This window comes from Ectopseudomonas toyotomiensis (assembly GCF_900115695.1).
Taxonomy (GTDB): domain Bacteria; phylum Pseudomonadota; class Gammaproteobacteria; order Pseudomonadales; family Pseudomonadaceae; genus Aquipseudomonas; species Aquipseudomonas toyotomiensis.
In genome coordinates, this window is the sequence record NZ_FOXK01000002.1 from 111,364 (window position 1) to 224,044 (window position 112,681).

General features: G+C 64.1%; 101 protein-coding genes and 1 riboswitch (2 of these 102 running past the window's edge). Of the genes, 51 read left to right on the forward strand and 50 right to left on the reverse strand.

Annotation, left to right across the window (positions count from 1 at the left end; all coding sequences use genetic code 11):
- A protein-coding gene (locus BM186_RS03755) for a bifunctional diguanylate cyclase/phosphodiesterase (protein ID WP_241519873.1) crosses the window boundary here: on the forward strand, window positions 1-1,292 show its final stretch. 2,533 nt of this gene lie to the left of the window's left edge; the window shows 1,292 of its 3,825 coding nt (coding positions 2,534-3,825); its start codon lies off the left edge, out of view; its stop codon occupies window positions 1,290-1,292.
- Window positions 1,293-1,298: 6 nt separating this feature from the next.
- Here the strand turns inward: BM186_RS03755 and BM186_RS03760 are convergent, their stop codons facing one another.
- Genes BM186_RS03760 through rimB form a run of 3 tightly spaced genes read right to left on the reverse strand, consistent with a single transcriptional unit; the run spans window position 1,299 to window position 3,564 of the window.
- Window positions 1,299-2,195 carry a S66 peptidase family protein gene (locus tag BM186_RS03760; protein ID WP_074913579.1) on the reverse strand — a complete coding sequence of 299 codons (897 nt, stop codon included), beginning with the start codon at window positions 2,193-2,195 and terminating at the stop codon, window positions 1,299-1,301.
- Window positions 2,192-3,097, reverse strand: coding sequence for a 30S ribosomal protein S6--L-glutamate ligase (gene rimK, locus BM186_RS03765; protein ID WP_072423486.1), 906 nt, complete (start codon window positions 3,095-3,097; stop codon window positions 2,192-2,194). The genes BM186_RS03760 and rimK overlap by 4 nt, the downstream gene beginning before the upstream one ends.
- Window positions 3,094-3,564: a retropepsin-like aspartic endopeptidase RimB gene (gene rimB / locus BM186_RS03770; protein ID WP_017678396.1), complete on the reverse strand. Its 471-nt coding sequence runs from the start codon at window positions 3,562-3,564 to the stop codon at window positions 3,094-3,096. The genes rimK and rimB overlap by 4 nt, the downstream gene beginning before the upstream one ends.
- Before the next feature lie 113 nt (window positions 3,565-3,677).
- Between rimB and BM186_RS03775 the strand changes: the two genes are divergently transcribed.
- On the forward strand, window positions 3,678-4,106 hold the full coding sequence (locus tag BM186_RS03775; RefSeq protein ID WP_017678397.1) for an RNA-binding S4 domain-containing protein: 429 nt from the start codon (window positions 3,678-3,680) through the stop codon (window positions 4,104-4,106).
- A 62-nt stretch (window positions 4,107-4,168) separates the two neighbouring features.
- On the opposite strand, the gene BM186_RS03780 is transcribed toward BM186_RS03775, so the two are convergent.
- A complete protein-coding gene (locus tag BM186_RS03780) occupies window positions 4,169-4,963 on the reverse strand; it encodes a phosphatase PAP2 family protein (protein WP_074913580.1) in 795 nt (264 codons plus the stop codon).
- Window positions 4,964-5,178: 215 nt separating this feature from the next.
- Here BM186_RS03780 and hslO point away from each other — a divergent pair, with 215 nt between their 5' ends.
- The 3 genes from hslO to BM186_RS03795 all read left to right on the forward strand — a co-directional run bounded on the left by hslO (window position 5,179) and on the right by BM186_RS03795 (window position 9,863).
- On the forward strand, window positions 5,179-6,066 hold the full coding sequence (gene hslO, locus BM186_RS03785) for an Hsp33 family molecular chaperone HslO (RefSeq protein WP_074913581.1): 888 nt from the start codon (window positions 5,179-5,181) through the stop codon (window positions 6,064-6,066).
- Window positions 6,067-6,223: 157 nt separating this feature from the next.
- Window positions 6,224-7,765, forward strand: a complete 1,542-nt coding sequence (locus BM186_RS03790; RefSeq protein ID WP_074913582.1) for a phosphoenolpyruvate carboxykinase — start codon at window positions 6,224-6,226, stop codon at window positions 7,763-7,765.
- Between the two features lie 169 nt (window positions 7,766-7,934).
- A complete protein-coding gene (locus BM186_RS03795) occupies window positions 7,935-9,863 on the forward strand; it encodes a RecQ family ATP-dependent DNA helicase (RefSeq protein WP_074913583.1) in 1,929 nt (642 codons plus the stop codon).
- 141 nt (window positions 9,864-10,004) lie between these two features.
- Here the strand turns inward: BM186_RS03795 and BM186_RS03800 are convergent, their stop codons facing one another.
- Genes BM186_RS03800 through BM186_RS03815 form a run of 4 tightly spaced genes read right to left on the reverse strand, consistent with a single transcriptional unit; the run spans window position 10,005 to window position 13,440 of the window.
- Window positions 10,005-10,604 carry an ABC-type transport auxiliary lipoprotein family protein gene (locus BM186_RS03800; RefSeq protein WP_074913584.1) on the reverse strand — a complete coding sequence of 200 codons (600 nt, stop codon included), beginning with the start codon at window positions 10,602-10,604 and terminating at the stop codon, window positions 10,005-10,007.
- Window positions 10,601-11,518, reverse strand: coding sequence for an MlaD family protein (locus tag BM186_RS03805; RefSeq protein WP_074913585.1), 918 nt, complete (start codon window positions 11,516-11,518; stop codon window positions 10,601-10,603). Before BM186_RS03805 ends, BM186_RS03800 begins: the two co-directional genes overlap by 4 nt.
- Window positions 11,519-12,304 (reverse strand): ABC transporter ATP-binding protein, encoded by a 786-nt coding sequence (locus BM186_RS03810; RefSeq protein WP_074913586.1) that lies wholly within the window; start codon window positions 12,302-12,304, stop codon window positions 11,519-11,521. It abuts the gene before it with no gap.
- On the reverse strand, window positions 12,301-13,440 hold the full coding sequence (locus tag BM186_RS03815; protein WP_074913587.1) for an MlaE family ABC transporter permease: 1,140 nt from the start codon (window positions 13,438-13,440) through the stop codon (window positions 12,301-12,303). The genes BM186_RS03810 and BM186_RS03815 overlap by 4 nt, the downstream gene beginning before the upstream one ends.
- A 157-nt stretch (window positions 13,441-13,597) precedes the next feature.
- Between BM186_RS03815 and BM186_RS03820 the strand changes: the two genes are divergently transcribed.
- The 4 genes from BM186_RS03820 to BM186_RS03830 all read left to right on the forward strand — a co-directional run bounded on the left by BM186_RS03820 (window position 13,598) and on the right by BM186_RS03830 (window position 17,842).
- Window positions 13,598-15,085 carry a flavin-containing monooxygenase gene (locus tag BM186_RS03820; RefSeq protein ID WP_074913588.1) on the forward strand — a complete coding sequence of 496 codons (1,488 nt, stop codon included), beginning with the start codon at window positions 13,598-13,600 and terminating at the stop codon, window positions 15,083-15,085.
- A gap of 145 nt (window positions 15,086-15,230) precedes the next feature.
- Window positions 15,231-15,398, forward strand: a complete 168-nt coding sequence (locus BM186_RS26560; RefSeq protein WP_021487710.1) for a hypothetical protein — start codon at window positions 15,231-15,233, stop codon at window positions 15,396-15,398.
- 238 nt (window positions 15,399-15,636) lie between these two features.
- The gene (locus tag BM186_RS03825; RefSeq protein ID WP_074913589.1) at window positions 15,637-16,557 is read left to right on the forward strand and encodes an aldo/keto reductase; all 921 of its coding nucleotides are present in this window, start codon (window positions 15,637-15,639) and stop codon (window positions 16,555-16,557) included.
- A 1-nt stretch (window position 16,558) separates the two neighbouring features.
- Entirely contained in the window at window positions 16,559-17,842 is a 1,284-nt protein-coding gene (locus BM186_RS03830) for an NTP/NDP exchange transporter (RefSeq protein WP_074913590.1), read from the forward strand.
- 83 nt (window positions 17,843-17,925) lie between these two features.
- On the opposite strand, the gene BM186_RS03835 is transcribed toward BM186_RS03830, so the two are convergent.
- Window positions 17,926-18,828, reverse strand: coding sequence for a LysR family transcriptional regulator (locus BM186_RS03835; protein WP_074913591.1), 903 nt, complete (start codon window positions 18,826-18,828; stop codon window positions 17,926-17,928).
- Between the two features lie 98 nt (window positions 18,829-18,926).
- Here BM186_RS03835 and BM186_RS03840 point away from each other — a divergent pair, with 98 nt between their 5' ends.
- The 6 genes from BM186_RS03840 to BM186_RS03865 all read left to right on the forward strand — a co-directional run bounded on the left by BM186_RS03840 (window position 18,927) and on the right by BM186_RS03865 (window position 25,715).
- The gene (locus tag BM186_RS03840) at window positions 18,927-20,168 is read left to right on the forward strand and encodes a 3-hydroxyacyl-CoA dehydrogenase (RefSeq protein WP_074913592.1); all 1,242 of its coding nucleotides are present in this window, start codon (window positions 18,927-18,929) and stop codon (window positions 20,166-20,168) included.
- Window positions 20,165-21,955, forward strand: a complete 1,791-nt coding sequence (locus BM186_RS03845) for an acyl-CoA dehydrogenase C-terminal domain-containing protein (RefSeq protein ID WP_074913593.1) — start codon at window positions 20,165-20,167, stop codon at window positions 21,953-21,955. The genes BM186_RS03840 and BM186_RS03845 overlap by 4 nt, the downstream gene beginning before the upstream one ends.
- A gap of 155 nt (window positions 21,956-22,110) precedes the next feature.
- Window positions 22,111-23,274 (forward strand): iron-containing alcohol dehydrogenase, encoded by a 1,164-nt coding sequence (locus BM186_RS03850; protein ID WP_074913594.1) that lies wholly within the window; start codon window positions 22,111-22,113, stop codon window positions 23,272-23,274.
- Between the two features lie 99 nt (window positions 23,275-23,373).
- Window positions 23,374-23,808 carry an acyl-CoA thioesterase gene (locus BM186_RS03855; protein ID WP_074913595.1) on the forward strand — a complete coding sequence of 145 codons (435 nt, stop codon included), beginning with the start codon at window positions 23,374-23,376 and terminating at the stop codon, window positions 23,806-23,808.
- A gap of 78 nt (window positions 23,809-23,886) precedes the next feature.
- Window positions 23,887-24,951, forward strand: a complete 1,065-nt coding sequence (locus tag BM186_RS03860; RefSeq protein WP_074913596.1) for a DUF2157 domain-containing protein — start codon at window positions 23,887-23,889, stop codon at window positions 24,949-24,951.
- A complete protein-coding gene (locus tag BM186_RS03865; RefSeq protein WP_074913597.1) occupies window positions 24,948-25,715 on the forward strand; it encodes a DUF4824 family protein in 768 nt (255 codons plus the stop codon). Before BM186_RS03860 ends, BM186_RS03865 begins: the two co-directional genes overlap by 4 nt.
- On the opposite strand, the gene BM186_RS03870 is transcribed toward BM186_RS03865, so the two are convergent.
- The 4 genes from BM186_RS03870 to BM186_RS03885 all read right to left on the reverse strand — a co-directional run bounded on the left by BM186_RS03870 (window position 25,709) and on the right by BM186_RS03885 (window position 30,366).
- Entirely contained in the window at window positions 25,709-26,143 is a 435-nt protein-coding gene (locus BM186_RS03870) for a glycine zipper domain-containing protein (RefSeq protein WP_074913918.1), read from the reverse strand. The genes BM186_RS03865 and BM186_RS03870 overlap by 7 nt on opposite strands.
- Window positions 26,144-26,229: 86 nt before the next feature.
- Window positions 26,230-28,569 carry an FdhF/YdeP family oxidoreductase gene (locus tag BM186_RS03875; protein WP_074913598.1) on the reverse strand — a complete coding sequence of 780 codons (2,340 nt, stop codon included), beginning with the start codon at window positions 28,567-28,569 and terminating at the stop codon, window positions 26,230-26,232.
- Window positions 28,566-29,381: a formate dehydrogenase accessory sulfurtransferase FdhD gene (fdhD, locus tag BM186_RS03880; protein WP_072423465.1), complete on the reverse strand. Its 816-nt coding sequence runs from the start codon at window positions 29,379-29,381 to the stop codon at window positions 28,566-28,568. The genes BM186_RS03875 and fdhD overlap by 4 nt, the downstream gene beginning before the upstream one ends.
- Window positions 29,382-29,478: 97 nt before the next feature.
- Window positions 29,479-30,366, reverse strand: a complete 888-nt coding sequence (locus BM186_RS03885; protein WP_074913599.1) for a LysR family transcriptional regulator — start codon at window positions 30,364-30,366, stop codon at window positions 29,479-29,481.
- 119 nt (window positions 30,367-30,485) lie between these two features.
- Between BM186_RS03885 and lysM the strand changes: the two genes are divergently transcribed.
- Complete coding sequence (gene lysM / locus BM186_RS03890) at window positions 30,486-30,923, forward strand: peptidoglycan-binding protein LysM (RefSeq protein WP_074913600.1); 438 nt, start codon at window positions 30,486-30,488, stop codon at window positions 30,921-30,923.
- A 77-nt stretch (window positions 30,924-31,000) separates the two neighbouring features.
- Here the strand turns inward: lysM and yrfG are convergent, their stop codons facing one another.
- Window positions 31,001-31,681 (reverse strand): GMP/IMP nucleotidase, encoded by a 681-nt coding sequence (gene yrfG, locus BM186_RS03895; RefSeq protein ID WP_074913601.1) that lies wholly within the window; start codon window positions 31,679-31,681, stop codon window positions 31,001-31,003.
- 123 nt (window positions 31,682-31,804) lie between these two features.
- Here yrfG and nudE point away from each other — a divergent pair, with 123 nt between their 5' ends.
- Window positions 31,805-32,371 carry an ADP compounds hydrolase NudE gene (gene nudE, locus BM186_RS03900; protein WP_017678423.1) on the forward strand — a complete coding sequence of 189 codons (567 nt, stop codon included), beginning with the start codon at window positions 31,805-31,807 and terminating at the stop codon, window positions 32,369-32,371.
- On the forward strand, window positions 32,368-33,186 hold the full coding sequence (gene cysQ, locus BM186_RS03905) for a 3'(2'),5'-bisphosphate nucleotidase CysQ (protein WP_074913602.1): 819 nt from the start codon (window positions 32,368-32,370) through the stop codon (window positions 33,184-33,186). Before nudE ends, cysQ begins: the two co-directional genes overlap by 4 nt.
- Before the next feature lie 76 nt (window positions 33,187-33,262).
- Here cysQ and BM186_RS03910 read toward each other — a convergent pair whose 3' ends face one another.
- The 8 genes from BM186_RS03910 to gshB form a co-directional block, all read right to left on the reverse strand.
- Entirely contained in the window at window positions 33,263-35,170 is a 1,908-nt protein-coding gene (locus tag BM186_RS03910; RefSeq protein WP_074913603.1) for a beta-ketoacyl synthase, read from the reverse strand.
- Between the two features lie 314 nt (window positions 35,171-35,484).
- The gene (locus tag BM186_RS03915; RefSeq protein ID WP_074913604.1) at window positions 35,485-36,756 is read right to left on the reverse strand and encodes a dihydroorotase; all 1,272 of its coding nucleotides are present in this window, start codon (window positions 36,754-36,756) and stop codon (window positions 35,485-35,487) included.
- Window positions 36,756-37,763 carry an aspartate carbamoyltransferase catalytic subunit gene (locus BM186_RS03920; RefSeq protein WP_017678427.1) on the reverse strand — a complete coding sequence of 336 codons (1,008 nt, stop codon included), beginning with the start codon at window positions 37,761-37,763 and terminating at the stop codon, window positions 36,756-36,758. The genes BM186_RS03915 and BM186_RS03920 overlap by 1 nt, the downstream gene beginning before the upstream one ends.
- Before the next feature lie 11 nt (window positions 37,764-37,774).
- Window positions 37,775-38,278, reverse strand: coding sequence for a bifunctional pyr operon transcriptional regulator/uracil phosphoribosyltransferase PyrR (pyrR, locus tag BM186_RS03925; protein ID WP_074913605.1), 504 nt, complete (start codon window positions 38,276-38,278; stop codon window positions 37,775-37,777).
- Window positions 38,279-38,308: 30 nt separating this feature from the next.
- Entirely contained in the window at window positions 38,309-38,746 is a 438-nt protein-coding gene (gene ruvX, locus BM186_RS03930; protein ID WP_024306524.1) for a Holliday junction resolvase RuvX, read from the reverse strand.
- On the reverse strand, window positions 38,743-39,312 hold the full coding sequence (locus BM186_RS03935) for a YqgE/AlgH family protein (RefSeq protein ID WP_017678430.1): 570 nt from the start codon (window positions 39,310-39,312) through the stop codon (window positions 38,743-38,745). The genes ruvX and BM186_RS03935 overlap by 4 nt, the downstream gene beginning before the upstream one ends.
- A 121-nt stretch (window positions 39,313-39,433) precedes the next feature.
- The gene (locus BM186_RS03940) at window positions 39,434-40,330 is read right to left on the reverse strand and encodes an energy transducer TonB (RefSeq protein ID WP_074913606.1); all 897 of its coding nucleotides are present in this window, start codon (window positions 40,328-40,330) and stop codon (window positions 39,434-39,436) included.
- An 88-nt stretch (window positions 40,331-40,418) separates the two neighbouring features.
- Window positions 40,419-41,375: a glutathione synthase gene (gene gshB / locus BM186_RS03945; RefSeq protein ID WP_072423456.1), complete on the reverse strand. Its 957-nt coding sequence runs from the start codon at window positions 41,373-41,375 to the stop codon at window positions 40,419-40,421.
- A gap of 241 nt (window positions 41,376-41,616) precedes the next feature.
- Here gshB and pilG point away from each other — a divergent pair, with 241 nt between their 5' ends.
- The 8 genes from pilG (at window position 41,617) to BM186_RS03985 (ending at window position 54,878) form a co-directional block, all read left to right on the forward strand.
- Window positions 41,617-42,024, forward strand: a complete 408-nt coding sequence (pilG, locus tag BM186_RS03950) for a twitching motility response regulator PilG (protein WP_017678433.1) — start codon at window positions 41,617-41,619, stop codon at window positions 42,022-42,024.
- Window positions 42,025-42,070: 46 nt separating this feature from the next.
- Entirely contained in the window at window positions 42,071-42,436 is a 366-nt protein-coding gene (gene pilH, locus BM186_RS03955; protein ID WP_003458790.1) for a twitching motility response regulator PilH, read from the forward strand.
- Window positions 42,437-42,481: 45 nt separating this feature from the next.
- Complete coding sequence (locus BM186_RS03960) at window positions 42,482-43,018, forward strand: chemotaxis protein CheW (RefSeq protein WP_074913607.1); 537 nt, start codon at window positions 42,482-42,484, stop codon at window positions 43,016-43,018.
- A gap of 81 nt (window positions 43,019-43,099) precedes the next feature.
- The gene (locus BM186_RS03965; protein ID WP_072423455.1) at window positions 43,100-45,136 is read left to right on the forward strand and encodes a methyl-accepting chemotaxis protein; all 2,037 of its coding nucleotides are present in this window, start codon (window positions 43,100-43,102) and stop codon (window positions 45,134-45,136) included.
- A gap of 60 nt (window positions 45,137-45,196) precedes the next feature.
- Entirely contained in the window at window positions 45,197-46,057 is an 861-nt protein-coding gene (locus BM186_RS03970; RefSeq protein WP_072423762.1) for a protein-glutamate O-methyltransferase, read from the forward strand.
- Window positions 46,058-46,082: 25 nt separating this feature from the next.
- A complete protein-coding gene (locus tag BM186_RS03975) occupies window positions 46,083-53,381 on the forward strand; it encodes an Hpt domain-containing protein (RefSeq protein ID WP_074913608.1) in 7,299 nt (2,432 codons plus the stop codon).
- Window positions 53,378-54,397, forward strand: a complete 1,020-nt coding sequence (locus BM186_RS03980; protein ID WP_074913609.1) for a chemotaxis protein CheB — start codon at window positions 53,378-53,380, stop codon at window positions 54,395-54,397. The genes BM186_RS03975 and BM186_RS03980 overlap by 4 nt, the downstream gene beginning before the upstream one ends.
- Window positions 54,398-54,407: 10 nt before the next feature.
- The gene (locus BM186_RS03985) at window positions 54,408-54,878 is read left to right on the forward strand and encodes a chemotaxis protein CheW (RefSeq protein ID WP_072423452.1); all 471 of its coding nucleotides are present in this window, start codon (window positions 54,408-54,410) and stop codon (window positions 54,876-54,878) included.
- Between the two features lie 78 nt (window positions 54,879-54,956).
- Here BM186_RS03985 and BM186_RS03990 read toward each other — a convergent pair whose 3' ends face one another.
- From BM186_RS03990 to BM186_RS04000, 3 genes are all read right to left on the reverse strand, one after another.
- Complete coding sequence (locus BM186_RS03990; protein ID WP_072423451.1) at window positions 54,957-56,438, reverse strand: alanine/glycine:cation symporter family protein; 1,482 nt, start codon at window positions 56,436-56,438, stop codon at window positions 54,957-54,959.
- 207 nt (window positions 56,439-56,645) lie between these two features.
- Entirely contained in the window at window positions 56,646-57,371 is a 726-nt protein-coding gene (locus tag BM186_RS03995) for a 16S rRNA (uracil(1498)-N(3))-methyltransferase (protein WP_074913610.1), read from the reverse strand.
- A 106-nt stretch (window positions 57,372-57,477) separates the two neighbouring features.
- Window positions 57,478-58,881 carry an adenosylmethionine--8-amino-7-oxononanoate transaminase gene (locus BM186_RS04000; RefSeq protein WP_074913611.1) on the reverse strand — a complete coding sequence of 468 codons (1,404 nt, stop codon included), beginning with the start codon at window positions 58,879-58,881 and terminating at the stop codon, window positions 57,478-57,480.
- Between the two features lie 257 nt (window positions 58,882-59,138).
- On the opposite strand from BM186_RS04000, the gene BM186_RS04005 reads away from it, so the two are divergent.
- Together BM186_RS04005 and BM186_RS04010 are read left to right on the forward strand one after the other, a co-directional pair.
- Window positions 59,139-59,684, forward strand: coding sequence for a cytochrome b (locus BM186_RS04005; protein ID WP_072423448.1), 546 nt, complete (start codon window positions 59,139-59,141; stop codon window positions 59,682-59,684).
- A gap of 60 nt (window positions 59,685-59,744) precedes the next feature.
- Window positions 59,745-60,320: a YceI family protein gene (locus BM186_RS04010; RefSeq protein ID WP_072423447.1), complete on the forward strand. Its 576-nt coding sequence runs from the start codon at window positions 59,745-59,747 to the stop codon at window positions 60,318-60,320.
- Between the two features lie 184 nt (window positions 60,321-60,504).
- On the opposite strand, the gene BM186_RS04015 is transcribed toward BM186_RS04010, so the two are convergent.
- From BM186_RS04015 to ahcY, 5 genes are all read right to left on the reverse strand, one after another.
- Complete coding sequence (locus tag BM186_RS04015) at window positions 60,505-62,388, reverse strand: RNA helicase RhlE2 (RefSeq protein WP_074913612.1); 1,884 nt, start codon at window positions 62,386-62,388, stop codon at window positions 60,505-60,507.
- A 187-nt stretch (window positions 62,389-62,575) separates the two neighbouring features.
- On the reverse strand, window positions 62,576-63,334 hold the full coding sequence (locus tag BM186_RS04020; protein WP_074913613.1) for a substrate-binding periplasmic protein: 759 nt from the start codon (window positions 63,332-63,334) through the stop codon (window positions 62,576-62,578).
- Window positions 63,335-63,386: 52 nt separating this feature from the next.
- Window positions 63,387-64,760, reverse strand: a complete 1,374-nt coding sequence (gene ppnN, locus BM186_RS04025; RefSeq protein WP_017678447.1) for a nucleotide 5'-monophosphate nucleosidase PpnN — start codon at window positions 64,758-64,760, stop codon at window positions 63,387-63,389.
- Window positions 64,761-64,842: 82 nt separating this feature from the next.
- Complete coding sequence (metF, locus tag BM186_RS04030) at window positions 64,843-65,688, reverse strand: methylenetetrahydrofolate reductase [NAD(P)H] (protein WP_072423444.1); 846 nt, start codon at window positions 65,686-65,688, stop codon at window positions 64,843-64,845.
- Window positions 65,689-65,787: 99 nt separating this feature from the next.
- Window positions 65,788-67,182: an adenosylhomocysteinase gene (ahcY, locus tag BM186_RS04035; protein ID WP_072423443.1), complete on the reverse strand. Its 1,395-nt coding sequence runs from the start codon at window positions 67,180-67,182 to the stop codon at window positions 65,788-65,790.
- 21 nt (window positions 67,183-67,203) lie between these two features.
- Window positions 67,204-67,285: riboswitch (S-adenosyl-L-homocysteine riboswitch) on the reverse strand.
- 222 nt (window positions 67,286-67,507) lie between these two features.
- On the opposite strand from ahcY, the gene BM186_RS04040 reads away from it, so the two are divergent.
- From BM186_RS04040 to BM186_RS04050, 3 genes are all read left to right on the forward strand, one after another.
- On the forward strand, window positions 67,508-67,894 hold the full coding sequence (locus BM186_RS04040) for an MAPEG family protein (RefSeq protein ID WP_074913614.1): 387 nt from the start codon (window positions 67,508-67,510) through the stop codon (window positions 67,892-67,894).
- 179 nt (window positions 67,895-68,073) lie between these two features.
- A complete protein-coding gene (locus BM186_RS04045) occupies window positions 68,074-69,663 on the forward strand; it encodes a methyl-accepting chemotaxis protein (protein ID WP_074913615.1) in 1,590 nt (529 codons plus the stop codon).
- Window positions 69,664-69,774: 111 nt separating this feature from the next.
- A complete protein-coding gene (locus BM186_RS04050) occupies window positions 69,775-70,224 on the forward strand; it encodes a c-type cytochrome (RefSeq protein ID WP_074913616.1) in 450 nt (149 codons plus the stop codon).
- Here BM186_RS04050 and BM186_RS04055 read toward each other — a convergent pair.
- The gene (locus tag BM186_RS04055) at window positions 70,218-70,613 is read right to left on the reverse strand and encodes a DUF1090 domain-containing protein (protein ID WP_072423439.1); all 396 of its coding nucleotides are present in this window, start codon (window positions 70,611-70,613) and stop codon (window positions 70,218-70,220) included. The genes BM186_RS04050 and BM186_RS04055 overlap by 7 nt on opposite strands.
- An 84-nt stretch (window positions 70,614-70,697) precedes the next feature.
- Window positions 70,698-72,389, reverse strand: a complete 1,692-nt coding sequence (gene ligB / locus BM186_RS04060) for an NAD-dependent DNA ligase LigB (protein ID WP_074913617.1) — start codon at window positions 72,387-72,389, stop codon at window positions 70,698-70,700.
- A gap of 215 nt (window positions 72,390-72,604) precedes the next feature.
- Between ligB and BM186_RS04065 the strand changes: the two genes are divergently transcribed.
- Window positions 72,605-72,916 carry a hypothetical protein gene (locus BM186_RS04065; protein ID WP_074913618.1) on the forward strand — a complete coding sequence of 104 codons (312 nt, stop codon included), beginning with the start codon at window positions 72,605-72,607 and terminating at the stop codon, window positions 72,914-72,916.
- Window positions 72,917-72,978: 62 nt separating this feature from the next.
- On the opposite strand, the gene metK is transcribed toward BM186_RS04065, so the two are convergent.
- From metK to BM186_RS04080, 3 genes are all read right to left on the reverse strand, one after another.
- Complete coding sequence (gene metK / locus BM186_RS04070; protein ID WP_074913619.1) at window positions 72,979-74,169, reverse strand: methionine adenosyltransferase; 1,191 nt, start codon at window positions 74,167-74,169, stop codon at window positions 72,979-72,981.
- On the reverse strand, window positions 74,170-75,171 hold the full coding sequence (locus BM186_RS04075) for an ArsR/SmtB family transcription factor (RefSeq protein WP_074913620.1): 1,002 nt from the start codon (window positions 75,169-75,171) through the stop codon (window positions 74,170-74,172). It abuts the gene before it with no gap.
- Between the two features lie 73 nt (window positions 75,172-75,244).
- Entirely contained in the window at window positions 75,245-76,126 is an 882-nt protein-coding gene (locus tag BM186_RS04080) for a LysR family transcriptional regulator (protein ID WP_074913621.1), read from the reverse strand.
- 110 nt (window positions 76,127-76,236) lie between these two features.
- On the opposite strand from BM186_RS04080, the gene BM186_RS04085 reads away from it, so the two are divergent.
- The 7 genes from BM186_RS04085 to fba all read left to right on the forward strand — a co-directional run bounded on the left by BM186_RS04085 (window position 76,237) and on the right by fba (window position 83,668).
- Window positions 76,237-77,391 (forward strand): TDT family transporter, encoded by a 1,155-nt coding sequence (locus BM186_RS04085; protein ID WP_074913622.1) that lies wholly within the window; start codon window positions 76,237-76,239, stop codon window positions 77,389-77,391.
- A gap of 109 nt (window positions 77,392-77,500) precedes the next feature.
- The gene (gene tkt / locus BM186_RS04090) at window positions 77,501-79,501 is read left to right on the forward strand and encodes a transketolase (RefSeq protein ID WP_074913623.1); all 2,001 of its coding nucleotides are present in this window, start codon (window positions 77,501-77,503) and stop codon (window positions 79,499-79,501) included.
- Window positions 79,502-79,620: 119 nt separating this feature from the next.
- Window positions 79,621-80,688: an erythrose-4-phosphate dehydrogenase gene (epd, locus tag BM186_RS04095; RefSeq protein WP_074913624.1), complete on the forward strand. Its 1,068-nt coding sequence runs from the start codon at window positions 79,621-79,623 to the stop codon at window positions 80,686-80,688.
- A gap of 3 nt (window positions 80,689-80,691) precedes the next feature.
- Entirely contained in the window at window positions 80,692-81,852 is a 1,161-nt protein-coding gene (locus tag BM186_RS04100; protein WP_074913625.1) for a phosphoglycerate kinase, read from the forward strand.
- Between the two features lie 102 nt (window positions 81,853-81,954).
- Window positions 81,955-82,140, forward strand: a complete 186-nt coding sequence (locus tag BM186_RS04105; protein WP_017678463.1) for a hypothetical protein — start codon at window positions 81,955-81,957, stop codon at window positions 82,138-82,140.
- Window positions 82,141-82,153: 13 nt separating this feature from the next.
- The gene (locus tag BM186_RS04110) at window positions 82,154-82,480 is read left to right on the forward strand and encodes an MliC family protein (protein ID WP_017678464.1); all 327 of its coding nucleotides are present in this window, start codon (window positions 82,154-82,156) and stop codon (window positions 82,478-82,480) included.
- Window positions 82,481-82,603: 123 nt separating this feature from the next.
- Window positions 82,604-83,668 carry a class II fructose-bisphosphate aldolase gene (fba, locus tag BM186_RS04115; protein ID WP_003458863.1) on the forward strand — a complete coding sequence of 355 codons (1,065 nt, stop codon included), beginning with the start codon at window positions 82,604-82,606 and terminating at the stop codon, window positions 83,666-83,668.
- A gap of 86 nt (window positions 83,669-83,754) precedes the next feature.
- Here the strand turns inward: fba and BM186_RS04120 are convergent, their stop codons facing one another.
- On the reverse strand, window positions 83,755-84,438 hold the full coding sequence (locus BM186_RS04120; RefSeq protein ID WP_003458865.1) for a polysaccharide lyase family 7 protein: 684 nt from the start codon (window positions 84,436-84,438) through the stop codon (window positions 83,755-83,757).
- Window positions 84,439-84,796: 358 nt separating this feature from the next.
- Here BM186_RS04120 and BM186_RS04125 point away from each other — a divergent pair, with 358 nt between their 5' ends.
- Genes BM186_RS04125 through BM186_RS04135 form a run of 3 tightly spaced genes read left to right on the forward strand, consistent with a single transcriptional unit; the run spans window position 84,797 to window position 86,928 of the window.
- Window positions 84,797-85,273: a hypothetical protein gene (locus tag BM186_RS04125; protein ID WP_074913626.1), complete on the forward strand. Its 477-nt coding sequence runs from the start codon at window positions 84,797-84,799 to the stop codon at window positions 85,271-85,273.
- Between the two features lie 14 nt (window positions 85,274-85,287).
- Complete coding sequence (locus BM186_RS04130) at window positions 85,288-86,388, forward strand: PQQ-dependent sugar dehydrogenase (RefSeq protein WP_074913627.1); 1,101 nt, start codon at window positions 85,288-85,290, stop codon at window positions 86,386-86,388.
- A 48-nt stretch (window positions 86,389-86,436) separates the two neighbouring features.
- Window positions 86,437-86,928, forward strand: coding sequence for a YgjP-like metallopeptidase domain-containing protein (locus tag BM186_RS04135; protein WP_003458870.1), 492 nt, complete (start codon window positions 86,437-86,439; stop codon window positions 86,926-86,928).
- A 25-nt stretch (window positions 86,929-86,953) separates the two neighbouring features.
- Here BM186_RS04135 and BM186_RS04140 read toward each other — a convergent pair whose 3' ends face one another.
- The 4 genes from BM186_RS04140 to yccS all read right to left on the reverse strand — a co-directional run bounded on the left by BM186_RS04140 (window position 86,954) and on the right by yccS (window position 91,816).
- On the reverse strand, window positions 86,954-87,187 hold the full coding sequence (locus BM186_RS04140) for a DUF2789 domain-containing protein (RefSeq protein WP_072423427.1): 234 nt from the start codon (window positions 87,185-87,187) through the stop codon (window positions 86,954-86,956).
- 65 nt (window positions 87,188-87,252) lie between these two features.
- Complete coding sequence (locus BM186_RS04145; protein ID WP_074913628.1) at window positions 87,253-87,735, reverse strand: GreA/GreB family elongation factor; 483 nt, start codon at window positions 87,733-87,735, stop codon at window positions 87,253-87,255.
- 46 nt (window positions 87,736-87,781) lie between these two features.
- On the reverse strand, window positions 87,782-89,587 hold the full coding sequence (locus tag BM186_RS04150; RefSeq protein WP_072423425.1) for a diguanylate cyclase: 1,806 nt from the start codon (window positions 89,585-89,587) through the stop codon (window positions 87,782-87,784).
- A 57-nt stretch (window positions 89,588-89,644) separates the two neighbouring features.
- Complete coding sequence (yccS, locus tag BM186_RS04155) at window positions 89,645-91,816, reverse strand: YccS family putative transporter (protein ID WP_074913629.1); 2,172 nt, start codon at window positions 91,814-91,816, stop codon at window positions 89,645-89,647.
- Window positions 91,817-92,031: 215 nt separating this feature from the next.
- Here yccS and BM186_RS04160 point away from each other — a divergent pair, with 215 nt between their 5' ends.
- The 7 genes from BM186_RS04160 to BM186_RS04190 all read left to right on the forward strand — a co-directional run bounded on the left by BM186_RS04160 (window position 92,032) and on the right by BM186_RS04190 (window position 98,190).
- Entirely contained in the window at window positions 92,032-93,477 is a 1,446-nt protein-coding gene (locus BM186_RS04160) for an NfeD family protein (RefSeq protein WP_394327880.1), read from the forward strand.
- On the forward strand, window positions 93,477-94,238 hold the full coding sequence (locus BM186_RS04165) for a slipin family protein (RefSeq protein ID WP_072423423.1): 762 nt from the start codon (window positions 93,477-93,479) through the stop codon (window positions 94,236-94,238). The genes BM186_RS04160 and BM186_RS04165 overlap by 1 nt, the downstream gene beginning before the upstream one ends.
- 88 nt (window positions 94,239-94,326) lie before the next feature.
- Window positions 94,327-94,866, forward strand: a complete 540-nt coding sequence (locus BM186_RS04170) for a TetR/AcrR family transcriptional regulator (protein WP_079784835.1) — start codon at window positions 94,327-94,329, stop codon at window positions 94,864-94,866.
- Window positions 94,867-94,928: 62 nt separating this feature from the next.
- The gene (locus tag BM186_RS04175) at window positions 94,929-95,630 is read left to right on the forward strand and encodes a glutathione S-transferase family protein (RefSeq protein WP_074913631.1); all 702 of its coding nucleotides are present in this window, start codon (window positions 94,929-94,931) and stop codon (window positions 95,628-95,630) included.
- A complete protein-coding gene (locus BM186_RS04180; RefSeq protein ID WP_074913632.1) occupies window positions 95,627-96,310 on the forward strand; it encodes a glutathione S-transferase N-terminal domain-containing protein in 684 nt (227 codons plus the stop codon). Before BM186_RS04175 ends, BM186_RS04180 begins: the two co-directional genes overlap by 4 nt.
- A gap of 92 nt (window positions 96,311-96,402) precedes the next feature.
- Window positions 96,403-97,527, forward strand: coding sequence for an alanine dehydrogenase (gene ald, locus BM186_RS04185; protein ID WP_017678476.1), 1,125 nt, complete (start codon window positions 96,403-96,405; stop codon window positions 97,525-97,527).
- Window positions 97,528-97,554: 27 nt separating this feature from the next.
- A complete protein-coding gene (locus BM186_RS04190) occupies window positions 97,555-98,190 on the forward strand; it encodes a dioxygenase family protein (RefSeq protein WP_074913633.1) in 636 nt (211 codons plus the stop codon).
- 8 nt (window positions 98,191-98,198) lie between these two features.
- On the opposite strand, the gene BM186_RS04195 is transcribed toward BM186_RS04190, so the two are convergent.
- Window positions 98,199-100,010, reverse strand: a complete 1,812-nt coding sequence (locus tag BM186_RS04195; RefSeq protein WP_074913634.1) for an SLC13 family permease — start codon at window positions 100,008-100,010, stop codon at window positions 98,199-98,201.
- A 110-nt stretch (window positions 100,011-100,120) separates the two neighbouring features.
- Window positions 100,121-101,305, reverse strand: a complete 1,185-nt coding sequence (locus BM186_RS04200; protein ID WP_074913635.1) for a BaiN/RdsA family NAD(P)/FAD-dependent oxidoreductase — start codon at window positions 101,303-101,305, stop codon at window positions 100,121-100,123.
- 206 nt (window positions 101,306-101,511) lie between these two features.
- Between BM186_RS04200 and BM186_RS04205 the strand changes: the two genes are divergently transcribed.
- Window positions 101,512-102,243: a substrate-binding periplasmic protein gene (locus BM186_RS04205; protein WP_074913636.1), complete on the forward strand. Its 732-nt coding sequence runs from the start codon at window positions 101,512-101,514 to the stop codon at window positions 102,241-102,243.
- On the opposite strand, the gene BM186_RS04210 is transcribed toward BM186_RS04205, so the two are convergent.
- The 3 genes from BM186_RS04210 to mdtD are packed head-to-tail and all read right to left on the reverse strand — an operon-like array spanning window position 102,244 to window position 106,368.
- Window positions 102,244-103,479 (reverse strand): GGDEF domain-containing response regulator, encoded by a 1,236-nt coding sequence (locus BM186_RS04210; RefSeq protein WP_074913637.1) that lies wholly within the window; start codon window positions 103,477-103,479, stop codon window positions 102,244-102,246.
- Window positions 103,480-103,520: 41 nt separating this feature from the next.
- Window positions 103,521-104,897 carry an ATP-dependent RNA helicase DbpA gene (gene dbpA / locus BM186_RS04215; protein WP_074913638.1) on the reverse strand — a complete coding sequence of 459 codons (1,377 nt, stop codon included), beginning with the start codon at window positions 104,895-104,897 and terminating at the stop codon, window positions 103,521-103,523.
- Window positions 104,898-104,946: 49 nt separating this feature from the next.
- Window positions 104,947-106,368, reverse strand: a complete 1,422-nt coding sequence (gene mdtD, locus BM186_RS04220) for a multidrug transporter subunit MdtD (RefSeq protein ID WP_074913639.1) — start codon at window positions 106,366-106,368, stop codon at window positions 104,947-104,949.
- Window positions 106,369-106,512: 144 nt separating this feature from the next.
- Between mdtD and torT the strand changes: the two genes are divergently transcribed.
- On the forward strand, window positions 106,513-107,532 hold the full coding sequence (gene torT, locus BM186_RS04225; RefSeq protein WP_074913640.1) for a TMAO reductase system periplasmic protein TorT: 1,020 nt from the start codon (window positions 106,513-106,515) through the stop codon (window positions 107,530-107,532).
- On the opposite strand, the gene betA is transcribed toward torT, so the two are convergent.
- From betA to BM186_RS04250, 5 genes are all read right to left on the reverse strand, one after another.
- The gene (gene betA / locus BM186_RS04230; protein ID WP_074913641.1) at window positions 107,521-109,227 is read right to left on the reverse strand and encodes a choline dehydrogenase; all 1,707 of its coding nucleotides are present in this window, start codon (window positions 109,225-109,227) and stop codon (window positions 107,521-107,523) included. The genes torT and betA overlap by 12 nt on opposite strands.
- 162 nt (window positions 109,228-109,389) lie before the next feature.
- On the reverse strand, window positions 109,390-110,862 hold the full coding sequence (gene betB, locus BM186_RS04235) for a betaine-aldehyde dehydrogenase (protein ID WP_074913642.1): 1,473 nt from the start codon (window positions 110,860-110,862) through the stop codon (window positions 109,390-109,392).
- Window positions 110,863-111,056: 194 nt separating this feature from the next.
- Entirely contained in the window at window positions 111,057-111,647 is a 591-nt protein-coding gene (gene betI, locus BM186_RS04240) for a transcriptional regulator BetI (RefSeq protein ID WP_072423408.1), read from the reverse strand.
- 144 nt (window positions 111,648-111,791) lie between these two features.
- Window positions 111,792-112,262, reverse strand: coding sequence for a hypothetical protein (locus BM186_RS04245; protein WP_074913643.1), 471 nt, complete (start codon window positions 112,260-112,262; stop codon window positions 111,792-111,794).
- A 148-nt stretch (window positions 112,263-112,410) separates the two neighbouring features.
- Window positions 112,411-112,681: the 3' end of a glycine betaine ABC transporter substrate-binding protein gene (locus tag BM186_RS04250; protein ID WP_074913644.1), read on the reverse strand. Its footprint extends 581 nt past the window's final position; 271 of the gene's 852 nt are visible here — the last part of the coding sequence; its start codon lies beyond the right edge, outside the window — the gene reads right to left on this strand; the stop codon is at window positions 112,411-112,413.

A 112,681-nucleotide genomic window follows, 5' to 3' on the forward strand; every position in this document is an offset into this window, starting at 1 on the left:
GCGACGAACTGACCGGCCTGCCCAATCGCCGCCTGTTGCTCGATCGTCTGCAGCACGCCATGGACCGGGAGAATCGCGAGGGCAGCCTGGGCGCGCTGCTGTTCATCGATCTGGATCATTTCAAGACGGTCAACGACAGCCTGGGCCATTTGGTTGGCGACGCCCTGCTGGTCGAGGTGACCACACGCCTGGCTCGTGAGCTGCGCACTGAAGACACCCTGGCGCGTCTCGGCGGTGACGAGTTCGTGGTGCTGCTCGAAGCTCTGGGCCATGAGCCGCAAGCGGTTGCCGAGCAGGCCGCAGCAGTGGGTGAGAAATTGCTGCGCGGCCTGCATGGCAGTTGCCTGATCGACGGTCATGAGCTGGCGATCAGTGCCAGTATCGGCATCGCCCTGCACCCGTTGGGCCTGCAACAGGCCTCGGACATTCTCAAGCAGGCCGATACCGCCATGTACCGGGCCAAGCATGCCGGGCGCAACGCCCTACATTTCTTCGCCCCGGAGATGCAGGTTGCCATCGACCAACGGCTGCAGTTGCAGAGCGAGCTGCGTCAGGCCATCGCGCGTCAGCAACTGCAGCTGGTGTTCCAGCCGCAACTGATGCTGGCTGACAACAGCGTGGCGGGCGCCGAGGTGTTGCTGCGCTGGATGCACCCCGAGCGTGGTGAGATCGGTCCGGACCAGTTCATCCCACTGGCCGAGGAAACCGGGCTGATCCAGGACATTGGCCAGTGGGTGCTGGAGCAGGCCTGTGCGGCGCTGGCGCGATGGCAGGGGCAATGGCCGCAACTGGTGCTGGCGGTCAATCTCAGCCCGCGTGAACTGCGTCAGGCTGGCTGCGTGGAGCGTGTCGAGCAGTGCCTGCGTGATCACGCCGTGCCGGCCCAGTCCCTGGAGCTGGAAATCACCGAGGGCGTGCTGCTCGAAGATGTCGAGCGCTGCATCGGCAACATGCAGCAACTCAAGGCGCGGGGCGTGCGCTTCGCCATCGACGACTTCGGTACCGGCTACTCGTCGCTCACTTACCTCAAACGTCTGCCGCTGGACCGGCTGAAGATCGACCGCAGCTTCGTCGCCGATCTCGACGGCGAAGCGAGTGGGCGCATGCTGGTGCAGACCATCCTGATGATCGCGCGCAACCTGGGCCTGGAGTGCGTGGCCGAAGGTATCGAACACGACAGCCAGCTGGCGCTGCTGCGTGAGCAGGGCTGTGCCTTGGGCCAGGGTTATCTGTTCGGGCGGCCGATGACCGAAGCGGAGTTTCTTGCCTGGATACAGGCTCGTCAGCGCTGAGCCGGGTTACCAGCTCAGGCTGCCGCTGCCCAGGCGCGCCCGCTGGCCATAAGGCCAGGGATAGTTGCTGTCGCCATGCCCGCTCGGCAGGTCGCCATACAGCGGGATGCCCAGCGGCGCCAGGTATTCGCCGATGATCTGCTCCAGGCTGTGGTGCACGCCGCGCCGTGGGCAGTCGGTGAAACTGCCCAGGCACACCGCACGCGGGCGCTTGCCGGCGAAGCTGTGCAGCAGTTGCCAGAGACTGCGCTCCAGGCGGTAGTAGGGCTCGCCGACGTCCTCCAGAATCAGGATCGAATCCTCTGTCAGGCGCAGCCCAGCATCGGTACCGCAGACGCTGGCCAGGGCCGTCAGGTTGCCGCCCTGCAGGGTGCCTTCGATGGCATGCAGCGGGCCGCTGATATGCCTTAGCGGCAACTGCCGGTGCTGGCCCTTGAGCAGGTTCCACAGCGCCTGCATCGAGGCCAGGCGTTCGCGCTGGCCGGCGGGCGCCGATAGCATCTGATGGCCGAGTGCGGTGGCCACCGGCCCATGAATGGCTGGCAGGCCCCGCTGCGCAAAGGCTTCGAGCAGAATCGACAGATCGGAGAAGCCGATCAGCGGGCGCGGGCTGGCCTGGCGCAGCAGCGCCCAGTCGATATCCGCCACCAGTTGTGCGCAACCATAGCCGCCACGCAGACACCAGACGGCGCTGATATCCGGCAGGGTTAAGGCCTGGTGCAGGTCTGCCAGGCGTTGCTCCGGCGTGCCGGCCAGGTAGCGATGGCGGGCGCGTACATGCCGGCCCAGGTGGTAGCGCACGCCCAGTACGTCGAGCTGCGCCAGCGTTGCCTCGAGCACGTCTTCGGCGATGGCAGAGGCCGGCGCGATCAGCGCCAGGCGACCGTCGAACACTGGGCTCATCCGCGGCCCTTGGTGCGGGTCTGGCCGGGTTCGGCGTTCTTTTCCAGGTACTGGATGATCATCCCGGCGACGTCCTTGCCGGTGGTGGTCTCGATGCCTTCCAGGCCGGGCGAGGAGTTCACCTCCATCACCAGTGGCCCGTGGTTGGAGCGCAGGATGTCCACCCCGGCGACGTTCAGGCCCATCACGCGGGCAGCGCGCACAGCGGTCATGCGCTCTTCCGGGGTGATCTTGATCAGGCTGGCGCTGCCGCCGCGATGCAGATTGGAGCGGAACTCGCCGGCCTTGGCCTGGCGCTTCATTGCCGCGATCACCTTGTCACCGACCACGAAGCAGCGAATGTCGGCGCCGCCGGCTTCCTGGATGTATTCCTGGACCATGATGTCCTGCTTGAGGCCGAGGAAGGCCTCGATCACCGATTCGGCCGCCTTGTGCGTTTCGGCCAGTACCACGCCCATGCCCTGGGTGCCTTCCAGCACCTTGATCACCAGTGGCGCACCGCCAACCATCTGGATCAGATCGGGAATGTCGTCCGGGGAGTGGGCGAAGCCGGTCACCGGCAGGCCGATGCCCTTGCGCGACAACAGTTGCAGAGCGCGCAGCTTGTCGCGCGAGCGGCTGATGGCCACCGACTCGTTGAGCGGGTAGACGCCCATCATCTCGAACTGGCGCAACACCGCGCAGCCATAGAAGGTCACCGAAGCGCCGATGCGCGGAATCACCGCATCGAAGCCCTCCAGCGCCTGGCCGCGATAATGGATCTGCGGTTTGTGGCTGGCGATGTTCATGTAGGCGCGCAAGGTGTCGATCACCTGCATCTCATGGCCCCGCTGCTGACCGGCCTCCACCAGGCGGCGAGTGGAATACAGACGCGGGTTGCGCGACAGCACGGCGATCTTCATTGGGCACCTGGAAGGGACGAGGAGAGTGAGGGTTTGTCCTGCACATAGCTGAGTGCCGGATTGACCACCAGTTGGCCGGTGATCAGCGCCTTGGAGCCGAGTAGTACGCGATAACGCATGGTCTTGCGACAGGCCAGGGTGAACTCCACCGGCCACAGGCGATCGCCGAGGGCCAGGTGCGTGCGGATCACGTAGCGGCTCTGCGCCTGGCCGTTGGAGCTCTTGATGCGTTTGACCGAGACCATCTGCGCCTCGCAGCGATGACGGCGTTGCACCTGGGTGCCGAGGTAGGCGGTGAAACGCACCCAGTCCTCGCCGTCCTTCTGGAACGGCTGGATATCGCTGGCGTGCAGGCTCGAGGTGCTGGCGCCGGTGTCGATCTTGGCACGCAGGCCGATGATGCCGAGCTCTGGCAGATTGATCCACTCACGCAGGCCGATCACGCTGAGCTGGTCGAAAGTCTTCAAGGTGAGAGTGTCCCCTGCGGCCGACAAGGCCTATGATTCCGCGCATTCTAGTTGTGTCGTGTGACAACTGCATCTGCCGTGCGTGCGAATACCTGAACCCTTCAGAGAGTGAGATGAGCGAAAAAGACGACGACAAGATCCGCCTGGACAAATGGCTGTGGGCGGCACGCTTCTTCAAGACGCGCGCCCTGTGCAAGGCCGCTATAGAAGGTGGCAAGGTCCATCATCGTGGCGAGCGCTGCAAGCCGGGCAAGGAACCGAAGATCGGCGACGAATACGTGCTGCGCACCGGTTTCGATGAGCGCACCGTGGTTGTGTTGGCGCTATCCAGCGTCCGCCGCGGCGCGCCCGAGGCGCAACTGCTGTACCGCGAGACGGAAGAAAGTATCGCTCGCCGCGAGCAGGCTGCGGCGATGCGCAAGGCTGGCGCCGTGGGTATGCAGACCGATGGTCGGCCGAGCAAGAAGCAGCGCCGGCAGATTCATCAGTTCAACGAACAGCAGGAAGGTGGCCTGCGCCACCCCTGGGCGGATGAGGATTAGGCGCAAGCCTGCAGGAGCGAGTCGGGTTGTTGGTAGCCCGGATGAAATCCGGGCTACCCGCTTCAGCGCCCGCTGACGATGCTCATGCGGCCCAGCAGCGGCAGCTTGGCCAGGCGCGAGGTGATTGGCAGGGTGATCTTCTCTAGCCATTCGCTGGCGCGATAACCCAGTGGGGTGTAGCAGCTCCAGGCCAGGGCCAGCAGGCTGAGGAATACGCCGCCGACGAAGGCATCCGCCCCCCAGTGAGCACCGGCCACCAGGCGCGGCAGGATGCCGATCGCGGCAATCGCCCAGACCAGCAGCAGGCGCCAGCTGCGGGCGAAGAACGTCATGAAGTAGGCCCAGATCAGTAGCACCGAGGCGTGGTCACCGGGGAAGCTGCGACTGGCGCTGTCCTTCAGGTCCCAGCGCTCTTCCCAGGCCGGGAACATCTCGGTCAGACGTGCGCTGCCTTCTACCACCAGCGACGGGCTGGCATGCTGCCAGCCCATGTATTCGACCAGATCGGCGAACAGCACGCGCATCAGCAGCATGACCGTCAGAGCAACGAGAAAGGCGAACAGGGCCCGACGCACCTGGGCACCGGTGAAAATCAGATCGGCTTTGAGCATCACCGCCAGCATCACCACACCGACACCCGCATCCACTGGGCGCATGCTGCCGATGGCCCAGACGTGTGCCCACAGACCACCCGCATGTACCGGATCGTTGAGCAGCTTGAACAGCCTCAGGTCGAAGGCGTCCCACAACTCGCGAGTGGGCTGCCACAGCCAACTGGCGAGCAGCACGATGGCCGCGACATGGCAGACCAGCATGGCGCGTGGCTGCCAATGGCGATTGATGAACGTGCTCGACATGAAAAGTCCCTTTGCAGATTTATGACAGGCCCTACCCGGGCGCGCGGATAATAGGCAGTGCTGGCGGCAGTACAAGGCCAGCAGTACGGTCGTTCAGCCACAGTTCAGGGGCTGGTTCTTGCCGTGTGAGCAGACGCACATGACGGTCGGGCCTTGGTTGTGATGGCGTTTGTGCATAAAATCGCCAGCCTTTTACAGACCCTGGGCCAGCCGCCATGTACGACTTCAGTCAACGCTTTCTCTTCGACGACACCGACGTGCGGGGCGAAATGGTCGCGTTGCGCGAAAGTTACGCTCATGTACTGGCCAAGCACGCCTACCCGCAGCCAGTGGCGCAACTGCTCGGCGAGATGATGGCCGCCGCCGCACTGCTGGTCGGTACCCTCAAGTTCGAGGGTCTGCTGGTGCTGCAGGCGCGTTCGGAAGGCCCGCTGTCGCTGCTGATGGTGGAATGCTCCAGCGCCCGTGAGCTGCGTGGTATCGCCCGCTACGAAGCCGAGCAGATCGGCGCCGATGCCGACCTGCAGAACCTGATGCCCAATGGCGTGCTGGCCATCACCATCGATCCGACCCGTGGCCAGCGCTACCAGGGCATCGTCGACCTTGAAGGCGTCGACCTGGCCGAGTGCCTGTCCAACTATTTCGCCAGCTCCGAGCAACTGCCGACCCGCTTCTGGCTCAAGGCCGACGGCCAGCGTGCTCGCGGTCTGCTGCTGCAACAGTTGCCGCCGCACCACCAGATCGAGCCCGAGGCGCGCCAGGAAAGCTGGAACCATGTGCTGACCCTGGCCGACACCCTGAGCGCCGAAGAGCTGCTCGGTCTGGACAATCCGACACTGCTGCATCGCCTCTACCATGAAGAGAACGTGCGTCTGTTCGACGAGCAGCCACTGCAGTTCCGCTGCAGCTGCTCGCGTGAGCGTTCTGCCAGCGCCCTGGCCAGTCTCGGCCAGGCCGATGCCGAACTGCTGCTGGCCGAGCAGGGTGGCAGCGTGGTGATCGATTGCCAGTTCTGTAACGAGCGTTATGCTTTCGATGCTGCCGATGTCGCCCAGCTGTTCGCCGGCGCTGGCAGCGAGGCGCCGTCGCATACACGACATTGATGAACTTTTCTGAACGATAGCCGTTCTCTATCAGATCGGAGGCTGCCAAGCAGTTCGCTTTTCTGGCATACTCCCGCGACTTTTTTACCGTGTAGTGCAGTTGCCCCTGTACTACACAACGTTCGGAAGACTCGGCCAGCGGCCGACGGGGACCCTCATGACGCAAGCCAACAACGCCGTGTACACCGACATCAGCGCCGCGCAACTGGTCGAAGAAGCCATTCGCCGTGGTGAAGGGGAACTGGCCGCCAACGGCGCGCTGGTCGTACGTACTGGTCATCGCACTGGCCGCTCGCCGGCAGACCGCTTTATCGTTCAGGAGCCGAGCACCGAGGCGCAGATCGCCTGGGGCGCCATCAACCGTCCGTTCCCGGCCGACAAGTTCGACGCCCTGTGGGATCGCGTCGCGGCGTTCAACAACGCCCAGGAGCACTTCGTCTCCCACGTTCACGTAGGTTCTGCCGAAGAGCACTACCTGCCGGTCAAGATGACCACCGCGACCGCCTGGCAGAACCTGTTCGGCCGTCAGCTGTTCATCAACCCGAGCGCCTACAACCCGGCCGGCAAGGTCGAGTGGCAGATCCTCAACGTTGCCAACTTCGAGTGCGTGCCGGAGCGTGACGGCACCAACTCCGATGGCTGCGTGATCATCAACTTCGCCGCCAAGAAAGTCTTGATCGCCGGCATGCGTTACGCCGGTGAAATGAAGAAAGCCATGTTCTCCGTGCAGAACTTCCTGCTGCCGGAAAAAGACGTGCTGCCGATGCACTGTGCCGCCAACATTGGCGAAGAAGGCGACGTCACCCTGTTCTTCGGTCTGTCCGGCACCGGCAAGACCACCCTGTCCGCCGACGAGTCGCGTTACCTGATCGGTGACGACGAGCACGGTTGGGGCGAGGGCGTGGTGTTCAACGTCGAAGGCGGTTGCTACGCCAAATGCATCGACCTGTCCGAGAAGAACGAGCCGGTGATCTGGAAGGCCATCCAGTTCGGCACCGTGCTGGAAAACGTCGTGCTCGACGACAGCCGCACCCCGGATTACGCCGACGACAGCCTGACCCAGAACAGCCGCGCGGCCTACCCGCTGGAGTACGTCGAGAAGCGTAGCGAGAAGAACCTGGGCGGCGAACCGAATGCCGTGATCTTCCTGACCTGCGACCTGACCGGCGTACTGCCGCCGGTGTCGATCCTCAACAACGAGCAGGCGGCCTACCACTTCCTGTCCGGTTACACCGCGCTGGTCGGTTCCACCGAAATGGGTTCGGGCGGCGGCATCAAGTCGACCTTCTCCACCTGCTTCGGTGCGCCGTTCTTCCCGCGTCCGGCCGGCGTTTACGCCGAGCTGCTGATCAAGCGCATCAACGCCTTCGGCTCCAAGGTCTACCTGGTCAACACCGGCTGGACCGGCGGTGGCTACGGCGTCGGCAAGCGTTTCAACATCCCCACCACCCGTGGTGTGATTGCCGCCATCCAGAGCGGTGCGCTGATCGGTGCCGAGACCGAGCACCTGCCGATCATCAACCTGGATGTGCCGAAGTCGGTTCCGGGCGTCGAAACCAATCTGCTCAACCCGCGCAACACCTGGGCAGACAAGAATGCCTACGACGAAGCCGCCAAGGGCCTGGCCAAGCTGTTCATCGACAACTTCCAGAAGTTCGATGTCAGCGAAGCGATCAAGAACGCCGGCCCGCAGCTCTAAGCTGACCTGCGTTTTCTGACAAAGCCGCCTTCGGGCGGCTTTGTCGTTTTCGGGAGCTCGGGCCGTAGGGTGCGCCATGCGCACCTTGTTTATTTGCGGTGCGCATGACGCACCCTACCTAACCGCGTTATGGTCAGGGACCATTCAGCGGTCAATGGAGTGACAGCGCATGTCTACCCTCAAACGTGTCTTCGGTTTCGATCAGCTGCGTCCCGGTCAGGAAGCGGTGATCAGCGCCGTACTCGCCGGTCGCTCGGCGGCGGCGATCTTTCCCACCGGCTCGGGCAAGTCCTTGTGTTACCAGCTACCGGCGCTGCACCTGCCGCATCTGACCCTGGTGATCTCGCCGCTACTGGCGCTGATGCAGGATCAGCTGGCCTTCCTGCATGCCCATGGCATCGCCGCGGCCAGCATCGATTCGGCGCAGAGCCGCGAGCAGGCCGCCGAGGTGATGAACCGCGCACGCAGCGGCGAGCTGAAGATTCTGATGATCTCGGTGGAGCGCCTGAAGAACGAGCGCTTCCGTAATTTCATCGCTCAGGTACCGATCTCACTATTGGTGGTCGACGAGGCGCACTGCATTTCCGAGTGGGGCCACAATTTCCGCCCTGATTACCTCAAGCTGCCCGACTATCAACGCCAGTTCGGCATCAAGCAGGTGCTGCTGCTCACCGCCACGGCGACGCCCAGAGTGATCGCCGACATGCGCGAGAAATTCGCCATCCTTGAAGCGGACGTGGTCACCACCGGCTTCTACCGGCCCAACCTCAATCTGCTGGTCGAGCCGGTGCCCGGTGGCTCCAAGGCGCAGCGCCTGCAGCAGTGGCTGGCGCCGCGGCGAGGCCAGGCGAGCATCGTTTACGTCACCCAGCAGAAGACCGCCGAGCAGGTCGCCGAGCGCCTGGCGCGCGATGGTCTGGCGGTAAGCGCCTACCACGCTGGCATGGCCCATGACGTGCGCGAGTCGATCCAGCGGCGCTTCATGGCCGGCGAGCTGGAATGCATCGTCGCCACCATCGCTTTCGGCATGGGCATCGACAAGCGCGACATCCGCAACGTGGTGCACTTTGACCTGCCCAAGTCGGTGGAGAACTACAGCCAGGAAATCGGTCGCGCCGGGCGTGATGGCCAGGCCTCGGACTGCCTGGTGCTGGCCAGCCGCGATGGCCTCAGCGTGCTGGAGAACTTCGTCTATGGCGATACCCCTGAGCTTGCCGGCATTCGTGCGGTGCTCGACGACCTGCGTGCGGTCGGCACGGGCGGGCAGTGGGAGCTGATGCTCAATCAGCTGTCGGAACTGAGCAATATCCGCGCGCTGCCATTGAAGACCCTGCTGGTGCAGCTCGAATTGCGCGGCATCATCGCGCCGCGTTATGCCTACTTCGCCGAATACCGCTTCAAGCTACTGCTGGACGACGAGGCCTTGCTGGCGCAATTCGAGGGCGAGCGGCGCCAGTTCGTCGAGGCGATCCTGGCCTGCTCGAAGCGCGCGCGCACCTGGTCGACGCTGGACTTCGACGCGCTGTATCAACAGTACGGCGCCGAGCGCGCACGGGTGGTCAAGGCGCTGGACTACTTTCAGGAAAAGGGCTGGCTGGAGCTGGAAAGCAAGCAGATGACCGAGGTCTATGGCGTGCTCGATGGCGGCTTCGAGGTCGAAGCATTGGCGGCCGATCTGCACGCGCATTTCCGTGCCCATGAGGCCAGCGAAATCGCCCGCATCCAGGCCATGCTCGCCCTGTTCGAGAGCCGCGAATGCCTGAGCCGCCGTCTGGCGCTGTACTTTGGCGATGCGCAGGCGCCCGAGCGTTGTGGGCATTGTTCGGTATGTCAGGGACGTGTCGCTACCCTGCCGCAACCGCCAGAGCAGCCGCCGTTGAGCGCTCGTGATGCGCAGGCGCTGTGCGCGGCCTTCGTCGAAAAGCACCTGCAGCACGCCGGCGACAGGCCGAGCCATGAGTGCCTGACGCGCTTTCTCTGTGGCGTGACCACGCCACTGTTAACCAAGCTCAAGGCGCGCCAGCTGGCCGGTTTCGCTGCACTGGAGGAGTACCCCTACGCCGAGGTGCGCGGTTGGTTGGCGGCCTCGTTTGCGTAGGGGGGCCTAGGCGTGCGCACCAGAGATTGCGCGCAAGGCATTGGTGCGCACGGTTCTCGTCAGTTGTGTAGGGTGCGCCGCGCGCACCGATGATCACCTGTGAAGTGTCTGGTGCGTACAGCCCAGGCGGCCCGCCACACCCTACGGGGTAGCGCGTTGCCCTTCGGCCAGCGTCCAGTTCACCAACTCCTGAGCCAGGCGATCCCCCGCCTGGCCGAAGGCGGCTACCACCGCGGGGACCGACGTATCACCTGCCGGCTGGCTGACGCTGAAGCGGCGGCTGGCGAGGATGCGTTGATCGCGGGCATCGACCAGGCGCACGTCGAGCTGGATCAGCGCCTCGGGGCGGCCGTCGCGATACTGGCTGTGGAAGCTGCGCAGGTCGCTGACCAGCTCCAGGTCGGCTTGCAGGCGCTGCTCTTCGTTGCTCAATGCCTGAACTCGACCGTCGTCGTGAAAGGCGTCCAGCAGGCGGCCACGCAGCAGTTGCGGCGTGCGTTCGCTCCAGCGTACGCCCTGGTAGGTATTGACCCGACCGGGCTCAGGCAGCACGACGATGCGCGTGCCGTCGAGCAGCTGGTTGCTGACCGGGCTGTTGACACGTAACGACCAGTCGACGCGCTGAGTTTGCGCCGGCATCGCGGCGCCTGGCAGCAGGTAGATATCCAATGGTTCGCTCTGCGGCAGGATCGAGCAGGCGCTGAGCAGGCCAGCGGCCAGCAGCAGGGACAGACGCTTCATGGTTGGAACTCCTTGATGCTGTCGTTGCGCAGCAGGTAGCCAGTGGGATCCTGCTCCAGGCGGCGGGAGAAGCTGCGCAGGGCGCCGAGGGTGTCGCGCAGTTCGCCAATCGCCGGGCCCAGCTCGCCGAGGCCCTGCATGCCGCTGTCCAGCGCACTGCGATTACTTTCCAGCAACTGCTCGATGCTGCGGCTGCTGCGTTCCAGTGAGGCCATCAGACGCTCGGCATTGTCCAGCGCCTGACTGCCCTGGCCGTCGAGCAGGCGGTTGGCGGTGCGCATCAGTTCGGCCGCCTCGCGGGTGGCGGCGCCGGCCTGTTGCAGGGCTTCGCTCAGCTCGCCGCGTTGGTCGGCCAGGCCGGCGGTGGCCTGCTCCAGATTCTCCAGGGTGCGCGAGACGCGCTCGGCGTTCTCGCGCGAGAGCAGGCGGTTGGCACGGGTCAGCAGGCGGGTGATATTGACCACCAGGTCCTCACCATTGGCCATCAGCCGGGACAGTGGCGAACGGTCGGCGATGATGATGCCTGGCTCGCCATCCTTGCCTTCCAGTGGCGGGCTTTCCGGGCTGCCGCTGTACAGCTGGATCACTGCCAGGCCGGTGATGCCGGTGATCGACAGGCGCGCGCGGGTGTCCTGCTTGATCGGTGTATGGCCGACGATGCGGATGCGCGCGCGCACCGTGCGCGGGTCGTCCGGGTCGAGGCCGAGGCTGATCACGTCACCGACCTTGATCCCGCTGTACTGCACGGCGCTGCCCTGCGACAGGCCACTGACCGCCTCGTTGAAGATCACCTCGTAATCGGTGAAGGCGCGATCGGCCCCGGCCTTGTTCAGCCACAGGGCGAACAGCAGCGCGGCGCCCACCGTGAGCACGGTGAACAGGCCGATCAGCACGTGATGGGCTCTGGGTTCCATTCATTGACTCCCTGCCGCGGTAGCGGCCTGTGCAGCCGCGCGTCCGCGCGGGCCGTGAAAATATTGCTGAATCCAGGCGTCGTCGGTGGCGGCCACCACGTCCAGGCGGTCGGCCACCAGCACCTTCTTCTGTGCCAGCACCGCGACCCGGTCGCAGATGCTGTAGAGCGTGTCCAGATCGTGAGTGACCAGAAATACGCTCAGACCCAGGCTGTCGCTGAGCGTGCGGATCAACTGGTCGAATGCCGCCGCGCCAATCGGGTCGAGGCCGGCGGTGGGTTCGTCGAGAAACAGGATGTCCGGGTCCAGTGCCAGGGCGCGGGCCAGGGCGGCGCGCTTGACCATGCCGCCGGACAGCGAGCTGGGGTATTTGTCGGCGGCATCCTGCGGCAGGCCGGCCAGGGCGATCTTGACCCTGGCCAGGCGTTCGGCTGCCGCGCGTGACAGACCGGCGTGTTCGATCAGCGGCAGGGCGATGTTCTCGCTGACGGTCAGCGAGGAGAACAGCGCGCCGCGCTGGTAGAGCACGCCGAAACGCCGCTCCAGTTGCGAGCGCCGCTCGGCTGACAGGCTCAGCAGTTCTTCGCCGAACACCCGTACGGTGCCGGCATTCGGTTGGCGCAGGCCGACGATGCTGCGCAGCAGCACCGACTTGCCGGTGCCCGAGCCGCCGACCACGCCGAGTATCTCGCCGCGATAGAGGTCGAAGTCCAGATGCTGATGCACCACCTGTGTGCCGAACTGGTTGCACAGGTCGCGTACCTCGATGATGGTCTCCTGGCTCACCAACCCATCTCCATCAGAAATAGCGCCGCCAGGGCGTCGAGCAGGATCACCACGAAGATCGACTGCACCACCGCTGAGGTGGTGTGCTCGCCCACCGATTGTGCGCTGCCGCTGACCTTGAAGCCTTCCAGGCAGCCGATCAGGGCGATCAGGAAAGCGAAGATCGGTGCCTTGAGCAGGCCAACGAGGAAGTGCTGCAGCAGGTCGCTGTCCTGCAGGATCGACAGGTACATGGTCGGCGAGATGTCCAGGCTCAGTGCACAGACCAGCGCGCCGCCGAACATGCCGCTGAGCATGGCGATGAAAGTCAGGATCGGCAGGGCGATGAGCATGGCGAACACCCGCGGCAGCACCAGCAGCTCGATGGGGCTCAGGCCCAAGGTGCGGATGGCGTCGATCTCCTCGTTGGCCTTCATCGAGCCGATCTGTGCGGTGAAGGCGCTGGCGGTGCGCCCGGCCATGAGAATCGCGGTGAGCAGCACACCGAACTCGCGCAGGAATGAGAACGCCACCAGGTTCACCGTGTAGATGGTGGCACCGAAGTCGGCGAGGATGGTGGCGCCGAGAAACGCCACCACGGCACCCACCAGAAAGGTCAGCAGGGCGACGATGGGCACGGCGTTGAGGCCGCACTGTTCCAGATGGGCCGCCAGCGAGGTCAGGCGCCAGCGCGCCGGGCGCAGCAGGACTGTCAGCATGCCGCTGAGGGTCAGGCCCATGAAACCGAGCAGTTCCCGGCCATGGCACCAGGTGGTTTCCACCGCCTCGCCGATATGTCCGAGTATTTCGCGCAGTGCCGAAGGTGTGGCGTGTTCTGGCACCTGCTGACTGCCTGCCATGGCGTCCGCCACCGCCAGCAGAAGGGCGCGGCGCTCGGTGCTCAGGCTGTCCTGTTGCGCCAGTTGGCGCAGGCGCTCGCAGCCCAGCAGTTCCACCAGCAGCGCAGCGCCGGCGGTATCCAGTGCGGCCAGTTCGTCGAGGTCGATGTTTTCCCGGCCGTGCAGGCGTTCACGCAGGGCCAGGACCTGAGGTTCGAGTCGGCTGTAATGGGCCAGCGTCCAGTCGCCACCGATGCGCAGGCCGCTGGCGGCGTCCGTGCTGCTGGTCTGGAGCGGGGTCAGGTATGGCGTGGTCATGGCGACAGCTTAGCGCTGCGAGGGTCTGCCAGGCCAGTCGCGCTGTTCAGGCTGTATCGGCGGCACGGCGCATGAGCCGCTCGGTCACACCAACGTTCGGATGACGAGCGCATGGGCTAAGGTGATGCTCATTGCCCGAGTTTTGTGAGCGTGCGCCATGTCCGTGGAACATCTGGATGTCCTGATCATCGGTGCCGGCCTGTCTGGTGTCGGCGCCGCCTGCCATCTCAAGCGCCTTTGCCTCGGCAAACGTTTCGCCATTCTAGAAGGGCGTGAGGCCATGGGTGGCACCTGGGACCTGTTTCGTTACCCGGGCATCCGCTCCGACTCGGACATGTACACCCTCGGCTACAACTTCAAACCCTGGAGCGATGCACAGGCCATTGCCGACGGTCCGTCGATCCGCCGCTACATCGAGGAAACAGCACGTGAGTATGGCGTCGATGGGCTGATTCGTTATCGGCACAAGGTGCTCAAGGCGGATTGGTGCAGTGCCAGCGCCACCTGGCAATTGCTGGTGCAGCGCGGTGACGAGGCCAAGCCGCTGCACCTGAGCTGCCAGTTTCTGATGATGTGCACCGGTTACTACCGCTACGAGTCCGGCTACACCCCCGAATTCGTTGGGCGTGAGGATTACCGCGGCACCTTCATTCATCCGCAGTTGTGGCCCGAGGGTTTCGACTACAGCGACAAGCGCATCCTGGTGATCGGTAGCGGCGCCACAGCGGTGACCCTGGTGCCGGCACTGGCCGAGCGCGCGGCGCAGGTCACCATGCTGCAGCGTTCGCCCAGCTATGTGATCAACCTGCCGCAGCGCGATGCGCTGTCCAACGCGCTGCGGCGAGTGTTGCCGGAGAAGTGGGTGTACCGCCTGGCGCGCGGGCGCAACGTGACCCTGCAACTGGTCTTCTACAAGCTGGCCAAGCGTTTTCCCAACCTGGTGCGGCGGGTTTTGCTGGGTCTGGTACAGCGCCAACTGGGTGAGCGGGTCGATCTGCGCCATTTCAGCCCCCGCTACAAACCCTGGGACCAGCGCGTCTGTGCGGTGCCCGACGGCGACCTGTTCCGCGTGCTGCGCCAGGGCAAGGCGCAGGTGGTGACGGCCGAGATCGAGCGTTTCACCGCGCACGGCATCCGCCTGAAAAGCGGCGAGGAGCTGGCTGCCGACGTGATCGTCAGCGCCACCGGTCTGCAGCTGCAGTTGTTCGGTGGTATCGACGTGAGCGTCGATGGCACGTCCTTCGAGGCACCGACGAGCATGGGTTACCGCGGCATCATGTTGCGTGACCTGCCCAACCTGGCGGTGGTGATGGGCTACACCAATGCCAGCTGGACGCTCAAGGCCGATCTCTCCAGCGAGTACTTCTGCCGCCTGATCCGCCACATGGACGCTATCGGCCGGCGTCAGGTGACCCCGCGCGACACTGATGGTCGAGTGCGGCCGGAGCCGTTTCTCGATCTGCAGTCAGGTTATATCGAGCGGGCTTCGCACCTGCTACCGGCGCAAGGTGACCGGGTGCCCTGGAAGCTGCATCAGAACTACCTGCTCGACCTGGCGCTGCTGCGTTACGGAAAACTCGAAGACGACTATCTGGTGTTTTCCGCCCCTCAGGGCGAGCAGCAAGGCGTATTGGCGCAGCCCTGATTCGGCGTGAGCCATAGCAAATGTCCTACAAGAAATTGCACAATCGCGCCGCTTTATTTCCTGGCATTGCGCCACTACCATTTTGCGATCTGTGTCACGGATGAGCCAGTGGGTGCAGCGTCACCTATCACATGAGGAGTCGGCCATGAAGGAACAGCGCCATCTACCCGCACTGCGGGCGCACATCGAACAGTTATTGAGCAAAGGCTGGGTGATCGCCAGTCGCAGCCCCATGACGCTACGTAACGGCAGCCGCTGCTATCTGGTGTCACACGGCATGCTGATCAGCGAGTCCGCCACGCGCGCGGCCTGATAACTCTTTTCCCGACCGCTGCGCCGTTATCCCGCCTGGCGCAGCGGCGTTTTTGGTTACCGGATATTGCGTCCGTAGCCTGCCGTATTTCCCCTCTTTCTCCCGTTATAGCCGGGCTGCAGGCATTTCACCGGCATGCTTTCTTTGCCCGATACCTGATCGGCAACGGATGTAACGTCTTGGTCTGAGCGTGGTCAGTGCCTATAACCAACCGGTCACTGATTAGAGGAGCCACGCCATGCCCAGTCGTCGTCGATTCCTGCACGGCAGCGCCAGCCTGGTGGCGTTAGCCGCCCTGATGCCCTGGTTGCCGTCATCCGTCTTCGCTTCCGGCACTTTGCTGAGTCGGGCGATTCCCAGCACTGGTGAACTGCTGCCGGTGATCGGCCTGGGGACCTCGCGTACTCACGATGTGGCGATGACCGACGAGGCGTTACAACCCTTGCGCGAGGTGCTGCAGGCGCTGGTCAATGGTGGCGCCAGTCTGGTGGATACCGCGCCCAGCTACGGACGAGCAGAGGCCGTGTGTGGTGCATTGGCCGCAGAAGACGACATGCGCAAGAAACTGTTCCTGGCCAGCAAGGTGTCCTCTTCCGGGCGCGCAGCAGGTGAGCGTCAGGTCGAGGCCAGTTTCGCCGCGCTCAAGACCGACACCATCGACCTGATGCAGGTGCACAACCTGCAGGACACCAGCACTCAACTTGCGCTGCTGCGCGAGCTGAAAGAGCAGGGCCGGGTACGCTACATCGGTGTGACTCACTACCTGGATTCCGCTCATGAGCGCCTGCTCGAGGTGCTGCGCCAGGAACCGGTGGATTTTGTCCAGTTCAACTACTCCATCGGTGAGCGCAACGCCGAGCGTGAGCTGTTGCCTTATTGCGCCGACAAGGGCATCGCGGTGCTGATCAACCGGCCCTTCCAGCGCGCGGCGCAGTTCGACCGAGTCAAGGGCAAAAGCCTTCCCGACTGGGCTGCGGTGGAGTTGGACGTCACCTCCTGGGCGCAACTGATGCTCAAGTTCATCCTCGCCAATCCGGCGGTAACGGCGGTGATTCCGGCCACCTCGAACCCGCGTTACATGGCCGACAACATCCTCGCCGGGCAGGGCCGCCTGCCTGACGCGGCGCAGCGCCAGCGCATCATCGAGTTGTTCGCCTGAGATGCAGGCGCTCACCCGGCGCCTGGCGCGGGCGATCAATGCCGAAGGAGAAGAGTTGGCGGCCGTTCTGGCTGGCTTCGCCCTGTTCTTCTGCCTGTTCGCCGGCTACTTCATGCTGCGGCCCATTCGCGAGGCGATGGGTATCACCGGCGGGGTGAACAACCTGCAGTGGCTGTTCACCGCCACCTTCGTCGTCATGCTGCTGGCAGTCCCGCTGTTCGCCTGGCTCAATTCGAAAGTCCCGCGTATTCACTTCATCGACTGGGTATACGGCTTTTTCTGCCTCAACCTGCTGGTCTTCGTCCTGCTGTTTCGTGTCGATCACGACAGCGTGTGGCTGGCGCGGGTGTTCTACGTATGGATCTCGGTCTACAACCTGTTCGTCGTCTCGGTGGCCTGGAGCCTGATGGCCGATGTGTTCGACGGCGCCCAGGCGCGCCGGCTGTTCGCCTTCATCGCCGCGGGCGCCAGTGTTGGCGGGCTGTGCGGGCCGCTGCTGAGCGCCTTGTTGATCGGCGCTATCGGCGAGTCCGGGCTGATGCTGATGGCCGCGGTGCTGCTCGGCGCGGCCATGGCGCTCAAGCGCTACCTGATGGATTGGCGCGAGCGGCAGGGCGCTGGACGATCTGGGGCGGTACCCAGCGAGAGCCCACGCAGGCCGGTGCCGGGCAATCCGTTCAGCGGGCTGACGCGTATGCTCGGTTCGCGTTACCTGCTGGGTATCGGCGCGTTCATCCTGCTGCTGACCTCGGTCAGCACTTTCCTCTACTTCGAGCAGGCGCGCCTGGTGGCCGAACTGTTCCCGGATCGCGCCGCGCAGGTGCGGGTGTTCGGCGTGATCGATTTCGTCGTGCAGGCCGGTGCCCTGGCAACTCAGGTATTCATCACCGGCAGGGTGGCGCAGAAGCTCGGCGTGCGCGTGCTGCTGTCGCTGGTGCCGGCGCTGGTCTGCCTGGGCTTTATTGGCCTGGCGCTGGCGCCGACTTTCGCCATGCTGGCGGGGCTGATGATCGTGCGGCGCATCGGTGAATACGCCTTCGTACGGCCGGGGCGGGAAATGCTCTTCGCGCCGCTGGATGCCGAGAGCAAGTACAAGGTGAAGAACTTCATCGACACCGTGGTCTATCGCGGCGGCGATGCCCTCAGTGGCTGGGCCAAGGCGGGTCTGGACATGCTCGGCCACGGGGCCTGGCTTGTAGCCATGGTCGGTGCGCTGTGCGCCGCGTTGTGGGGTGTGCTCGGCTGGTACCTGGGTGGCCGCGCCGATAGGCAAGTCGAGAGGTAGGCTGTGCTGTACGCACCGGCATTGCACTACCCGTAGATTGAAGAATGGCCGGTGCGCACCGCCTGTGGCGGCCCCGCGACATCCTAAGGGTTGGCCACTGCGACGATCTCCTCGATCAACCATTGCAGCGCGGCATCGCGCTGGCGCTGCGCCAGGCTGACCACTTCGAGGTGGAAGGGCCCGAGGCTGAAGGGGAGGTCGAACAGCTGCAGCGGCAGCAGCGTGGCGAAGTGCCGGGCCAGGGCGGTGGGCAGTACCGCCGCCAGCTCGCTGCCGGCGACGATATGCGCGGCCTGCAGGTAGTTCGGCGTGGTGTAGAGGATCTGCCGCGACAGCCCCTGCTCCCCCAGCCACTGATCGACCATGCCGCGGGTCTGCCCACCGTGTACCCAGAGGTGACGCAGACGCAGGAAGGCCTCCAGATCCAGATTACCCTGGCGCAGCAGAGGGTGCTCGCGGCGCACCGCCAGTTTGAGCGTCTCGCTCATCCAGTGGCGGCGGGCGAAACGCGCCGGCATCTCGTCGAAACGGCCCAGCACCAGGTCCAGCTCGCCCTTGTCCAGCGCTTCCATCGGCAGGCTGGGGCTGAGGTGGCGAATATCGATGCCGATGCCCGGTGCCTTGTGGCTGAGGCGGTCGAGCAGGCGCGGCATGCACACCAGCTCGACGTAGTCGGTGACGGCAATGCGAAAGCGCTGGCGGCTTTCGCCCGGCTCGAAGGCCTCGCCGGCGCTCAGGCTCTGCTCCAGCTGACGCAGCGCGTTGCGGATCGGCGCCTCCAGTGCCAGTGCCCGCGGCGTTGGCTGCATGCGCCGGCCGACGCGCACCAACAGCGGGTCGTCGAGCAGCACGCGCAGGCGATTGAGCGCATTGCTCACCGCCGGCTGGCTCAGCGCCAGATGTTCGGCGGCGCGCGAGACGTTCTGCTCGCGTAGCAGGGCGTCCAGTACGCGCAGCAGGTTGAGGTCGAAGTTGCTGAAATTCATCTACTGAATACGTCGTATCACAAGACTAAATTTCAAAAATAGTAGCGGCTTGCTTATCGTGACCCAAGCTTTTCTGTTTGTGCACGAGAGGAACAACAATGAATAAAGTCGTCTCGCCGCTTCGCTGTGCCGCCGTGATCGGCGCCGGCACCATGGGCCGCGGTATCGTCATCAGCCTGGCCAATGCCGGCCTGCAGGTGCTGTGGTTGGATAACAACCCGCAGATGGTCGAGCAGGGCCTGGCGATGGCTGAGGAAACCTGGGCGCACAATGTCGCCAAGGGCCGTATCGATGCGGCCGAGGCTGCCGCGCGGCGCGCACGTATCGAGGCGGTGTACGGCTACGCGGCGCTGGCCGACGCTGACCTGGTTATCGAGGCGGTGTACGAGAATCTCGAGCTCAAACAAAACATCTTCCGTGAGCTGGACTCGGTGCTGAAGCCGGGCGCCATCCTCGCCAGCAACACATCGGCGCTGGATGTCGACGCTATCGCTGCAGTCACCACGCGGCCAGAATCGGTGCTGGGCCTGCACTTCTTCAGCCCGGCGCACATCATGAAACTGCTAGAGATCGTGCGTGGTGCCAGGACTGCGCCTGCCGTGCTGCAGGCCGCTCAGGAGCTGGGCGAGCGCATGGGCAAGGTGGCGGTGGTGGCCGGCAACTGCCACGGCTTTATCGGCAACCGCATGCTGCACACCTACGTGCGCGAGGCGCGCATGCTGCTGCTCGAGGGCGCCTGGCCGCATCAGGTAGATACGGCGCTGCAGGGTTTCGGTTTCGCCATGGGGCCGTTTCGCATGTACGACGTGGTCGGCATCGATCTCGAATGGCGCGCCCGTGAACTGTCTGGCCAGGGCCAGGATGATCCGGCGGTGCAGGTGGATAACCGTCTCTGCGAGTTGGGGCGCTTTGGCCAGAAGAGTGGCAAGGGCTATTACCGCTATGCGCCCGGCAGCCGCCAGGCCGAGCATGATCCGGTTGTCGATGGGCTGGTGCAGATGCAATCGGAGCGCCTGGGCTTCACCCGCCGCGATATCGGCAACGAGGAGATTCTCGAGCGCTGCCTACTGGCACTGGTCAACGAAGGGGCGAAGATTCTCGAGGAGAACATTGCCGCCAACAGCCGCGACATCGATCTGGTCTATCTCAACGGTTACGGCTTTCCCGCCGAGCGTGGCGGCCCGATGAGCTGGGCCGACGGCGAGGGTGTCGCGGCGATTCACCAGCGTCTTTTGCAACTGGCAGAGCGCTTCGGCGCGCATTGGCAACCGGCGGCGCTGATCGAACGCCTGGCTGCCGAGAACAAGCATTTCAGCGACGTACAGGAGGGTCGGGTATGAGCTATCAGGCGCCATTGCGCGATATGCGCTTCGTCCTGCACGAACTGTTCGACGCTGCCGGCCACTGCGAGCGTCTGGGTAACGGCCTGGATCGCGAGCTGATCGACGGCGTGCTGGAAGAGGCGGCGGTCTTCGCTGCGGGCGAGGTCGCGCCGCTCAATCGCAACAGCGATGAGGAGGGTTGCCACCTGGAAAATGGCCAGGTCAGCACGCCCAAGGGCTTTGCCGAGGCCTACCGGCAGTACGTGGACAACGGCTGGGCGAGCATGACCGGGCCGGTGGAACATGGCGGCCAGGGCTTTCCGCAGCTGGTGGCCTTCGCATTTCACGAGATGCTGATGGGCGCCTCGCTGTCGTTCCGCGTCTACTCCGGGCTGACCGAGGGCGCCGTGCTGGCGCTGCACAAGCACGGCAGCGAAACGCTGAAGCAGCAGTACCTGGGCAAGCTGGTCAGTGGCCAGTGGACCGGCACCATGTGTCTGACCGAGCCGCAGGCCGGCACCGATCTGGCCCTGCTGCGCACCCGCGCCGAGCCGCAGGCCGACGGCAGCTACCGCGTTAGCGGCAGCAAGATCTTTATCAGTGGTGGCGAGCAGGACATCTCCGAAAACATCGTCCATCTGGTGCTGGCGCGCCTGCCCGATGCACCTGCTGGCGTGAAGGGCATTTCATTGCTGTTGGTGCCGAAATTTATCGCTGCCGCCGACGGCACACCGGGTGAGCGCAACACGCTGTCGTGTGGCGCTATCGAGCACAAGATGGGCATCAAGGGTGCCTCCACCTGCGTGATGAACTTCGACGGTGCCACCGGTTGGCTGGTGGGCGAGGCCAACCAGGGCCTGGCCTGCATGTTCACCATGATGAACGACGCGCGCTTTCAGGTCGGCCTGCAGGGCCTCGGCATTGGCGAGGCAGCCTTCCAGGGTGCGCTGCGCTACGCCCGTGAACGCCTGCAGTCGCGTGGTCTGGCGGGTGTGCAGGCGCCGGACAAGGCGGCCGATCCGATCATCGTTCACCCCGATGTGCGGCGCATGCTGCTGACGCAGAAGGCCTTGGTCGAGGGCAGCCGCATGCTCGCTGCCTACACCGCGCGCCAGCTTGACCTGGTGCACGGCGCCGAGTCGGCCGAGGCACGCAAGGCGGCCGGCAAGCGCGCGGCGCTGCTGATCCCTATCGTCAAGGCGTTCTTCACCGATATGGGTCAGGAAGTGGCCAGCCATGGCGTGCAGGTTTATGGCGGCCACGGCTTCATCCGCGAGTGGGGCATGGAACAACTGATGCGCGACAGCCGCATCACCCAGCTTTACGAAGGCACCAACGGTATTCAGGCGCTGGACTATATCCGCCGTAAATTGCTGGGCGACGGTGGTGCGGAGTTGTCCGCACTGCAGGCCGAGTTCAGCCAGCTGTGCGATGCCGAGGCGGATCGACGAGCCCTGGCTCAGATGGCCAGTGTGGTGCAGGCCCGCCTGGGCGAATGGCGCGAGCTAAGCACAGAAGTGATTGCCGCCTGTCAGCGCGACCCGCAGGAGATCGGCGCCACTTCGGTGGATTTTCTCCAGTACTCGGCTTATGTGCTGCTCGCCGGTTTCTGGCTGCAGGCCGCGGCGCGGGCGCAGGATGCGCTGGAGGCGGGCAGCGGCGAGGCGGCGTTCTACCAGGCCAAGCTGCACAGCGCCGAGTTCTACCTGCGCCGCGTGCTGCCGCGCGCCAGCGCGCACCGCGAAGCCCTGCTGGGAGGCGCGCAGTGCCTGATGGCCATGGATGAGGACAGTTTCGCCTTTTAGCGCAGATGTCTGTAGGAGCGGCTTGCCGGCGATGCCGGTTGTGATCGCCGGCAAGCCGGCTCCTACGGGCGCAGCGGCGTAGCCCGGATGTAATCCGGGGAAATTTGCATGACCGGTCCCGGATTTCATCCGGGCTACAACAAGAGGAGCACCCCATGCACCCTTTCAGCTTCGCCACCACCGCACAGATTCTTTGCGAATCCGGCGCCAGTCTGCGTCTGGCCGAACTCTGCCGCGAGCGCGGCGCCCGACGCGTGCTGATCGTCACTGACCCGGGCATCATCCGCCTGGGCTTGCTGGAACCCTTGCTGCCGGGCTTCGCCCGCGCTGGCATGAGCGTGCAGGTGTTCGACCAGGTGCTGGCCGACCCGCCCGAGACCGTGGTGCTGGCCGCCGTGACCCAGGCCCGCGAGCTGCAGGCGGAGCTGGTGGTCGGCTTCGGTGGCGGCAGCTCGATGGACGTGGCCAAGCTGGTGGCCTTGTTGGCCCATCCCGACTGCACCCAGGCGCTGAGCGAGATCTACGGCGTGGGCAATGCCCGCGGTCGGCGCCTGCCACTGATCCAGGTGCCGACCACCGCCGGAACCGGCTCGGAGGTGACGCCGATCGCCATCGTCACCACCGGCGAGACCACCAAGATGGGTGTGGTTTCGCCGCTGCTGCTGCCGGATCTGGCGTTGCTCGATGCCGACCTGACCCTCGGCCTGCCAGCGGCGGTCACCGCGGCCACCGGCGTCGACGCCATGGTGCATGCCATCGAGGCCTACACCAGCGCGCTGAAGAAGAACCCGCTTTCCGACCTGTTGGCGCGCGAAGCGCTGCGTCTGCTGGCGGCCAATCTCGATGAGGTAGTGCGCAACGGCAGCAACCGCGAGGCACGTCAGGCCATGCTGCTCGGCGCCTGTCTGGCCGGGCAGGCCTTCGCCAACGCGCCGGTGGCGGCGGTGCATGCCCTGGCCTATCCCCTGGGCGGGCATTTCCACATCCCTCACGGGCTGTCCAACGCCCTGGTGCTGCCACAGGTGCTGGCCTTCAATGCGCCGGTGGCTGCGCCGCTGTATGCCGAGTTGGCGCCGCTGGTACTGGGCGAGCAGTTGCGGGCCGGCAGTGCGGCGGCGCAGACCGAGCAGTTGATCGAGGCGCTGGCAGCTTTCAGTCTGCGCAGCGGCCTGCCGACGCGGTTGCGCGACGCCGGAGTGAGCGAGGTCATGTTGCCCACGCTGGCGGCGGACGCCATGCTGCAGCAGCGTCTGCTGGTGAACAATCCGCGTGAGATGAACGAGCAGCAGGCCCTGTCCATATACCAGGCAGCCTACTGACATTCATCGCGATTGGTGCGCATGGCGCACCCTACCGGGCCGGCGCCATCCCTGCCGTAGGGTGCGCCGCGCGCACCGAAGCCACTCCAAGGATCATCGATGAACCAACCCCAACACCTGCGTGGCGACTACCGTCACTTCCAGTCGATCACCACGCGCTGGCACGACAACGACATCTATGGCCACGTCAACAACGTGACCTACTACAGCTACTTCGACAGCGCGGTGAATGCCTACCTGATCGCCGAGGGTGGTCTGGATATCCATGGCGGCGAGGTGGTCGGCTTCGTGGTCAGCTCAAGCTGCGACTACTTCGCCTCCATCGCCTTCCCCGATGCCATCGAGGTGGGGCTGCGCGTCGGCAAGCTGGGCAACAGTTCGGTGCAGTACGAGCTGGCAATCTTCAAGGTGGGCGAAGAGCAGGCCTGCGCCGCTGGGCGTTTCGTCCACGTGTTCGTAGATCGTGCGAGCAATCGCCCCGTAGCGATCCCCGAGACCTTGCGTGCAGCGATGGCGGCATTGCGGGTGGATTGAAACTCGCGCCGGGTGCGCCGTGCGCACCTTCTGGCTCGGCCTGCTAGGCTGTGGGCAATTATCCGCCAGGGAGTGCCCATGTCCGATCTCGAGCGTGAGCAGGCGCAGCAGCGCGCCGCCCGCATCGCCGCCTTCCGTGAGGAGCTGGACGAGCTGCGCCGCGAGCAGGTGCTGCAACTGAGCGAGGCGCAGGAACAGGCGGTCACCGCCCATCATCGGCAATTGCTGACGTATTACCGGCAGACCCTGGACATCGACGCCGATGCCCGCGCGCGCCAGCTATCACTGGGCATGCGCCTGGCCTCGCTGTTCGGTGCGCTGGCGCTGGCGGCCGGGTTGTTTTTCCTGTTCTACCAGTTCTGGGGGCTGTTCGATGTTGCCGCTCAGGTCGCCATTCTCCTCGGCAGCAGCCTCGGCAGTCTGCTGCTGTGCTTTTGGCTACAGGTCCGCGACACCTCTGGCTATTACGCCAAGCTGGCCGCCGTGCTGGCGTTCGTCTGCTTCGTGCTGAACCTGTCGATGCTCGGGCAGATCTTCAATATCACCCCTTCGGACAAGGCCCTGCTGCCCTGGGGAGCGCTGGCGCTGCTATTGGCCTACCAGTGTCGCCAGCGCCTGCTGTTGGTGGTGGCGTTGCTCTGCTTCGGTCTGTTCGTCGCGGCTCGCCTTGGCGACTGGGGGGGCTGGCACTGGTGGTCGCTGGGCGAACGGCCGGAGCTGTTCATGCCGCTGACGGCGCTGCTGCTCGTCCCGCAATGGCTCGATCAGCGGCGCTATGCGGGGTTCGCCGCCTGCTACCGAGTGGTCGGCTTGCTCTACCTGCTCGGCCCGGTGCTGGTGCTCTCCTACTGGGGCGGCGGCAGCTATCTTGACTGGTCGACGGGCTGGATCGAGGCGTTCTACCAGACGCTCGGCTTCGTCCTCGCTGGGCTGACCATATGGCTCGGCATTCGCCGCGGCTGGGGTGAGGTGGTCAACACTGGTCTGGTCTTCGCGTTGATCATGCTCTTCGCCAAGCTGTTCGACTGGTGGTGGCAGTTGCTGCCGCGCTACCTGTTCTTCCTCCTGCTCGGGCTGATCGCTGTGCTGCTGCTGGTGATGCTGCAACGCTGGCGGCGCAGCGCGCCGGGAGGTGCGCAATGAAGCGGTCAGCGTGGCTTGCTCTCAGCGTGGTGCTGTTGAGCAATGCCGTCGCCCTGGGTAGCGTCTGGTACAACCGCAGTGGCGAGCCCGAGGCGCAACTGCTGCTCAGCGAGCGTGAGCTGCAGCGCGTCTACGGTGGCTGGTTGCGCGATGAGGACGATGGTGTGCTGCGCCTGCAACTGAGCTGGCAGCGCCCCGGTGATGGCTGGCAGTTGCCCTGGCTGGATGAGGCCAAGCTGCGCGAGCTGGGGTTCTCTGCCACCGATGAACGAGCCTTGAACAGGCAGACAGCACGCGAAGTCTGGTTGGTGTTGGAGCTGGATGGGCCGTTGTACCGACATCAGGTCGAACAGGCTCGCCAGGCACTGGTCGCTGCTGAAGCCGAATTGAATGCCAAGCCCGAGAGTGAGGTTTTGCGGCAGGAACGTGATGATCGCCAGCGTCGTTTGCAATTCGTCGAGCAGCAGGCCAGCCGTCTGATGCTGGTGGATACGGGCGTGGATGCACAGGTACTGCGTCAGAGCTGGCCGGATCGGCGGCGCCAGGTATTACTGACCGGAAGTATCGAGCCTTACCGCCACGGTGCCGAGGCCGGTTATGGCGCGACCATTCGCCTGGAAAATGATCGCCTGAGTGTTCCCTATGCTTATCGCGAGCTGGCGCGTGGCTGGGAGCGTAACTATGAACAAACAGGGTTCAAGGCGCAGGTAGAAGTGGCCTTCGGTCGTCGCCATGAACCCTGGGTGCTCAGTATCCGTCAGTGACGGCGCCAGTGCTTGTGGTGCTTCTTGTGTTTCTTGCCGTGGTAATGGCGGTGATGCTTGCCGCGACGGTCATCGTCGTAGCTGGCATTGCCCATGTAGTTGCCCAGTGCACCACCGGCGCCGCCACCGACTGCCGCACCGACCACACCGCCGGTGTTGCCGCCGACCTGCTGACCGACGACGTTGCCGCCGGCAGCGCCCAGCGCGCCGCCAATGGCGGCTTCGGTACGACTGCGACGGTCTGCACCGACCATGCTACCGGCTGCGCCGCCGAGACCGGCGCCGACCGCCGCGCCAGTGTTGCCGCCGACCTGCTGACCAACCATCGCGCCCACTGCGCCGCCCAAACCGGCTTCGGTACTGCCTGCAAAGGCAAAGCCACCGCTGCTCAGGCCAAGGGAAAGAAAGAACAGTTGCAGAGACTTCATGGACACCTCGATCATAGGATTCGCCGGCCAATGGCGAGCGTTACGCCATTGACCGGTGATTTGCGCAGGAGGTTCCTGGCCGCCTGTCAGCTCGCTGCGCTACTACTCAGCAGATTGCCGCCGCTGGCGGCCTGCAGGCGAATGGCGACGAACTTCGAAGTCGGTGTGCTGCTGCCGACACCAGCACTTTCCAGCGGTACCAGCGGGTTGGCCTCGGGGAAGTAGGCCGCGGCCTGGCCGGCCGGGATGTCGAAGGCGAGCAGGGTGAAGCCGCTGACGCGACGCTCGATGCCATCGTTCCACAGCGAGCGGATGTCCACCTTCTGCCCGGGCTTGAAGCCCAGGCGGAGGATGTCCGCCTCGTTGGCGAAGAGCACGTCGCGCTGGCCGCGCACACCCCGGTAGCGGTCGTCGAGGCCGTACACCGTGGTGTTGTACTGGTCGTGCGAGCGCAGGGTCTGCAGGATCAGATCCGGCGTTTCACCGCTTTCGCGTACCTGCGGGGGCAGCAGGTCGGCGAGCAGAGCATTGGCCTTGAAGTTGGCCTTGCCGGACGCGGTCTTCCACTGCCGTGCGCCGGCCGAGTTGCCGAGGTAGAAACCGCCGGGGTGAGCGACGCGCTGGTTGAAGTCATGGAAGCCGGGGATGGTGTCGGCGATCAGCTCGCGGATGCGGTCGTAGTCGGCGATCAGCGCGTCCCAGTCCACCGGATGGTTGCCCAAGGTGGCCTTGGCGATACCGGCAACGATGGCCGGCTCCGAGCGCATCTCGCTGCCGGCCAGCGGCTCGAGCTGGCCGTAGGAAGCGTGGATCATGCTGAACGAGTCTTCCACCGTCACCGCCTGCGGGCCGCCGGCCTGGTGGTCGATATCGGTACGGCCAAGGCACGGCAGGATCAGCGCGTCACGGCCGACAGTGAGGTGACTGCGGTTGAGCTTGGTGCTGATCTGCACGGTGAGGTCGCAGCTCTGCAGCGCCTTGTGCGTGCGCGGGCTGTCCGGTGTGGCCTGGGCGAAGTTGCCGCCGAGGCCGATGAACACCTTGGCCTGGCCGTCGACCATGGCGTTGATCGCCTCGACCGTGTTGTGACCGTTCTCGCGCGGCACCTTGAACTGGAAGCGTTTTTCGATGGCATCGAGCAGCGTCACGGGCGGGCGGTCGTTGATGCCCATGGTACGGTCGCCCTGCACGTTGCTGTGGCCGCGCACCGGGCACAGGCCGGCGCCGGGGCGGCCGAGGTTGCCGCGCAGCAGTTGCAGGTTGACGATTTCCTGGATAGTGGCCACCGAGTGGTGGTGCTGGGTGATGCCCATGGCCCAGCAGATGATCACGCGTTCGGCGCGGCGATACATGCGCGCAGCCTGTTCGATCTCCAGCAGGCTGAGGCCGGACTGGGCTTGCAGCGCCTCCCAGCTGCAATCGTCGAGCAGCTGCAGATAGGCCTCGACGCCGTCGGTGTGTTCGGCGATGAAGGCATGATCGAACACTGCCGGTTCGCCCTTGGCCTGCGCTTCGCGCTCCCACTGCAGGAGGAACTTGGCGATGCCGCGCAGGGCGGCCATGTCGCCGCCCAGCGCCGGACGGAAGAACGCGGTATTCAGTGGCTCGGAGCCGTTGGTGAGCATCTCCAGCGCGTGCTGCGGATGCTGGAAGCGTTCCAGACCACGCTCCTTCAGCGGGTTGAAGCAGACCACCTGGGCGCCGCGTTTGACCGCTTCACGCAGCGGCTCGAGCATGCGCGGGTGATTGGTGCCAGGGTTCTGACCGAGCACGAAGATGGCGTCGGCATGCTCGAAATCGTTGAAGGTCACGCTGCCCTTGCCGATCCCCACGCTCTGGCCGAGGGCGACGCCGCTGGCCTCGTGGCACATGTTCGAGCAGTCGGGGAAGTTGTTGGTGCCGTAGGCGCGCACGAACAACTGGTAGAGAAACGCCGCCTCGTTGCTGGCGCGGCCGGAGGTGTAGAACTCGGCATGATCCGGGCTTGGCAGCGCCTGGAGGTGCCCGGCGATCAGGGCGAAGGCGTCATCCCAACTGGTCTGCACATAGCGATCGGTGCTGGCGTCGTAGCGCATCGGATGCGTCAGGCGACCCTGGTACTCGAGCCAGTAGTCACTCTGCTCGCGCAGTTGGCTGACCGTGTAGCGGGCGAAGAAGGCTGGATCGACACGACGTTTGGTGGCTTCCCAGTTGACCGCCTTGGCGCCGTTCTCGCAGAACTTGATGTGACCGTCCTCGGGCGAATCGCCCCAGGCGCAGCCGGGGCAGTCGAATCCGCCGTTCTGGTTGGTCTTGAGCAGCGCGCGCAGGTTCTTGAACGGCTGTTTGCTGTCCAGCCAGAAGCGGGTGACGGCGTTCAGTGCGCCCCAGCCAGCGGCCGGGCCTTTGTAGGGCTTGTAACGGGGATTGACGGGTTGCAGGCTCATGGTCGTTCTTCTTCGTCAGGCGCGGGGCTATAGACCCGCGGCGTGCTGTGATGAGGCAGGTGGATCAGGTTGAGGCGGTGGCGCCGCGCCCAGTCCACGGTCAGGGCGGTGGGTGCGGACAGGCTCACCAGCGTGTCGATGCCGGCGCGCACCGCCTTGTGCAGTAACTCCAGGCTGCAGCGACTGGTGACCAGAGCAAAGCCACCACGGGTGTCGATGCGCTCGCGGGCAATGGCGCCGATCAGCTTGTCCAGCGCGTTATGGCGGCCGATGTCTTCGCGGCACAGACGAATCTCGCCGCTGGCGTCGATGAACAGGGCGGCATGCAGCGCGCCGCTGTGGCGTGCCAGTTGTTGTTGTTCACCGATGCGTTCGCGCAGCCCGGTCAGGTGTTCCAGTGGTGGCAACGCTGCGCCGGGCAGGGCGGTCAGGGCCGGTAGCGCCTGTTCCAGTGCATCCACACCGCATAGGCCACAACCACTGGTGCCGGCCATTTGTCGGCGTTGCTGCTTGAGCGCCCAAAAGGCGCGGCTGCTGACTTGCAGGCGCGCTTCGCGGCTGTCACCGAGGCCGCGCAACTGGATGTCATAGATGTCGTCGATGGACTGGATCAGGTCGTTACCGAGACTGAAACCGACGGCAAAATCTTCCAGATGATGGGGAGAAACCATCATCACGGCCTGGTTCAGGTCGTTGTAGCTGATCGCCAGGGCACATTCTTCGGCCAGTGCAGCGTGCTGCGCACGACCATCACCGAGTTCGGCGTAGGTGTAGGCACTGGCAATGTGCGGCTGGGCGGCTGGCTTGGCCATCGAGGCGCGCTCTGTGACAGATTGACACAGCTAAGCCTAGGCCCATGGGCGGGGAGCGTCTAATCGTTGGCTTTGATACGTTGATCGAGCATATCTATCAAGCGTCCACCAGCCACTCTCGCGCCTCTTCGAAGCAGGCTTGTGCGAGCGGTGAGGCAGGGGCGCTACGACGCATGATCAGGCCCTGAGGTGCCAGGGTATGAGCGTCCTCGATGGGTAGCAGGCGCAGATGACCGTCGGTCGGAGCACCGTCGGCCGGCAGCGGCATGACGCTGCAGCACAGACCGGCGCTGACCGCTTGAGTCAGGTGGTGCACGGCGTCGGCTTCCAGGCGCACCTGTGGGCTGAGGCCGCGCGCACGGAAGCTGTGATCGATGGACTGGCGAAAGTGCATGCCGGTGGAGAGCAGGCCCAGGGGCAAGTTGGCCAGTTGTTCCCAGCGCAGGCTGGCGCTGACGAAGTGGAAGTGGCGCTGATCGTAGAGCAGGCCCATGCGTGCTTCGGCCAGCTCCAGGCTGGCGAAGTGCTCGCGGTCGAGTCGGTCGAGATAGGACAGGCCAAGGTCGAGCTGATTACGTACCAGCCCCTCAAGAATCTGATCGCTGCTCAGCGCGTGCAGTTGGAAGCGCAGCCCGGGGTGACGCTCGGCGAACAGGCTGATCAGGCGCATCGGGTCGAAACTGGCCAGCGGCACCACGCCCAGGCGCAGGGTGCCGACCAGGTGCCCACGGCAGGCAGCTGCCTCGGCGAGCAGGCCATCCTGCGCCGCCAGCAGGCTGCGCGCCCAGGCCAGGATACGCTCACCTTCGGCGCTGAAACCCTCGAAACGTTGTCCGCGGCGCACCAGCTCCAGTCCCAGTTCGTCTTCCAACTGGCGCAGGCGCATGGACAGCGTCGGCTGGGTCACGTGGCAGCGTGCAGCGGCCTGACCGAAGTGGCGGGTCTCGTCGAGGGCGACGAGAAATTTCAGCTGCTTTATGTCCATGGGGGCTCCTGGTTTGCTCGGATTCTAATGCGCGAATGCTAATCAGGGGTGTTTCCTGAACTAGACTTTGGTCTCCGGGGGCTTTGCCCGGTCATTCACAAGGAACGAGAGGAATCGCCATGAGTCTGTTTGCCTTTGTCAAAGACGCCGGGGTCAAGCTCTGGGAGTCGCTGGTGGGTCAGGAGGCGCAGGCCGCCGAATCACTCAAGGACCACGTTACCAAGGTTGGCCTGGGTAACCCGAACATCGAGGTCAGTGTCGAAGGTGACAAGGTCATCGCCCGTGGCGAAGTGGCCAGCCAGGAAGAGAAGGAAAAGATCCTCCTGGCGCTGGGCAACGTTGCCGGTGTCGGTGAAGTCGATGACCAGATCAGCGTGACCACGCCCGCCCCCGCAGCGCGCTTCGTTACGGTGAAGAAGGGCGACACGCTGAGCGCCATCGCCAAGGCCGAATACGGCAATGCCAATGCCTACATGAAGATATTCGAGGCCAACAAGCCGATGCTCAGTCACCCGGACAAGATCTACTCGGGGCAGGTATTGCGCATTCCCGAATAAACCCGCGCTTAGGTACTGCGGGGGCGCTTGGCCTTGCCGGCGATCATCGTCATCCGGGATCGCCGGCAAGCCGGCTCCTACAACGAGGACGTCGCAGATAGTTCCTGTACCAACTCCCGGTAGTCCTCCACTGCGGCGAACTCCTCGGTATTTTTAGGCCCGGCATGGCTGTCTGGCTGGCGCACGGCGAGCAGATGGGCAACACCGAACCGGCCGGCGCTGCGCAGGATCGGCAGGCTGTCGTCGATGAACAGGCTGCGCGCGGGGTCGAAATCGACGTCCTGGCGCAGGGCGAACCAGAACTGCTGGTCCTCCTTGGGAAAGCCGTAGTCGTGAGAGCTGATCAGGCGCTCGAACCAGGGCGCCAGCTCGACGCGTTCCAGCTTCAGCGACAGCGAATCGCGGTGCGCGTTGGTGATCAGCACCACGCGCTTGCCCGCTTCTCGCAGGGCGCGCAGAAACAGCTCGGCATCCGCGCGCAGGGCGATCAGGTGCGCGACCTCGCGCTTGAGGTCACGGATCGACAGGCGCAGCTCGCGGCTCCAGAAGTCCGTGCAGTACCAGTTCAGCGTACCGGCATGCTGGCGAAACAGCGGCAGCAGTTCGGCCTGAGCCAGCGCCAGGCTGACGCCATGGTGCTCGGCGTAGCGCTGCGGCAGGTGGGTGAGCCAGAAGTGGTTGTCGAAGTGCAGGTCGAGCAACGTGCCGTCCATGTCCAGCAGGACGGTGTCGATCTGCTGCCAGGGTAGTACGGGCATGCGCATCTCTCTGATCGGGAACAATCGATCCGTGGCCTGTTTCGCCTTGATGCAATCTCGGCCACGGATAATGGCGAAAGCCGCTGTATGATAACCCGCTCGGTCCCGCCAAGGAGTCGCCTCATGCGCCAAAAACCCACGGTTCTCGCTCGCGAGATTGTCGCCAGCAGCCGTCTGTTTCGTGTCGAGGAAGTGCAGTTGCGCTTCTCCAACGGCACGGAGCGCACCTATGAGCGACTGGTCGGCAAGGGTTCGGGCTACGGTGCGGTGATGGTGGTGGCGATGCTCGATGCCGAGCACGCGGTGTTGATCGAGGAGTACTGCGGCGGCACCGATGACTACCAGCTGTCGTTGCCCAAGGGCCTGATCGAACCGGGTGAGGACGTGCTGGTCGCCGCCAACCGCGAGCTCAAGGAAGAGGCCGGTTTCGGCGCGCACGAGCTGGAGTACATCACCGAGCTGAGTCTGTCGCCCGGTTACATGAGCCAGAAGATTCAGGTGGTGCTGGCGCGCAACCTTTACGAGGAGCGCCTACCGGGGGATGAGCCCGAGCCGATGCGGGTCGACCGCATCAGCCTGCGCGAGCTATCCAGTTTGGCCCAGCACGAACAGTTCAGCGAAGGCCGTGCGCTGGCGGCGCTGTACCTGGTGCGTGATCTGCTGACCCAGCGCGGGGAGTTCTGCCCGTGAGTCATCCCTTTATGCCCCAAGTGATCGAACTGGTTCGTGCGGCGGGCGCGGCGACGCTACCGTACTGGCGCAGCGGTGTGGCAGTGACGGAGAAGGCCGATGCCTCGCCGGTGACCGCTGCCGACCTGGCCGCGCACCATATCCTGCTCGATGGCCTGCAGGCGCTGGCACCGGAGGTGCCGGTGCTGTCGGAGGAGGCCGCTGATATCCCGCTGGCCGAGCGCGCCGCCTGGACGCGCTGGTGGCTGGTCGATCCGCTCGATGGCACCAAGGAATTCATCGCCGGCTCCGAAGAGTTCACGGTCAATGTCGCCTTGATCGAGCGTGGCCGTGTGGTTTTCGGTGTGGTTGGCATTCCTGCCAGCGGGCGCTGCTACTACGGCGGCGCCGGTTTGGGTGCCTGGCGCAGCGATGTGTCGGGTGATGAACAACCGATTCGCATGCGCCTGGCGCCTGCGCAGGGCTTCACGCTGGTGGCCAGCAAGCGCCATTCCAGCCCTGCGCAGGAAACCCTACTGGCAGGCTTGGCCGCCCGTTTCGGCGAGCCGGCGCTGGCCAATATCGGCAGTTCGCTGAAGTTCTGCCTGCTGGCCGAAGGCAATGCCGACTGCTATCCGCGCCTGGCGCCCACCTCGCAATGGGACACCGCTGCGGCGCAGGGCGTGCTGGAAGGGGCCGGAGGCGAGGTGTTGAACCTGGCAGGCGAAGTGCTGACCTACGAGGCGCGCGAATCCTTCCTCAACCCCTCGTTCCTGGCCTTGCCGGCTGCCGCCGAGTGGCGTGGCGAGCTGATCGAACTGGCCAGCGGCCTGTAGGGTGCGCTGTGCGCACCGAGAGCTGCCCGGAATAGTGCTGGTGCGCACAGCGCACCCTACAGGATCTGCGTAAACCTCAATCGAGCATATCGCTGTAGCGCGCGTCCTTCTTGAACACCAGCGGCTGGTCGAAGCCCGGCACCTTCACTTCTTCGGTGGTGATGGAGATCGCCTGGTCGTCGATCATGTCGTTGCCGAAGTTGTAGATGATGTCCAGCTTGCCCTGCAGGGCAAGCTGATCGTACGCGGCAGCGGCGGCACGGGTGCTCTCGCGGCGCGCCAGGTAGGCGTCGAAGGCGGCCTGGCCGTGGCGTTTGCGCAGCATGCGTTCGGTCACGTGCGGGGCCAGCACCAGGGCGCTGGCGTTGTTGCCGCCGAAGCCCTTGGAGTTGATGAAGGCCACGTCCAGCGCCTGCTCACCCACCTTGCGGTCTTCGGTGGACAGGCTCAGGTGATCCTGATGCACGTCGCCGGCGACGGCGTCGATGGTCTTCAGACCCGGCACGATGCCGTACTTGAAGGCGCCGAGGGCTGCGATCACCTGGTCGCCGCTGGCGGTGGCCAGGGAATGGCCGACGAAGGCCTTCACTGCCGTGATCGGCCATTGCTCGATACCGAAGGCCGCCGCGACGCGGTCGAGAATCTCCGACTCGGTGACGCGGTTGGCCGGGGTGCTGGAACCATGGGCGTGGACGAAGCTGCGGCTACGCACGGCGTCCAGGCCGAGCAGCTGCACGGCGCTGGCCACGGCCTTGGCCACGGTCAGGTAGTTGCCCGGGCCGGGGGCGGAGATGGATTTCTTGAAGCCATCGGCGTTGATGAACACATCCGGCACCGCGCCGTGGATGTCGGCACCCAGTTCCAGGGCCAGCTCGTCGTCCATCAGCACCACGAACTGACAGGCCTCGGCCAGGGTGAAGCCGCAGTTGTCGCCGAACGGACGGCTGGCGCGGCGGAAGTCCACCTCGCTCTTGCCCTCGATCTGGCGCAGGCCTTCTTCGGTGGCCAGCGCGCCCATGGCGCCGTAGCCCTCGATGCATTCCTGGTTGATCGGCGCCTCGCTGCTGCCAACGATCACCACACGGGCCTTGCCCGAAGCGATCTGCTCGATGCCCTTTTGCAGGTTGTAGAGGAAGGTGGCGCAGGCACCGGTGATACTGCCGGTGGTGCCGACGCTGCCGAGCACGTAGGCGTTGATGAAGTCCGCCGGCATGGTGTTCAGGCCCAGGGCCAGTTGCTTGGCGGTAACGCGGCCACCCTTGAGGCGCGACTGCATCATGCCGCCGAAGCCGTTCTCGTCGAGCTGGCTCATGATGCAGCTGGCGAACACGGCGATTTCGTCCGGGGCGACATGTTGAACGATGCGCTGCCAGTCGATGCCGACCGAACGCAGGGCGTCGGTGACGCCGACGACGGTCATGGCCAGGCCGCGCGGGTGGAAGCGCGAATTGTACAGCTCGCTCGGCTCGAAGCCGGTGGGCAACTGGCCGGCGGATTTCACTGCCAGCGGGCGATAGCTGTCCACCTTGAACTCGCAGCTGTCATGCAGGGTGACGCGTACTTCGTTGCCTTCGAGCTCTTCGACCGACCAGTTGGCCGGCAGTGGCTCGGGCAATTGCTTGCGCTGGGTGATGAAGCTCAGGCTGGCGCCATTGATGGGGGCGACGCTGATGCTCTTCTGCCAGTGGGCCGCGTCCGGGTCCAGGTGCTGCTTCTCTAGGCGGCGCACCAGGGTGCCGGCCAGAATCTCCTTGGCGTAGCGGCTTTCGATCTCCGCCAGACTGAGTGCTTGACCGTCCTGATCGCGGTACTGGCCGTCGACCACGCGCACCAGCTTCATCATCTGCGCCAGCCCGGCCAGGGTTTCCTGGCGCGCCTGGGGTTCCAGCGACTCCTGCACGGTGCGCCGGAAGCCATGGTGGAAGGAGCTGCGCCCGGCTGCGTTGTAACCCCCAAAACCCACGATCACAGGTAAGCGCGACATAAATCAAAAGCTCCTGAACAAGGCCAGCGCGACGCCAGGCCGGCGCCTCTGGGCGCGAGCAGGGTCATAAGGCGGTGGCATTTGGAAAATTTCGGCTGCCTAACCTGACGTGGATCATGACCGTCGAGTCACTCATTCGTCCAATGTCGTGGCGAGAGTGAGGTGTGTCGCGGATGGGCGGGCGTTAGCGGGGCAATGGATCGGGGGTAGGGTGCGCTGTGCGCACCGCTGTTTTCTGAAGGCTGGTGCGCATGGCCTAGGCGGCCTCGCGACACCCTGCTGGCAAGCCCGCCGGCTGGCGGGCTTGTGTCGGCTCAGCCCTGGTAGCTGATATGCCCGTCGACCAGCGTGTAGCGCACCGCACCGGGCAGACAATGGCCGATAAAGGGGCAGTTGCTGCCCTTGGAGTACCACTGCTCACCGGCGACGGTGGAGGCCTGCGGGTCGAACAAGACGATATCGGCAGCGCCGCCGACGCGCAGCGAGCCGGCCGGCAGACGCAGTGCGGCGGCCGGGCCATTGGTCAGGCGTGCCAGCAGCGTCGGCAGATCGAGCAGGCCGTCCTGCACCAGGCTAAGCGCCAGCGGTAGCAGCAATTGCACGCTGCTGATGCCCGGCTCGGTGGCGGCGAAGGGCGCCAGCTTGGCATCGCGTTCGTGGGGCTGGTGGTGGCTGGCGATGGCCGAGATAACCCCGGTCTTCACTGCCTCGCGAAGACCATCGCGGTCGGCACGCGAGCGCAGCGGGGGCTGCACGTGATACAGGCTGGAAAAATCGATCAGCGCCTCGTCGGTGAGGATCAGCTGGTACAGCGCCACGTCAGCAGTCACCGGCAGGCCACGGGCCTGGGCGGCTGCGATCAGCTCGGCGCCACGGGCGCTGGTGATCTGGCTGAAGTGCGCGCGTACGCCGCTCTGTTCCACCAGCAGCAGGTCGCGGGCCAGGGCTACGGTTTCGGCGGTTTCCGGGATGCCGGCCAGGCCGAGGAAGCTGGCGGTCGGACCCTCATGCGCGAGACCGCCTTCGGCCAGATCAAAGTCCTGCGAATGGAAGATCACCTGCAGGTCGAAGGTGGCCGCATACTCCAGGGCGCGACGCAGGGTGCGGCTGCTGCGGAAGTTATCCAGGCCATTGCCGAAGGCGACGCAGCCGGCATCGCGCAGGGCGACCAGCTCGGCCAGCTGTTCGCCGGCCAGGCCCTTGCTCAGCGCGCCGATGGGGAAGACCTTGGTGTGCCCGGCTTCACGGGCGCGGTCGAGAATCAGCTCGGCCACCGCTGAGGTATCCAGCACCGGCTTGGTGAACGGTGGGCAGCACAGGCTGGTGACACCACCGGCCGCTGCGGCCAGGGTTTCCGTGGCGATGCTGCCCTTGCGGCTATAGCCGGGTTCGCGCAGGGCCACCGACAGGTCGACCAGGCCGGGCGCGGCGATCAGGCCTTGGGCGTCGAGGGTCTGGTCGGCGGCAAAGCCAGAGGGGGCATGACCAGTGGCCACCAGCTTGCCGCCATCTATATAGAGGTCAGTGACCTGATCCAGGCCGCTGGCCGGGTCGATCACGCGGGCGCCGAGGATTGCGGTACGCATCAGTTGGCCTCCTCGGCGTTGAGTTGACGTTGGGCGTTCTGCCCGCTCATGGCCATCGACAGCACGGCCATGCGGATGGCGATGCCGTAGGTGACCTGGTTGAGGATCACCGATTGCGGGCCGTCGGCCACCGCCGACTCGATCTCCACGCCGCGGTTGATCGGGCCCGGGTGCATCACCAGGGCATCGGGCTTGGCCAGCTTCAGGCGCTGCTCGGTGAGGCCGAACAGGCGGTAGAACTCGCCTTCGCTGGGCAGCAGACCGCCCTGCATGCGCTCGCGCTGCAGGCGCAGCATGATCACCACGTCGACGTCCTTGAGGCCTTCGTTGGCGTCGCTGAACACGCGTACGCCGTAGCTTTGTTCCAGGCCGATGGGCAGCAGGGTCTTCGGCGCGATCACGCGGATATCCGGGCAACCCAGGGTCTTCAGGGCCAGCATGTTCGAGCGCGCCACCCGCGAGTGCAGGATGTCGCCGACGATGGCCACCGACAGATTCTCGAAGTCGCCCTTGTGGCGGCGGATGGTGAGCATGTCGAGCATGCCCTGGGTCGGGTGCGCGTGGCGGCCGTCGCCACCGTTGATGATCGCCAGATTCGGGCACACGTGCTCGGCGATGAAGTGCGCGGCGCCGGAGTCGGCATGGCGCACGACGAAGATGTCGGCGGCCATGGCCTCGAGGTTGCGCAGGGTGTCGAACAGCGTCTCGCCCTTGCTGGTGGAGCTGGTCGACACGTTGAGGCTGATGACGTCGGCCGACAGGCGCTGGGCGGCCAGCTCGAAGGTGGTACGGGTGCGCGTGGAGTTCTCGAAGAACACGTTGCACACGGTCTTGCCGCGCAGCAGCGGGACTTTCTTCACTGCGCGTGCGCCGACTTCGAGAAAGGAGTCGGCGGTGTCGAGGATTTCGGTCAACAGCTCGCGGGGCAGGCCGTCGAGTGAGAGGAAGTGGCGCAGTTGACCTTGGTCGTTCAGCTGCAGCGGGCGCTTGGCGGCGAGTGGCGTCATCGCGGGGAGTCTCAGTTGGCGAGCGTCTGGAGTTCGAGGGTCAGCGGCGTGGGGCCGGACAATTTTACCCGCTCGTTGGCGGCCAGCGACAGGGTAGCGCCGACCACATCCGGGCGGATCGGCAACTCGCGGGCGCCCAGGTCGAGCAGGCTGACCATGGTCACGCTGGCCGGGCGGCCGTAGTCGAACAGTTCGTTCAATGCGGCGCGGATGGTGCGCCCGCTCATCAGCACGTCGTCGATCAGCACCAGATGCTGGCCTTCGATCTCGAACGGCAGTTCGGACGGCTGCACCTGCGGGTGCAGGCCGTTCTGGGTGAAGTCGTCGCGGTAGAAGGACACGTCGAGGATGCCCAGTGCGTCATCGCGCCCCAGGGCGGCAAGCAGGGCCTGGGCAACCCAGACGCCGCCGGTACGGATGCCGATGAAGCGCGGCTCGCTGATCTGGCGATGGTTCAGATGCTGGGTCAGGGCGCTGGCCATGGCCGGCAGCAGGTCGTTGGGGTTCGGTAGCATGGCGAAACTCCTTGATGCGGGCCGACTCGCTCAGCCCGTGCAGTTTTCCTCTAGCCAGCCCTGAAGGAGCAGAGCTGCAGCAATGGCGTCGACCGGGCGCTCGCGATAGCCGCCACTCTGGCCTTCGCGCAGGCGTTGGCCTTTGGCCTCGAAGGTGGTCAGGCGTTCGTCGTGGGTGTAGGCCGGCAGGTTGAAGCGGCCGTTGAGGCGGCGGGCGAATTTCTCGGCGCGGGCGCTCATCTCGCTGGGCGTGCCGTCCATGTTCAGCGGCAGGCCAACTACCACGGCATCCGGCTGCCACTCCTTGATCAGCGCTTCGACGCGGTTCCAGTCCGGTACGCCGTTCTGTGCCTTGAGCACGCACAGCTCACGGGCCTGGCCGGTGATCACCTGGCCGACGGCGACGCCGATCTGCTTGGTGCCATAGTCGAAACCCAGCAGCAGGCGCAATGGCTTGTCGCTCATCAGGCGTGCCCGACCTGCGAGGTCAGCAGGCTGAGATTGACGCCCAGGCGTGCGGCGGCGGCGTTAAGACGCTGGTCGAACGGCAGGTCGAAAAGAATGTTGCTGTCGGCGGGGCAGGTCAGCCAGGCATTGTCGGCCAGTTCGGCTTCCAGTTGCCCGGCATCCCAGCCGGCGTAGCCAAGGGTGATCAGGTAGCGATCCGGGCCGCTTCCGTCGGCGATGGCGAACAATACGTCTTGCGAGGTGGAGAGGCCCAGCTCGCCCAGCTCCAGGGTCGCCTGGAACTGCGGACCAGCGGGGTGCAGGACGAAACCGCGGTCGGTCTGTACCGGGCCTCCGGCGAAGATCGGCAGGCTGTGGCACAGCGCCGCCGGCTCTTCGTCAGGGCGCAGTTGTTCGAGCACGTCAGCCAGATTCAGGCCATTGGGCTTGTTGATGACCAGGCCCATCGCACCTTGCTCGTTGTGTTCGACCAGGTAGGTGACGGTCTGCGCGAAGTGCGGATCGGCCATGTGCGGCATGGCAATCAGGAAGTGGTGCTTGAGCGAAGTGGGGGCTGATTTCTTCATGACGCCTAGTTTGGAACGACAGGCGGCAAGCTACAAGCGTGAGCAGCGCTTTGCCGGATCTCATCCAGGCTGCTGGCGCCACTTCGCAGGGGGCGCAGTGCGCACCGATGATCAGGGTTGGCTAATTACTCGACAGCCGATCACCGCGCTCGAAGCGCCAGGTGCGGATGATTTCCAGGCGGTCGATATCGGCCAGGTCGCCGGTGAAGGGTGCATAGGGCGCGGCCAGGCGCACGATGCGTTGTGCGGCCTGGTCGAGCACGGCCTGGCCGGAAGACTCCAGCACCTGTACCTCGTACAGCGAGCCATCACGGTTGATCGATACCAACAGGCGCAGGCTACCGTATATACGTTGGCGACGAGCGTCGTCGGGGTAGTTGAGGTTGCCGATGCGTTCGACTTTCTTGCGCCATTCGTCTTTGTACCAGGCGCCTTTGTCGCGCATGGTTGAGGCGGCGTTGAGGCGGTGGATCTTCGGGCGTTTGGCGTACTGCTGAACTTCCTGGGCCAGCTCGGCTTCCAGGCTGGCGATTTCTGCCGAGAGCTGGGCCGAGTCGAATACCGGCGCCGGGCGCGTTTCTGGTACCGGCTTGGCTTCTTCGCGTTTGACCGGGGTTTTCTGCTGCTGCGGTGCGCGTGTTGCGACGGCAGCCTTGGGCGCTTCCTGTCTGGTGGCAGGCTGCTGCGGGGTGGCGGGTGGTGTGACCTTGCGCACCTCGCTGTCCTGAAAGGGCGCCTGTTCGGTGGTCTTGGGTGCTGCAGTGTGTTCCAGCGTGCCGCTGCCCTGCTGGTTGTCCTGTGCCAGGAAGTCCGCTTCCTTGGGCTTCTCTTCGCTCTTGAAGGTGGACAGGGTGATTTCCAGCGTCTTGCTGATTTCCGGCGGCGACTCCAGGGTGAAGCCGACGCCGAGGATCAGTGCCGCGTGCAGTGCTGCCGCGAGAAACAGGGTAAATCCCAGGCGGTCCGCCGGTCGGGCGTTGGCGGAGGAGATGGTCGGTGGGGAGGCTGCTGCGTTCATCGCGTATCGGGTCTGCTTTCGAATGTCGCGCAGTCTGCCGGGTAGCAGTAGGCGCCTGCAAGTTGCGGGCGCCAGGCTGCCACCTGCGTCAAGCTTTTAACCCACGTTTGCGCGCAATGCAGTCCATCAGTTGTTCGCCGATACGGGTGTCGAATGCGGCATCTATTTCGCGGATACAGGTCGGGCTGGTGACGTTGATTTCTGTCAGGTGCTCACCGATCACGTCGAGCCCGACGAAGATCAGGCCCTTTTCGCGCAGGGTAGGCCCGACTGCTGCGGCAATTTCGCGATCGCGCTCGGTCAGCGGGCGCGCCTCGCCGCGGCCGCCGGCGGCCAGGTTGCCGCGGGTCTCTCCAGCAGCCGGAATGCGTGCCAGGCAATAGGGTACCGGCTCCCCGTCTATCATCAGGATGCGTTTGTCGCCGTCCTTGATAGCTGGCAGGTAGGCCTGCGCCATGATCTGCTGGTGGCCGTGCAGGGTCAGGGTTTCCAGAATCACCGAGAGATTCGGGTCGCCTTCGCGGTGGCGAAATATCTGCGATCCGCCCATACCATCAAGGGGTTTGAGAATGATGTCACGGTGCTCATCGGCAAACTGGCGCACAATGTCGGGACGCCGGCTTACCAGAGTCGCTGGTGTGTATTGGGGAAACTGGGTGGCGAAGAACTTTTCATTGCAGTCGCGCAGACTCTGCGGCCGATTGACCACCAGTACGCCGTCGTTCTCGGCCTGCTCAAGCAGGTAGGTGGAGTAGACGAATTCGTTATCGAAGGGCGGGTCCTTGCGCATCAGGATCACGTCCAGTTCGGCGAGCGGCGTGTCCTGTTCCGTACCAAGGGTGAACCAGCGCTGCGGATCATTGAACACTTCCAGAGAACGCAGGCGGGCACGGGCCTGGCCACGAACCTGATAGAGATCCTGCTGCTCCATGTAGAACAGCGACCAGCCGCGTGCTTGAGCGGCCAGCAACATGGCCAGCGAGCTGTCCTTCTTGAAGGAAATGCTGGCGATAGGATCCATGACGATCCCGAGGCGAAGGCTCATGGGGGATAAACTCCGTGGGATAAGGGCGAAGGCCGGGCTGGCCGCGCCGAACAATGGCTGTCAGGGTGGCGCCGGCCAGGCCGCGCGGTCAAGGGTGGAGCTGCCCTGGCAGGCTTATAGATTGCATCTGGAGAGTGTGCTAAAAAGGCCCGACGATTGGGTCAAGCCCCATCGAAGACTGGGCCTCAGGCATACTGATAACGCGAATATAACGACTCACCGAGGCGATGGTAGGGCGAACATGGAACAGCATACCGAGGGTTTGAAAGTGATGGTGATCGACGATTCGAAAACGATTCGTCGCACCGCTGAAACTCTGCTGAAAAAAGTGGGTTGTGATGTCATCACCGCGGTCGATGGCTTCGATGCCCTGGCCAAGATTGCCGACACGCATCCCAGTATCATCTTTGTTGACATCATGATGCCGCGTCTCGATGGGTATCAGACCTGTGCCCTGATCAAGAACAACAGTGCTTTCAAGTCCACGCCAGTGATCATGCTGTCCTCCAAGGACGGTCTGTTCGACAAGGCCAAGGGGCGTATCGTCGGCTCCGATCAGTACCTGACCAAGCCTTTCAGCAAGGAAGAGCTGCTCGGTGCCATCAAGGCTCACGTGCCCGACTTCACCCCGGTGGAACAAGCTTCCTGACGTTCCGGCCTGACCGCCGTACGCCACTTCTGTATTGGGAAACACCATGGCTCGAATTCTGATTGTTGATGACTCCCCGACCGAGATGTACAAGCTGACCGCCATGCTGGAAAAACATGGGCATCAGGTACTCAAGGCGGAAAACGGCGCTGACGGCGTGGCTCTTGCTCGCCAGGAAAAGCCCGACGCGGTGCTGATGGACATCGTCATGCCCGGCCTCAACGGCTTTCAGGCGACCCGTCAGCTGACCAAGGACGCCGAGACCAGCCACATCCCGGTGATCATCGTCACCACCAAGGATCAGGAAACCGACAAGGTCTGGGGCAAGCGCCAAGGCGCCAAGGACTACCTGACCAAGCCGATCGACGAAGATACCTTGCTGAAGACCCTCAATGCGGTACTGGCCGGCTGATGCCGTGCTGTCCGTGTACTAAATAAAAAGAAGGCCAAGGCTGGCATGTCCGCGCAGACTCCTTTCCAGATTCTCCTTGAGATTGACCAGCGTTGCCGGGTCCTGGCGGCTGGCCTGCCGTCGCAACAGGCGGCGGTGCAGAGCTGGAGCGGTATCGGCTTTCGCATGGGCGAGCGATTCTTCGTCGCGCCGATGGGGGAAGTGGGAGAGGTGCTGCACGAGCCGCGCTACACCCTGCTGCCGGGTGTGAAGGGCTGGGTCAAAGGGGTGGCCAACGTGCGTGGCCGCCTGCTGCCGATCATGGACCTGTGCGGGTTCTTCGGTAACGAACTGTCGCCGCTGCGCAAGCTGCGGCGAGTGCTGGTGGTGGACCACCAGGAGATCTTCGCTGGCCTTACCGTCGACGAGGTTTTCGGCATGCAACATTTTCCGGTGGATGCATTTTCAGAACAACTGCCGCCTCTCGAGGCGAGCATTGCGCCGTTTATCCACGGAGTCTTTCAACGAGAACAACCCTGGTTGGTGTTCAGCCCTCATGCGCTGGCCACCAATCCGGGCTTTCTCGATGTGTCCTATCAGTAGATTTTCGGTTGGGCCGGCTTTGCCGGCTCTTTGGCGTTACATGGGAACCGTAGTGCGGTCGGTCCAGGCGGGGGCCAGAAAATGAAAAAATTCAATGCAGGTAATTTGTTGGTCGGAGCACGCAGCAGCACGCTGATCGCGGCGCTGTTCGTCGTGCTTATCGTCTCCATCGTGCTGTTGTTCGCGAACTTCGCCTACATCAACACCCAGTCCAACTACGATACCGAGTACATCAGCCACTCCGGTGAGCTGCGCGTACTGTCCCAGCGTATCGCCAACAACGCCACTGAGGCTGCGGCGGGCAAGGCAGAGGCATTCGGCCTGCTGCGTGCCGCGCGTAACGACTTCCAGCGGCGCTGGAGCTACCTGACCGATGGTGATGCCAATACCGGCTTGCCCCCGGCACCTGCTTCGGTGCAAGCGCAGATGGCTGCGGTGCAGCAGGACTGGGACAGCCTGCGGCAGAACACAGACGCCATTATTGCCAGTGAGCAGACCGTACTGTCGCTGCACCAGGTAGCCGCCACCCTGGCGGAAACCATTCCGCAATTGCAGGTCGAGTACGAAGAAGTGGTCGACATCCTGCTGGAAAGCGGTGCACCGGCTGCCCAGGTCTCTGTGGCCCAGCGTCAGTCGCTGCTGGCCGAACGTATTCTCGGCTCGGTGAACAAGGTACTGGCCGGTGACGAAGACTCGGTACAGGCCGCCGACATGTTTGGTCGTGATGCCAGCCTGTTCGGTCGCGTACTGGCCGCCATGCTCGAAGGCAACGCGGCGATGGAAATCAGCCAGGTGACCGACGAGGAGGCTCTCGAGCGTCTGGCCGAGATTTCCGAGCTGTTCGAATTCGTATCCGGTTCGGTGGACGAGATTCTCGAGACCTCGCCGGAACTGTTCCAGGTGCGTGAATCGGCCAGCTCCATCTTCACCGTTTCGCAGACCCTGCTGGACAAGGCGTCCGAACTGGCTGTCGGTTTCGAAGACCTGGCCTCGGGCCGTGCCATCAATACCCTGTTCGGCTACGTGCTGGGTGCCCTGGCGCTGGGTTCGATCATCCTCATCGGTCTGGTGATGGTGCGTGAGACCAACCGTCGTCTGGCCGAGACTGCCGAGAAGAACGAACGTAACCAGGCGGCGATTCTGCGTCTGCTCGACGAAATCGCCGACCTCGCCGACGGTGACCTGACCGTGGCCGCGACGGTAACCGAAGACTTCACCGGTGCCATCGCCGACTCCATCAACTACTCCATCGACCAGCTGCGTGACCTGGTAGCCACCATCAACCTGACCGCCGTTCAGGTAGCCGGTGCTGCGCAGGAAACCCAGGCCACGGCGATGCACCTGGCCGAAGCTTCCGAGCACCAGGCGCAGGAAATTGCCGGTGCCTCCGCAGCGATCAACGAGATGGCCGTGTCGATTGACCAGGTATCGGCGAACGCCTCGGAATCCTCCGCGGTAGCGGAACGTTCCGTAGCCATCGCCAACAAGGGCAACGAAGTCGTACACAACACCATCACCGGCATGGATAACATCCGTGAGCAGATCCAGGACACCTCGAAGCGGATCAAACGCCTCGGTGAATCGTCCCAGGAGATCGGTGACATCGTTAGCCTGATTAACGACATTGCCGACCAGACCAACATCCTCGCACTGAACGCCGCGATCCAGGCGTCCATGGCCGGTGATGCGGGCCGCGGCTTCGCCGTGGTAGCGGACGAGGTACAACGCCTCGCAGAACGTTCCTCGGCGGCGACCAAGCAGATCGAGGCGCTGGTAAAAACCATTCAGACCGACACCAACGAAGCCGTTATCTCCATGGAGCAGACGACTTCCGAAGTGGTTCGCGGTGCTCGCCTGGCGCAGGACGCCGGTGTGGCACTGGAAGAGATCGAGAAGGTATCGAAAACCCTCGCGGCTCTCATCCAGAACATTTCTAACGCCGCCCGTCAGCAGGCCTCTTCGGCCGGCCACATTTCCAACACCATGAACGTGATCCAGGAGATCACCTCGCAGACGTCCTCGGGTACCACCGCCACCGCCAAGAGCATTGGTAACCTGGCCAAGATGGCCAGTGAGATGCGCAAGTCGGTGTCCGGCTTCACCCTGCCAGACGCCTGATAAAGGAGTGCGGAGGCTGGCGGCAGCCTTCGCTACACAGCCATGACTCAGGGCGAAGGTATGCAGTCAGCGGGCGTTTGGGCATTGCGCCCGGTGGCCGATATGTCGCAAGCCGATTTTCACGACTGGCAGACGCTGCTCGAGGCGCGTACCGGTGTGGTGATCAGCGAGCAGCGGCGCGCCTTTCTGCAGACCAATCTGAGTGCGCGCATGCGCGAACTGGGCGTTACGGATTACGCCAGCTACTACCGTCAGGTCACCGACGGGCCGCGTGGCGCGGTGGAGTGGTCGACCCTGCTGGATCGTCTGACCGTGCAGGAAACCCGCTTCTTCCGTCACCCTCCGTCCTTCGAGGTGCTCTCGCAATACCTGCAGGAGCGGCTGGAAGCGGGCCTGGGCAAGCCCTGGGAGTTTTGGAGCGTGGGTTGCTCCAGTGGCGAAGAGCCTTACTCGCTGGCGATTCAGGCCGCGGAGGTTCTGCAAGGCAGCGAGTTGCCCGAACACTTCGCGGTGACCGGTACGGATATCAGTCAGGGCGCACTGAGCAAGGCACGCGAGGCGTGCTACTCGGCGCGACGCCTGGAGCAGGTGAGTGACGAGCTGCGCGAGCGCTACTTTCTCGCCCAGGCCGATGGACGCTTCAAGGTGGTACCGAGCCTGGCCGCGCGTGTGTGCTGCGCCAAGCTCAATGTGTTGGAACTGGCCAAGGCGCCGATGTCCGGCATGGATGTGATTTTCTGTCAGAACTTGCTGATCTATTTCCGCCGCTGGCGTCGCCGCGACATCCTCAATCGCCTGGCCGAAAGCCTGGCGCCGGGTGGCCTGCTGGTCGTGGGCGTGGGCGAAGTAGCCGGTTGGCAGCACCCGCAACTGGTGCCGGTGGCCGACGAGCGAGTTCTGGCGTTTACCCGCAAGGGATAAGGCCAAGTTTATGAGTGGAGTGGCTATGGGTGATCGGCATGATTATGTCGCCCTGGAGTGGGTCAAAGGCGAGATCGGGGAAACCCTGAAGCAGGCGCGGCAAGCCCTGGAGGCGTTCGTCGAGAACCCGCAGGACCCTACGCGCATGCGCTTCTGCCTGACCTACGTGCACCAGGTTCACGGCACCTTGCAGATGGTCGAGTTCTACGGCGCGGCTCTGCTCGCCGAGGAAATGGAGCAGTTGGCCAAGGCACTGATGGAAGGTCGCGTGGCCAACCAGGGCGAAGCCCTGGAAGTGCTGATGCAGGCCATTCTGCAACTGCCGGTGTACCTCGACCGCATCCAGACCGCTCGCCGCGACTTGCCCATGGTCGTGCTGCCGCTGCTCAACGATCTGCGCGCCGCCCGTGGCGAAAAGCTGCTGTCGGAAACCAGCCTGTTCTCCCCGGACATGTCCGCACGCCTGCCGGCGCTGCCGTCCGATAGCCTGGCACGCCTGCGTACCGCCGAGCTTCCGGTGCTGCTGCGCAAGCTGCGGCAGATGCTGCAGATGGCCCTGGTCGGCGTGATCCGCAATCAGGACCTGGCGACCAATCTCGGTTACATGGCGCGCGTCTTCGCTCGTCTGGAAACGCTGTGCAAGGACGCCCCGCTGGGCGGCCTGTGGCAGATCGCTTCCGGCATGGTCGAGGGTCTGGCCAACGGCAGTGTGGTCAACGGCACCTCCGTGCGTACCTTGCTGCGTCAGGTCGACAAGGAACTCAAGCGCCTGGTCGAGCAGGGTGCCGATGGCATCAACCAGCCCGCTAGCGACGAACTGACCAAGAACCTGCTGTTCTACGTGGCCAAGGCACCGGCGCAGTCGCCGCGTATTCGCGCCCTGAAGGAACAGTATCGCCTCGACGAAGCGCTGCCCGACAACGAAGTGGTGGATGAGGAACGTGCCCGTCTGGCAGGTCCCGACCGTGATGCCATGCGTTCTGTGGTGGCGGCTCTCTGCGAAGAGTTGGTGCGGGTCAAGGACAGCCTGGACCTGTTCGTGCGCAGCGATCGCAGTCAACCCAGTGAGCTGGACGCCCTTCTGGCGCCGCTCAAGCAGATCGCCGATACCCTCGCAGTGCTCGGTTTCGGCCAGCCGCGCAAGGTCATTCTCGACCAGATCGACGTCATTCACGGCCTGTCCCTCGGTCAGCGCGAGCCCAACGATGCCGTGCTGATGGACGTCGCCGGTGCGCTGCTCTACGTCGAAGCGACGCTGGCCGGTATGGTCGGGCCGAGCGACGACAGCAAGAACGAACAGAGCCACCTACCCACTACCGATGTGGCGCAGATTCATCAGTTGGTGATCAAAGAGGCGCGCAACGGTCTGGAACAGGCCAAGGACGCGATCATCGAGTTCATCGCCTCGCAGTGGAACCACGAGCATCTGGCACGTGTCCCCGGCCTGCTGACGCAGGTTCGTGGCGGCCTGGCGATGATCCCGCTGCAGCGCGCTGCCGACCTGCTCAATGCCTGCAATCGCTACATTCAGGAACAGTTGCTGGCGCGCAAGGCCGTGCCCAACTGGCAGAGCCTGGACACCCTGGCAGACGCCATTACCAGCGTCGAGTATTACCTCGAGCGTCTGGCCGAGGACCACGGTACGCAGGGCGACCTGATTCTCGATGTCGCCGAGGAGAGCCTGGAAGCACTGGGTTATCCGCTCAAGGAAAAACCGTCGATTCTCGACCGCGTCGAGCCGCAGGAGGAAAGCCTGGCGCCGCTGGCTGACCCGCTGCAAGAAATCGAACTGCTGGGTGCCGAGGACGAACAGCTCGAAGAGCCTCTCGCCGAGATCGAGCCGCTGGCCTTCGATTCGGTCGATGCACCTGACGAAGCCGTTGCCGAGCTGGAGCTGGTTGACATCGAGCCTGACCTGCCGGCAGTGAGCGAGAGCGCCGAGACCTTCACCTTCGAACTGGGCGAACTCGAAGAGCTGCCCAGTACGCAAAGCGAAGAGATCATTGCCGCACCGTTGTTCGACGCCCAGGCCGAGCCGGCCTTGGAGCTCGAAGAGCTGAGTCTGGAGCAACTGGCCGAAGCGAGTCAGTGGGATGAGCTGGAGTTGGCCGATCTGGAACTGCCGGAAGTCGAGCTGCCCAGCGCGCCGCACATCCAGGTCGAAGAGCCAGTGGCAGAGAAGCCGCTGTCAATGGCTGACGTGATGGCCGCACCGGTGCAGGCGATCAATCCGCCTGCCGCCGATGTCCCGCCGAGCCTGTTGCCGCCGCCGGCCGATGAAGAGCCGGTGGATGAAGAATTGCTGGAAGTCTTTATCGAGGAAGTCGGCGAGGTGCTGGAAACCATCGGCGAATACCTGCCGCAGTGGCAGGCCGATACCGATAACAAGGACGCGCTGATCGAAGTGCGTCGCGCCTTCCACACACTCAAGGGCAGCGGCCGCATGGTTCGCGCGCTGATCATCGGCGAGCTGGGCTGGTCCATCGAAAACCTGCTCAACCGCGTGCTGGACCGCAGCATCGAACCGAGTGCACCGGTGCAGCAGGTGGTGCTCGACGTAGTGGCGCTGATGCCGGCGCTGGTCGACGAGTTTGCCGCCAAGGCTCAGCGTCAGCGCGACGATGTCGATCTACTGGCGGCCACCGCGCATGCCCTGGCCAAGGGGCTGACGCCCCCAAAATCTGACGCCCCGGCCGCCCAGCAGGTAGCCGAGCCCGTGGGCGTTGACGGCGCTACCGAGGTCGTCGAGCAGGTCGAGTCGGTCTCCGACCAACCGCTCGATAGCGAGTCTCTCGACGGCGAGCCCCTCAATGGTGAGCCCCTTGACCCACAGTTGCTGGAAATCTTCCGCAACGAGGCGGAAACCCATCTGGATACCCTGGTGGGTTTTCTCGCCGATTGCGCCCAGGAGCTGCCGCAGCCAGTCACCGACGACCTGCAACGTGCCCTGCACACCCTCAAGGGCAGTGCCTATATGGCCGGCATTCTGCCGGTGGCAGAAATCGCTGCGCCGCTGGAGAAGCTGGTCAAGGAGTTCAAGACCAACCTGATTCAGGTGGATCTGGCGGCCGCCGAGTTGTTGAGCAGCGCCGAGGGCGTGTTCCGTATCGGGCTCGACAATCTTGAGACTCAGCCTCTGGCACCTATTCCCGGCGCCGAGGCATTGCTTGCCCGCGTCCAGGCGCTGCATCAGGAGCGTCTGGCCAGCGCCGAAGACGAGCGTATGGCGCAGAGCGGTGAAAGTCGCGATCCGCAGATGATCAGCATCTTCCTCGCCGAAGGCATGGACATCTTGCTGGACGCCGAGGACCTGCTGCGCAAATGGCGCGAGCATCCGTCTGAGCGCCAGGAGCTGTCTGCGCTGCTGGAGGAACTGACGACCCTCGGCCGTGGCGCCGAGATGGCCGAGCTGCCGCAGATCGACGAGCTCTGCGAGGCCCTGCTGGATCTCTATGGTGCCGTCGAGGAAGGCAGCCTGGCCGTCAGCGAACGCTTCTTCGACGAAGCGGAAAAGGCTCACGAAGCGCTGATCGGCATGATGGATCAGGTCGCTGCGGCCTTGCAGGTCAGCCCGCAACCCGAGCGCGTACAAGCGCTGCGTGAGCTGCTCAGCGAAGCCATTGATCCGCATACCCTGGCCTTGCTGGCGCCTGGCGCCGAGGGGCTGGAAATCATCGAGCTGGACCAGGCCACTGCCGAGCTGGAGCAAGCTGAGGCCGAGCCGGTGCAGTGGCAAGAGACGCCCACCGAACCGGCAATCGTCGATGACGCTGGCCAGGAGTTGCAGGCCGAGGCCGAACTGGGCTTCAGCCCTGTTGACGCCGACCTCGATGAGGAAATGGTCGAGATTTTCCTCGAAGAGGCTGTGGATATTCTCGACAGCGCCGGTCAGGCGCTGGAGCGCTGGCTCAGTGAGCCGGACAACACCATGCCGTTGTCCTCCCTGCAACGCGACCTGCACACCCTCAAGGGCGGTGCGCGGATGGCCGCGATTCGCCCGATTGGCGATCTTGGGCACGAACTGGAGTCGCTCTACGAGGGCCTGGTCGACCGCCGTTACAACTATTCACCAGCGCTGGGCAACCTGCTGCAGCAAAGCCATGATCGTCTGGCGCAGATGCTCGATCAGTTGCAGGCCCGCCAGCCGCTGGTTTCTGGTGACGACCTGATTCAGGCAATTCGTCAGTTCCGCCAGGGTGGCACGCCGCAGAGTCTGTCGGCCGCAGTGGCTCAGGTTGAACCGGCGCTGGACGACGAGCTCGCCGAGTCGATCGAAGCGGTGGAGCCCGATAGCTTCGAGCTGCCGCCTCTGGCACTGGTCGAAGACGAAATCGTGCTCGACGAAGCGCCACAGGCAGAGCCTGAGGCAGAGTTGCCGCTGATCGACGAAGTCGAGCTGGTGTTGCCCGAGGACGAACTGCCGCCTCTGGCTGAGGCTATCGTCGAGCCAGAGCCAGAGCCAGAGCCAGAGCCAGAGCCAGAGCCAGAGCCACAAGGCACGCTGGCCAACTGGCATGAAGAGCGCGATCCCGAGTTGGTGGAAATCTTCCTCGAGGAAGGTTTCGACATCATCGACAGTGCCGGTGCCGCTCTGCAGCGCTGGATGGGCGACGTCGACAACAGTCTGGAGCTGGAAGCCCTGCAGCGTGACCTGCACACCCTCAAGGGTGGTGCGCGCATGGCCGAGATTCGTGAAATCGGCGATCTGGCCCATGAGCTGGAGTTCCTTTACGAGGGGCTGGGTGGCGGTCGCCTGCGAGCCAGTCAGGAGTTGTTTACCCTGCTGCAGGCCTGCCACGACCGTTTGGCCGAGATGCTCGAAGCCGTGCGTGGTCAGCGCGCGGTGCCGCAGGGCCATGCCCTGATCGAGACGATCAAGCGCTTTCGTGCCAACCCTGACGAGCAGTTGAGCATGCCGTCGGCAGTCCACCTCAGGGCGGTGGTCGAGAGCGATGAAGCCGAAGAGGCTGACAGCGACATCCTCGATATCTTCCTGGAAGAGGGCGATGACCTGCTCGAAGCGATGGAGGCGGCGATCGGGCGTTGGGAAGAACAACGTGATGATGTCAGCGCCATCGACGAGATGCTGCGCACGCTGCACACCCTCAAGGGCGGTGCACGCCTGGCCGGACAGAAGCGCCTTGGCGATCTGAGCCACGACCTGGAGCAGCATCTCAGCGAGGCGCTGCAGCAGGGGGCACCCTGGCCGGAAAGTCTGCTGCTCGATGTGCAGTCCGGTTTCGAAGGACTGCAGAACGAGCTCGATGTGCTGCGCCAGCGCCTCAGCGCCAGCCTCGGCGATGAGCCGGTAGTTGCCGAACCAGCAGCAGCGCCTGCGAACAATCTGCTCAACCCGATCATTGCTGCCAGTGACGTGCCGACCCAGTTGCAGGCACCGAAGGTGCTGCCGTTCGTGAAGCGTGCGCAGGAGGCAGCACTGGAGGCGGCATCCCGCCGCGCGCCACAGGAGCTGGTCAAGGTACCAGCGGAGCTGCTCGAAGGTCTGGTCAACCTGGCCGGTGAGACCTCGATCTTCCGTGGCCGTGTCGAGCAGCAGGTGAGCGATGTCGGCTTCACCCTGAGCGAGATGGAAGCGACCATCGACCGCGTGCGTGACCAGCTGCGCCGTCTCGACACCGAGACCCAGGCGCAGATTCTCAGTCGCTATCAGGCCGAGGCCGAACGCGCCGGTTATGAAGATTTCGACCCGCTGGAGATGGACCGCCACTCACAACTACAGCAGCTGTCTCGTGCGCTGTTCGAGTCGGCCTCGGATTTGCTCGATCTGAAGGAAACCCTGGCGGCGAAGAACCGCGACGCCGAGACCCTGCTGCTGCAACAGGCGCGGGTCAACACCGAGCTGCAGGAAGGTCTGATGCGCACCCGCATGGTGCCGTTCGATCGTCTGGTGCCGCGTCTGCGCCGCATCGTGCGTCAGGTGGCGGGTGAGCTGGGCAAGCAGGTGGAGTTCGTCGTCGGCAACGCCGAGGGGGAAATGGACCGTACCGTGCTCGAGCGCATCGTCGCGCCTCTGGAGCATATGCTGCGTAACGCCGTCGATCACGGCATCGAGCCCACTGCCGTGCGCCGCGACGTCGGCAAGCCGGAAACTGGCACCATTCGTCTCAATCTCGGTCGTGAGGGCGGCGATATCGTTCTTACCCTGGACGATGACGGCGGTGGTATTCGCCTTGAGGCCGTGCGGCGCAAGGCTATCGAGCGTGGGCTGATGGACGCCGACAGCGATCTGAGCGATCACGAGATCCTGCAGTTCATCCTCGAGGCGGGTTTCTCCACTGCCGAGAAGGTCACGCAGATTTCCGGTCGTGGTGTCGGCATGGACGTGGTGCACTCGGAGGTCAAGCAGCTTGGCGGCTCGATGAGCATCGACTCGGCGCTGGGTAAGGGTACGCGCTTCACCATTCGTCTGCCGTTCACCGTGTCGGTCAACCGTGCACTGATGGTGTACTCCGGCGAAGACCTCTATGCCATCCCGCTGAACACCATCGAAGGTATCGTGCGGGTGTCGCCGTTCGAACTGGAGGCCTACTACGCGCCGGATGCGCCGCGTTTCGAGTACGCCGGACAAGCCTACGAACTGAAGTACCTGGGCGATCTGCTGAACAACGGTCAGCAGCCCAAGCTGGTGGGCCAGAGCCTGCCGCTGCCGGTGATCCTGGTGCGTTCCAGTGAGCACGCCGTGGCGGTGCAGGTGGACAGCCTGGCCGGTTCGCGCGAGATCGTGGTGAAGAGCCTCGGCCCGCAGTTCGCCGGGGTGCACGGGATCTCCGGTGCAACGATCCTCGGTGACGGCCGCGTGGTGGTGATTCTCGATCTGCTGGCGACCATTCGTGTGTTGCATGCACATCTGCAGAATCAGTTGATGCCGCGCCTGGCTTCGCGTCAGGCTGCGGCCAATGAAGAGGTCGAGGCCGACCGGCCGCCGCTGGTCATGGTGGTGGACGACTCGGTCACCGTGCGCAAGGTTACCAGCCGTCTGCTTGAGCGTAATGGCATGAACGTGGTCACCGCCAAGGATGGGGTCGATGCCATCGCCCAGCTTCAGGACCACAAGCCTGACATCATGCTGCTGGACATCGAGATGCCGCGCATGGACGGCTTCGAAGTGGCCACGCTGGTGCGCCACGATGAGCGCCTCAAGGATCTGCCGATCATCATGATCACGTCGCGTACCGGCGAGAAGCACCGCGAGCGGGCCATGTCCATCGGCGTCAATCAGTATCTCGGCAAGCCTTATCAGGAATCTTTGCTGCTCGAAACCATCGCTCAGTTGGTGGATAGCCATCGGGTCAAACGGACATGACAGACAAAACCTCCGCGCGTATCGCAGTAATCGCCGACACCTCGCTGCAGCGCCACGTGCTGCAGCAGGCATTGGCCGGTGGCGGTTATCAGGTGGTGCTCAACAGCGACCCGACGCGGCTCGACGAGGAGCAACTGGTAGCCTGCGAGACCGACCTGTGGTTGGTGGACCTGGCCCAGTCGGAAGATTCGCCGCTGGTCGACAGCCTGCTAGAGCGCGTCAGTGCCCCGGTGCTGTTCGGCGAGGGCCATGCCCCCGAGCGCCATTCGGAGAACTACCCGCGTTGGGAGCGCAGCCTGTTCGGCAAGCTCAAGCGCCTGGTCGGCGATCCGACCCAGGCCGTCGGGCCGAGCCTGCAGGCACTGCTCGACGAAGCGCAGCGCCCGGCGCGTCTGGAACTGCCGCAAGCACTGGCCGACACGCCGCTGAAAGCTGGCGAACCGGCCCGTCAGGTATGGCTGCTGGCCGCCTCGCTGGGCGGTCCGGCGGCGGTCAAGGCATTTCTCGATGCCCTGCCGGGTGGCCTGCCCATCGGTTTCATCTACGCACAACACATTGATGCCAGCTTCGAGGCCGTGCTGCCACAGGCGGTCGGTCGGCACAGTCAGTGGCACGTCAACTCGGCACGTCATGGCGATCCGGTGCGTTGTGGTGAGGTGGTGGTGGTGCCGATCAGCAACGAGCTGGGCTTTGCCGAAGACGGCGCGATGCAGATCGCCGAACGCGGCTGGCCGGAGCCCTACAGTCCTTCCATCGATCAGATGATGCTCAACCTGGCGCAGCAGTTCGGTGCCCAGTGCGGCGTGATCGCGTTCAGCGGCATGGGCAGCGATGGCAGCGCCGCCGCCGCCTACGTCAAACGCCAGGGTGGCGTGATCTGGACCCAGCGCGCCGACAGCTGCGCCAGTCCGAGCATGCCCGACAGCCTGCGCGAAGGCGGTTACAGCAGCTTCAGTGCCGACCCGCGTGAGCTGGCCGTGGCGCTGGTCAATCACCTCGCCGAACATTGCAGTTGAGGACGTTTCAATGAGCCAAGCCGTCGCCACCCAGAACAGCGCCGCCAGTCTCACCGGCTTGCTGGTGCCTCTGGCCGACCGCACCCTGCTGCTGCCCAACGTGGCGGTGGCGGAGCTGATCCCCTATCGCGCACCGCAGGTCACTGAAGGCACTCCCGACTGGTTTCTCGGCCAGATCGCCTGGCGTGATCTGCGCTTGCCGCTGCTCTCCTTCGAGGCCGCCAGCGGCGGCCAAGTGCACGTCGCCAGTGGTGCCCGCGTTGCGGTGATCAACGCTCTGGGCGGCCGCCCCAAGGTCAAGTTCATCGCGCTGCTGGTGCAGGGTATTCCGCGCTCGCTGAAGGTCGGCAGTGAGCTGCAAGGCGCTGATGTCGAGCTGGCGCCTCTGGAGCTGGGCGCAGCGCGCGTTGGTGATGAGGTGGTGCGTATTCCCGATCTGGCCGCACTGGAGCAACTGCTCGCCGATGCCGGCCTGATCTGAACCGACCCGGCGCGATCACCTCGCCCATGAAAAAGCCCCGGCACTGGCCGGGGCTTTTTCGTTACTGCTGTGCGGCTATCAGCGCTGCGGTTGCTGCGCTTCGCCGTTCTCCGCAGTCAGGTTCTCTTCCGAGGTGCTGCTGCCCCAGTAGTCGGCATTCTTGATGCCGAGCTTTTCCGGGTGGAAGACCGGGTCCTTGCCCTCGTCCAACTGCTGCTCGTAATCCTTCAGGCACTTGTAGGCGACCTTGTGCATGAGCAGGATGGCGATGATGTTCAGCCAGGCCATCAGGCCGACGCCGAGATCACCCAGGTCCCAGGCGAAGGTGGCAGTGTGCACGGTGCCGTACACGGTAGCCGCGATGATGCCGAACTTCAGCAGCAGGGTGAGGACGGGACGCTTCACCTTGCGGTTGATGTAGGCAATGTTGGTTTCGGCGATGTAGTAGTACGCCAGGATGGTGGTGAAGGCGAAGAAGAACAGGGCGATGGCAACGAAGGCGTTACCGAAGCCGGGCATCATGTTCTCCATCGCGGTCTGCACGTAGCCCGGGCCGGCTGCTACGCCAGCGATACCGGTGAACATCGCGCTGCCATCCGGTGCCTGCACGTTGTACTGACCAGTGATCAGCAGCATGAAGGCAGTGGCGGAGCAGACGAACAGGGTGTCGATGTAGACCGAGAAGCCCTGAACCAGGCCTTGCTTGGCCGGGTGGCTGACAGCGGCGGCCGACGAAGCGTGCGGACCGGTACCCTGTCCTGCTTCGTTGGAGTAGACACCGCGCTTGACGCCCCACTGGATGGCCATGCCGACGATGGCGCCGAAACCGGCTTCGAGGCCGAAGGCGCTCTTGACGATCAGCAGTACGACTTCCGGCAGCTTCTCGATGTTCAGCAGGATGATGACCATCGCTACCAGGATGTAGCCCAGCGCCATGAACGGTACGACCACCTGGGTGAAGTGGGCGATACGCTTGACGCCGCCGAAGATGATCAGGCCGATCAGTACGGCCAGCACAGCGGCAGTCACGTTCGGGTCGATACCGAAGGCGGTATTCACGCTGGAGGCGATGGAGTTGGCCTGTACGCCTGGCAGCAGCAGGCCGCAGGCGAACACGGTAACCACGGCGAACAGCCAGGCGTACCATTTCAGACCCAGGCCACGCTCGATGTAGAAGGCCGGACCGCCACGGTATTCACCGTTGAGCTTTTCCTTGTAGACCTGACCGAGGGTGGACTCGACGAATGCCGAGCTGGCGCCGAGGAACGCCACCATCCACATCCAGAACACGGCACCCGGACCACCGAAGGTGATCGCAGTGGCCACACCGGCGATGTTGCCGGTACCGACGCGACCAGCGAGGGTCATGGTCAGTGCCTGGAAGGAGGTGATGCCATGTTCATCGGTTTTGCCGGTGAACATCAGGCGAATCATTTCTTTGAAGTGGCGAACCTGTAGAAAGCGGCCGCGCAGGGAGAAGTAGAGACCAACGCCAAGACATAGATAGATCAGCGCCGGGCTCCAGACCAGACCGTTTAGGGTCGAGACCAGTTCGTTCATGCAATGCTCCTGGGCATGCGGCCGCCTTTTGGGCGGGGCCGAAGCCCGTTGATTTGTTATTGGAAGAGGAACGACGCTGCGGGGCGCCGGCCTCGGCCGCGCGCAGGTTGCTGGTGAGCGGGTCGCGCGAGCGGCGCGCAGAGCATGACAAAGACAGCCAGTCTTGCAATCTCTTGAGGTCACATTTTGTTACGCCAAGGCGACATTTTACGCCTGGAGGTCGCCCCAGAGCTGTTGGGCGACGCTCAGCGCCACCACGGGGGCCGTTTCCGTGCGCAGAACGCGTGGTCCCAGGCGGGCGGCATGGAAGCCGGCGTCCTTGGCCTGATCCACTTCTGCTTCGCTCAAACCGCCTTCCGGGCCGATCAGAAAGGCCAGGCTGTTCGGTTTGTCGTGGCTTTGCAGGGGGGCGGCGACCGGGTGCAGCACCAGCTTCAGGTCGGCTTCGGTTTGTTGCAGCCAGGCTGCCAGTTCCAGCGGTGGGTTGATCAGCGGCAGCACCGAGCGGCCGCATTGCTCGCAGGCACTGATCGCTACCTGGCGCCAGTGGGCCATGCGCTTGTCGGCGCGTTCGTCCTTCAGGCGTACCTCGCAGCGCGCCGAGACAATCGGTGTGATCTCCGCTGCGCCAAGCTCGGTGGCTTTCTGGATGGCCCAGTCCATGCGTTCGCCGCGCGACAGGCCCTGGCCGAGGTGGATGCGCAGAGGGGATTCGGCCTGGCCGTCGAGCGCTTCACGCAACTCCACCCGCACTGCCTTCTTGCCTACCTCGATCAGCTCGCCCAGATACTCGCGGCCGCTGCCGTTGAACAGTTGCACCGCGTCGCCTGCGGCGTGGCGCAGCACGCGACCAATGTAATGAGCCTGAGCCTCGGGCAGCTCGTGTTGGCCGAGTGAGAGCGGGGCGTCGATAAAAAAGCGGGAAAGGCGCATATGAGGCAGCTACAAGCGGCAAGTTTGAGGCGGCAAGTTTAAAGCGATGGTGCGCGCGGCGCACCCTACGGGAAGGGCGCCGCTTGCTCCATGCGCACCAGGCTCGTTAACCCGGATCGCGATGATCGGGATAGCGATTATCCACCGCCACGCTGATCGACTCACGGGTGGCGATGTCGATGCCCTCGCTGGCCACCTCGGCGAGAAAGTCGATTTCCTCGGGGGTGATCACGTAGGGCGGCAGGAAATACACCACGCTACCCAGTGGGCGCAGCAGCGCGCCGCGTTCCAACGCGTGCTGGTAGACGCGCAGGCCACGCCGTTCCTGCCAGGGGTAGGCTGTCTTGCTGGCCTTGTTCTGCACCATCTCGATGGCCAGGGCCATGCCGGTCTGGCGCACTTCGGCCACATGCGGGTGTTCGGCCAGGTGCGCGGTGGCACTGGCCATGCGTGCCGCCAGGGCCTTGTTGCGCTCGATCACATCGTCATCACGGAAGATGTCCAGGGTCGCCAGCGCGGCGGCGCAGGCCAGCGGGTTACCGGTGTAGGTATGCGAGTGAAGGAAGGCGCGCAGGGTGGCGTAGTCGTCGTAGAACGCGCTGTAGACCTCATCGGTGGTCAGCACCGCGGCCATCGGCAGGTAACCACCGGTCAGTGCCTTGGACAGCACCAGGAAATCCGGGGTGATGCCGGCCTGCTCGCAGGCGAACATCGTGCCGGTGCGGCCGAAACCGACGGCAATCTCGTCATGGATCAGGTGCACGCCATAGCGGTCGCAGGCCTCGCGCAAAAGCCTGAGGTAGATCGGGTGGTACATGCGCATGCCGCCGGCGCCCTGGATCAGCGGCTCGACGATCACGGCTGCGACCTCATGATGATGCTCGGCCAGCGTCTGTTCCATATGGGCGAACATGGCGCGTGAGTGTGCCTCCCAGCTCAAGCCTTCGGGGCGCAGGTAGCAGTCCGGGCTGGGCACCTTGAGGGTGTCCAGCAGCAGGGGTTTGTAGGTGTCGGTGAACAGCGACACGTCGCCCACCGACATCGCTGCGACCGTTTCGCCGTGATAGCTGTTGCTCAGGGTGACGAAGCGCTTCTTGCTCGCTTGGCCGCTGTTGAGCCAGTAGTGGAAGCTCATCTTCAACGCCACTTCGATGCCTGAGGAACCGTTGTCGGCGTAGAACACCTTGTTAAGGCCTGCCGGGGTGATCTGCACCAGGCGCTCGGAGAGCTCGATGACCGGTTGGTGGGTAAAGCCGGCGAGCATCACGTGCTCGAGACTGTCCAGCTGCTCGCGAATACGCGCGTTGATGCGCGGGTTGGCGTGGCCGAACACATTGACCCACCAGGAGCTGACCGCGTCCAGGTAGCGCTTGCCGTCGAAGTCCTCCAGCCATACGCCTGAGGCCTTGCGAATCGCCACCAGTGGCAGGCGCTCGTGATCCTTCATCTGGGTGCAGGGGTGCCACAACACGTCGAGGTCGCGTTGCATCCAGCGGTCGTTCAGGCTCATGCGAAATCTCCCAGGGTTCGGCGGCACAGCCTACCAGAAGCCGCCAGTGAGACGTGGTCGCTGCCGCTGGTCTGGTGCAGTGCACCGTCCGTTCTGCTGCTGATGAACTCTGCAACGAGCGCGTTGAACTAAACTGGTCGGCGAAAGGAAGCTGAAATGAAAGATCGCATTTCTCGATGTTTCATAGCGAAATTTTCCGCTTTAAATCGATATATTTGTCGTTAGTCTTGCTCGGAACTGAATTAGGGAAGCATCCCATGCAATGGCGCAATACCTCTGTTCGTTATGGTCTGGTCAGCGTCGTGCTGCATTGGCTGGTGGCGTTGGTCGTGTTCGGTCTGTTCGCCCTCGGCTTCTGGATGGTGGGGCTCAGCTACTACGACCCGTGGCGCCAGAGTGCACCTGACCTGCACAAGAGCATCGGCATCCTTTTGTTTGCCGTGATGTTGCTGCGTGTGTTGTGGCGCCTGTGCAGCCCAGCGCCGGCAGCCCTGGCCAGCCATGGCCGGCTCACACGCCTGGCTTCCAAGCTGGGTCATGGCGTGCTCTATCTCGGTCTGTTCGGTGTGATGGTCTCCGGCTACCTGATTTCCACCGCCGATGGCCGCGGGATCGAGGTGTTTGGCCTGTTCAGCGTACCGGCAACCCTGACTGGCATACCCCAACAGGAAGACATTGCCGGGACGATCCACGAATACCTGGCCTGGGGTCTGGTGATTTTCGCCGGCCTGCATGGCCTGGCCGCTCTCAAACACCATTTCATCGACCGCGACAGCACCCTGCTGCGGATGTTCGGGCGCTGAAGCACTTCATAACCGGGCCAAGGCCCATCTAGATCGACAACCTCGCAAGGAGAACACCCCATGTTGAAGAACGCCCTCGCTGCACTGGTTCTGGGCTCCGCTCTGATCGGCGGCCAGGCCATGGCGGCCGATTACGCCATCGACAAGCAAGGCCAGCACGCCTTCGTCAATTTCAAGATCAGCCACCTGGGCTACAGCTGGCTGTACGGCACCTTCAAGGACTTCGACGGCACGTTCAGCTTTGATGCCGCCAACCCCGAGGCCAGCAAAGTCAACGTGACCCTGAAGACCGCCAGCGTCGACACCAACCATGCCGAACGTGACAAGCACATCCGCAGTGCCGACTTCCTCAATGCGAGCAAGCACGCTACTGCCACCTTCGAATCCACTTCGGTCAAGTCCACTGGCGAAGGCACTGCCGACGTGACCGGCAACCTGACCCTGAACGGCGTGACCAAGCCGGTAGTGATCGCTGCCAAGTTCATTGGCGAAGGCAAGGACCCGTGGGGCGGTTACCGTGCCGGCTTCGAAGGCACCACTACCCTGACGCTGAAGGACTTCGATATCTCCATGGATCTCGGCCCGGCTTCGCAAACCGTCGAGCTGATCATTTCGGTCGAAGGCATTCGTCAGTAAGAAAAGCGGCCGCTTGCGGCCCAGCTGATGACCTTCTCCCATTTAATGGGAGAAGACGACTGCAAGGATGCAGGAGCTAAAGCCGAGGGGGTCCAAAGGGCGGGAGAGGGTTGTTTCAGTTCATCCCCCTCTGCACCATGAAAAACGCCACCCCATGGGGTGGCGTTTTCGTTGGCGCGGCAGCTTACTCTTCGCGGTTACGCGTCAGTAGCGCCGGCTTTTCGCTGCGTGGACGAGTGCTGTTGCTCAGTTCGTCGAGCTGCTCGGCGCTGGGGAAACGATCCAGGCGCGAGCCCTTGTGCACGATGATCGGCTGCTTTTCGCGCGGGTTGCGCACGGCCGCTTCGGCGCGTGGCAGCTCGTCGCGATCCAGCGAGGTGATGCGACCGTCCGCCGGTCGGCCACGGCCACCGCCGTTACGCCCCTGGCCGCCTTGGCGACGATTCTTGCCGGGGTTGCCTGGGTTGCCGCCAGCGTTGCTGCGGGGCTGCCTGTTGTTGCTGTTGGCTCTCTGGCCTTGGCCCTGAGCAGCGCCATTGCCAGCCGACCCACCGCCTGAGCGACGGCCGCGACCTTGTGGCTTGTTCTGCACTGGTACGTAATCGGCACGGTTGCCGAAATTATCGATTTCGTCGTCGAGGAACTCTTCCGGGTCGCGATCTGGAGGCAAGGGTGGAATGGCCGGCGCTGCGCCACGACTCTGGCTGCGCGACTGCTGACCACGGCGGTTCTGGCCCTGACCCTGTTGTTGCGGCTTGGCTTTCTGGTCCTTGCCGCTGTCCTTGCCCTTGTCTCTGCGCCCACCGTTGTTGCGCTCACCCTTGGGTTTGTCGCCGCCCTGGGCGTTCTGCGCCTTGGCTTGCTTCTGCCCGCGCGGCTGGCGCGGTTCGCGGGTTTCCGGGCGCTCGGCCTCGACGGTGCTGGCGTCGAAGCCCAGCAGATCGCCGTCGGGGATCTTCTGCTTGGTCATCCGCTCGATGCTTTTCAGCAGCTTCTCTTCGTCCGGCGCGACCAGCGAGATGGCCTCGCCGCTACGGCCGGCACGGCCAGTACGGCCGATGCGGTGAACGTAGTCTTCCTCGACGTTGGGCAGCTCGAAGTTGACCACATGCGGCAGTTGGTCGATATCCAGGCCGCGTGCGGCGATATCGGTGGCTACCAGGATACGTACCTGGTTGGCCTTGAAGTCGGCCAGGGCCTTGGTGCGGGCATTCTGGCTCTTGTTGCCATGGATCGCGGCAGCCGGCAGACCATGCTTGTCGAGGTACTCGGCCAGGCGGTTGGCACCGTGCTTGGTGCGGGTGAACACCAACACCTGTTCCCAGGCGCCCTGGGTGATCAGGTGGGCGAGCAGGGCGCGTTTGTGGCTGGAGGCCAGGCGGAACACGCGCTGTTCGATGCGTTCGACCGTGGTGTTTGGCGGCGTGACCTCGATGCGCTCGGGGTTGTGCAGCAGCTTGCCGGCCAGGTCGGTGATGTCCTTGGAGAAAGTGGCCGAGAACAGCAGGTTCTGGCGCTGTGCCGGCAGTTTGGCCAGCACCTTCTTGACGTCGTGGATGAAGCCCATGTCGAGCATGCGGTCGGCTTCATCGAGCACGAGGATTTCGACATGGGACAGATCGATGGCCTTCTGATTGGCCAGGTCGAGCAGGCGGCCGGGGCAGGCCACAAGCACGTCGACACCCTTGGCCAGGGCCTGGACCTGCGGGTTCATGCCAACGCCGCCGAAAATGCAGGCGCTGACGAATTTCAAATCGCGGGCATAGACCTTGAAGCTCTCATGCACCTGAGCGGCCAGTTCGCGGGTGGGTGTCAGCACCAGCACGCGCGGTTGTTTCGGGCCGTGACGTTGTTCGCGATCCGGATGACCGCCTGGAAACAGGCGTTCGAGGATCGGCAGGGCGAAACCGCCCGTCTTACCTGTACCCGTCTGGGCCGCCACCATGAGATCGCGACCTTGCAACACGGCGGGAATAGCCCGCTGTTGCACCGGAGTGGGCTGGGTGTAGCCGGCGGACTCGACCGCACGGACTAGAGCCTCGGAGAGACCGAGGGAGGCAAAGGACATGAGCAATCCTGTACTAAGTGAGGGCGTGGCCCTGGGGGTGTAGAGCCTGGCTTGAATCACGCGTGGGGGGCGTGATCCCGTCCGGTACTGCTGGCTTCTGGGAGCTAGCATCCGGGCGCAAGCCTGGCGGGAAGCCCCGAGTATAACAGAGCTGAGGACTTGCGCAGCTACCAGCCTGTCGGTTGGTTCACGGCTTGGGCTGATCAGGGTTGGCGTAGCGCAGCTGCAGCTGGGCATAGGCAGGTTCGCGCTTGAAGCGGCGCAGTTCGTCAGCGAAGTCCTTGGCCAGGCGTGCCAGGACAGGGTCGTGACGCAGTGCGAGGTACAGCCGGTCATGGCCGACCGCCTTGCGGTTGTAGTCGACCTGCTGTTGCAAGCCCATCTGGGTGGTCAGATAGAGGCCGGCGCGACGGTCATTGATGACCAGATCGACGCGGTGGCGGATCAGCTTGCCCAGATTGGCCTCGTGAGTCGGAGCCTCTTCGCGACTGAACAAGGGCGAGTTGCGGAAGGTTTCGTCGTTGTACCAGTAGCCCGGCGAGATGCCGATCACCAGGTCGCGCAGGTCTTCCAGGCTCTCATAGGGGTAGGGGCGGTTACGTGCGTAGAACAGCACGAGTTCGACGTCACTCAGCGGCTCTTCGACGAAGAGCATGCTCGCCTCGCGCTCGGGCAGATGGAAAATATCCAGAATGCCGTCCGCATTGCCCAGTTCCAGCTCCAGCAGGCAGCGCTTCCAGGGCAGGAACTGCAGGTCCAGCTTTACTCCCAGGCGCTGCAGCACCTCGCGGGTGATCTCGTAGTCGAGGCCAGCGGCCTGGCCGTCTTCCTCGTAGACGTAGGGCGCCCAGGCATCTGTGACCAGGCGCAGTGTTTCGCCGCGGGCGGCGAAAGCGCAACAGCACAGCAAAAGGGTGGCGATAATCTGGCGCTGGAATAATGGCATTGCGCCAGATTAGCGATTTTGCGGGTGCCGTGAAAGTGCGTCTTGTGCAGCTTTAGTCGACTACCCGATAGCAGGGCTCATAGGCACTGCCACCCGGCAGCTTCATGCGGTGCTGTTCGACGAAGGCCTGCAGCAGGCGATCCAGCGGGCGCATGATGGTGGTTTCGCCGCGAATCTCGTAGGGACCATGTTCCTCGATCAGGCGGATGCCGTTTTCCTTGACGTTGCCCGCAACGATGCCGGAGAACGCGCGACGCAGGTTGGCGGCCAGGTGATGCAGTGGCTGCTCGCGGGTGAGGTTGAGGCTGGCCATCGCTTCGTGGGTCGGTTCGAAGGGGTGCTGGAAGCTTTCGTCGATCTTCAGCAGCCAGTTGAAGTGGAAGGCGTCATTGCGCTCACGGCGGAACTGGCGCACGGCTTTGATGCCGACGGCCATCTCGCGGGCGACTTCGGCCGGGTCGTTGACGATCATGCGATAGCGCTGCTGTGCGGCCTCACCGAGAGTCGCCCCGATGAAGTCATGCAGCTGCTGCAGATACGGTCCGGCGCTCTTCGGGCCGGTCAGTATGACCGGGAAGGGCAGGTCCTGGTTGTCCGGGTGGGTGAGGATACCCAGCAGGTAGAGGAACTCTTCGGCCGTGCCAGCGCCGCCGGGGAAGATGATGATGCCGTGGCCGACGCGGACGAAGGCTTCCAGGCGCTTCTCGATGTCCGGCAGGATCACCAGCTCGTTGACGATCGGATTCGGCGCTTCGGCGGCAATGATGCCCGGCTCGGTCAGGCCCAGGTAGCGGCCCTTGAGGTTGCGCTGCTTGGCGTGGCTGATGGTGGCACCCTTCATCGGCCCCTTCATCACGCCCGGGCCGCAACCGGTGCAGATGTCCAGGCCGCGCAGACCGAGCTCGTGGCCGACCTTCTTGGTGTACTTGTATTCCTCGGTGCTGATCGAGTGGCCGCCCCAGCACACCACCATCTTAGGCTCTACGCCGCTACGCAGGGTCTGGGCGTTGCGCAGCAGGTGGAAGACGTAATCGGTGATGCCTTCGGAGCTGTCCAGGTCGATGCGCTTGTTCTCCAGCTCACTCTGCGTGTAGACGATGTCGCGCAGGGCGCTGAACAGCATCTCGCGGGTGCTGGCGATCATCTCGCCATCGACGAAGGCGTCGGCCGGCGCGTTGATCAGTTCCAGGCGGATGCCGCGATCCTGCTGGTGAATCTTCACTTCGAAGTCCGGGTAGGCCTCGAGGATGGTCTTGGCGTTGTCGCTGTGCGAGCCGGTGTTGAGGATCGCCAGTGCGCACTGGCGGAACAGGCGATAAACGCTACCGGAGCCGGTTTCGCGCAGTTGCTGCACTTCGCGCTGCGAGAGGGTTTCCAGGCTGCCCTTGGGGCTGACTGAGGCGTTGATCTTGGTGCGTTTGAGCATGAGGGGCGATCCTTCGGCGGCAAGGCGGGAGGGCGAAGCGAGCAGGCTACCCAGGGTGGGCAGCCTGTGAGTAAGCGGCCTGCTAACGCGGCAGCTTGAGATTGTTCCAGATGGCCAAGCTGGGGCCGGCCAGGTTCATGCTGTAGAAGTGCAGGCCGGGCGCGCCGCCTTGCAGCAGGCGTTCGCACATCTCGGTGATGACCTGCTCGCCGAAGGCGCGAATGCTGTCGGCATCGTCGCCGTAGGCTTCCAGTTGCTTGCGTACCCAGCGTGGGATTTCCGCACCGCAGGCGTCGGAGAAGCGCGCCAGCTTGCTGTAGTTGGTGATCGGCATGATGCCCGGCACCACCGGAATGTCCACGCCCAGTTTCTGCACGCGCTCGACGAAGTAGAAGTAGCTGTCGGCGTTGAAGAAGTACTGAGTGATGGCGCTGTCGGCGCCGGCCTTGGCCTTGCGCACGAAGTTGGCGATGTCGTCCTCGAAGTTGCGCGCCTGCGGGTGCATCTCCGGGTAGGCGGCGATTTCGATATGGAAGTGATCACCGGTTTCAGTGCGAATGAACTCGACCAGTTCATTGGCGTAGCGCAGCTCGCCGCTGGCCATGCCCATGCCGGATGGCAGGTCACCGCGCAGGGCAACGATGCGCTTGATGCCGGCATTCTTGTACAGGTTCAGCAGCTCGCGCAGTTCGGCCTTGCTGTCACCCACGCAGGACAGGTGCGGGGCGGTGGGCACCTTGATCTCGCCATCGAGCTGCAGCACGGTGTTGAGGGTGCGGTCGCGGGTCGAACCGCCGGCGCCGTAAGTGCAGGAGAAGAAATCGGGGTTGTAGGTCGCCAGCTGGCGCGCCACGTCCATCAGTTTTTCATGCCCGGCTTCGGTCTTGGTGGGGAAGAACTCGAAGCTGTAGCGGCGTTCTTGGCTCATAGGGTTTCTAGCCTTGGAGACGTAGGGTGGATGGCGTTTTTCCATCCACCTTGCGGGAAGTCGGCGGTGGATAAGCCAGGGGCTTACCCACCCTACGCATTAGTAGCGGTAGGCGTCCGGCTTGAATGGGCCTTCCACGGTCACGCCGATGTACTCGGCCTGCTGCTTGGTCAGCTGGGTGACCACGCCGCCGAAGCCCTTGACCATTTCCAGCGCCACTTCTTCGTCGAGCTTCTTCGGCAGTACTTCTACGGTCAGACGCTCGGCCTTCTTCTCGGCCGGCAGGTCGGCGAACTTCTGTTCGAACAGGAATATCTGCGCCAGCACCTGGTTGGCGAACGAACCGTCCATGATCCGGCTCGGGTGGCCAGTGGCGTTGCCCAGGTTCACCAGACGGCCCTCGGCCAGCAGAATCAGGTAGTCGTCGTTGGTCGGATCGAAGGTGCCGGCACCGGTACGGTGGATCTTGTGCACCTGCGGCTTGACCTCTTCCCACGCCCAGTTCTTGCGCATGAAGGCGGTGTCGATCTCGTTGTCGAAGTGGCCGATGTTGCACACCACGGCGCGCTTCTTCAGAGCCTTGAGCATGCCGGCGTCGCAGACGTTGACGTTACCGGTGGTGGTGACGATCAGGTCGATCTTGCCCAGCAGCGCAGCGTCGACGCTGGCCTCGGTGCCGTCGTTGATGCCGTTCTTGTACGGTGAAACCAGCTCGAAGCCGTCCATGCAGGCCTGCATGGCGCAGATCGGATCGATCTCGGAAACCTTGACGATCATGCCTTCCTGACGCAGCGACTGCGCCGAGCCCTTGCCCACGTCACCGTAGCCGATGACCAGCGCCTGCTTGCCCGACAGCAGGTGGTCGGTGCCGCGCTTGATGGCGTCGTTGAGGCTGTGGCGGCAGCCGTACTTGTTGTCGTTCTTGCTCTTGGTCACGGCGTCGTTGACGTTGATCGCCGGGACTTTCAGGGTGCCGGCCTTGAGCATGTCGAGCAGGCGGTGCACACCGGTGGTGGTCTCTTCGGTGACGCCGTGGATGCGTTCGAGCATCTGCGGGTATTTCTTGTGCAGGATCTCGGTCAGGTCACCGCCGTCGTCGAGCACCATGTTGGCGTCCCACGGCTTGCCGTCCTTGAGGATGGTCTGCTCGATGCACCACTCGTACTCTTCTTCGGTCTCGCCCTTCCAGGCGAACACCGGGATACCGGCAGCGGCGATGGCGGCAGCGGCCTGATCCTGGGTGGAGAAGATGTTGCAGGAGGACCAGCGCACTTCGGCGCCCAGGGCGGTGAGCGTCTCGATCAGCACGCCAGTCTGGATGGTCATGTGGATGCAGCCGAGGATCTTCGCGCCTTTCAGCGGTTGGCTGGCGGCGTACTTGCGGCGCAGGCCCATCAGTGCCGGCATCTCGGATTCGGCGATGATCAGCTCTTTGCGGCCCCAATCGGCCAGGGAAATGTCGGCGACTTTGAAATCGTTAAAAGCAGCGCTCATGAAAGCTCTCCATTCGTTGTCTGCGAATGGGCGCCGTTGATGCGTATGGTTAACGCCCCATCCGAGCCTGACAGGTTGCCCTGCTGCAGCGCCCCTCGGACAGGTGGCGGGAGCGACCGGAGCTGTGCCGGTCGTTTGAAACTGGCGGATTATAGCTGCGTGCGGCTTGCAGCCCAAGGTTTTCCGTCGCTCTAAGCGCTGCGCTGCTGGCATTTGCCACCGAGGGATTGGCTGGATCGCCACCCACATACTCCTGCTTGGGTCATGGACGCCGGTCGGGACCTGGCTCAGGCTGCGCACTCCATTACCAAGCTGCGGAGCCTCCATGACCCTCGCCTACTGGTGCGTGCTGATCGCCATCTTCCTGCCCTACCTGGGTACTGCCACCGCCAAGTTCCTTGGCCCCGGCTACGGACCGCACGCCAATCAGGATCCACGCGCGTTCCTGAGTACCCTGGACGGCTGGCGCAAGCGCGCCAACAACGCCCAGCTCAACGGCTTCGAGGTGACCCCGGCGTTCGCCGCCGCGGTGATCATTGCCCACCAGGCCGGCGGTGCCGAGCAGGCGCTGCTCGACCAGTTGGCCGTGGCATTCATCGTCAGCCGCGTGCTGTATTTCATCTGCTATCTGGCTGGCTTGGGGCCGGTGCGCTCGCTGGTGTGGTTCGCCGGGATGGGGCTGATCGCGGCGCTGTTCGTGGTTTCTGCCTAGTCGATATCTGCCGCTGACTGTGACGATGAGCTAGAAAGGCGCGTGACTGATCAGTCATTGCTCCGTTCTGGTGCGCTTTATGAGGCCAATCAGCCTGTAGGGCGGCTGGCCGCTGGCCACGTTCTTGCTTGCTCCCGATTATTTGGCGGGGTTTCCCGCCGTCTGCCAGGGAGCCGCTCATGTCCGCCACCGCTTTTTTCGATCGCCTGCTCTGCGCCATCGGCCTGCGCACTCTGAATCAGCAGTTTCTGTTTTCCTATGCGCTGATGTTTCTGCTCGCGGTGGTCGCCTCGGTGGCACTGTACCTGAGCATGTCGGTGTCGCCGGAAACCATCAATGTTGCCGGCGCGCAGCGCATGCTCAGCCAGAAGATGACCAAGGAGGCGCTGTTGCTGCGTGAAGGCGTCCTGCCTGCTGCGACGCTGGAAGCCACCATGGCGCAGTTCGATGCTGCCCATCGCGACCTGCTGAGTGGCAACGCGGCGCGCAATATCAGTGCCATCGCCGAGCCCAGCGTCCAGGCGCAAATGAACAAGGTCGGTGGTCTCTGGCAGGGCTTTCGTACTCAGCTGCAGCGCGTTGTTGCGGGCGATGCGGCAGTCGACCTCAAGGCCCTGGAGCAGCACTCGGTCGAGCTGCTGCGCGAGATGAACCAGGCCGTCGGTTTGATGGCTGCCCACGCTGAAGGCAGCCAGCGCCGCCAGATGTGGCTGGCGTTCGGTTGCGTGCTGGGCATTCTGGCGCTGGTGGTGCTGGGCCGTCAGTTCGGCCTGCGCCCGCTGATGCACAACCTCAATGCGGTGGAGGGGGCGCTGACCCGGGTCGGCTCCGGCGACTTCACGCGTAGCCTGGATGGTCGTCAGGGTGACAACGAGATCGGCCGCATCTTCGCGGGTTACAACCGCATGCAGGAGCAGGTGCGTGGCTTGCTGGCGGAGGTCAAGCGCAGTGGTGAGCGTACTGGCGAGTACGTCGGCAGCGTGGTCGGTGCTGCGCAGTCGGCGGGCAATGGTGTGCGTCGTCAGTACGAGGATCTCGATCAGGTCGCCACCGCGATGAATGAAATGAGCGCCACCGTCGCCGAGGTGGCGCGTCACGCTGCCCATGCAGCCGAGTCGGCACGCAGTGCCGATGATTGTGCACAGAGCGGCAAGCAGGTGGTGCAGCGTAGTGCGGTGCAGATCGCCGAACTGGTGGAACAGCTGCAGCGCAGTGGCGAGCAGGTACAACGTCTGGAGGCCGAAACCGGTGGTGTCGGCAAGGTGCTCGAAGTGATCACCGGTATCGCCGAACAGACCAATCTGCTGGCACTCAACGCGGCCATCGAGGCCGCACGCGCCGGCGAGGCAGGGCGTGGCTTCGCCGTGGTCGCCGACGAGGTGCGCACCCTGGCCAGTCGCACCCAGCAATCGACTGGCGAAATCCAGGCGATCATCCAGCGTTTACAGGGCGGTGCGCGTGATGCGGTTCTGGCGATGCAGCGCAGCGCGGCCCTGGCCGACGGCAACCTCCAGCACATTCGTCAGGCCAGTGAGGCGCTGGAGACCATCGTCGGGGCAGTGGATGGCATCAATGCTCTGAATGCGCAAATCGCCACGGCCGCAGAACAGCAGAGCCAGGTGGCGCAGGAGATCGACCAGCGGGTAACGCACATCTCCAGCCTGGCCGAGCGCAGCCAGGGCGAGACCGAGAGCGTGGTGCAGGTCAGTGCGCAGATTCAGGGCGAGGTGCAGCAGCTCAACAGCCAACTGGGGCGCTTCCGCACCTGAACCCTGGCTGACCAACGCATACAAACGACAGCTGTTGTGACAAGAGGTCGCTTGGCCCGACCGGGGCGAGCCGCGATACTGGCGGCCCCTTGTCGCCCGGAAGTCGTGTCGATGACCCTGAAGAAACTCCTGCTGCTCACCTGCGCCTGCCTGACCCTGGCTGCTTGCGGTGGGGTCGACCCTGATTCGCCATTGGGCAAGCGCCAAGCCGCGTTCAAGGAGATGCTCAAGGTCAGCGAAGACCTCGGTGGGATGCTGCGCAATCGTATTCCCTACGACGAAGCCGCATTCATCAGCGGCGCCGCCGAGCTGGAGCGTCTGTCCCACGAGCCTTGGCAGCACTTTCCGCAGGTACGTGACGACGAGCGCAGCAAGGCCAATGCCGAGGTCTGGCAGCGCCAGGAGCAGTTCCAGAAGATGGCGCGTGATCTGGAGCAGGCCACTGCCGCACTGGTACAGGTCACGACCGCGCCGCCGCTACGTCGCTCCGAGCTGGAGCCGGCGGTGCAGGCCGTCGAGGACAGTTGCGAGGCGTGCCACAAGGCGTTTCGCGCTTACTGATCAGCGCGCGCTTCGGCCTCGGCCTGCTCCAGTTCGGCGCGTGCCTCGGCCAGTTTGGCCTGACGCTTGGCGATCTTCTCCTGATCTCCCTTGCCCATGGCTTCACGCAGCTCCATCTCGCGCTCCTGCACTTCCTCCCGGGCTTCCTTGACGCTGGCCAGGCGCTCCTTGTGCAGCGACGCGTCATCGCAATGGGCATCGACATTGCCCAGTGCTCGTTGCAGTCCATCCAGCTCTCGTGAGTTGCCGCTCTTGTGCGCTGCGTCGATCTTCTCCTGGAGCACCTGGCGTTTGACGGCGCAGCCGCTATCGCCCTCGGCGGCCAGAATCGGTGTGACGTTCAGGTTGGCGGCCAGCAGCAGGCCGAGCAAAGCGGTTTGACGGATCATGGTCTCTCCTCGTGAAGGTCTACTTCGAAGTGACCCTGGTTGCCGCGCGAGGTTCGACCCGATTGAGCCATCTGCTGACCTGGGTCAACCGCGCGGTGAATTCTCCTGCGGCAGGAAAGCGACGGTGCCGGCTTCCTGCAGTTGCGCGCCCAGGCGCTGAACCTCCGGGTGGCTGAAGAATGCCAGCAGGCGCTCGGCGCTGTTCTGGCTCACGCCGGGTTGCTGCATCCACTCGGCGTGGCTGCGAGCCACTAGCGTGGTCCAGTCATCCTCCGCGTCGAGCTGGAAACCAGGTGGTGCACCGAGAGCCTGCAGCCATTGCTGCAGTGAGCGCTGTTGGGCCTGGGCGAAGGCCTGCTGCAGCTGCGAGGCGCGCCTTGGGCCGATACCGGGCAGCTGTTGCAGGTGTTCGCTATCGAGTGCCAGCCAATCGAGCAGGCCATCCAGTTTCTGCCCCGCCAGTAGCGTGCTCCAGGTGCCAGGTCCCACGCCGGGCAGGTTCAGCCCCTGTTTGCCGGCGAGCCAGTTCAGGCGTGCCTGGAACTGTTGCTGACACTCGCCACTGAGCCGCCAGCAACTCATGGCGTGGTATCGACTGGGATCAGGCGCGTGTACCGCTGCGCGCTCCTGGCTGCGCCAGATCACTTGCTCGAGACGCGGAATGGTCAGGCCGGCGAGGCGTATCGCCACCTGATCGCCGGGGCGTATGTCCAGCTTCTCCCAGGTTTGCAGCGAGCCGAGAGCGACCCTGCTGATGCGCCGCTCGTCGAGGTCGACCGGCTGCAAGCGCAGGATCGGCGTGATGCGTCCAGTACGGCCGATACTGAAATCCACCGCCTGCACCACGGCCAGCGCCTGGCCGGCCGGGTATTTCCAGGCAACCGCCCAGTGCGGCGCTTCTGCCTGCCAGCGCTCTCCGGGTGGGCGCGTACCCTGACGCAGGACCACGCCATCGCTGGCGAAAGGCTGGGGTTCGTCAAACCAGCGTTGGCGCCAACGGCGGGCATCCTTTGCATCCCGCAGGGGTTGGGTGTAGTGCAGGCTGTCGTCAAAACCCAGTCTCTGCAGGGCTTGCAGGCGCTCAGGCATGTTCGCCGGGCCGTCCGGCCAGTCCCAGACGAACAGCCCGATTGCACTGGCCTGTTGCTCATCAAGCGCCTGTCGCGCCATCAGGCCTGCCACCTTGCCACGGGCGCCAACCCCACCGTCGCGGCCTTGCACGTGGCCGTCCAGGCGCCAGTAGAGCTCGCCCTGCAATACGGCATCGAGTGGTTCCTGCAGGCGTGCGGGAATGGCCGACAGCTGCAGCACGCGGGCTGTCCAGTCCTGGCCAAGGCGTCCATCGCCACGGCTGATGGCTTGTTGCAGCACGCCGTCTCGGTAGACCAGGGTGACCGCGACGCCGTCGACCTTGGGCTGAATCCACAGATCGTCGCGACTGTTGATCCACTTCGCCACTGCCGCGTCGCTCAGCTTGCGCAGGCCGGTCTGTAGCACTGGGTGCGTGATCGTCCCGCTGCTGCCAGCCAGAGGGTCGGCCAATGCCATGCGGGCGGTCGGAAAGCACCGATGCCAGGACTGCAGGCGATCGCGGGCCTGGTCATAGATTTCATCAGCCACCAGCGAGCGGCCGTGGTTATGGTAGGCGTCGTCCCACTCGGCTATCTGCTGACTGAGCGCGGCGAGCTCGGAGTCGGCGCGACTGGTGGGCCAGTCGGGGCAGGGGGTGGCCTGGGCAGCCAGCGGAAGGAGTAATAGCAGCAGGGCAATTTTCATCGCGGAGCTTCCTTGCTCAAGGTACTCACTGAGCCTAGCAGGCTGTATTGGTATTCGCTGAGCCTTGGAGCTAAGTCTCTGATACTGTTCGGTTTTTTCTTGTTGCCTGGCTATCTGGGTGATAAATTCGCGCGCCTTTTCAACCCCCAAACAAATGGATTTGCCCGGCGGGGGCGCATGGACAGCCGGGCCTCAACCCTTAGAGGTCTTCACTGATGCGTATTGTTTCCGTTGCCTGCTTCACCGCTCTGGCTTTCGCCGCTCTGCCTGCTCATGCTGCCGAGGTCGCCTCGATCCAGGCCAAATGTCAGGAGCAGATGGCTGCCAATCAGGACGGTCTGGCTCAGCTCAAGCAGTTGGCAGCATTGGCTGGCAACGACAAGGCCAATGAAAACCTGGCTGCGCTCGATGGTGGCTGTGAGCGTCTCAGCGCCGAGGCCGATGCTTCCACTGAGGCTGCTGCACCTGATCAGCTGAATGCCACCAAGGATGCACTCAAGGGCCTGAGTTCGATGTTCGGCAAATAAGCCCTCCAGGCACGAAAAAGCCCCGCCAGATCGCTCTGGCGGGGCTTTTTGCTTTCAGGAGCTTACAGGCCGGCAGCGGCGCGCAGATCGGCAGCCTTGTCGGTGCGTTCCCAGGTGAAGGTGGTGAAGCTGTCGTCGCCGACGGTCTTGGACTGCGGCGTACGGCCGAAGTGGCCATAGGCAGCGGTGTCCTGGTACATCGGGTGCAGCAGGTCGAGCATCTTGGTGATGGCGTACGGGCGCAGGTCGAACACGTCACGCACCAGTTTGATGATCTTGTCTTCGGCGATCTTGTGGGTGCCGAAGGTATTGATCGAGATGGAGGTCGGCTGGGCCACGCCGATGGCGTAGGACACCTGGATCTCGCAGCGATCGGCCAGGCCGGCGGCGACGATGTTCTTGGCCACGTAGCGGCCGGCGTAGGCGGCGCTGCGGTCTACCTTGGACGGGTCCTTGCCGGAGAAGGCGCCGCCGCCGTGACGGGCCATGCCACCGTAGCTGTCGACGATGATCTTGCGGCCGGTCAGGCCGCAGTCGCCCACCGGACCACCGATGATGAACTGGCCGGTCGGGTTGATGTGGAACTGGGTGTCCTTGTGCAGCAGTTCGGCCGGCAGCACGTGCTTGACGATCAGCTCCATCACGCCTTCGCGCAGGTCGTGGTATTTCACTTCCGGGTTGTGCTGGGTGGACAGCACGACCGCGTCGATGGCCGCGACCTTGCCGTTCTCGTAGCGGCAGGTGACCTGGCTCTTGGCATCCGGGCGCAGCCACGGCAGCAGGCCGGACTTGCGCGCTTCGGCCTGACGCTCGACCAGGCGGTGCGAGAAGCAGATCGGTGCCGGCATCAGCACGTCGGTTTCGTTGCTGGCGTAGCCGAACATCAGGCCCTGGTCGCCAGCGCCCTGATCTTCCGGCTTGGCGCGGTCGACGCCCTGGTTGATGTCCGGGGACTGCTTGCCAATGATGTTGAGCACGCCGCAGGTGGCGCCGTCGAAACCGACGTCGGAGCTGGTGTAACCGATATCGCAGATCACGTCGCGGACGATCTGCTCCAGGTCGACCCAGGCGCTGGTGGTGACTTCACCGGCAACGATGGCTACACCGGTCTTGACCAAGGTTTCCACGGCCACGCGGGCGTGCTTGTCCTGGGCGATGATGGCGTCGAGCACCGCATCGGAGATCTGATCGGCGATCTTGTCCGGATGCCCCTCGGACACGGACTCGGAGGTAAACAGGGAATATTCGCTCATCTATCGGTTCCTTTCTTGCCGGAGGCTGAAGGCGCTGTGCGCATCGGGTTTGGCAAAGTGCCGTAATTGAATCTGAAAGCCGTTTTTCAGGCCTATGTACAGGCTTTCGCCGGGTGTCAGGCCGGCGGCCGTCGCCCAGCGCGCCAGGTCTTCCTGTTCGAAGCCGAGCCACAGGTCGCCGCAGGCTTCGCGCGCCCAGCTCTGGTCGTGGCTGCACAGTTCGCTGAGCAGCAGGCTGCCGCCGGGTGCGACCAGGGCAGCCAGCTTGCGAAAGGCTTCGGCCGGCGTGGCGAAGTGGTGCAGCACCATGTTCAGCACCACGCAATCGGCCGTGACTGGTGCGTCCTGCAGCGCATCGGCCAGTTTCAGCTCGACGTTATCCAGGCCCTCGGCGGCGCAGCGTTGGCTGGCCAGTTCGAGCATAGCCGGGCTGTTGTCCAGTGCCGTGACCTGGGCGAAGCGCCGTGCCAGTTCAGGCAGGAAGGCGCCATCGCCGGGGCCAATTTCCAGTGCCGTGGCACCGGCGCTGAAATGCAGGGCATCGAGCAGGGAGAGCAGGCTGTCGCGGTACTGCGGCAAACCGGCGATCAGATCCTGCTGGGCCTGGAAGCTGCTGGCCATGCGCGCGAAGAAGTCGCGGCTGACGGTGGCGCGTTGCTGATGCACGGCGGCAATACGCGTTTGCACATCGCCGGGCAGCGGCAGTTCGTCGATATCGTCCAGCAGGGCGGCGTGCAAGCGGCCATTGGGCAGCGCGCGGCGGTAGAAGATCGCGTTGCCTTCACGGCGCGTGGCCACCAGGCCGGCCTGGGCCAGCACTTTGAGGTGGTGGCTCATGCCTGACTGACCAATAGCGAAGATCTGCGCCAGCTCCAGCACGCCAAACGAATCGTTGCTCAGGGTGCGCAGCACGTTCAGGCGCAGCGGATCGCCGCCGGCCTTGCACAGGGCGGCGAGCTCGTCGCAGGGGTCGAAATCCAACTGGGATGCGCGCAGGGTCATGGGGGCGCAGTCTAGTCGGTCATTTTTCATACAGCAATACCAATATCAAAAAGTTTTGATATTGGTATTGGGGCTAGCCTGGTGCCTGGCTCAGTTGCAGAAAAGCGGCGGGGGCCGGGCTCAGGCTGGTGCCGAGTCGCCACAGCACATGCAGTTCACGCTCGATCTGCAGGTCCTGCACTGTCAAGCGCTGGAGTTCGCCGCTGGCCAGTTCACGTTCGACCACCCGCTGCGACAGCCAGGCGATGCCTTGGTCGTCGGCGAGCAGGCGTTTGAGCGCTTCGGTGCTGCCGATGGCCATGCCGGCCTGTGGCTCCAAGCCGTGGTCGCGATAGGCCTGCTCGATGCTGGCGCGAGCGCCGGAGCCAGGTTCGCGCATGTACAGCGGGTACGCCTGCAGGTCGCGGGCCTCAAGGCGCTCGGCCCTGGCCAGCGGGTGCAGCGGCGATGCCACCGGAAGCAGGGCATCGCGCGCCAGCAGGCGATGCGCGTAGTCGGCCTGGGCGAACGAGCCTTCGACGAAGCCCAGGCTGATGCGGCCTTCGTCCAGTTGTCGGGTCACGACGTCGGTGTTGCTCACCTCCAGGCTGACGAATATCTGTGGATGCAGGGCGCGAAAACGGGTGAGCAGGGGCGGCAGCAGGTAGGCGCCGAGCGTGGCGCTGGCGCCCAGATGCAGCTCGCCCTGCTCCAGCTGGGCGAAGTCACGCAAGTCGCGTTCGGCGGCGCGCTCCAGGGCGAAGATGCGCCGCGCATAGTCATGCAGGCGTAGGCCACCTTCGGTCAGTCGCACGCCGCGCGGCTGGCGATCGAACAGGCGCAGGTCGAGGCTGGCTTCGAGGTCGCGAATCTCCCGCGTTACGGCAGGCTGGCTGATATGCAGGCGCTCGGCTCCGGCGCTGATGCTGCCGGCTTCTGCCACGGCCAGAAAGACCTTGAGATGGTGCAGGTTCATGGTTAATGCATAAATGAAAAGTATGCATTCAATGCTGAATATGTATTTTTCATATGGCAAGCCAATTCTTACTCTTGTGCCATCACTCATGTCACGGGACCACCCGACTCATGCCGCGCCCCTTCAGTCGTTTACCCGAGCCCCTGGCGTTCATTCGTCATTTCACCCCCAGCTGGTTCGCCGTGACCATGGGCACCGGTGTGCTGGCGCTGGTGATCGCTCAGTTGCCCTGGCATCTGCCGGGATTGTCGATGCTCGCCGAGGGACTGTGGTTCGTGGCGCTCGGCCTGTTCGCGCTGTTCAGCCTGCTGTTTCTGCTACGTTTGGCGCTGTTTCGAGAAACCATCTGGCCGATGTTGCTGCATCCGGTGCAGTCGATGTTCCTTGGTGCCATTCCCATGGGCCTGGCGGTGCTGATCAAGGGTTTGCTGCTGTTCGGCCTGCCGCGCTGGGGTGAAGGGATTTACGCGCTGGCTCATGCGCTGTGGTGGCTGGATGCGGCGCTGGCGCTGCTCGGCGCCTTGTTGGTGCCCTATCTGATGTTCACCCGCCAGCATCATGCGCTGGAGAAGCTCACCGCGGTCTGGCTGCTACCTATCGTCGCACCGGAGGTTGCCGCCAGCACGGCAGGGACGCTGGCACCGCATCTGGCGGCCGAGGCGGCGCAACAGTTGCTGGTGGCCGGTTTCGTGCTCTGGGGGTTGTCGCTGTCGCTAGCGTTCTCGCTGATCACTCTGGTGCTGCTGCGTCTGGCCCTGCATAAATTGCCGGATACCGATTTCGCCGCCACCAGTTGGCTGCCGCTGGGGCCGCTGGCTACCGGCTGTCTGGGGCTGCTCAGCATGGGCCAGGCGGCGCCGCTGGCCTTTGCCGGCACGCCGCTGGTCAGCGCCGCCGAGCTGGCGCGGGATCTCGGCCTGATCGGCGGCCTGGCCTTGTGGGGCGCTGGGCTGTGGTGGCTGGTGATCGCCACACTGTTCACCCGCCACTACATCCGCGACAACATGCCGTTCAACCTCGGCTGGTGGGGTTTTACCTTTCCGCTGGGTGTATTCGCCCTGGCCACCTTCGAGCTGCAGGCCGTGACCGGTTTGAGCTTTTTTGCCTTTATCGGTCTGCTGCTGGCGGTACAACTGGCGGCGGTCTGGACGCTGGTGTTCAGTCGCACAGTCGCCGGCGTCTGGCATGGCGAGTTGTTTCAGGCGCCTTGTCTTGGCGGGCCGGGCAGCCCGGCGGTGAGCGTTCTGAGCGAACAGGCGGGCTGATTTGGTCTCTACGACCATCTGTCATTGCCCCATGGGGGCCGGCTGGGCGAAAATAGGCGTCTTTTTTCGCCCCCTTCATTCAGAAGCAGCCCCCGTAGGAGATTCAGCGATGCCCAGCCGTCGTGAGCGAGCCAATGCCATTCGTGCCCTGAGCATGGATGCCGTGCAGAAAGCCAACAGCGGCCACCCCGGTGCCCCCATGGGTATGGCGGATATCGCCGAAGTACTGTGGCGCGACTACCTCAAGCACAACCCGAGCAACCCGAACTTCGCCGATCGTGATCGCTTCGTGCTGTCCAACGGCCATGGCTCGATGCTGATCTATTCGCTGCTGCACCTGACTGGCTACGACCTCGGCATCGAAGACCTCAAGCAGTTCCGCCAACTGCACAGCCGTACCCCGGGCCACCCGGAATACGGTTATACCCCGGGTGTCGAGACCACCACCGGCCCGCTCGGCCAGGGCATCGCCAACGCCGTCGGCTTCGCCATCGCCGAGAAGGTGCTGGGCGCGCAGTTCAACCGTGAAGGCCACAACATCGTCGACCACAACACCTATGTGTTCCTCGGCGACGGCTGCATGATGGAAGGCATTTCCCACGAAGTCTGCTCGCTGGCCGGCACCCTGGGCCTGGGCAAACTGATCGCCTTCTACGACGACAACGGCATCTCCATCGACGGTGAAGTCGAGGGCTGGTTCACCGACGACACACCGAAGCGCTTCGAAGCCTACGGTTGGCAGGTGATTCGCAATGTCGACGGCCACGACGCCGAAGAGATCAAGATGGCCATCGAGACCGCGCGCAAGAGCGTGGACCAGCCGACCCTGATCTGCTGCAAGACCACCATCGGCTTCGGTTCGCCGAACAAGCAGGGCAAGGAAGAGTGCCACGGTGCGCCGCTGGGCAACGACGAAATCGCCCTGACCCGCGCCGCCCTGGGCTGGAACCATGGCCCGTTCGAAATCCCGGCCGAGATCTACGCCGAGTGGGACGCCAAGGCCGCCGGCGCTGCCGCCGAAGCCGCCTGGAACGACAAGTTCTCCGCCTACGCCGCTGCCCATCCCGAGCTGGCTGCCGAGTTCAAGCGCCGTATCGCCGGTGAGCTGCCGGCCGATTTCGCCGAGAAGGCCGCTGCCTATATCAAGGATGTCGCCGAGAAGGGCGAGACCATCGCCAGCCGCAAGGCCAGTCAGAACGCGCTGAACGCCTTCGGTCCGCTGCTGCCGGAATTCCTTGGCGGTTCGGCCGACCTGGCCGGCTCCAACCTGACCCTGTGGAAGGGCTGCAAGGGTGTCTCCGCTGAAGACGCGTCCGGCAACTACATGTTCTACGGTGTGCGCGAGTTCGGCATGAGCGCGATCATGAACGGTATCGCCCTGCACGGCGGTTTCGTGCCGTACGGCGCGACCTTCCTGATCTTCATGGAGTACGCGCGCAACGCCGTGCGCATGTCCGCGCTGATGAAGAAGCGTGTGCTGTACGTGTTCACCCACGATTCCATCGGTCTCGGTGAAGACGGCCCGACCCACCAGCCGATCGAGCAGCTGGCCAGCCTGCGCGGCACGCCGAACCTTGACACCTGGCGCCCGGCCGATGCCGTGGAGTCCGCCGTGGCCTGGAAGTACGCCATCGAGCGCGTCGACGGCCCGAGCGCCCTGGTGTTCAGCCGTCAGAACCTGCCGCACCAGCCGCGCGATGCCCAGCAGCTGAGTGATATTGAACGTGGTGGCTACGTACTGAAAGACAGCGCTGGCGAGCCGGAGCTGATCCTGATCGCCACCGGTTCGGAAGTCGGTCTGGCCGTGGCCGCTTACGACAAACTGACCGCCGCCGGCCATAAGGTGCGTGTGGTGTCGATGCCGTCCACCAGCGTCTTCGATGCCCAGGATGCCGGCTACAAGCAGGACGTGCTGCCGCTACAGGTCGGTGCGCGCATCGCCATCGAGGCCTCGCACGCCGACTACTGGTACAAGTACGTGGGCCTGGAAGGTCGCATCATCGGCATGACCAGCTTCGGCGAGTCGGCCCCGGCTCCGGCTTTGTTCGAGCACTTCGGCTTCACCGTCGACAACATCGTCGCTACTGCCGAAGAACTGCTGGACGCCTGAGTTGAGAACGACGCTGTAGCGGTGGATCGGGGCGCTTAACTGGCGTCCTGTTCATCCACCGTTACAGCGCCCGGTGGATCGATAAACGCGATCCATCCTAGGTTCATACGAGACCTCTTATGTCCAATCGCCCCTATCGTGTCGCCCTCAACGGCTATGGCCGCATCGGTCGTTGCGTGCTGCGCGCGCTGCACGAGCGTGGCAATTCGGCGAGCCTGGAAATCGTCGCGCTGAACGACCTGGCCGATCAGGCCAGCATCGAATACCTGACCCGCTTCGACTCCACCCACGGGCGCTTTCCTGGCGAGGTGAAGGTCGATGGCGACTGCTTGCACATCAACGGCGACTGCGTGAAGGTGCTGCGCCAGAGCGAGCCTGAGGCCATCGATTGGGCGGCGCTGGACATCGACCTGCTGCTCGAGTGCTCCGGGCAGTACGTCACCCGTGCCGAGGCGCAACGCTTCATCGATGCGGGGGCGCCGCGCGTGCTGCTGTCGCAGCCGATGGCCAGCGAGGCGGATATCGACGCCACCGTCGTCTTCGGGGTCAATCAGCAGTGCCTGAGCGGCGCCGAGCGTCTGGTGTCGAACGCGTCCTGTACCACCAACTGCGGCGTGCCGTTGTTGAAACTTCTCGATGAGGTGGTGGGTCTGGAGTACGTCTCCATTACCACCATTCACTCGGCGATGAACGACCAACCGGTGATCGATGCCTACCACCACGAAGACCTGCGCCGCACGCGCTCGGCTTTCCAGTCGGTGATCCCGGTATCCACCGGCCTGGCGCGTGGTATCGAACGTCTGCTGCCGGAACTGGCCGGGCGTATCCAGGCCAAGGCCATTCGCGTGCCGACGGTCAACGTCTCGTGCCTGGACATCACCCTGCAGACCGCGCGCGATACCTCTGCAGAAGAGATCAACCGCGTGCTGCGCCAGGCGGCGGAAAATGGCCCGCTCAAGGGGCTGCTGGCTTACACCGAACTGCCGCACGCCAGCTGCGACTTCAACCACGACCCGCACTCGGCCATCGTCGACGGCAGCCAGACCCGCGTGTCCGGCCCGCGCCTGGTCAACCTGCTGGCCTGGTTCGACAACGAGTGGGGTTTCGCCAACCGCATGCTCGATGTCGCCGAACATTTTCTCGCTGTATCCACTTCCTCCGTACAACCAGCCTTTGTGAAGGACTGATCCATGACCGTTCTGAAGATGACCGACCTCGACCTCGCTGGTAAGCGCGTGTTGATCCGCGAAGACCTCAACGTCCCGGTGAAGGACGGTGTGGTCAAGAGCGACGCGCGTATCCTTGCCTCCTTGCCGACCATCAAGCTGGCGCTGGAGAAGGGCGCGGCCGTGCTGGTCTGCTCGCACCTGGGGCGCCCGGAAGAGGGCATCTACAGCGAGGAAGACAGCCTGGCGCCGGTCGCCGCCTACCTGAGCAAGGCGCTCGGCCGCGACGTGCCGCTGGTCAAGGACTACCTTGGTGGTGTCGAGGTCAAGGCCGGCGAGCTGGTGCTGCTGGAGAACGTACGCTTCAACAAGGGCGAAAAGAAGAACACTGACGAACTGGCCCAGCAGTACGCTGCCCTGTGCGACGTGTTCGTGATGGACGCCTTCGGTACCGCTCACCGCGCCCAGGGCTCGACCCATGGCGTGGCCAAGTTCGCCAAGGTCGCCTGCGCCGGCCCGCTGCTGGCTGCCGAGCTGGACGCCCTGGGCAAGGCGCTGGACAAGCCGGCCCGGCCGATGCTGGCCATCGTCGCCGGCTCCAAGGTGTCGACCAAGCTCGACGTGCTCAACTCCCTGGCCGATATCTGCGACTCGTTGATCGTCGGCGGCGGCATCGCCAACACCTTCCTCGCTGCTGCCGGCCTGCCGGTGGGCAAGTCGCTGTACGAGGCCGATCTGGTCGACACTGCCAAGGCCATTGCGGCCAAGGTCAGCGTACCGCTGCCGGTCGACGTGGTGGTGGCCAAGGCCTTCGCCGAGGATGCCGAAGCCACCATCAAGGCGGTCAAGGACGTCGCTGAAGACGACATGATCCTCGACATCGGCCCGCAGACTGCGGCGATGTTCGCCGAAATGCTCAAAGCCTCGCAGACCATTCTGTGGAACGGCCCGGTCGGCGTGTTCGAGTTCGACCAATTCGGCAACGGCACCAAGGCCCTGGCCCTGGCCATCGCTGAAAGCCCGGCGTTCTCCATTGCTGGCGGTGGCGACACCCTGGCGGCCATCGACAAATACGGCGTGGCCGAGAAGATTTCCTACATTTCCACTGGTGGCGGCGCTTTCCTCGAGTTCGTCGAAGGCAAGGTGCTGCCGGCCGTGGAAGTGCTGGAGCAACGCGCGCAATAAACACCAGCTAGGGTGAAGGATGGCCTTCACCTGCGGCGGATTAAACCCTGACGCGAACGGGTGGTCTGTAGAAAACCGGATCATCGTACAAGGAGTCGTGTCATGGACAAGTTAGCCGCATTGAGCGTCATTGGTATGTTGCTGGCCGGTTGTGCTGGCGCAGGAAGGGAGTCGGCCTGCGAGGTATTCAGCCCTGCGCAGATCGAAACCCCGACCACTCAGGATGATCAGCGTGTCGAGGAAAGTACTGGCCAGCCTACTGGCCCGGCGCCGGAACAGCGTTGCTGACGAGGAGAGGTAATTGAGCGGGATCAAATTGACGGGGCTCGCTGCCATTGCCCTGGTGCTGGCAGCCTGCAGTAGTCAGCCGGCCGCGCCGGATCAGTGGAATCGCTGGGTATGCGACAGCCAGACCGAAGTGCTGTGGCGCTTCGCCAACGGCAGCGTCGACCAGGTGGATGTGCGCCTGGGCGGTGACGACATCGTCTATCGTCTGACTCAGGAGCCGGCAGGATCTGGCGCGCTGTACAGCGACGGACGTCTGTCCTTCCACACCAAGGGTGAGGAAGGCCTGGTTTACTGGACGGCCACCGATGACCTGATCGGCCGAGGCTGCAAGGCTCCGTAACACCTTCGGCGACGCCGAGACGAGCGCTGCGGGCATGCCCCAGTCTCACGAAACTTGAACAACGCCTGCCCCTGCGGCAGGCTTGCACGATTAACGACCTCCAAACCGGGAGACAGAAACACCATGGCACTTATCAGCATGCGCCAGATGCTCGACCACGCCGCCGAATTCGGCTACGGCGTGCCGGCCTTCAACGTCAACAACCTCGAGCAGATGCGCGCCATCATGGAAGCCGCCGACAAGACCGATTCGCCGGTCATCGTTCAGGCCTCCGCTGGTGCCCGCAAGTACGCAGGCGCGCCTTTCCTGCGCCACCTGATCCTGGCTGCCATCGAAGAATTCCCGCACATCCCGGTGTGCATGCACCAGGACCACGGCACCAGCCCTGACGTGTGCCAGCGCTCGATTCAGCTGGGCTTTTCCTCGGTGATGATGGACGGCTCGCTCAAGGAAGACGGCAAAACCCCGGCCGACTACGACTACAACGTCCGCGTAACCCAGCAGACCGTAGCCTTCGCCCACGCCTGCGGCGTGTCCGTGGAAGGCGAGCTGGGTTGCCTGGGCAGCCTGGAAACCGGCATGGCCGGTGAAGAAGACGGTGTCGGCGCCGAAGGCGTGCTGGATCACAGCCAACTGCTGACTGATCCGGAGGAAGCCGCCGACTTCGTCAAGAAGACCCAGGTCGATGCCCTGGCCATTGCCATTGGCACCAGCCACGGCGCCTACAAGTTCACCAAGCCGCCAACCGGCGACGTGCTCTCCATCGAGCGCATCAAGGAAATCCACAAGCGCATCCCCAACACTCACCTGGTGATGCACGGTTCCTCCTCCGTTCCGCAGGAATGGCTGAAGGTGATCAACGAGTTCGGCGGCGACATCAAGGAAACCTACGGTGTGCCGGTCGAGGAAATCGTCGAAGGCATCAAGCACGGCGTGCGCAAGGTCAACATCGATACCGACCTGCGTCTGGCTTCCACCGGTGCCATCCGCCGCATGATGGCCGAGCACCCGAGCGAGTTCGACCCGCGCAAGTTCTTCGCCAAGACCATCGTCGCCATGCGTGACATCTGCATCGCCCGCTACGAAGCCTTCGGCACTGCCGGTAACGCCTCCAAGATCAAACCGATCTCCCTGGAAGGCATGTACCAGCGCTATGCCAGCGGCGAGCTGAACGCCAAGGTCAACTGATCCGGCGCGGGCGAACGCCCGCCCGGACCAGCCGAAAGCCGCGACTGCGCAAGCGTCGCGGCTTTTTCATGCCTGGCTTTTGGGGCTCAGGGCGCTGTGCTGAGCAACGCGCGATGCTCGATGCTCAACTGGTCGAAGCGCGCAGCGCCGGCTTCGGTCTCGTAGCCGGTGTTGTCCTGGGTGTAGACGCCGGCCTTGAAGTACAGCGGTTTGGCCGCCCAGGAGGAGTCCAGGCGGGTGCTCCAGCTGGTCCTGTCGAGCTGGATCGCCAGAGTGCCGTCGGGCTTCAGGTTGATCGCATAGCTGAACGCCTGATTGAGCGCGATGCCACTGGCCACGGTTACCGTCTGAATCTCGGCATTTGGCGTCATGCGTACCTTGGCGACGATGTTGCCGCTGGCGGTCTTGGTCTTGTACTGGTACTCCAGCTTGAGCAGCGGCATCGAGCTCTTGTAGGCATGGATCTGGCCGATGACGATCTTGCCGGTCGACGGCACCTGGCTGACGCTCAGTGCGGCGCGCAGGAAATGGTCGGCGCCGGGGTAGGTCCAGTTGCGCAGGCTGCCGTCGGCGTAGGTCTCGCGCAGTTCGCTGCGTGGATAGCTGGCGCTTTCGGTGGTGGTGCCATTGACCGGTGACCAGAAGAAGATGGCGCCATCTTTGGACTGGAAATAGTGATCCTGATAACCACCGGCCAGAACGCGGGTCTCGATGGTGGTCGCGGGGACGCCGACTGGAATGCTGAGGTTCCACATGGCGAGTTCGATCATGTTCAAAGCTCCTGAAAAACGGAAACTTCAGTCGGGGGCACATCTCATCCAGGAGTCAGTAACGGCTTACTTGGCGTTCCAGCGTGTGACACGCGAGCTAGAAGGGTGGCAGGGCTGCCTGTCACGAGCAGCGAGTGCGCTCGTGGCGCGCTTTATAACGGCAATCGGGGCGAAAGCGTGATGACCGTCTGTCGCTTTATTGGCGTCAATATAAAGTCATTGCCATTGGGCTTTCGATCCCCTCTGTTTTCGATCGACCCGAGTCTGGCGCAGGTAAAACCCTGTAAAACACCTGGGGCATAACGGTGGGTGGGGTGCGCCATAATTCGCGCACTGTCGTTCCGGGAAACTGCCCCCCATGTCCAGCAAGCCACGTCTGTTGCTCGCTTTCCTCCTCGCCGTGTTGCTGGCCTCGCTGCTTGCCTCGATCTTCCAGACCCAGACCAACCTCGCCGCCTTGCAGGCGCTCGGTGCACCGATGCCGCTGGATGTGCGCGTTGGCACCACCTGTCTCGATCTGCTCGGTTTCGCACCGACCTTCGCCCTGCTCAGTGCGCTGGGCTTTCTGCTCGCCCTGCCGCTGGCTGCCTGGTTGGCGCGGCGCATGCCGCCGCTACGGTGGCTGATCTTCGTGCTGGCGGGCGCGGCAGCGATCTGGACGGCGCTGGGGCTGGCCAATGCGCTGGCACCTATGCCGACGCTGATCGCCGCCGACCGCAGCCCGTTCGGCACGCTCGGACTGATGGCCTGCGGCAGCGTTGGTGCGCTGCTGTTCGGCTTGCTCGGTCGGCGGGTGCGCTACCGGGCGCAGCCGACTTCTTCCGACTCTCTGTGACAAGGCGTTTGCCCATGTTGAGAAGCACCCGCGCGCTGATGCTCTGCGCCCTGTTCTTCAGTACGCCGCTGCTGGCCCTGGATTACCGCATCGAAACCTTCAGCGAAGGGCTGGAGAATCCCTGGGCCGTGGCCTTCCTGCCGGACGGACGCATGCTGGTCACCGAGCGTGTCGGGCGGCTGCGCATCATCGAAGCGGACGGCAGTGTCGATCCCGAGCCGGTGGCGGGCCTGCCCGAGGTCTTCATCGCTGCCCAGGCCGGGCTGATGGAAGTGGCGCTGGACCCGGACTACAGCGACAACCGCTGGTTGTATCTGACCTACGCGCACGGCTCGCTGGAGGCCAACAACACGCGTCTGGCGCGTGCCCGCTTGGTGGATGACGAACTGCACGACTTCGAGGTGTTGTTCACCGCCCAGCCGCTCAAGGCCGGTGCCGCGCACTACGGTGGGCGTATCGCGTTTCTCGCCGACAACACCCTGGTGCTGACCCTGGGCGACGGCTTCGACTGGCGTGAGCAGGCGCAGAACCCGGCCAACCACCTGGGCAAGATCGTGCGCCTGAACCGCGACGGTAGCGTGCCGCAGGACAATCCATTGCTCGGTCAGGAGGGCGCCGCGCCGGAAATCTACAGCCTTGGCCACCGCAACGTGCAGGGCATCTTCTTCGATGCCGAACATGATCGCCTATACAGCCATGAGCACGGCCCGCGCGGGGGGGACGAACTCAACCTGATCGAGGCCGGCAACAACTATGGCTGGCCGCTGGCAACCTTCGGTATCGATTACACCGGTGCGCGCGTCAGCCCCTACACCGAGCTGCCAGGGTTGACCTCGCCATTGTTGCATTGGACGCCCTCGGTGGCGCCGTCGAGCCTGACTCTGTATCGCGGCGAGCTGTTCCCCGAGTGGCAGGGTGACCTGTTCGCCGCCACCCTGGCCGAGCGCAGCGTACGCCGCGTGCGTGTGCGTGACGGCATGCTGGCTGGTGAGGAAATCCTCTTCGAGGAGCTGGACGAGCGTATTCGCGATGTGCGCAGCGGGCCGGATGGCGCGCTCTATCTGCTCACCGATAACCCAGAGGGGCGTCTGCTGCGTGTGGTGCCCAGCGAGTAATGCCGCATCCGTTACACTGACGGTCCAGATGAATTCGGGATCGTAGCGTTGAAGTATCTCCAGGGTTATCCGGTCGCCTTGCAGCAGCAGGTTCGTCAACTGATCGCCGATGATCGGCTCGGTGACTACCTGGCGCAACGCTATCCGGGCCGGCATGAAGTGCAGAGCGACAAGGCGCTGTATGGCTACGTGATGGCGCTCAAGCAGGAACACCTGAAGAACGCGCCGGCCATCGACAAGGTGCTCTACGACAATCGACTCGACCTCACCCACCGTGCGCTGGGCCTGCATACGGCGGTCTCACGGGTGCAGGGCGGCAAGCTCAAGGCGAAGAAGGAGATTCGCGTTGCTTCGCTGTTTCGCGACGCCGCGCCGGCCTTCTTGCAGATGATCGTGGTACACGAGCTGGCGCACCTGAAAGAGAGCGAGCACAACAAGGCCTTCTACAAGCTGTGCGACCACATGCTGCCGGGCTATGCGCAGATCGAGTTCGACCTGCGCATGTACCTGACCTGGCGCGAAATGACGGCGGCCAACTGAGCAGCCGATGTGCTGGCCTGTGACCTCAGCCGTGCAGGCGCACGTTGAGCTGGTCGACCACCGGCGCCCAGTCGGCGTCTTCGAGAATTTCCTCGCGCAGCAGCGCGGCCTGCGCCGGCGTCCAGAACGGGGCCTCGGACAGTTTGCAGGCATCCGGCAGCGGCGAATGGGTGCTGATGAAGGCATTGATGCTGGCGGCATCGTCAGGCAGGCCGAGCTGCTTGAACAGGGCTGGCAGGCTGTGGATTGGATTTTCCATGGTATTGGCTCTCGCTAGACGTGGTGTTCATCGCTAATTACCAACCCTAGCCCAGATAGTTCCGCTTACGTGGCTGCCAGTACCTCGAAAACCTGCTGGCGACTCCCTACTGGCAGGCTTATTTCGTCGCCTGGCTTCTTGCCGAGCAGCAATTTCCCGAGCGGTGCGGTATTGCCGAGCACCTGGATGCTCTGGTCGGCCAGTTGCAGTTTCATGCTCGCGCCTGGAGGACCAAGGAACAGCCATTGTTCGTGGCCATCCTCGGCCGCAAGCTGAATCAGCGCGCCGAGCTCGATACCCTGCTCGATATCGAAGGGGCGCGGGCGCAACTGGCGCCAGGTGATCAGGGTCTGGCGCAGTTCTTCGACGCGGCGTGCCTGACCGCTGGCCAGGTAGGCGGCCTCCAGGCCTAGGGTGTCGTACTTGTTCTCGGCGACATTCTCTTCGTGGGTGGCCGCTTCGTGGGCGCTGAGGGCGGCGAGGCTGGCCTGTTCGAGGTCGCTCTGCAGATGGCTGAGTACGTCTTGCAGCAGCAGATTCTTGTCCATGGTGTGCTATCGGGTTCGGGTTGATGAGAGGGGCAGCGGCCCATCTTCAAAGCTCTTGGGTGGCCAGTTGTACGCGGTTGCGACCTTCGGCCTTGGCTCGGTACATGGCGGCATCGGCCAGGCGAATCAGCAGGGTGGCATCGTCGGCGCCGCGGCTCAGGGCGATGCCGATGCTGGCGCCGACGCGTACGGCACGATCTTCCAGGTACATTGGCGTGTCCAGCCCCTCCAGCAGACGTTTGGCCAGGTCGTGCGCATCTTCGGCTGATTGCACGCTCTCGCAGATCACCACGAACTCGTCACCGCCAAGGCGCGCAGGCAGATCGGTATCGCGCACGTATTGCCGCAGGCGCTGCGCTACTTCGGCCAGTACCAGATCGCCGTAGCCATGGCCGTGCTGGTCGTTGATCGGCTTGAAACCGTCCAGGTCGATCAGCATCACGGCGAGCAATTCGTTGCGGCGTTGGCTGCGCGCCAGTGCCTGCTCCAGGTGTTGCTGCAGCGCGGTGCGGTTGGCCAGGCCGGTCAGTGGGTCCTGCAGGGCCAGCTCACTGAGGCGCTGATTGGCCTGTTCCAGAGCCTGGGTGCGTTCGGTGACGCGCTTGGCGAGGATCTGCTCGTTGAGCTGCAGCGCGGCTTCGCGTTGGCGCTTGAGTTCGTTGAAGCGTGCCGCCAGGGCGAAGGACAGCAGGATCATCTCCAGTCCCGAGCCGATCTGCATGGCGTACAGGGTAAGGAAGTTCGACGGAATCAGGGCGAAGTTGCGTAGCGCCAGCAACACCGCGCCGGTCAGTAGCATTAGCCAGGCCAGGGCGAACAGGCGAGCACCGGGCACCCGGTAGCCGATGCAGACGAAGCTGGTCAGCAGCAGCGTCAGGGTGGCGATCAGGCCGGTCAGCGACATCAGCTGCAGCGCGCGCTGCAGTGGCAGCAGCACACTGGCCAAGACGGCCAACCCGATGGCGATGGACAGCATCAGCAGGCCCTTGTCCCAGCGTGGCAGCCACTGGCGGGTGTCGAGAAAGCTGCGCGCAAAAACCACCGACAGCAGCGCCGCCGTCGTCAGGCTGACCGGCAGCATGCGGTTGCTCCAGGGCGCGGCTTCGGACCACAGATACTGCGCACCAAGACCATTGAGCGACAGCACGCTGAGGGCGAACGCGAACATGAACAGCACGTAGTTGAGGAAAGGCCGCTCGCGCAGGGCGAGAAACAGCAGCAGGTTGTACAGCCCCAGGGCGATCAGCACGCCGAAGTAGATGGCATGCACCAGGTAGCCGTTCTGGCTGTGCTGCTCGAAATCGCGCGAAGACATCAGTGCGCCGCTGAGGGTCATGCTGCCGCGCGAGTCGACGCGCAGGTACAGCGTGCGCTGCTCGCCGGGCTGCAGAGTGATCTCGAATACCGGGTTGCGATGGCCGACGCTGCGCTGCGCGTAGGGCACGGTGTCGCCGCTGCGCGACTCACGCACGCCATCGGCGCCGATGTCGTACAGACGCACCTCGTCCAGTGAGGCGTAATTCAGTTCCAGGCGCCAGACGCGTGTTTGCTGGGCATCCGATTGCAGCGCCAGGCGCAGCCAGATCACCCCCGGCACGTAGCCGAAGCTGAGGTCACGGCGGTTCAGCGAGGGCTGGAAAGGGGCATCGACAGCGCGAACGTCGTCCAGGCTCAGGGCGCTCTGGGGATCGGCGAGAAAGTCGACCAGGCCGTAGAGATCCTGTGCTGCGCTGCTGTCACCCAGGCGCGTGCTGGCGAGGGTGACTTGGCTGACCAAAAGCAGGCTGCACACCAGCAGCAGACCCGGCAACGAGACCAGGTAGGCGAGGGTGGTGTGTCGGTTGGCTGGCATGGGCAAGGCCTGGGAGCTAGGCGTCGTCAGATAGTGGCAGAAAGCCCCATGAGCCTGCTAGTGGCGATCCTTCTGCAGATGCGCGGCCAAGGTGCGCAGTGGCGCCAGCTGGCGGCAGATCAGTGCGAGTTGCGTCTGCACCAGACGTTGGCGTTCGTCGACGTCGTCGGCAATCTGCTCCAGGCTTTGCGCCAGTGCCTGTTCTTCATCGCTGTGTATGGCCAGCGGCTGCTCGCCGCGCAGGCCGGTGGCGATTTCATCGAGGCTGCTCGCCAGCGCTTCGGCCTGTTCCAGCAATTGTGCCTGGGCCGCCTGCGGCAATTGCTCGCCACGATGGGCGCCGAGTCCGGAGAGATAGCTGAGCAGGGTGTGCGACAGCACCAGAAAGCGAAAGCCAAGGTCGGCGTCCTTACGGAAGTGGCCAGGCTCCATCAGCATGTTGCCGAGGGTGGTGGACAGTGCCGCGTCGGCGTTGTGCGCGTTGCGTCGAGCCAGGCGGTAGCCGAGGTCGTCACGCTTGCCGTGTGCGTACTGGGCGATGATCTGCCGCAGGTAGGCGCTGTTGCAGCTCAGTGTGCTGGCCAACATGCGCCCCAGGCGTCGACCCTGCCAGTCCGGCAGGATCAGGAACACCGCCAGCCCGGCCAGCATGCCGCCGAGCAGGGTGTCGACCAGGCGCGGCAGGAACAGGCCGTAGCCATCGCCGATCTGGTTGAAGCAGAACAGTACCAGCAGGGTGATCGCCGCCGTGGCCAGGGTGTAGCGGGTGCTGCGTGTGGCGAAGAAGGCGACGCCAGCCACCACGGCGAACAGGGCCTGGATGCTTGGATCGGGGAACAGGTCGATCAATGCCCAGCCCAACCCCAAGCCGATCAGGGTACCGACGATGCGCTGCACCAGTTTGAGACGCGTAGCGCCGTAGTTCGGCTGACAGACGAACAGGGTGGTCAGCAGAATCCAGTAGCCCTGGGTCGGATGAATCAGGTGCAGCAGGCCGTAACCGGCGGCCAGAGCAATCGACAGGCGCAGCGCGTGGCGGAACAGCAGCGAGGTGGGAGTCAGTTGCTGGCCGATGCGTTCGATGACCTCGCGCAACGAATGCGGTTCGCGATCCAGCAGGCTGCTGTCCTGCTCATCGGCCAGGGCGTCAGGGTTGCTGGCGTTACCGAGCAGCAGGTCGAGACTGGCGAGGTTGCCGGCCAGGGCGCCGAGCGAGCGCAGCAGGCGGCGCCAGGCCGGGTTGCTTTGCAGGTGCAGGTGGTCGAGCGAGGCATGCAGGTCTTCCAGGGCCTGGCTGCACAGCTCGCGGTACTCGAACGGCTGGCGCAACTCGATGGCGCTGCCCAGGCGCTGGCAGGCTTCGCCGTGCAGGCGCAGCAGGCGTTGGCAGCGAAACAGCACATCACTGTGGAAGAAGGCTTCGGCCAGTTCGTTGTAAGGGTAGTGCGATGAGCTGGCGCGTTCGTGAATGTCCTGGGCGAGGAAGTACAGTTTCAGGTAGCGATTGACCTTCGGGGCCGGCCGACCGCCACCGACCCGGTGCAGGATGATCTCCTTGGCCGCGTTGAGTGCGGAGACGACGCGGCCATTCTGCTGGGCCAACTCCAGGCGGCGTTGCGCCACATCCAGCTGGCGCACGGGTTCGAACAGCGCTGCCTTGAGTTTGAGGTACTTGCCCAGTTCGCGAAACAGCCGGGCCAGGGCGAGTTGTACCGGCTGATGGGCGAAAAGAGCGTGCCAGATCACCGAGAGCAGGCCGTACCAGGCGGCACCGGCCACCAGCAGCAGCGGCTCCAGCCACAGGCCGGCGACGCCGCCGCGCTGCTCGACGCCGATCATGCTGTACACCGCGAGGATCAGGGTGCCGGAACCCAGGGTGGCGAAGCGCTCACCGAGTGCGCCGAGCATGGTCAGGCAGAAGGCGGAAAAGGCCAGGGCGATGACGAACAACCAGGGATAGGGGAAGAGAAACTCCACCGCATAGGCCGCCGCGCTGAAGCAGGCCAGGGTAGCCAGCACCGCGCCGAGGCGGCCTTGCCAGCTGTCGTCGGTCTCGGTCAGGGCGCTGGCGATGATACCGAGAAACAGTGGGATCAGCCCATGCATCCAGCCCTGCCACCAGCACAGCGCCAGGGCTCCGGCCAGGGCGATGAATACCCGCAGGCTGGCGCTGAACTTGTCCAGTGCCCAGAGGCGGCGCAGTGATTGGCGAAGGCGAGGTCGGGGCATAGGGAGTCTGGTCGAAAAAGATCTGAGCAGCCTACCGGAACTGGCCGGTCACTGGGTATCTGTCTGCCGGCAATCTGTTCGGTCTAGCCCCTTTCACGATTTCGTCGTCCGTCTCGGATAAATCTGCTCCTGCAGCGAGCAGCTGCTGGCGCACCCGTACATCCCCTGTAGCACATCCGCCAGCCCTGTCGCGGGACCCACTGGGGGCATGGACTATGCTCAACAAAGGCCCTCCGCCACCTGTCCGGTATCACTGCGGGGCCTGGGAGTCGAACGTGTTGCCTGGCTGGTTGCGTCTGTGTCTGTGTGCCCTGATCCTCTGCGGTTCGGTGGGGGCGATTGCGGCGCCGGGCGCGGTGGTGCGCTTGCAGGTGGACGGGGTGATTGGCCCGGCCAGTGCCGACTATCTCGTACGTGGCCTGGCCAAGGCGGTGGACGAGGGCGCGCAACTGGTGCTGATCGAGATCGACACGCCCGGCGGCCTGGATAGCTCCATGCGCGCGATCATCAAGGCGATTCTTGCCAGCCCGATCCCTGTGGCCAGTTATGTCGCCCCGGGCGGTGCGCGGGCGGCCAGCGCCGGCACCTACATCCTCTATGCCAGCCATGTCGCTGCCATGGCGCCGGGGACCAACCTCGGTGCCGCCACGCCGGTGGCCATCGGCATGCCGGGCTCGCCGAGCAAACCAGAGGGGGCTGACAAGGGCGAGACGGACAAGCCCGCGCAAGGCGAAAAGGGCTCGAGCGATGCCATGACCGCCAAGCAGGTCAATGACGCTGCCGCCTACATTCGTGGCCTGGCCAACATGCGCGGGCGCAATGCCGAGTGGGCCGAGCAGGCGGTGCGCGAGGCCGTCAGCCTGTCCGCCGAAGAGGCCCTGGAGCAGAAGGTGATCGACTATCTGGCCAGGGACCTGAGCGACCTGCTGCGCCAGCTGGACGGCAAGACCCTGCCAGCTGCAGGCGTCGAAGTCACCCTGGCTACCGCCGGTGCGCCGCTGATCAGCCATGCGCCGGACTGGCGTACCCGGCTGCTGGCGGTGATCACCAACCCCAGCGTGGCGCTGATTCTGATGATGATCGGTGTCTACGGCCTGTTCTTCGAGTTCTCCAATCCCGGCAGCGGCGTCGGCGGAGTGCTCGGTGGCATCAGTCTGGTGCTCGCGCTCTACGCCCTGCAACTGCTACCGGTGAACTATGCGGGGGTGGCGTTGATCCTGCTCGGCATTGCCTTCATCACCGCCGAAGCCTTCCTGCCCAGCTTCGGTGTGCTCGGTATCGGTGGGGTGGTGGCGTTCGTCTTCGGCGGACTGATCCTGATCGACACCGACGTGCCGGGCTTCGGCATCCCGCTGGCGCTGATCTTCACCCTGGCGCTGATCAGCGCGGCGGCGATCCTGGCCATCGTCAGCATGGCATTGCGGGCCAGGCGGCGTCAGCAGGTGGCCGGTGGCAGCACTCTGGTGGGCAGCCTGGTAGCGGTCGCTGCGGTACGTGACGACGATCCGCGCGCCGGTTGGGTAGCGCTGCAGGGCGAACGCTGGCAGGTGCAGGGCGCCTCGCCGTTACGGCCCGGGCAGCAGGTACGAGTCACGGCGCGCGACGGCGTGCATCTGCGGGTCAGCGCGGTGGATGAACCACCGCCCCAAGGAGGTCACTGATGGGTTTCGAATTGAGTTTTCTTTCACTGGCGATCATCGTCCTGGCACTGCTCGTCTCGTCGTTTCGCATCCTGCGCGAATATGAACGTGGCGTGGTGTTCCAGCTCGGCCGCTTCTGGCGGGTCAAGGGCCCGGGGCTGATCCTGATCATCCCCGGCTTGCAGCAGATGGTGCGGGTGGACCTGCGCACCATCGTGCTCGACGTACCACCGCAGGACGTGATCTCCCGCGACAACGTCTCGGTCAAGGTCAACGCGGTGATCTACTTCCGCGTGCTCGATCCAGAGAACGCCATCATCCAGGTCGAGGACTACATGGTCGCCACCAGCCAACTGGCGCAGACCACATTGCGTGCGGTGCTCGGCAAGCACGACCTCGATCAGATGCTCGCCGAGCGCGAACAGCTCAATTCCGATATCCAGCAGGTGCTGGACGCGCAGACCGACGCCTGGGGCATCAAGGTCGCCAACGTCGAGATCAAGCATGTCGACATCAACGAGTCGATGGTGCGCGCCATCGCCCGTCAGGCCGAGGCCGAGCGTGAGCGGCGCGCCAAGGTGATTCACGCCGAAGGCGAGCTGCAGGCCTCGGAGAAGCTGATGCAGGCCGCCGAGATACTCGGCCGGCAGAGCGGCGCCATGCAGCTGCGCTACATGCAGACGCTGAGCCATATCGCCAGTGACAAGAGCTCGACCATCGTCTTTCCGCTACCGGTGGAGTTGTTGCGCGGCATCGTCGACCTGAAGGAGCCCAAGGCTTGAATTTAGAACTGATCGGTTCTAAATTGCGCGCATGACGACACGTGGACGCCCCAAGAGCTTCTGCCCGGACCGGGCCCTGGAAAACGCCATGCAGCTGTTCTGGCAACGCGGTTATGAAGCCGCGTCGCTGCAGGACCTGCAGGCGGCCACCGGGCTGTCCAAGAGCAGCCTGTATCAAACCTACCCGAGCAAGCAGGCCTGGTTCGTCGCGGCCTTCAGCCGCTACGTAGCGCAGCGCCGAGCCTTGTTGCTGGAGCAGCTTGACGCCAGCACCTCGCCGCTGGCTTTCATCCGCGAGCGCCTGCTCAGTGTGCTCGAAGATGATGGCCCTGACGGCGTGCCGCGTGGCTGCATGCTGGTCAACGTGGCCAATGAGTTCTCCTTGTCGGAGCCGGCGCTGGTGCCGGTTCTGCGGCAAGCCACGGCAGGTATCTGCCAGGTCTTCGAACAGGCGCTCGAACGCGCCGTGGCCTGCGGGGAGTTGAGCAACGGCAGGGACCTCGCCGCCCGCGCCAGTTATCTGCAATGTGTGATGAGCGGGCTGCGTACTCAGGTGAAATCCGCGGTGCCGGCGGATTCGATCCGCGCCACCGTTACAGTGGTGATGACCAGCCTGGACTGCACCTGAGCAGTCCGGCGCTGGGTTTTGTTCGCTTGATTCTGGACTGATCGGTTTTTAATGGGGGTGATATGCGGGAATTGTTCGAGTTATGCGGCGCCGATCCTGAGCTGGTGTTCTCGCCTTACTGCTGGCGCGTACGTCTGGCGTTGGCGCACAAGGGACTGGACTGGCAGAGCCGGCCGACACGTTTCACTGACAAGGAGTTGATCGCTTTTTCCGGACAGAAGCTGGTGCCGGTGCTGATCGACGAAGGTGAAACGGTGCATGACAGCCTGGCGATCTTTGCTTACCTCGATCAGCGTTATCCACAACGTCCATTGCTCGGTGGCGCGCTGGCTGCCGAGCGCGCCCGCCTGGTCGAGCGCCTGAGCTTTCATATGGTGCGTGTGCCGCTGTTGAAGATGCTGATCCCGCGGGTCTGGCAGGTGATCGACCCGGCTGACCGCGAGTATTTCCGCAGCAGCCGGGAGAAGGCGCTGGGTATGAGTCTGGAGGCGTTCGCCGATCCGCAGGGCGGTGAGCGCTTGTTCCGTGAAGGCGTGGCGCCGCTGGAAATGTGGCTGCGTGATCAGCCCTTCCTCGAAGGCCAGGCCTCTGGCGGTTGTGACTACCTGCTGGCTGGCATGTTGTTCTGGGCCTGGTGCCTGGGCGCGCAACCCTGGGCCGAGGATTCGGCGCTGGGCGCCTGGTTCGCGCGCATCCTGCAGACGTATGAAGCGACTCACGGCCCGGTCAAGCGGGCCGCGATCCACCTGGAGGAAAACCAATGATCGACCTGTACTACTGGACCACGCCCAACGGCCACAAGATCAGCATCTTTCTCGAGGAAGCCGGGCTGGACTATCGCATCGTCCCGGTGCATATCGGCAAGGGCGAGCAGTTCGCGCCGGCGTTTCTCCAGATCGCGCCGAACAACCGCATTCCCGCTATCGTCGATCGAGCGCCGGCCGATGGTGGCGAGCCCATCGCCCTGTTCGAGTCCGGGGCGATTCTCGAGTACCTGGCCGACAAGAGCGGGCAGTTCCTGCCGCGCGAGACACGCGCGCGTTTCACCGTGTTGCAGTGGCTGTACTGGCAGATGGGGGGCGTTGGCCCGATGGCGGGGCAGAACCACCACTTCGTGCGCTACGCACCGGAGCCGATTCCGTATGCCATCGATCGCTACGTAAAGGAAACCGCGCGCCTCTACGGCGTGCTGGACCGCCAGCTGGCCGGGCGCGACTACGTGGCGGGCGAGTATTCCATCGCCGACATGGCCATCTACCCCTGGGCCAAACTGTGGAAGATGCAGCAACAGAAACTGGAGGACTTCCCCAACATGGCCGCCTGGCTCGAACGCATCGATGCACGCCCTGCGGTACAGCGTGCCTACGCGCTGGTAGAACAGGTGAACGCCGATCCGCAGGCCTTGCTCACCGCAGAGGCGCGGCGCCTGCTGTTCGGGCAGTGACGGACGGACGAAATTTCTCGTGGATTTTCCTGTGAGCTGGCTCACGCTTTCCTAGACTTCAGACTGTTGGCCCGCAATGGTTGGAGATGGTTATGCGAATCGGCGTACCCAAGGAAATCAAGAACCACGAGTACCGAGTCGGCCTCACGCCACAGTCGGTGGCCGAGCTTACGGCGCTCGGCCATGAGGTCTGGATCGAGACCCATGCCGGTGCCGCTGTCGGTTTCGCCGACGAGGATTACCTCGAGGCGGGCGCGCAGATCGCCAGCAGTTCGTCCGAGGTGTTCCAGCAGGGGCAGTTGATCGTCAAGGTCAAGGAGCCTCTGGCGGTGGAGCGCGCCAGGTTGCGAGCCCACCACACGCTGTTCACCTACCTGCACCTGGCGCCGGATCGGGCGCAGACCGAAGAGCTGATGGCCGGCGGTGCCACTTGCATCGCCTACGAGACGGTGACCGATGCGCAGGGGCGCCTGCCTTTGTTGGCGCCGATGTCGGAAGTGGCCGGGCGCATGTCGATCCAGGCCGGCGCCGGCTGTCTGGAAAAGGCCCGTGGCGGGCGTGGCGTATTGCTGGGTGGTGTACCAGGCGTGGCACCGGGCAAGGTGGTGATTCTCGGCGGCGGCGTGGTCGGCAGTCATGCCCTGGCCATGGCGGTCGGCCTCGGTGCCGATGTCACGGTGTTGGACAAGAGCGTCGACGCGCTACGCCGGCTCGATGCCCAGTACGGCAATCGCATCACCACGCTCTACTCCACTCGCGCAGCGGTGCGTGAGCAGGTGTTGGCGGCCGATCTGGTGATTGGCGGGGTGCTGATTCCCGGAGCTGCCGCGCCCAAGCTGATCACTGCGGACATGGTGCGGCAGATGAAGGCCGGCGCAGTGTTGGTGGATGTTGCCATCGACCAGGGCGGATGCGCCGAGACTTCCCGCGCAACCACCCATGCCGAGCCCACCTATGTGGTCGATGATGTGGTGCACTATTGCGTGGCCAACATGCCCGGCGCGGTGGCACGCACCTCGACCCTGGCGCTGAACAACGCGACCCTGCCGTTCGTCGTGGCGCTCGCCCAGAAGGGCACACGCCGCGCCTTGCAGGATGACCTGCATCTGCTGAATGGGCTCAACGTGGCCAGGGGCGTGATCACCTGCGGCAGCGTGGCCGAGGCCCACGGCCTGCCCTTTCAATCGGCCGCCGGGGTGCTGGAACATCTGTCGTAGGGCGTCGCGCTACGGAGGAAAGAGACCATGTCCAGCCGTCGTCATCTCCTCTTCGCCGCTGGCGGCGCGTTGCTGGTCAGCCCGGCACTGGCGCTGGCCGAGCGGTTGCTGACGCCACGCCAGACGTTGGGCCCCTTCTACCCCGACCAACTGCCGCTGGACCGCGACAACGATCTGGTGCGAGTCGACGGCCAGGCCGCAGAGGCGCGCGGCATTCGCGTGCAACTGCACGGCTCGATCCTCGATGCGGGCGGGCGGCCACTGGCGGGAGCGCTGGTGGAAATCTGGCAAGTGGATGCCAACGGTATCTATCTGCACAGTCGCGGCGGTGACCGCCAGAGGCTCGACCCCGGGTTCCAGGGGTATGGTCGTTTCACCACGGCGGCCGATGGGCGCTACCGTTTTCGCACCATCCGCCCGGTGCCCTATCCCGGCCGCACCCCGCATATCCATCTGGCGGTGACCCTGCCCGGCATACCGCGTTTCGCCACGCAGTGTTATGTGCACGGCGAGCCGCTGAATCAGCGCGATGGCCTGCTCAACGCGATCCGCGACCCACGCTTGCGCGAACTGCTGGTCGTGCCCTTCGTGCCGGTGAGCGGGCAGAGCGACGAGCAGGTCGCTCGCTTCGATGTGGTGCTCGGCATCACCCCGAGCTCCTGAATGATGGATTACAACGGCCAGATCCACAGCAGCATGGGCACACTGATCAGCACCACGAGGATTTCCAGTGGCAGGCCCAGGCGCCAATAGTCGCCGAAGCGGAAACCACCCGGGCTGAGGATCAGGGTGTTGTTCTGGTGGCCAATGGGCGTGAGGAACGAGCAGGAGGCGCCGATGGCGACGGCCATCAGCAGCGAGTCCGGGCTGACGCCGAGCTGGCTGGCGGCGCTCAGCGCGATGGGGCACATCACCGCTGCAGTCGCCGCGTTGTTCATGAAATCCGACAGGGTCATGGTCACCACCAGCAACAGGGTCAGGGTGATGATGGCGTTGCCTTGCGCCAGGTTCTCCATCAGCAGGCGTGCCAGCAGATCGGCTGCACCCGTGGCGGACATCGCACCGGCCACCGGAATCAGAGCCCCGAGCAACACGATCACTGGCCAGTCGATGGACTCGTAGACGGCGCGCAGCGGCACCAGACGCAGCAGCATGTAGGCCAGTACGCCGCTGGCGAAGGCGATCGCAGCCGAGAGCAGGCCGAAGGCGGCTGCTGCGATGGCCAGCAGCATGATGCCGAGCGCGAGGTTGGCCTGCTGCGGATCGGGAATGTTGATGGCGCGTGCGGCCAGCGGCACGCAGTCATAGTCGCTGGCGAACTCGCCGATATCCTCGGCGCTGCCCTGCATCAGCAGCACATCACCGCTCTGGATCAGGGTCGAGCGCAGGCGTTTGATCGAGCGATGGCTCTGTCTGGAGATAGCCAGCAGGTTGATGGAGTAGCGGCTGCGCAAACGCGTGCTGCTGGCGGAACGACCAATCAGCGAAGAGTCGGGTTTGACCAGCAGTTCCTGCATGGCGCGGTCTTCGTCATTGTTGGCTTTCTTCTCGGTTTCACCTTCCTTGTCCTCTTTCTGTTCGGCCTCCTTGGCTTCGCGCTCGGCCTCCAGCAACAGGTCCAGCTGGCCGAGCACTTCGCCCAACTCCTGCGGGTCGGCCTCGATCACCAGTACGTCATCGGCCTGCAGAACGCGCCGCGGGTTGGGCGCAGTCAGGCGCAGCTTGTTGCGCACCATGGCCACCACCTGGGCGTCGGCCTCGTCGAGCAACTGCTCGATTTCGCGCAGGGTCTTGCCCTGGGCCTTGCCACCTTCCTTGACCCGCGCCTCGGTCAGGTAATGGCCGGTGTCGAAGCTGGCGGCGTTACCTACTTCGCGCTTGGGAACCAGACGCCAGCCGAGCAGGGTGATGAACAGCACGCCGGCCAGTGCCACGGCGACACCGACCGGACTGAAGTCGAACATGGCGAAGGGACCGCTGCCATGCTGGGCGCGAAAACTGGAGACGATCAGGTTCGGCGGTGTACCGATCAGCGTGGTCATGCCGCCGAGGATGGTGCCGAAGGCCAGCGGCATCAGCACGCGCCCTGGCGGCAGCTCCAGGCGTGCAGAAATCTGCAGGGCGATGGGCATCAGCAGGGCGAGGGCGCCGACGTTGTTCATGAATGCCGAGAGCAGCGCGCCCAGGCCGGTCAGTGCGGCGATGGACAGCAGTACGCCAGCGCCGCTGGGCAGCAGTCGTTGGGCCAGTCGGCTGACCGCCCCCGTGCGCTGCAAACCATGGCTGAGCACCAGTACGCAGGCGACGGTGATCACCGCTGGGTGACCGAAACCTGCAAAGGCCTCGCGCTCGGGCACCAGGCCAACGATCACGCACGCCAACAGCGCGCCCAGCGCTACCACGTCATGGCGCCAGCGGCCCCAGATGAACAAGCCCATGCTGGCAACGAGAATGACGAAAATCAGGCCTTGTTCGAGAGTCATGAAGCGGCGTCGTCCCTGTGATTGCAGCGTTATATCTGCTGTTCATAGCAGAGTCTGCGCCGCGTCGGCAGTTCCCGCTGCACCGTCAAATGGGGCGCAATATTTTAGCCTCAGACGTATTGCGCGGCGGCGTAGCCCGACGCCCAGGCCCACTGGAAGTTGAAGCCGCCCAGGTGGCCGGTGACGTCGAGCACTTCGCCGATGAAATACAACCCCGGTACCTTGAGCGATTCCAGGGTTTTGGATGACACCTCGTTGGTATTCACCCCGCCCAGGGTCACTTCCGCCGTGCGGTAGCCTTCGGTGCCGGCCGGCACCAGTTGCCAGTCGGACAGGTGCTCGGCAATCGTCTTGAGCTCGCCGGGCGTGTACTGCTTCAGCGGCTTGTTGCTGAACCAGCTGTCGACCAGCAGGGTCGCCATCTTCTTGGTGAACAGTTCGGCCAGCAGAGTTTTCAGCTCGCTGTTGCCCCGCTCGCGCTGTTGGGTGGCGAGCCAATCGGGCAGATCGATATGCGGCAGCAGGTCGATATGTACGGTATCGCCAGGTTGCCAGTAGGACGAGATCTGCAGGATCGCCGGGCCAGACAGGCCACGGTGGGTAAAGAGGATGTTCTCGACGAAACTCTGGCCATTGCAGCTCACCCGGCAGTCCTCCACCGAGGTGCCGGAAAGCTCCGTGCACAGCGTCTTGAGCTGCGGGTCGGTGATGGTGAAAGGCACCAACCCGGCGCGGGTCGGCAGCAATTCGTGACCGAATTGCCTGGCTACCTGATAGCCGAAGCCGGTGGCGCCGAGGGTCGGAATCGACAGCCCGCCGGTGGCGATCACCAGTGACTGGCAGGCCACTTCGCCGAGGTCGCTTTGCAGCAGGAAACCGCCTGCGGTTTTTTCGATGCTGTGCACTGCCGTGTCCAGGCGAATCTGTGCCCCGGCCTCGGCACATTCGGCCAGTAGCAATTCGAGGATGTCGCTGGACTTGTTATCGCAGAACAGCTGGCCAAGCTTCTTCTCGTGGTAGGGCACGCCGTGCTTGGCCACCAGGCCGATGAAGTCCCACTGGGTGAAACGCGCCAGGGCGGACTTGCAGAAGTGCGGGTTGCCGGAAAGGAAGTTGTTCGGCTCGCAGTACAGGTTGGTGAAGTTGCAGCGCCCACCACCGGACATGAGGATCTTCTTGCCGGCCTTGTTGGCATGGTCGAGCACCAGCACGCGGCGGCCACGGGCTGCGGCGGTGGCTGCGCACATCAGGCCGGCGGCGCCTGCGCCGATGATCAGTACGTCGGTTTGCAACACGAAATGTCCTCAGGTGAATCGCTGACGCAGCCAGCGCTGCGCGAAAACCGCTGAAGTTTACCCGAAGCCGCTCTGGGCCGACGCTTCTGTCGCGGTGTGGCAGGCAAGTGTATGACGCCCGCCTGACTGTCTCAGATATGAGACAGTGACGAGTGGCGTTGTGCCTGCTATCACTAGAACTGATCATTTCGGATGGATCGCCACCAATGCCCGCAGTGCGTGCCTGGCTATTGCTCTTGCTGCTGTCGCCGGCGCTGGCCTCGGCCGAGCTGTTGCGCCTGGTGGCCGACCCCTGGCCGCCGTTCAATGATCAACGGTTGCCCGGCAAGGGGCTGGCCAGTGATCTGGTGGAGCAGGCGCTGGCCCGTGCCGGCTACACCACCAGCTACGTGGAGGTGCCCTGGGAACGTGCGGTGTTGGGGCTCAAGCGTGGTGATTACGATGTACTGATCAACGCCTGGTACAGCGCCGATCGTACCGAGTACGGCTATTTCTCCCAGCCCTATCTGGTCAATCGCATCCGCTTCATGCGGCGCAAGGGGAGCGACATTCAATTCGAGACCCTGGCCGATCTCTACCCGCACAGCATTGCGGTGGTCAGGGGCTATGCCTATTCCAGGGATTTCGACAGCGATCCGCAGCTGCTCAAGGTTGGTGTCGGCAGTTTCGAGATCGCCGCGCGGATGCTGCATGCCGGGCGTGTGCAGCTGGCGCTGGAGGATGAGCTGGTCGCGCGCCACCTGCTCGGTCGCAAGCTGAGTGCTATCCGCGATGAACTGGAGTTCCTGCCGCAGCCCTTGAGCGAGAATGGCCTGCATATCCTTGTGCGGCGCAGTCTGGTCCAGCATCGCGACATTGCCAGGCGTTTCGATGCGGCGATTCAGGCCATGAGCGATGACGGCAGTTATGCCGCGACGCTGCAGCGCCACAGCCCCTGATCAGGCCAGTACGGTGCGGGCACGGCCCTGTTGCTTGGCCCGGTACAGGCGAATGTCGGCCTCATGCAGCAGGCTTTCCAGGTCCTCGGGGTCACCCTGATAGAGGCCTGCGCTGAACGACAGCGCGGGCGCTCCGACGGCGTAATGCAGGCCGGCGCACTGCCGGCGCAGTTTATCCAGTGCCTGAGCCACATGATCTGCGCCATGCAGGGTCAGCAGGGCAAATTCCTCACCGCCCAGGCGTCCCAGCAGCATGTCGGGGAAGGCATTGCTCATCGCCCGGGCGAACACCACCAGGGCGCTGTCGCCGCTGGCATGGCCGAAGCCGTCGTTGATCTGCTTGAAGTGGTCGAGATCGAGCATCGCCACGCTGACCTCGCGACTTTCCCGTTGCGCCTTCTGCAGTATCTGCATGCCTTGTTCGTAGAACGCGCGGCGGTTGTTCAGGCCGGTCAGGGCATCGAACTGCGCGGCCTTCTTCAGTGCGCGCAACAGGTCGCGTCGCTCCAGGGTCGACATTACCCGGCAGTTCAGCTCTTCAGGGCAGAAGGGTTTGCGCAGGAAGTCGTCGGCACCGTGCTTGATGAACTGCGCACTGAGCGAGCCCTTGGGGTCGGCGGACACGCCGATGATGATCAGGTCATTGAGGCGCAGTTTCTGACGCAGTAGCTTGACCAGCTCGAAACCGCTGACGCCGGGCATGGCATGGTCGAGCACCAGCAGGTCGATATCTGGATGCTCATTGAGCTGGCGCAGGGTCTCCTTGCCGTCGCTGGCCTCGATGATCTGGTAGTGGTGTGGCTCGAGGATGTGGCGAATGTAGTGACGCTGCGCCGCAGAGTCGTCGGCGATGAGAATCTTGATATGGCTGTTGTGGTCGAGCCGGTGCAGCAGGCGGAAGGCGTACTCATAGGAGTGCTGGCTCTCCTTGAGTACGTAGTCGACCACGCCTTTCATCAGCAATTCGTCGCGGCGCTGTTCGTTGTAGCTGCCACTGAGCACGATGCACGGCAGGTGGTAGCGCATCACCAGATCGACGCTTTCGCCGTCCGGTGCGTCCGGCAGGTGCAGGTCGACGATGGCGGCGAAGAACAGCGCCGCAGAGGTCTCCAGCATGACTTCCGCTTCTGCCAGTGAGGCACAGAAGATCGGCTCCAGATCGGTTTCCTGACGGAACAGATGCTCGAGGATCTTCAGTACCAGTGGGCTGTCTTCAATGACCAGAATATTGCGCATGGGTGACTCCGGCCCAGGCCGTTTGATTCTTTATATCAGCCTTACAATAGACGCACACGCAGCGTTCTACCCTTGATCTTGCCCTCAGTGAGGCGCTTGAGCGCTTGGCGGGCGACGTCGCGTTCGACGGCGACATAGGCCTGGTAGTCGAACAGGGCGATCTTGCCGACCTGGCTACCGGGCAGCCCGGCGTCACCGGTCAGGGCACCAAGGATATCGCCGGGGCGTAGTTTGTCCTTGCGTCCGGCGCCAATGCACAGGGTGTGCATCGGCGGCAGCAGCGGCTCACCCGTCGCCTTGGCTGCGGGCAGCGGGTACCAGGCCAGTTCCTTGCCTTGCAGGGTTTCGATGGCCTGGGCGCGACCGGCTTCGGCCGGGGCCACCAGGCTCAGTGCCAGGCCTTTCTCACCAGCGCGACCACTACGGCCGATGCGGTGGATATGCACCTCGGCATCACGCGACAGCTCGACGTTGATCACCATTTCCAGCCCGGCGATATCCAGGCCGCGCGCGGCCACGTCGGTGGCCACCAGCACGCTGAGGCTGCGATTGGCGAACAGCGCGAGAATCTGATCGCGATCACGCTGTTCCAGATCGCCATGCAGCGCGGCGGCGGAAATCTTCTCGGCCTCCAGCTGTGCGGCCAGTTCGTCGCACTGTTGGCGGGTGGCACAGAAGGCCACCGTCGGTTGCTTGCGGAAATGCCGCAGCAGGGTGCTGACCGCTTCCATACGTTGGCTCGGCGCTATTTCGTAGAAGCGCTGCTCAATCTGCCCGTCGTCGTGCTGCGCCTCCACTTCGACCCGCTCCGGGCTACGCAAGAAACGTGCGGCAAGCTGCTCGATGGCGGGCGGATAGGTGGCGGAGAACAGCAGGGTCTGGCGGCGTGCCGGGGTCTGCTCGATGATGTCGGCGATGCTGTCGATAAAACCCATGTCGAGCATACGGTCGGCTTCGTCGAGTACCAGGGTATTGAGCCCATCGACTTTCAGCGTGCCTTTGCGCAGATGCTCCTGCACCCGTCCCGGCGTGCCGACGATCACGTGCGCACCATGCTCGAGCGAGCCGATCTGCGGGCCGAAGGGCACGCCGCCGCAGAGGGTAAGCACCTTGATGTTGTCGGCAGCACGGGCCAGGCGGCGGATTTCCTTGGCCACCTGATCGGCCAGTTCGCGCGTCGGGCATAGCACCATGGCCTGGCAGCCGAAGTAGCGCGGGTTGAGCGGATGCAGCAGGCCGATGCCGAAGGCTGCGGTCTTGCCGCTGCCGGTCTTGGCCTGGGCGATCAGATCGCGGCCCTTGAGAATCAGCGGCAGGCTGGCGGCCTGGATGGGCGTCATCTCGGCATAGCCGATGGCGGCGAGATTGGCCTGCATGGCGGCAGAAATGGGCAGGCTGGCGAAGGCAGTAGCGGTCACGGCAAGAGCTCGGGGGTGAAGAAACAGGCCGGCAGTGTAGCAGGCCCGCTCATTCGTCCGCTGAAACCTCGATATTGCGCCCGCTACGGCCATCTTTCGTGTCCAGTTGCAGGAAGATCGCCGCTGCCAGCATCGACAGCAGGCCAACGCACAGGTAGGTCGCCTGGAATGCCTCCAGCACATGGCCATTGTCGCCCAGCTCGCGGCTGAAACCGCTGAGCAGGGCCGCCGCCGAGGCAACGCCAAGGCCCATCGCCAGCTGTACCACCACCGACAGGAGGCTGTTGCCGCTGCTGGCGTCGCGGTTGTCCAGGTCGATCAGCGTTACCGTGTTCATCGCGGTGAACTGCAGCGAGTTGCAGGCGCCGATCAGGCTCAGCTGGATGATCAGCTGCAAGGTCGAGGTTTGTGCGTCGACCAGGGCCAGGCTGGCGATCAGGGCGCCGAGCAGCAGGGTGTTGCTGGTGAGGATGTTGCGGTAGCCGAGGCGCTCGATCAGCGGCCTGGCCAGCGGCTTGGCTGCCATGGCCGCCAGCGCCAGCGGAATCAGGCTCATGCCGGCCTGGGCCGGCGAATAGCCCATCGCCAGTTGCAGCAGCAGCGGCGTGAGGAAAGGTAGCGCGCCGCTGCCGAGGCGGGCGAACAGGTTGCCGATGATGCCCACGGCGAAACTGCGGGTGTGGAACAGCCTGGGTGCGAACAATGGCTGCTCGATGCGCCCGGCGCGCAGCCAGTAGGCGGCCAGGCAGGCCATGCCGCCGAGCAACAGCAGCACCACGCGCATGGTCGGCAGGTGCAGTTCGCCGAGCCCTTCCAGGGCCACGGTGATCAGCAGCATGGCGGCGCCGAACAGCAGAAAGCCGCCGGTATCGAAGCGGCTGCGCTCAGGGCCGCGCAGGTCGGGCATATGGCGCAATGCCGCCCAGCAGCCGAGTAGCCCCACCGGCAGGTTGATCAGGAAGATCCAGTGCCAGCTGGCCACTTCCACCAACCAGCCACCGAGGCTCGGGCCGATCAGCGGGCCAAGCAGGCCAGGCAGGGTGATGAAGCTCATGATCCGTACCAGCTCAGAACGCGGATAGGCGCGCAGTACCACCAGGCGCCCGACCGGCATCATCAGCGCGCCGCCCAGGCCCTGGATGACCCGTGCGCCGATCAGCATGCTCAGCGACTCCGACAGCGCGCAGAGTAGCGAGCCAAGGCTGAACAGGGCGATGGCGCCGAAGAAGATGCGCCGCGTGCCGAAGCGGTCGGCGACCCAGCCCGAGGCCGGGATCAGCAGGGCCACGGTAAGCATGTAGGCGATCACCACCGACTGCATGCGCAATGGATTTTCGCCGAGGTCGGCGGCCATGGCCGGTAATGCGGTGTTGAGGATGGTGCCATCGAGCGTCTGCATGAAGAAGGCGATGGCGACTATCCAGGGCAGCAGGCGGGCGGTTCTGGGGTCGAGCAGGGTGGGATTGGTCATGCTGTTCTCATGGTTTGTGCACCCCACTCTAGGCCGCCGACCGAGCCCGGGCAACTGCGGGTTGCCAACGTGCAAGCAGGTGTCCGAGGTGGTGCTACGCTGGGGTTACTGGCACATCGCCCCGCAAGGGCTAAGGACGGCGTCATGCGCTGGTTGACTCTGTGGCTTTCGCTGGCTTGCCAGTCGCTGCTGGCGGCCGAGTGGTTCCCTTATCCGGTACGTGCCGATGGCCGCATGCTGGATTACCGGCCTTTGCCGGTGGCCAGCCAGCCCTGGCGTATCTGCGCACTGCTGCCTCATGGCAAGGATCGCTACTGGTGGGGCGTGGCCTGGGGGCTGGATCAGGAAGCCAGACGCCTTGGCGTGCGCCTGGGTATCTACGAAGCCGGTGGCTACGAGTATGCCGAGGTGCAAGTGGAGCAGTTCGAGCATTGTGTAGCCGAGGGCGCCGATGCTTTCGTCGTCGCCAGTATCAACACCTATGACCTGTGCAGCGCAGCAGAAGTGCAGATCAAGGCCGGTCGGCCGGTAATCGATTTGGTCAATCGCCTGGAATGCCCAGGGCTCAGCGCGCATTCGCGGGTCGACTTCGCCGACATGACGCGTGCCACGCTCAAGTATCTGGTACGTGTCAGTGAAGGGCGGCCGATTCAGGTCGGCTGGCTACCCGGCCCTGCCGATGCTGGCTGGGTGCAGGATGCCGAACGCGGCCTGCGTGATGCCTTGCCTGGAACCAGGGTGACCCTGGCCCATGGTGGTTATGCCCCAGTGGATCGCAGTAGGCAGGCGCAGCTGACGCGGGAGCTGCTCAAGCAGCATCCACGTCTCGATTACCTGATCGCCAATGCCGAAGGCGCGGCCTTCGCCGCGCAGTTGGTGCGCAATATCGGTTCCGAAGCGCAGGTGTTGTCGTTCTATGCCACCGAGCGGGTGCTGGAGCAGATTCGCGAGGGTCAGGTACTGGCTGCACCCACCGATTCACCGGTTATTCAGGCGCGCATCGCCCTCGATCTGGCCGTTCGTGGCCTGCAGGGCGAAAAGCTGCCGCAGCTGGTGAGCCCGCAGATCGAAATGCTCGACGCCGACTCACTGGATCGTTTCGACCTCGGCCGGCTGATGCCGCCCGAGGGCCACTGGATGATCCGCCAGGAATTACCCGACTAACCTGTCTTGCTGGCTACGCAGCGGCGTACCACGCACCGGGCGTTCGCCCGCGACGAAGTAGGGCGCGTTGCTGCGCGGCAATGGCTGGCGCCCGCGAATCCGATCCGCGATCTTCTCGGCGATCATGATGGTGGTGGCGTTGAGGTTGCCGGTGATGATCTCCGGCATGATCGACGCATCCACCACCCGCAAACCCTGCAGGCCGTGCACGCGGCCCTGACCATCGACCACCGCCATGTCGTCCTCGCCCATCTTGCACGAGCAGGAGGGGTGGAAAGCCGTTTCCGCATGCTCGCGAATGAAGGCATCCAGCTCGGCGTCGCTCTGCACATGCGCGCCAGGGCTGATTTCACGCCCACGGTACGGATCGAGCGCAGGCTGCGCCATGATCTCGCGGGTCAGGCGGATGCCGTCACGAAATTCCTGCCAGTCCTGATCGGCGCTCATGTAGTTGAAGAGGATGCTCGGGTGCTGGCGCGGGTCCTTCGACTTGAGCTGGATGCGCCCGCGGCTGGGCGAGCGCATCGAGCCGACGTGAGCCTGGAAACCGTGCTCGTTGACCGCGTTGCTGCCGTTGTAGTTGATCGCCACCGGCAGGAAATGGAACTGGATATTGGGCCAGGCGAACTCCGGGCGCGTGCGGATGAAACCGCCGGCCTCGAACTGGTTGCTGGCGCCGATACCGTTGCCGGCGAACAGCCATTGCGCGCCGATGCCGGGCTGGTTGAGCAGCTTGAGCGCGGGGTACAGGGACACTGGTTCGGTGCAGGCGTATTGCAGGTACATCTCCAGGTGATCCTGCAGGTTCTGGCCGACGCCGGGCAGTTCGTGCACCAGTGCAATGTCCAGCTCGCGCAGCAGCGCGGCGGGGCCGACGCCGGAGCGCTGCAGAATTTGCGGTGAGGCGATAGCGCCAGCGCACAGCAGCACTTCGCGGCGAGCACGGGCTTCGGTGGCGTCGTTGGCGTTGCCGATCAGGTAGCTGACGCCGCTGGCGCGCTTGCCGTCGAAGAGGATGCGGTCGGTGGTGGCGTGGGTGACGATGGTCAGGTTGGCGCGCGCCCGTGCCTGGTCCAGATAGCCACGCGCGGTGCTGGCGCGGCGGCCTTCCGGGGTCACGGTGCGGTCCATCGGGCCGAAGCCTTCCTGCTGATAGCCGTTGAGGTCATCGGTACGTGGATAGCCGGCCTGCACGCCGGCCTCGACCATGGCGTGGAACAACGGGTTGTTGCCGGCCTTGGGCGTGGTCACGCTCACCGGGCCGTCGCCGCCGTGGTAATCGTTGGGGCCTATGTCGCGGCTTTCCGCCTTGCGGAAGTAAGGCAGGCAGTCCAGATAGGTCCAGTCTTCCAGGCCCTTGGCCTTGGCCCAGTTATCGAAGTCCAGGGCGTTGCCGCGGATGTAGCACATGCCATTGATCAGGGATGAGCCGCCCAGGCCCTTGCCGCGTCCGCATTCCATGCGGCGGTTGTTCATGTACGGCTCGGGGTCGGTCTCGTAGGCCCAGTTGTAGCGCCGGCCCTGCAGCGGGAAGGCCAGGGCAGCGGGCATCTGGGTGCGGAAATCGAGGCGGTAGTCGGGGCCGCCGGCTTCCAGCAGCAGCACGCTGACGTCAGCGTCTTCGGTCAGCCGGGTGGCCAGGACGTTACCGGCCGAACCGGCACCGATGATGATGTAGTCGAATTCCTGGGTCATGGCTCCTCCTGCTGCCCGGCTGTGATCCGGGAAAACGCGGTGACTGTTCCCGGATTGCACCCGGGCTACGGGGGGCGACTTCTTTGTAGGAGCGGATTCATCCGCGATGTCTTTCGTGGCTGAAACGGTGCGCCGCCCGGCCGCTCCTATGCTGTGGTGGGTTCAGAACACCGAGGTGTAATCGCCCATTTCCAGCTGCACCGACTTGATGCGGGTGTAGTGGCCGAGGGTGACCAGGCCGTTCTCGCGACCGACACCGGACTGCTTGTAGCCGCCCACCGGCATCTCGGCCGGCGATTCGCCCCAGGTGTTGATCCAGCAAATTCCGGCTTCCAGCTTGTGGATCACCCGGTGCGCGCGGTTCAGATCGCGGGTCACCACGCCGGCGGCCAGGCCGTAGTCGGTGTCGTTGGCGCGGCGGATCACTTCCTCTTCGCTGTCGTAGATGAGGATGCTCATCACCGGGCCGAAGATTTCCTCGCGCACTATGGTCATGTCGTCCCGACAGTCGGTGAACACGGTGGGGGCGACGTAGGCGCCCTTGGCGTAGTCGCCGTCGGTCACGCGCGCGCCGCCGATCAGCAGGCGCGCGCCCTCGCTGCGGCCCTTCTCGATGTAGCCGAGCACGCTGTCCATGTGCGCGTAGCTCACCAGCGGGCCGAAGTTGGTGGCGTCATCCAGCGGATCGCCGAGGCGGATGCGTTTGACCCGCTCCAGTACCTTGGCCTCGAAGCGCGCCTGCAGCATGCGTGGCACGAACACGCGGGTGCCGTTTGTGCACACCTGGCCGGAGCTGTAGAAGTTGGCCATCACCGCGATGTCGGCGGCGCGGTCCAGGTCGGCGTCCTCGAAGACGATCAGCGGCGACTTGCCGCCCAGTTCCATGGTCACTTCCTTGAGGCTGGAGCTGGAGGCGCTGGCCATCACCTTCTTGCCGGTGACGGTGCCGCCAGTGAAGGAAATCTTCTCGATGCCAGGGTGCTCGGTCAGCCACTGGCCGACTTCGCGACCGCTGCCGGTGAGTACGTTGAACACGCCAGCCGGCAGGCCTGCTTCGGTGTAGATCTCGGCGAGTTTCAGCGCGGTCAGCGAGGTGACTTCGCTGGGCTTGAAGATCATCGCGTTGCCGGCGGCCAGCGCTGGGGCGGATTTCCACAGGGCGATCTGGATCGGGTAGTTCCAGGCGCCGATGCCGGCGACCACGCCCAGCGGTTCGCGACGGGTATAGACGAAGGAGGTCTCGCGCAGCGGGATCTGCTCGCCCTCGATGGCCGGGATCAGGCCGGCGTAGTACTCCAGCACATCGGCGCCGGTGACGATGTCGACGTAGCGGGTTTCGCTCAGGGGTTTGCCAGTGTCGAGGGTTTCCAGCTCGGCCAGCTCATCGTTGCGCTCACGGAGGATGTCCACGGCCTTGCGCAGGATGCGCGAGCGCTGCATGGCGGTCATCGCCGCCCACACCTTCTGCCCTTCGGCTGCGCTGGCCACAGCCCGGTCGACGTCGGCCTGGCTGGCGCGTTGCACCTTGGCCAGCACCTCGCCGGTGGCCGGGTTGATGCTGTCGAAGGTTTCTCCACTGCTGGCGGCGACGTACTGGCCACCGATGTAGAGCTGCTGTTCGGCGAAACGGGGCATGGGCTGTCCTCTGCACTTGGCAATCTGCTTGGAGAACAGCCTATTTTATTTAAATTGAACGATCAATCAATAAAAACGACAAGGCGCAGCCAAACGCGACATGCCCGCAAGGTGCACGGTCGTAGGGTGCGCTGCGCGCACCGAGCGATCTAAATGATCAGAGAAAGAGGATGTACGCGGTGCGACAGCGCACCCTACGAAGCCTTGGCCAACTGCAGGTCGAGGTAGTCGTAGGCGATGCGGCGTGCCTGTTCGGTGTCGAAGGCTTCGCCGGACAGTGCGCCGCGCAGCCACAGGCCGTCGATCAGCGAGGCCAGACCGCGGGCGGCGAAGCGTGCCTGGTCTTGCGGCAGCGCGCGATGGAACTGGCCGCACAGGTTGGAGTAGAGACGGTGATCGTTGACCCTCTGCAAACGGCGCAGGGCCGGCTGGTGCATGCTGCTGGCCCAGAACGCCAGCCAGGTCTTCATCGCCGGGCCGCTGACCTGGCTATCGTCGAAGTTGCCGTCGATCATCGCCTTCAGATGAGCACGCGGGCTGTCCTCGCGCAGTGCGCGACGGCGTGCGCCCACCGCATCGCTGAGCGCCTGCATCAGGTGGCGCATGGTGGCTTCGAGCAGGCCGTTCTTGTCGTTGAAGTAGTGGCTGATGATGCCATTGGAGACCCCGGCCAGGCGGGCGATATAGGCGATGCTGGCGTCGGCCATGCCGACCTGGTCGACGGCTTCCAGGGTGGCGGCAATCAACTGCGAACGACGAATGGGCTGCATGCCGACCTTGGGCATGGGGATCTCCAGCAAGGGGAAGTTGGGCCGGAGTCTAGGCGGATTTTGATCGTTCGATCAATTACATGAGGCGACGAGAGGTCGTGTGGCGCAAGGTGGAACCTAGAGTGCGCTGTGCATGTTGGCTCATGGTTCCTATCTTGATCAGTAGAGCCACCATGGAACAGGCGTTCCTGGAGGCTGGCCGCACATCCCGATGGAGCAGAGTCGATTGAGGCCGGCTTCTGTCGGCAGAATACTTGCCTGGGCTTTCGAGTCGAAGGTGATGCGGAACCTCGCTGCTGCCGTACTCAATATTGACGCCTGCAACTGATCCTTTCCGCAATCACCGGCATCTACGGATAGGGTGTAGTCGCCCAGGGGCAGTTTGAATATGGCTGACTCTTCAGGGTTGAGCCGCACGCTCAACTGGCCGTCAATGTAGATTGCGGCATCACAGCTACTCCCGCTAAATCCTTTATCCCGGTTGATCACTAGGTACTGAAAGGGTTCGGATGGTATTTCCTGATAGCTTAACAATCGCTCGGTAGACACCGGTATCGCGCGATTGGCTGGAACTGACTGGGTTGCGCATCCGGCAAGCAGCGAAATGATGATTAGAGGCAGCAGGCGCATGCATATCGTCCTTGAACTTGAGTTGGGCTCCAGCTTATCGAGGCGATCTGCAGAAAGCACTCAGGATTTTCAGAAGGACAAAGTCGGCTCGGTAGCTGAACGACAAAGCGGGCCGAAAGCCCGCTTTGTCGTGTTGCGGGCTTGTGGCTTATTTCAGCCAGCTCTCCACGCGCTCCGGGTTGGCGGCGATCCAGTCCTTGGCGGCCTGGTCCGGCTTGGCGCCTTCGCGGATGGCCAGCATCACCGCGCCTACTTCTTCACCGCTCCAGGAAATCTTGCTGAGGAAGGCGGCAGCGTCGGCGGCCTTGTCCTTCAGCTCAGGATTGGCCACGGTGTCGACACGCTCGTCGTCGCCGAAGACTTTCTTCGGATCTTCGAGGAAGCGCAGTTTCCACTTGGCGAACATCCAGTGCGGAATC

Bases quoted from the DNA above. Each gene is read 5' to 3' on its own strand.
- BM186_RS04085 (WP_074913622.1), top strand. From the start codon at position 76,237: ATGCCGCGCCCCTTCAGTCGTTTACCCGAGCCCCTGGCGTTCATTCGT.
- BM186_RS04065 (WP_074913618.1), top strand. From the start codon at position 72,605: ATGCGTATTGTTTCCGTTGCCTGCTTCACCGCTCTGGCTTTCGCCGCT.
- rimK (WP_072423486.1), bottom strand. From the start codon at position 3,097: ATGAAGATCGCCGTGCTGTCGCGCAACCCGCGTCTGTATTCCACTCGC.
- BM186_RS03805 (WP_074913585.1), bottom strand. From the start codon at position 11,518: ATGGAACCCAGAGCCCATCACGTGCTGATCGGCCTGTTCACCGTGCTC.
- BM186_RS04195 (WP_074913634.1), bottom strand. From the start codon at position 100,010: ATGACTCTCGAACAAGGCCTGATTTTCGTCATTCTCGTTGCCAGCATG.
- BM186_RS04140 (WP_072423427.1), bottom strand. From the start codon at position 87,187: ATGGAAAATCCAATCCACAGCCTGCCAGCCCTGTTCAAGCAGCTCGGC.
- yrfG (WP_074913601.1), bottom strand. From the start codon at position 31,681: ATGCCCGTACTACCCTGGCAGCAGATCGACACCGTCCTGCTGGACATG.
- BM186_RS03980 (WP_074913609.1), top strand. From the start codon at position 53,378: ATGACAGACAAAACCTCCGCGCGTATCGCAGTAATCGCCGACACCTCG.
- metK (WP_074913619.1), bottom strand. From the start codon at position 74,169: ATGAGCGAATATTCCCTGTTTACCTCCGAGTCCGTGTCCGAGGGGCAT.
- BM186_RS04175 (WP_074913631.1), top strand. From the start codon at position 94,929: ATGCGGGAATTGTTCGAGTTATGCGGCGCCGATCCTGAGCTGGTGTTC.
- yccS (WP_074913629.1), bottom strand. From the start codon at position 91,816: ATGCCCCGACCTCGCCTTCGCCAATCACTGCGCCGCCTCTGGGCACTG.
- BM186_RS03855 (WP_074913595.1), top strand. From the start codon at position 23,374: ATGAACCAACCCCAACACCTGCGTGGCGACTACCGTCACTTCCAGTCG.
- BM186_RS04165 (WP_072423423.1), top strand. From the start codon at position 93,477: ATGGGTTTCGAATTGAGTTTTCTTTCACTGGCGATCATCGTCCTGGCA.
- BM186_RS03795 (WP_074913583.1), top strand. From the start codon at position 7,935: ATGTCTACCCTCAAACGTGTCTTCGGTTTCGATCAGCTGCGTCCCGGT.
- BM186_RS04020 (WP_074913613.1), bottom strand. From the start codon at position 63,334: ATGCCATTATTCCAGCGCCAGATTATCGCCACCCTTTTGCTGTGCTGT.
- ald (WP_017678476.1), top strand. From the start codon at position 96,403: ATGCGAATCGGCGTACCCAAGGAAATCAAGAACCACGAGTACCGAGTC.
- metF (WP_072423444.1), bottom strand. From the start codon at position 65,688: ATGAGCCAAGAACGCCGCTACAGCTTCGAGTTCTTCCCCACCAAGACC.
- mdtD (WP_074913639.1), bottom strand. From the start codon at position 106,368: ATGACCAATCCCACCCTGCTCGACCCCAGAACCGCCCGCCTGCTGCCC.
- BM186_RS04145 (WP_074913628.1), bottom strand. From the start codon at position 87,735: ATGGACAAGAATCTGCTGCTGCAAGACGTACTCAGCCATCTGCAGAGC.
- BM186_RS26560 (WP_021487710.1), top strand. From the start codon at position 15,231: ATGAAGGAACAGCGCCATCTACCCGCACTGCGGGCGCACATCGAACAG.
- BM186_RS04180 (WP_074913632.1), top strand. From the start codon at position 95,627: ATGATCGACCTGTACTACTGGACCACGCCCAACGGCCACAAGATCAGC.
- ahcY (WP_072423443.1), bottom strand. From the start codon at position 67,182: ATGAGCGCTGCTTTTAACGATTTCAAAGTCGCCGACATTTCCCTGGCC.
- BM186_RS03815 (WP_074913587.1), bottom strand. From the start codon at position 13,440: ATGACCACGCCATACCTGACCCCGCTCCAGACCAGCAGCACGGACGCC.
- BM186_RS04190 (WP_074913633.1), top strand. From the start codon at position 97,555: ATGTCCAGCCGTCGTCATCTCCTCTTCGCCGCTGGCGGCGCGTTGCTG.
- BM186_RS03840 (WP_074913592.1), top strand. From the start codon at position 18,927: ATGAATAAAGTCGTCTCGCCGCTTCGCTGTGCCGCCGTGATCGGCGCC.
- BM186_RS03995 (WP_074913610.1), bottom strand. From the start codon at position 57,371: ATGCGCCTTTCCCGCTTTTTTATCGACGCCCCGCTCTCACTCGGCCAA.
- pyrR (WP_074913605.1), bottom strand. From the start codon at position 38,278: ATGCTACCGAACCCCAACGACCTGCTGCCGGCCATGGCCAGCGCCCTG.
- betI (WP_072423408.1), bottom strand. From the start codon at position 111,647: ATGCCCAAGGTCGGCATGCAGCCCATTCGTCGTTCGCAGTTGATTGCC.
- tkt (WP_074913623.1), top strand. From the start codon at position 77,501: ATGCCCAGCCGTCGTGAGCGAGCCAATGCCATTCGTGCCCTGAGCATG.
- BM186_RS03940 (WP_074913606.1), bottom strand. From the start codon at position 40,330: ATGAACGCAGCAGCCTCCCCACCGACCATCTCCTCCGCCAACGCCCGA.
- BM186_RS03800 (WP_074913584.1), bottom strand. From the start codon at position 10,604: ATGAAGCGTCTGTCCCTGCTGCTGGCCGCTGGCCTGCTCAGCGCCTGC.
- BM186_RS03910 (WP_074913603.1), bottom strand. From the start codon at position 35,170: ATGTCGCGCTTACCTGTGATCGTGGGTTTTGGGGGTTACAACGCAGCC.
- BM186_RS04150 (WP_072423425.1), bottom strand. From the start codon at position 89,587: ATGCCAGCCAACCGACACACCACCCTCGCCTACCTGGTCTCGTTGCCG.
- BM186_RS03830 (WP_074913590.1), top strand. From the start codon at position 16,559: ATGCAGGCGCTCACCCGGCGCCTGGCGCGGGCGATCAATGCCGAAGGA.
- BM186_RS03875 (WP_074913598.1), bottom strand. From the start codon at position 28,569: ATGAGCCTGCAACCCGTCAATCCCCGTTACAAGCCCTACAAAGGCCCG.
- BM186_RS04075 (WP_074913620.1), bottom strand. From the start codon at position 75,171: ATGACCCTGCGCGCATCCCAGTTGGATTTCGACCCCTGCGACGAGCTC.
- BM186_RS04100 (WP_074913625.1), top strand. From the start codon at position 80,692: ATGACCGTTCTGAAGATGACCGACCTCGACCTCGCTGGTAAGCGCGTG.
- BM186_RS03935 (WP_017678430.1), bottom strand. From the start codon at position 39,312: ATGAAGAAATCAGCCCCCACTTCGCTCAAGCACCACTTCCTGATTGCC.
- BM186_RS03970 (WP_072423762.1), top strand. From the start codon at position 45,197: ATGCAGTCAGCGGGCGTTTGGGCATTGCGCCCGGTGGCCGATATGTCG.
- BM186_RS04045 (WP_074913615.1), top strand. From the start codon at position 68,074: ATGTCCGCCACCGCTTTTTTCGATCGCCTGCTCTGCGCCATCGGCCTG.
- BM186_RS03775 (WP_017678397.1), top strand. From the start codon at position 3,678: ATGAGCGAAAAAGACGACGACAAGATCCGCCTGGACAAATGGCTGTGG.
- BM186_RS03860 (WP_074913596.1), top strand. From the start codon at position 23,887: ATGTCCGATCTCGAGCGTGAGCAGGCGCAGCAGCGCGCCGCCCGCATC.
- BM186_RS04040 (WP_074913614.1), top strand. From the start codon at position 67,508: ATGACCCTCGCCTACTGGTGCGTGCTGATCGCCATCTTCCTGCCCTAC.
- BM186_RS04010 (WP_072423447.1), top strand. From the start codon at position 59,745: ATGTTGAAGAACGCCCTCGCTGCACTGGTTCTGGGCTCCGCTCTGATC.
- BM186_RS03915 (WP_074913604.1), bottom strand. From the start codon at position 36,756: ATGCGTACCGCAATCCTCGGCGCCCGCGTGATCGACCCGGCCAGCGGC.
- BM186_RS03985 (WP_072423452.1), top strand. From the start codon at position 54,408: ATGAGCCAAGCCGTCGCCACCCAGAACAGCGCCGCCAGTCTCACCGGC.
- BM186_RS04015 (WP_074913612.1), bottom strand. From the start codon at position 62,388: ATGTCCTTTGCCTCCCTCGGTCTCTCCGAGGCTCTAGTCCGTGCGGTC.
- BM186_RS03920 (WP_017678427.1), bottom strand. From the start codon at position 37,763: ATGACGCCACTCGCCGCCAAGCGCCCGCTGCAGCTGAACGACCAAGGT.
- BM186_RS03870 (WP_074913918.1), bottom strand. From the start codon at position 26,143: ATGAAGTCTCTGCAACTGTTCTTTCTTTCCCTTGGCCTGAGCAGCGGT.
- BM186_RS04005 (WP_072423448.1), top strand. From the start codon at position 59,139: ATGCAATGGCGCAATACCTCTGTTCGTTATGGTCTGGTCAGCGTCGTG.
- fdhD (WP_072423465.1), bottom strand. From the start codon at position 29,381: ATGGCCAAGCCAGCCGCCCAGCCGCACATTGCCAGTGCCTACACCTAC.
- torT (WP_074913640.1), top strand. From the start codon at position 106,513: ATGCGCTGGTTGACTCTGTGGCTTTCGCTGGCTTGCCAGTCGCTGCTG.
- BM186_RS04125 (WP_074913626.1), top strand. From the start codon at position 84,797: ATGTCCAGCAAGCCACGTCTGTTGCTCGCTTTCCTCCTCGCCGTGTTG.
- BM186_RS03850 (WP_074913594.1), top strand. From the start codon at position 22,111: ATGCACCCTTTCAGCTTCGCCACCACCGCACAGATTCTTTGCGAATCC.
- BM186_RS04120 (WP_003458865.1), bottom strand. From the start codon at position 84,438: ATGATCGAACTCGCCATGTGGAACCTCAGCATTCCAGTCGGCGTCCCC.
- BM186_RS03885 (WP_074913599.1), bottom strand. From the start codon at position 30,366: ATGGACATAAAGCAGCTGAAATTTCTCGTCGCCCTCGACGAGACCCGC.
- BM186_RS04105 (WP_017678463.1), top strand. From the start codon at position 81,955: ATGGACAAGTTAGCCGCATTGAGCGTCATTGGTATGTTGCTGGCCGGT.
- BM186_RS03975 (WP_074913608.1), top strand. From the start codon at position 46,083: ATGGGTGATCGGCATGATTATGTCGCCCTGGAGTGGGTCAAAGGCGAG.
- pilG (WP_017678433.1), top strand. From the start codon at position 41,617: ATGGAACAGCATACCGAGGGTTTGAAAGTGATGGTGATCGACGATTCG.
- BM186_RS03845 (WP_074913593.1), top strand. From the start codon at position 20,165: ATGAGCTATCAGGCGCCATTGCGCGATATGCGCTTCGTCCTGCACGAA.
- BM186_RS03990 (WP_072423451.1), bottom strand. From the start codon at position 56,438: ATGAACGAACTGGTCTCGACCCTAAACGGTCTGGTCTGGAGCCCGGCG.
- betB (WP_074913642.1), bottom strand. From the start codon at position 110,862: ATGCCCCGTTTCGCCGAACAGCAGCTCTACATCGGTGGCCAGTACGTC.
- BM186_RS03865 (WP_074913597.1), top strand. From the start codon at position 24,948: ATGAAGCGGTCAGCGTGGCTTGCTCTCAGCGTGGTGCTGTTGAGCAAT.
- BM186_RS03760 (WP_074913579.1), bottom strand. From the start codon at position 2,195: ATGAGCCCAGTGTTCGACGGTCGCCTGGCGCTGATCGCGCCGGCCTCT.
- BM186_RS03780 (WP_074913580.1), bottom strand. From the start codon at position 4,963: ATGTCGAGCACGTTCATCAATCGCCATTGGCAGCCACGCGCCATGCTG.
- ppnN (WP_017678447.1), bottom strand. From the start codon at position 64,760: ATGCTCAAACGCACCAAGATCAACGCCTCAGTCAGCCCCAAGGGCAGC.
- BM186_RS03820 (WP_074913588.1), top strand. From the start codon at position 13,598: ATGTCCGTGGAACATCTGGATGTCCTGATCATCGGTGCCGGCCTGTCT.
- BM186_RS04210 (WP_074913637.1), bottom strand. From the start codon at position 103,479: ATGCGCAATATTCTGGTCATTGAAGACAGCCCACTGGTACTGAAGATC.
- BM186_RS03960 (WP_074913607.1), top strand. From the start codon at position 42,482: ATGTCCGCGCAGACTCCTTTCCAGATTCTCCTTGAGATTGACCAGCGT.
- pilH (WP_003458790.1), top strand. From the start codon at position 42,071: ATGGCTCGAATTCTGATTGTTGATGACTCCCCGACCGAGATGTACAAG.
- BM186_RS04055 (WP_072423439.1), bottom strand. From the start codon at position 70,613: ATGATCCGTCAAACCGCTTTGCTCGGCCTGCTGCTGGCCGCCAACCTG.
- fba (WP_003458863.1), top strand. From the start codon at position 82,604: ATGGCACTTATCAGCATGCGCCAGATGCTCGACCACGCCGCCGAATTC.
- BM186_RS03825 (WP_074913589.1), top strand. From the start codon at position 15,637: ATGCCCAGTCGTCGTCGATTCCTGCACGGCAGCGCCAGCCTGGTGGCG.
- hslO (WP_074913581.1), top strand. From the start codon at position 5,179: ATGTACGACTTCAGTCAACGCTTTCTCTTCGACGACACCGACGTGCGG.
- BM186_RS04170 (WP_079784835.1), top strand. From the start codon at position 94,327: ATGCAGCTGTTCTGGCAACGCGGTTATGAAGCCGCGTCGCTGCAGGAC.
- epd (WP_074913624.1), top strand. From the start codon at position 79,621: ATGTCCAATCGCCCCTATCGTGTCGCCCTCAACGGCTATGGCCGCATC.
- BM186_RS03835 (WP_074913591.1), bottom strand. From the start codon at position 18,828: ATGAATTTCAGCAACTTCGACCTCAACCTGCTGCGCGTACTGGACGCC.
- ligB (WP_074913617.1), bottom strand. From the start codon at position 72,389: ATGAAAATTGCCCTGCTGCTATTACTCCTTCCGCTGGCTGCCCAGGCC.
- BM186_RS04245 (WP_074913643.1), bottom strand. From the start codon at position 112,262: ATGCGCCTGCTGCCTCTAATCATCATTTCGCTGCTTGCCGGATGCGCA.
- BM186_RS04160 (WP_394327880.1), top strand. From the start codon at position 92,032: ATGCTCAACAAAGGCCCTCCGCCACCTGTCCGGTATCACTGCGGGGCC.
- lysM (WP_074913600.1), top strand. From the start codon at position 30,486: ATGAGTCTGTTTGCCTTTGTCAAAGACGCCGGGGTCAAGCTCTGGGAG.
- BM186_RS04130 (WP_074913627.1), top strand. From the start codon at position 85,288: ATGTTGAGAAGCACCCGCGCGCTGATGCTCTGCGCCCTGTTCTTCAGT.
- betA (WP_074913641.1), bottom strand. From the start codon at position 109,227: ATGACCCAGGAATTCGACTACATCATCATCGGTGCCGGTTCGGCCGGT.
- BM186_RS04050 (WP_074913616.1), top strand. From the start codon at position 69,775: ATGACCCTGAAGAAACTCCTGCTGCTCACCTGCGCCTGCCTGACCCTG.
- BM186_RS03790 (WP_074913582.1), top strand. From the start codon at position 6,224: ATGACGCAAGCCAACAACGCCGTGTACACCGACATCAGCGCCGCGCAA.
- nudE (WP_017678423.1), top strand. From the start codon at position 31,805: ATGCGCCAAAAACCCACGGTTCTCGCTCGCGAGATTGTCGCCAGCAGC.
- BM186_RS03965 (WP_072423455.1), top strand. From the start codon at position 43,100: ATGAAAAAATTCAATGCAGGTAATTTGTTGGTCGGAGCACGCAGCAGC.
- BM186_RS04205 (WP_074913636.1), top strand. From the start codon at position 101,512: ATGCCCGCAGTGCGTGCCTGGCTATTGCTCTTGCTGCTGTCGCCGGCG.
- BM186_RS04000 (WP_074913611.1), bottom strand. From the start codon at position 58,881: ATGAGCCTGAACGACCGCTGGATGCAACGCGACCTCGACGTGTTGTGG.
- BM186_RS04080 (WP_074913621.1), bottom strand. From the start codon at position 76,126: ATGAACCTGCACCATCTCAAGGTCTTTCTGGCCGTGGCAGAAGCCGGC.
- gshB (WP_072423456.1), bottom strand. From the start codon at position 41,375: ATGAGCCTTCGCCTCGGGATCGTCATGGATCCTATCGCCAGCATTTCC.